The sequence below is a fragment of the Escherichia sp. E4930 genome, from assembly GCF_005845405.1.
Taxonomy (GTDB): Bacteria; Pseudomonadota; Gammaproteobacteria; order Enterobacterales; family Enterobacteriaceae; genus Escherichia.
Genome location: NZ_VCDZ01000011.1, coordinates 57,278 through 171,997, shown reverse-complemented (window position 1 = coordinate 171,997; position 114,720 = coordinate 57,278). Strand labels below are relative to the sequence as shown.

General features: G+C 50.2%; 84 protein-coding genes, 3 tRNA genes, 3 pseudogenes and 1 CRISPR repeat array. Of the genes and pseudogenes, 42 read left to right on the top strand and 48 right to left on the bottom strand.

Translation table 11 applies throughout. From position 1 onward, the window contains the following. Positions 1 to 12: 12 nt before the first annotated feature. Positions 13 to 286: direct repeats of the CRISPR family, unit length 30 nt; unit sequence CGCTTTATCCCCGCTGGCGCGGGGAACTCT. Positions 287 to 624: 338 nt separating this feature from the next. Then, positions 625 to 1,296 (bottom strand): 7-carboxy-7-deazaguanine synthase QueE, encoded by a 672-nt coding sequence (gene queE, locus FFT88_RS15110; protein ID WP_130214529.1) that lies wholly within the window; start codon positions 1,294 to 1,296, stop codon positions 625 to 627. Between the two features lie 172 nt (positions 1,297 to 1,468). Between queE and FFT88_RS15105 the strand changes: the two genes are divergently transcribed. From FFT88_RS15105 to FFT88_RS15095, 3 genes and pseudogenes are all read left to right on the top strand, one after another. Beyond that, positions 1,469 to 2,071: a LemA family protein gene (locus FFT88_RS15105; protein ID WP_135405619.1), complete on the top strand. Its 603-nt coding sequence runs from the start codon at positions 1,469 to 1,471 to the stop codon at positions 2,069 to 2,071. Between the two features lie 13 nt (positions 2,072 to 2,084). Further along, positions 2,085 to 2,756, top strand: a pseudogene (locus FFT88_RS15100) (YgcG family protein); the annotation flags it as partial. 233 nt (positions 2,757 to 2,989) lie between these two features. Continuing rightward, positions 2,990 to 3,910: a YgcG family protein gene (locus tag FFT88_RS15095; RefSeq protein ID WP_135405617.1), complete on the top strand. Its 921-nt coding sequence runs from the start codon at positions 2,990 to 2,992 to the stop codon at positions 3,908 to 3,910. 59 nt (positions 3,911 to 3,969) lie between these two features. Here FFT88_RS15095 and eno read toward each other — a convergent pair whose 3' ends face one another. The 5 genes and pseudogenes from eno to rlmD all read right to left on the bottom strand — a co-directional run bounded on the left by eno (position 3,970) and on the right by rlmD (position 11,690). Further along, positions 3,970 to 5,268, bottom strand: a complete 1,299-nt coding sequence (gene eno, locus FFT88_RS15090; protein WP_064528183.1) for a phosphopyruvate hydratase — start codon at positions 5,266 to 5,268, stop codon at positions 3,970 to 3,972. A gap of 87 nt (positions 5,269 to 5,355) precedes the next feature. After that, entirely contained in the window at positions 5,356 to 6,993 is a 1,638-nt protein-coding gene (gene pyrG / locus FFT88_RS15085; protein WP_130207680.1) for a CTP synthase (glutamine hydrolyzing), read from the bottom strand. A 227-nt stretch (positions 6,994 to 7,220) separates the two neighbouring features. After that, positions 7,221 to 8,012, bottom strand: coding sequence for a nucleoside triphosphate pyrophosphohydrolase (gene mazG, locus FFT88_RS15080; protein ID WP_135405616.1), 792 nt, complete (start codon positions 8,010 to 8,012; stop codon positions 7,221 to 7,223). 95 nt (positions 8,013 to 8,107) lie between these two features. After that, positions 8,108 to 10,341: pseudogene (gene relA, locus FFT88_RS15075) on the bottom strand (GTP diphosphokinase). Between the two features lie 47 nt (positions 10,342 to 10,388). Continuing rightward, a complete protein-coding gene (rlmD, locus tag FFT88_RS15070; RefSeq protein WP_130221512.1) occupies positions 10,389 to 11,690 on the bottom strand; it encodes a 23S rRNA (uracil(1939)-C(5))-methyltransferase RlmD in 1,302 nt (433 codons plus the stop codon). Between the two features lie 56 nt (positions 11,691 to 11,746). Between rlmD and barA the strand changes: the two genes are divergently transcribed. After that, positions 11,747 to 14,503: a two-component sensor histidine kinase BarA gene (barA, locus tag FFT88_RS15065; RefSeq protein WP_130207684.1), complete on the top strand. Its 2,757-nt coding sequence runs from the start codon at positions 11,747 to 11,749 to the stop codon at positions 14,501 to 14,503. 231 nt (positions 14,504 to 14,734) lie between these two features. On the opposite strand, the gene gudD is transcribed toward barA, so the two are convergent. The 7 genes from gudD to syd form a co-directional block, all read right to left on the bottom strand. Beyond that, positions 14,735 to 16,075 carry a glucarate dehydratase gene (gene gudD / locus FFT88_RS15060; RefSeq protein ID WP_135405615.1) on the bottom strand — a complete coding sequence of 447 codons (1,341 nt, stop codon included), beginning with the start codon at positions 16,073 to 16,075 and terminating at the stop codon, positions 14,735 to 14,737. Between the two features lie 20 nt (positions 16,076 to 16,095). Beyond that, on the bottom strand, positions 16,096 to 17,436 hold the full coding sequence (locus tag FFT88_RS15055; RefSeq protein ID WP_135405614.1) for an enolase C-terminal domain-like protein: 1,341 nt from the start codon (positions 17,434 to 17,436) through the stop codon (positions 16,096 to 16,098). A gap of 1 nt (position 17,437) precedes the next feature. Beyond that, on the bottom strand, positions 17,438 to 18,790 hold the full coding sequence (gene gudP / locus FFT88_RS15050; protein WP_042096643.1) for a galactarate/glucarate/glycerate transporter GudP: 1,353 nt from the start codon (positions 18,788 to 18,790) through the stop codon (positions 17,438 to 17,440). 433 nt (positions 18,791 to 19,223) lie between these two features. After that, positions 19,224 to 19,673, bottom strand: coding sequence for a flavodoxin (locus FFT88_RS15045; RefSeq protein ID WP_130214545.1), 450 nt, complete (start codon positions 19,671 to 19,673; stop codon positions 19,224 to 19,226). A gap of 17 nt (positions 19,674 to 19,690) precedes the next feature. Further along, positions 19,691 to 20,473 carry a tRNA pseudouridine(65) synthase TruC gene (truC, locus tag FFT88_RS15040; RefSeq protein ID WP_130214547.1) on the bottom strand — a complete coding sequence of 261 codons (783 nt, stop codon included), beginning with the start codon at positions 20,471 to 20,473 and terminating at the stop codon, positions 19,691 to 19,693. Beyond that, positions 20,473 to 20,802 (bottom strand): YqcC family protein, encoded by a 330-nt coding sequence (locus FFT88_RS15035; RefSeq protein WP_135405613.1) that lies wholly within the window; start codon positions 20,800 to 20,802, stop codon positions 20,473 to 20,475. The genes truC and FFT88_RS15035 overlap by 1 nt, the downstream gene beginning before the upstream one ends. Before the next feature lie 621 nt (positions 20,803 to 21,423). Continuing rightward, positions 21,424 to 21,969: a SecY-interacting protein gene (gene syd / locus FFT88_RS15030; RefSeq protein WP_135405612.1), complete on the bottom strand. Its 546-nt coding sequence runs from the start codon at positions 21,967 to 21,969 to the stop codon at positions 21,424 to 21,426. A 67-nt stretch (positions 21,970 to 22,036) separates the two neighbouring features. On the opposite strand from syd, the gene queF reads away from it, so the two are divergent. The 5 genes from queF (at position 22,037) to xni (ending at position 28,673) form a co-directional block, all read left to right on the top strand. Next, positions 22,037 to 22,885: an NADPH-dependent 7-cyano-7-deazaguanine reductase QueF gene (gene queF, locus FFT88_RS15025; RefSeq protein WP_130221507.1), complete on the top strand. Its 849-nt coding sequence runs from the start codon at positions 22,037 to 22,039 to the stop codon at positions 22,883 to 22,885. Between the two features lie 111 nt (positions 22,886 to 22,996). Further along, the gene (ppnN, locus tag FFT88_RS15020) at positions 22,997 to 24,361 is read left to right on the top strand and encodes a nucleotide 5'-monophosphate nucleosidase PpnN (RefSeq protein WP_130214553.1); all 1,365 of its coding nucleotides are present in this window, start codon (positions 22,997 to 22,999) and stop codon (positions 24,359 to 24,361) included. A 557-nt stretch (positions 24,362 to 24,918) separates the two neighbouring features. After that, positions 24,919 to 26,208, top strand: a complete 1,290-nt coding sequence (sdaC, locus tag FFT88_RS15015) for an HAAAP family serine/threonine permease SdaC (RefSeq protein ID WP_064528228.1) — start codon at positions 24,919 to 24,921, stop codon at positions 26,206 to 26,208. Positions 26,209 to 26,265: 57 nt separating this feature from the next. Then, positions 26,266 to 27,633, top strand: coding sequence for an L-serine ammonia-lyase II (gene sdaB, locus FFT88_RS15010; protein ID WP_130207700.1), 1,368 nt, complete (start codon positions 26,266 to 26,268; stop codon positions 27,631 to 27,633). 284 nt (positions 27,634 to 27,917) lie between these two features. Beyond that, on the top strand, positions 27,918 to 28,673 hold the full coding sequence (gene xni, locus FFT88_RS15005) for a flap endonuclease Xni (RefSeq protein WP_135405611.1): 756 nt from the start codon (positions 27,918 to 27,920) through the stop codon (positions 28,671 to 28,673). 51 nt (positions 28,674 to 28,724) lie between these two features. Here xni and rlmM read toward each other — a convergent pair whose 3' ends face one another. From rlmM to FFT88_RS14985, 4 genes are all read right to left on the bottom strand, one after another. Then, positions 28,725 to 29,825 (bottom strand): 23S rRNA (cytidine(2498)-2'-O)-methyltransferase RlmM, encoded by a 1,101-nt coding sequence (gene rlmM / locus FFT88_RS15000; protein WP_135405610.1) that lies wholly within the window; start codon positions 29,823 to 29,825, stop codon positions 28,725 to 28,727. Further along, complete coding sequence (locus FFT88_RS14995; protein WP_000203905.1) at positions 29,818 to 30,213, bottom strand: DUF423 domain-containing protein; 396 nt, start codon at positions 30,211 to 30,213, stop codon at positions 29,818 to 29,820. The genes rlmM and FFT88_RS14995 overlap by 8 nt, the downstream gene beginning before the upstream one ends. A gap of 18 nt (positions 30,214 to 30,231) precedes the next feature. Further along, positions 30,232 to 31,149, bottom strand: coding sequence for a glycine cleavage system transcriptional regulator GcvA (gcvA, locus tag FFT88_RS14990; RefSeq protein WP_130207706.1), 918 nt, complete (start codon positions 31,147 to 31,149; stop codon positions 30,232 to 30,234). A 351-nt stretch (positions 31,150 to 31,500) separates the two neighbouring features. Further along, on the bottom strand, positions 31,501 to 31,728 hold the full coding sequence (locus FFT88_RS14985) for a YgdI/YgdR family lipoprotein (protein WP_000750396.1): 228 nt from the start codon (positions 31,726 to 31,728) through the stop codon (positions 31,501 to 31,503). 192 nt (positions 31,729 to 31,920) lie between these two features. On the opposite strand from FFT88_RS14985, the gene csdA reads away from it, so the two are divergent. Both csdA and csdE read left to right on the top strand, forming a co-directional pair. Next, on the top strand, positions 31,921 to 33,126 hold the full coding sequence (gene csdA / locus FFT88_RS14980) for a cysteine desulfurase CsdA (protein WP_135405609.1): 1,206 nt from the start codon (positions 31,921 to 31,923) through the stop codon (positions 33,124 to 33,126). After that, a complete protein-coding gene (csdE, locus tag FFT88_RS14975) occupies positions 33,126 to 33,569 on the top strand; it encodes a cysteine desulfurase sulfur acceptor subunit CsdE (protein WP_131162401.1) in 444 nt (147 codons plus the stop codon). The genes csdA and csdE overlap by 1 nt, the downstream gene beginning before the upstream one ends. 56 nt (positions 33,570 to 33,625) lie before the next feature. Here the strand turns inward: csdE and tcdA are convergent, their stop codons facing one another. Continuing rightward, positions 33,626 to 34,432, bottom strand: a complete 807-nt coding sequence (gene tcdA, locus FFT88_RS14970) for a tRNA cyclic N6-threonylcarbamoyladenosine(37) synthase TcdA (RefSeq protein WP_000117724.1) — start codon at positions 34,430 to 34,432, stop codon at positions 33,626 to 33,628. 238 nt (positions 34,433 to 34,670) lie between these two features. Further along, positions 34,671 to 35,768 (bottom strand): murein transglycosylase A, encoded by a 1,098-nt coding sequence (gene mltA / locus FFT88_RS14965; protein ID WP_130259363.1) that lies wholly within the window; start codon positions 35,766 to 35,768, stop codon positions 34,671 to 34,673. 208 nt (positions 35,769 to 35,976) lie between these two features. Between mltA and FFT88_RS14960 the strand changes: the two genes are divergently transcribed. Next, positions 35,977 to 36,053 (top strand) — tRNA-Met (locus FFT88_RS14960). A gap of 34 nt (positions 36,054 to 36,087) precedes the next feature. Further along, positions 36,088 to 36,164 (top strand) — tRNA-Met (locus FFT88_RS14955). Positions 36,165 to 36,238: 74 nt separating this feature from the next. Here FFT88_RS14955 and amiC read toward each other — a convergent pair. Further along, positions 36,239 to 37,492, bottom strand: coding sequence for an N-acetylmuramoyl-L-alanine amidase AmiC (gene amiC / locus FFT88_RS14950; protein ID WP_044189882.1), 1,254 nt, complete (start codon positions 37,490 to 37,492; stop codon positions 36,239 to 36,241). A gap of 231 nt (positions 37,493 to 37,723) precedes the next feature. On the opposite strand from amiC, the gene argA reads away from it, so the two are divergent. Continuing rightward, on the top strand, positions 37,724 to 39,055 hold the full coding sequence (gene argA / locus FFT88_RS14945) for an amino-acid N-acetyltransferase (protein ID WP_135405608.1): 1,332 nt from the start codon (positions 37,724 to 37,726) through the stop codon (positions 39,053 to 39,055). A 236-nt stretch (positions 39,056 to 39,291) separates the two neighbouring features. Here argA and recD read toward each other — a convergent pair whose 3' ends face one another. From recD to FFT88_RS25855, 13 genes are all read right to left on the bottom strand, one after another. Further along, on the bottom strand, positions 39,292 to 41,118 hold the full coding sequence (gene recD / locus FFT88_RS14940) for an exodeoxyribonuclease V subunit alpha (protein WP_130217865.1): 1,827 nt from the start codon (positions 41,116 to 41,118) through the stop codon (positions 39,292 to 39,294). Continuing rightward, positions 41,118 to 44,660, bottom strand: a complete 3,543-nt coding sequence (gene recB, locus FFT88_RS14935; RefSeq protein ID WP_135405607.1) for an exodeoxyribonuclease V subunit beta — start codon at positions 44,658 to 44,660, stop codon at positions 41,118 to 41,120. Before recB ends, recD begins: the two co-directional genes overlap by 1 nt. After that, the gene (ptrA, locus tag FFT88_RS14930; RefSeq protein WP_135405606.1) at positions 44,653 to 47,541 is read right to left on the bottom strand and encodes a pitrilysin; all 2,889 of its coding nucleotides are present in this window, start codon (positions 47,539 to 47,541) and stop codon (positions 44,653 to 44,655) included. Before ptrA ends, recB begins: the two co-directional genes overlap by 8 nt. Before the next feature lie 175 nt (positions 47,542 to 47,716). Beyond that, on the bottom strand, positions 47,717 to 51,085 hold the full coding sequence (gene recC, locus FFT88_RS14925) for an exodeoxyribonuclease V subunit gamma (protein WP_135405605.1): 3,369 nt from the start codon (positions 51,083 to 51,085) through the stop codon (positions 47,717 to 47,719). Between the two features lie 12 nt (positions 51,086 to 51,097). Continuing rightward, positions 51,098 to 51,421: a prepilin-type N-terminal cleavage/methylation domain-containing protein gene (locus tag FFT88_RS14920; RefSeq protein WP_130207726.1), complete on the bottom strand. Its 324-nt coding sequence runs from the start codon at positions 51,419 to 51,421 to the stop codon at positions 51,098 to 51,100. Beyond that, on the bottom strand, positions 51,406 to 51,813 hold the full coding sequence (locus tag FFT88_RS14915) for a DUF2509 family protein (protein ID WP_135405604.1): 408 nt from the start codon (positions 51,811 to 51,813) through the stop codon (positions 51,406 to 51,408). The genes FFT88_RS14920 and FFT88_RS14915 overlap by 16 nt, the downstream gene beginning before the upstream one ends. After that, on the bottom strand, positions 51,810 to 52,373 hold the full coding sequence (locus FFT88_RS14910; RefSeq protein ID WP_130217875.1) for a prepilin peptidase-dependent protein: 564 nt from the start codon (positions 52,371 to 52,373) through the stop codon (positions 51,810 to 51,812). The genes FFT88_RS14915 and FFT88_RS14910 overlap by 4 nt, the downstream gene beginning before the upstream one ends. Further along, positions 52,364 to 52,834, bottom strand: a complete 471-nt coding sequence (locus FFT88_RS14905; protein ID WP_135405603.1) for a prepilin peptidase-dependent protein — start codon at positions 52,832 to 52,834, stop codon at positions 52,364 to 52,366. The genes FFT88_RS14910 and FFT88_RS14905 overlap by 10 nt, the downstream gene beginning before the upstream one ends. A 184-nt stretch (positions 52,835 to 53,018) precedes the next feature. Then, positions 53,019 to 53,813, bottom strand: coding sequence for a thymidylate synthase (thyA, locus tag FFT88_RS14900; RefSeq protein WP_000816232.1), 795 nt, complete (start codon positions 53,811 to 53,813; stop codon positions 53,019 to 53,021). 6 nt (positions 53,814 to 53,819) lie between these two features. Further along, positions 53,820 to 54,695: a prolipoprotein diacylglyceryl transferase gene (gene lgt / locus FFT88_RS14895; protein ID WP_032239304.1), complete on the bottom strand. Its 876-nt coding sequence runs from the start codon at positions 54,693 to 54,695 to the stop codon at positions 53,820 to 53,822. 150 nt (positions 54,696 to 54,845) lie between these two features. Next, entirely contained in the window at positions 54,846 to 57,092 is a 2,247-nt protein-coding gene (gene ptsP / locus FFT88_RS14890; RefSeq protein WP_130221489.1) for a phosphoenolpyruvate--protein phosphotransferase, read from the bottom strand. 12 nt (positions 57,093 to 57,104) lie between these two features. Further along, entirely contained in the window at positions 57,105 to 57,635 is a 531-nt protein-coding gene (gene rppH, locus FFT88_RS14885; RefSeq protein ID WP_130207736.1) for an RNA pyrophosphohydrolase, read from the bottom strand. A gap of 352 nt (positions 57,636 to 57,987) precedes the next feature. After that, positions 57,988 to 58,134, bottom strand: a complete 147-nt coding sequence (locus FFT88_RS25855) for a hypothetical protein (protein ID WP_276606370.1) — start codon at positions 58,132 to 58,134, stop codon at positions 57,988 to 57,990. A 185-nt stretch (positions 58,135 to 58,319) separates the two neighbouring features. Here FFT88_RS25855 and mutH point away from each other — a divergent pair, with 185 nt between their 5' ends. The 5 genes from mutH to FFT88_RS14855 all read left to right on the top strand — a co-directional run bounded on the left by mutH (position 58,320) and on the right by FFT88_RS14855 (position 63,121). After that, complete coding sequence (mutH, locus tag FFT88_RS14875; protein WP_135405601.1) at positions 58,320 to 59,021, top strand: DNA mismatch repair endonuclease MutH; 702 nt, start codon at positions 58,320 to 58,322, stop codon at positions 59,019 to 59,021. Between the two features lie 57 nt (positions 59,022 to 59,078). Continuing rightward, positions 59,079 to 59,792 carry a TerC family protein gene (locus FFT88_RS14870; RefSeq protein ID WP_064529833.1) on the top strand — a complete coding sequence of 238 codons (714 nt, stop codon included), beginning with the start codon at positions 59,079 to 59,081 and terminating at the stop codon, positions 59,790 to 59,792. Between the two features lie 141 nt (positions 59,793 to 59,933). Beyond that, positions 59,934 to 60,152 carry a lipoprotein YgdR gene (ygdR, locus tag FFT88_RS14865; RefSeq protein ID WP_000758660.1) on the top strand — a complete coding sequence of 73 codons (219 nt, stop codon included), beginning with the start codon at positions 59,934 to 59,936 and terminating at the stop codon, positions 60,150 to 60,152. Positions 60,153 to 60,259: 107 nt separating this feature from the next. Beyond that, positions 60,260 to 61,300 (top strand): NADP(H)-dependent aldo-keto reductase, encoded by a 1,041-nt coding sequence (locus FFT88_RS14860; protein ID WP_135405600.1) that lies wholly within the window; start codon positions 60,260 to 60,262, stop codon positions 61,298 to 61,300. Positions 61,301 to 61,456: 156 nt separating this feature from the next. After that, on the top strand, positions 61,457 to 63,121 hold the full coding sequence (locus tag FFT88_RS14855) for a DUF4139 domain-containing protein (RefSeq protein ID WP_135405599.1): 1,665 nt from the start codon (positions 61,457 to 61,459) through the stop codon (positions 63,119 to 63,121). Between the two features lie 38 nt (positions 63,122 to 63,159). Here FFT88_RS14855 and lplT read toward each other — a convergent pair whose 3' ends face one another. Both lplT and aas read right to left on the bottom strand, forming a co-directional pair. Beyond that, positions 63,160 to 64,353: a lysophospholipid transporter LplT gene (gene lplT, locus FFT88_RS14850; RefSeq protein WP_130221486.1), complete on the bottom strand. Its 1,194-nt coding sequence runs from the start codon at positions 64,351 to 64,353 to the stop codon at positions 63,160 to 63,162. Continuing rightward, entirely contained in the window at positions 64,346 to 66,505 is a 2,160-nt protein-coding gene (gene aas / locus FFT88_RS14845; protein ID WP_135405598.1) for a bifunctional acyl-ACP--phospholipid O-acyltransferase/long-chain-fatty-acid--ACP ligase, read from the bottom strand. The genes lplT and aas overlap by 8 nt, the downstream gene beginning before the upstream one ends. A gap of 585 nt (positions 66,506 to 67,090) precedes the next feature. Here aas and galR point away from each other — a divergent pair. Further along, on the top strand, positions 67,091 to 68,122 hold the full coding sequence (gene galR, locus FFT88_RS14840; RefSeq protein WP_130207752.1) for an HTH-type transcriptional regulator GalR: 1,032 nt from the start codon (positions 67,091 to 67,093) through the stop codon (positions 68,120 to 68,122). Between the two features lie 6 nt (positions 68,123 to 68,128). Here galR and lysA read toward each other — a convergent pair whose 3' ends face one another. Beyond that, entirely contained in the window at positions 68,129 to 69,391 is a 1,263-nt protein-coding gene (lysA, locus tag FFT88_RS14835) for a diaminopimelate decarboxylase (RefSeq protein WP_135405597.1), read from the bottom strand. 121 nt (positions 69,392 to 69,512) lie between these two features. On the opposite strand from lysA, the gene lysR reads away from it, so the two are divergent. Further along, positions 69,513 to 70,430, top strand: coding sequence for a DNA-binding transcriptional regulator LysR (lysR, locus tag FFT88_RS14830; RefSeq protein ID WP_135405596.1), 918 nt, complete (start codon positions 69,513 to 69,515; stop codon positions 70,428 to 70,430). A gap of 4 nt (positions 70,431 to 70,434) precedes the next feature. On the opposite strand, the gene ygeA is transcribed toward lysR, so the two are convergent. From ygeA to FFT88_RS14800, 5 genes are all read right to left on the bottom strand, one after another. Further along, positions 70,435 to 71,127 carry an amino acid racemase gene (ygeA, locus tag FFT88_RS14825; protein ID WP_130258076.1) on the bottom strand — a complete coding sequence of 231 codons (693 nt, stop codon included), beginning with the start codon at positions 71,125 to 71,127 and terminating at the stop codon, positions 70,435 to 70,437. Positions 71,128 to 71,245: 118 nt separating this feature from the next. Continuing rightward, on the bottom strand, positions 71,246 to 72,664 hold the full coding sequence (gene araE / locus FFT88_RS14820; RefSeq protein ID WP_130207760.1) for an arabinose-proton symporter AraE: 1,419 nt from the start codon (positions 72,662 to 72,664) through the stop codon (positions 71,246 to 71,248). Positions 72,665 to 72,988: 324 nt separating this feature from the next. Then, a complete protein-coding gene (gene kduD / locus FFT88_RS14815) occupies positions 72,989 to 73,750 on the bottom strand; it encodes a 2-dehydro-3-deoxy-D-gluconate 5-dehydrogenase KduD (RefSeq protein WP_130258075.1) in 762 nt (253 codons plus the stop codon). Positions 73,751 to 73,778: 28 nt separating this feature from the next. Then, on the bottom strand, positions 73,779 to 74,615 hold the full coding sequence (gene kduI, locus FFT88_RS14810; RefSeq protein WP_130207764.1) for a 5-dehydro-4-deoxy-D-glucuronate isomerase: 837 nt from the start codon (positions 74,613 to 74,615) through the stop codon (positions 73,779 to 73,781). Between the two features lie 278 nt (positions 74,616 to 74,893). Next, positions 74,894 to 76,081, bottom strand: coding sequence for an acetyl-CoA C-acetyltransferase (locus tag FFT88_RS14800; protein WP_130207766.1), 1,188 nt, complete (start codon positions 76,079 to 76,081; stop codon positions 74,894 to 74,896). A gap of 254 nt (positions 76,082 to 76,335) precedes the next feature. On the opposite strand from FFT88_RS14800, the gene FFT88_RS14795 reads away from it, so the two are divergent. The 5 genes and pseudogenes from FFT88_RS14795 to FFT88_RS14775 all read left to right on the top strand — a co-directional run bounded on the left by FFT88_RS14795 (position 76,336) and on the right by FFT88_RS14775 (position 82,284). Continuing rightward, entirely contained in the window at positions 76,336 to 77,565 is a 1,230-nt protein-coding gene (locus FFT88_RS14795; RefSeq protein ID WP_064529821.1) for an amino acid permease, read from the top strand. A 460-nt stretch (positions 77,566 to 78,025) separates the two neighbouring features. Beyond that, the gene (locus FFT88_RS14790; RefSeq protein WP_130207770.1) at positions 78,026 to 78,658 is read left to right on the top strand and encodes a helix-turn-helix transcriptional regulator; all 633 of its coding nucleotides are present in this window, start codon (positions 78,026 to 78,028) and stop codon (positions 78,656 to 78,658) included. A 342-nt stretch (positions 78,659 to 79,000) separates the two neighbouring features. Then, the gene (locus tag FFT88_RS14785; protein WP_135405595.1) at positions 79,001 to 79,816 is read left to right on the top strand and encodes a transcriptional regulator; all 816 of its coding nucleotides are present in this window, start codon (positions 79,001 to 79,003) and stop codon (positions 79,814 to 79,816) included. Further along, positions 79,813 to 80,287: pseudogene (locus FFT88_RS25850) on the top strand (hypothetical protein). The gene FFT88_RS14785 and the pseudogene FFT88_RS25850 overlap by 4 nt, the downstream one beginning before the upstream one ends. A 590-nt stretch (positions 80,288 to 80,877) precedes the next feature. After that, positions 80,878 to 82,284 (top strand): winged helix-turn-helix domain-containing protein, encoded by a 1,407-nt coding sequence (locus FFT88_RS14775; RefSeq protein WP_135405594.1) that lies wholly within the window; start codon positions 80,878 to 80,880, stop codon positions 82,282 to 82,284. Between the two features lie 164 nt (positions 82,285 to 82,448). On the opposite strand, the gene FFT88_RS14770 is transcribed toward FFT88_RS14775, so the two are convergent. Then, a tRNA-Gly gene (locus FFT88_RS14770) sits at positions 82,449 to 82,522 on the bottom strand. Between the two features lie 78 nt (positions 82,523 to 82,600). Beyond that, positions 82,601 to 83,359: an amidase activator ActS gene (actS, locus tag FFT88_RS14765; protein WP_130217906.1), complete on the bottom strand. Its 759-nt coding sequence runs from the start codon at positions 83,357 to 83,359 to the stop codon at positions 82,601 to 82,603. A gap of 367 nt (positions 83,360 to 83,726) precedes the next feature. Between actS and xdhA the strand changes: the two genes are divergently transcribed. Genes xdhA through xdhC form a run of 3 tightly spaced genes read left to right on the top strand, consistent with a single transcriptional unit; the run spans position 83,727 to position 87,389 of the window. After that, positions 83,727 to 86,024: a xanthine dehydrogenase molybdenum-binding subunit XdhA gene (xdhA, locus tag FFT88_RS14760; RefSeq protein WP_135405593.1), complete on the top strand. Its 2,298-nt coding sequence runs from the start codon at positions 83,727 to 83,729 to the stop codon at positions 86,022 to 86,024. Positions 86,025 to 86,034: 10 nt separating this feature from the next. Beyond that, the gene (xdhB, locus tag FFT88_RS14755) at positions 86,035 to 86,913 is read left to right on the top strand and encodes a xanthine dehydrogenase FAD-binding subunit XdhB (protein ID WP_130207782.1); all 879 of its coding nucleotides are present in this window, start codon (positions 86,035 to 86,037) and stop codon (positions 86,911 to 86,913) included. Further along, the gene (xdhC, locus tag FFT88_RS14750; RefSeq protein WP_130207784.1) at positions 86,910 to 87,389 is read left to right on the top strand and encodes a xanthine dehydrogenase iron sulfur-binding subunit XdhC; all 480 of its coding nucleotides are present in this window, start codon (positions 86,910 to 86,912) and stop codon (positions 87,387 to 87,389) included. The genes xdhB and xdhC overlap by 4 nt, the downstream gene beginning before the upstream one ends. 40 nt (positions 87,390 to 87,429) lie before the next feature. On the opposite strand, the gene FFT88_RS14745 is transcribed toward xdhC, so the two are convergent. Then, the gene (locus tag FFT88_RS14745) at positions 87,430 to 89,208 is read right to left on the bottom strand and encodes a sigma-54-dependent Fis family transcriptional regulator (protein ID WP_135385564.1); all 1,779 of its coding nucleotides are present in this window, start codon (positions 89,206 to 89,208) and stop codon (positions 87,430 to 87,432) included. Between the two features lie 478 nt (positions 89,209 to 89,686). Here FFT88_RS14745 and ygeW point away from each other — a divergent pair, with 478 nt between their 5' ends. Genes ygeW through arcC form a run of 5 tightly spaced genes read left to right on the top strand, consistent with a single transcriptional unit; the run spans position 89,687 to position 95,817 of the window. Continuing rightward, the gene (ygeW, locus tag FFT88_RS14740; protein WP_001360948.1) at positions 89,687 to 90,874 is read left to right on the top strand and encodes a knotted carbamoyltransferase YgeW; all 1,188 of its coding nucleotides are present in this window, start codon (positions 89,687 to 89,689) and stop codon (positions 90,872 to 90,874) included. A gap of 58 nt (positions 90,875 to 90,932) precedes the next feature. Continuing rightward, on the top strand, positions 90,933 to 92,129 hold the full coding sequence (gene dpaL, locus FFT88_RS14735; RefSeq protein WP_135405592.1) for a diaminopropionate ammonia-lyase: 1,197 nt from the start codon (positions 90,933 to 90,935) through the stop codon (positions 92,127 to 92,129). Between the two features lie 57 nt (positions 92,130 to 92,186). After that, a complete protein-coding gene (locus tag FFT88_RS14730; protein ID WP_064529812.1) occupies positions 92,187 to 93,398 on the top strand; it encodes a YgeY family selenium metabolism-linked hydrolase in 1,212 nt (403 codons plus the stop codon). 53 nt (positions 93,399 to 93,451) lie between these two features. Continuing rightward, positions 93,452 to 94,837 carry a D-phenylhydantoinase gene (gene hyuA / locus FFT88_RS14725; protein WP_135385562.1) on the top strand — a complete coding sequence of 462 codons (1,386 nt, stop codon included), beginning with the start codon at positions 93,452 to 93,454 and terminating at the stop codon, positions 94,835 to 94,837. A 47-nt stretch (positions 94,838 to 94,884) separates the two neighbouring features. Continuing rightward, positions 94,885 to 95,817, top strand: a complete 933-nt coding sequence (arcC, locus tag FFT88_RS14720; protein ID WP_135405591.1) for a carbamate kinase — start codon at positions 94,885 to 94,887, stop codon at positions 95,815 to 95,817. Positions 95,818 to 96,036: 219 nt separating this feature from the next. Here arcC and yqeB read toward each other — a convergent pair whose 3' ends face one another. Together yqeB and yqeC are read right to left on the bottom strand one after the other, a co-directional pair. Next, positions 96,037 to 97,662, bottom strand: coding sequence for a selenium-dependent molybdenum cofactor biosynthesis protein YqeB (gene yqeB / locus FFT88_RS14715; RefSeq protein WP_135405590.1), 1,626 nt, complete (start codon positions 97,660 to 97,662; stop codon positions 96,037 to 96,039). A 47-nt stretch (positions 97,663 to 97,709) separates the two neighbouring features. Continuing rightward, positions 97,710 to 98,480, bottom strand: coding sequence for a selenium cofactor biosynthesis protein YqeC (gene yqeC, locus FFT88_RS14710; protein ID WP_135405589.1), 771 nt, complete (start codon positions 98,478 to 98,480; stop codon positions 97,710 to 97,712). A gap of 92 nt (positions 98,481 to 98,572) precedes the next feature. Between yqeC and mocA the strand changes: the two genes are divergently transcribed. From mocA to ghxQ, 8 genes are all read left to right on the top strand, one after another. Further along, on the top strand, positions 98,573 to 99,151 hold the full coding sequence (gene mocA, locus FFT88_RS14705; protein WP_135405588.1) for a molybdenum cofactor cytidylyltransferase: 579 nt from the start codon (positions 98,573 to 98,575) through the stop codon (positions 99,149 to 99,151). Positions 99,152 to 99,473: 322 nt separating this feature from the next. After that, positions 99,474 to 102,572, top strand: a complete 3,099-nt coding sequence (gene ygfK / locus FFT88_RS14700) for a putative selenate reductase subunit YgfK (protein WP_135405587.1) — start codon at positions 99,474 to 99,476, stop codon at positions 102,570 to 102,572. Between the two features lie 2 nt (positions 102,573 to 102,574). Beyond that, a complete protein-coding gene (ssnA, locus tag FFT88_RS14695) occupies positions 102,575 to 103,903 on the top strand; it encodes a putative aminohydrolase SsnA (protein ID WP_135405586.1) in 1,329 nt (442 codons plus the stop codon). Positions 103,904 to 103,953: 50 nt separating this feature from the next. Further along, positions 103,954 to 104,733, top strand: a complete 780-nt coding sequence (gene ygfM, locus FFT88_RS14690) for a molybdopterin-dependent oxidoreductase FAD-binding subunit (protein ID WP_130217928.1) — start codon at positions 103,954 to 103,956, stop codon at positions 104,731 to 104,733. Then, positions 104,730 to 107,600, top strand: coding sequence for a molybdopterin-dependent oxidoreductase Mo/Fe-S-binding subunit (locus FFT88_RS14685; protein ID WP_135405585.1), 2,871 nt, complete (start codon positions 104,730 to 104,732; stop codon positions 107,598 to 107,600). Before ygfM ends, FFT88_RS14685 begins: the two co-directional genes overlap by 4 nt. A 166-nt stretch (positions 107,601 to 107,766) precedes the next feature. Beyond that, positions 107,767 to 109,167 (top strand): xanthine/proton symporter XanQ, encoded by a 1,401-nt coding sequence (xanQ, locus tag FFT88_RS14680; protein ID WP_130217932.1) that lies wholly within the window; start codon positions 107,767 to 107,769, stop codon positions 109,165 to 109,167. Between the two features lie 17 nt (positions 109,168 to 109,184). Next, a complete protein-coding gene (guaD, locus tag FFT88_RS14675; protein WP_130208049.1) occupies positions 109,185 to 110,501 on the top strand; it encodes a guanine deaminase in 1,317 nt (438 codons plus the stop codon). 36 nt (positions 110,502 to 110,537) lie between these two features. After that, positions 110,538 to 111,905, top strand: a complete 1,368-nt coding sequence (gene ghxQ, locus FFT88_RS14670) for a guanine/hypoxanthine transporter GhxQ (RefSeq protein ID WP_130221467.1) — start codon at positions 110,538 to 110,540, stop codon at positions 111,903 to 111,905. 33 nt (positions 111,906 to 111,938) lie between these two features. Here the strand turns inward: ghxQ and FFT88_RS14665 are convergent, their stop codons facing one another. Both FFT88_RS14665 and ygfT read right to left on the bottom strand, forming a co-directional pair. After that, the gene (locus tag FFT88_RS14665; protein WP_135405584.1) at positions 111,939 to 112,427 is read right to left on the bottom strand and encodes a 4Fe-4S dicluster domain-containing protein; all 489 of its coding nucleotides are present in this window, start codon (positions 112,425 to 112,427) and stop codon (positions 111,939 to 111,941) included. Beyond that, a complete protein-coding gene (gene ygfT / locus FFT88_RS14660; protein ID WP_131161983.1) occupies positions 112,427 to 114,346 on the bottom strand; it encodes a formate-dependent uric acid utilization protein YgfT in 1,920 nt (639 codons plus the stop codon). Before ygfT ends, FFT88_RS14665 begins: the two co-directional genes overlap by 1 nt. Positions 114,347 to 114,720 lie beyond the last annotated feature (374 nt).

The window sequence follows — 114,720 nt, the reverse complement described above, 5'->3', positions numbered from 1 at the left end:
CAGCCGTTCTTCCGCTTTATCCCCGCTGGCGCGGGGAACTCTAAGCCACCAGCCAGCCCACCAATAACTACCCCGCTTTATCCCCGCTGGCGCGGGGAACTCCTGCGCCCGCGCCAGTGGGTTCAGATACCGTACGCTTTATCCCCGCTGGCGCGGGGAACTCTTGAACTCGTCACAAAAATAGATATAGATATACGCTTTATCCCCGCTGGCGCGGGGAACTCTAACGCAATTTACCTGGCCTATTTTCTTATCGCGCTTTATCCCCGCTGGCGCGGGGAACTCTCTAAACATAACCTATTATTAATTAATGATTTTTTAATCCAGTCACAATCTACCAACTTTACAGTATCACACAAACAACACATCTATTATGTTAAAGAGCACTTAATCCATTGATTGAAAAGGTAAATATTTAAAATAACTCTATACAAACTAAAATCTACCAAACTCCGACGTAATAATTTTCATCCCAGAGAAAAATTAACGCCACAGAATTTGTAGAGAATGACAATGATTAGTCCGGAATGGGCAAAATGGATGAGTTTTCAGAGGCGACAAAAAATATAAATGGGTGGAAGTCTTTACAGGTTCCACCCATTTATAACGCTTATAAATGTGTAATCAGGCAATATTTAAATATTTATGTGTTTGCATCGACAAACGCCAGTTACGCGCAATGCAAGTTTCAATGCACAAACGCGTAGCATCTTCCTTCTGGCTAATTGGCTGAAGTGCAATGACTCGCGGTTTATCATCGGTCAGCGTCGCCAGCAATTCATCCAGTGCTTCGATATCCCGTACGCGTCCAACTGGGTGTTTGATTTCGTTAGCTCGCTCCAGGGCTTGCGACAATACTTCATAACCGCCACGCATATTCAGTTTTGGCGACACGGTGACCCAGGTATTCGGCGTACAACGCACTTCATGAGTACCGCTGGTTTCTATCTGGCAACTGAAACCGTTCTTTTCGAGCAGGTCAGTTAGTGGCATCAAGTCATGAATACAAGGCTCACCACCCGTAATCACCACGTGACGCGCGGTGTATCCCTGACGACCGATGACTGCGAGCAAGTCTTCACTGCTTGCTGCTCCCCACTTATCACTCTCTTTCGTTTTACCCAGAATGCTGAAAAGGGAAACTTCCCGATCCTCAAGCTTTTCCCATGTGTGTTTGGTGTCGCACCAGGCACAGCCGACCGGGCATCCCTGTAAACGAATAAAAATGGCGGGGACGCCGGTAAAGTAACCCTCACCTTGCAGGGTCTGGAACATCTCGTTAATCGGGTACTGCATAGCATTCTCTGAGAAGTGGATAATTGTTAATTATTGCAGATCCTGCCGCAACAATCATGTCTTATTAACATTCTGTTACAGGCGGGTTTAAGGTAAAAAGTGAATCAGATCATTAAGAATAAAATGAAGCGGCGTATTATGTTTTAAAGGATTAAATAAAAGGGATTTAAACATGTTTAGAATATTCATCGTATTTATATTTATTTTCAATTTATCAGGTTGCGGTTATAACGATATTCAAACCTATGATGAGCAGGTTAATGCCTCCTGGTCAGAAGTACTGAATCAGTATCAACGTCGCGCCGATCTTATTCCTAATCTTGTCGCAAGTATTAAAGGTTATTCCAGCCATGAAAAAGAGGTACTGGAGGCCGTTACGTTAGCCCGTAGTCAAGCTAATCGTGCCAGCAGCGATCTTCAGCAAGCTTCGGGAGATGAGCAAAAATTACAAGCCTGGCAACAAGCTCAGGCGCAGGTGACTCGCACTCTCGGGCAGTTAACGATTATTAGTGAACGTTATCCAGAATTAAAGGCTCAGGAACTCTATCAAAATTTAATGGTACAACTCGAAGGAAGCGAAAATCGAATTGCTGTCGCGCGAGGAAGATATATTAAAGCCATTGAACAATATAATGTCACTATCCGCAAATTTCCCGCAGTGTTAACCGCAAAGGTCATGGATTACACACCAAAGAAAAATTATTTGCCGGATGATGTCGCCGCAGTAAGCAAAGCCCCAACAATAGATTTTAGCCAGAATGCGAGTGCTCATTAGGCGAGTTAATTATATGAAAAATTTTATCTTACTTCTTGTTCTGGTCTGTTCATCTGCGTTTGCAGTACAAGTTCCAGTACCTGAATTACCTAAATATATAAATGATTTAACAGGGACATTAACCAGAGGGGAAGTAAGTACGCTGACCAGCCAGATTAAAGCCCTGACGCAAAAAGAACAGACGCAGCTTGTGGTATTGGTGGTTGAAACCACAGGCGAAGAAACCATCGAGCAATATGCAACACGTGTGTTCGAAAGTTGGCAGCCCGGCCATAAAGGTCGTGATGACGGTATTTTACTGTTAGTTGCCTGGCAAGATCATACAGTTCATATTGAAATCGGTTACGGGCTTGAGGGTATTCTTACTGATGCACAGTCCGGGCAAATTATTCGCAACAGTATTATTCCCGCGTTTAAAAAAGGCGACCTTGCTGGCGGCTTGCAACAGGGTATCAGTGATATTGAAACCCGACTATCAGGAAATGATTTAGTCAATAACACATCGCCCGATCACCCTTTGCCCTTTAGCGGTTGGTGGGCTTTGTTAGTCTGGGCGATAGTACTGACGTTTATTTCTGCCAGAGGATATGTCAAAACGCTGGGAGTAATTTGCTTTGCTGCCATAATATTGGCCTTTGTACTTCCCATCGCTGGATATAGCGGGAGCTGGGGAGTTCTTGCCACATTATTATGTTTCGCCACACCGTTCCTGGTCGTAGCTATCGCTTTCACACCTTTCGGCAGAAAGGTGCGTGCTTCAATGCGTAGTGCCAACCGACCGTCTCGTTACGAAAGAAGCAACTCGGCTTCCTGGCATTCTTCATCATCGTCGTCATCTTCCTCTTCATCGTCTTTCGACAATGACAATTTCAGCGGTGGCGGCGGTTCATCTGGTGGCGGTGGCGCTTCCGGGCGTTGGTGATCGTAATGCGCTTAATCTTTATTTTACTCGCTTTGTGGTGCCTTCCGGTGCTTGCCCAGCAAATTGCTGTGCCGGAGTTGCGCCAACAGGTGACCGATATTACTGGTACGTTAAGCACGTCTGAACAGCAATCACTGACACAACAGCTGCAGGATATTACACAAAAAACACGGGCGCAGGTCGCTGTATTAGTAGTGCCGTCCACCGGAGACGATTCCATTGAACAATATGCAACACGCGTTTTTGATAGCTGGAAACTGGGAGATGAGCGGCGTGACGATGGTATTCTGATCCTGGTCGCCTGGGAAGATCGTAAAGTTCGCATTGAAGTGGGCTATGGGTTGGAAGGGGTGGTTACCGACCTGCAAGCGGCGAAGATTATCCGTGATATATTAATCCCTGCCTTCAAAAGTGATGACCTTATGGGTGGGTTAACACTGGCAAGCGAAAATATTGGCGCGCTTCTGTTGAATGGTGAATTACCGGAAAACAGGGGGAATTACTACAGTATCAATCCCCCTATTCCATTATCGCTTGCTGTAATTATATTACTGGCGGTGCTTTCATATTTTATTGTTTTTACCGATCCGTCAAATCTCCCCTGGATAGCACTCACTGGCGCAATTTACGGGATGGTATTCCTCTATGTTGCAGAGCCAGGACCATGGACGATTTTAATCGTTGCCTGCGGTATGTTAACGCCTTTCGCAATCGTAGTGCTGCTTATCTTTTGGCTTATAGTTAGTAAAAAACTACGCGCCAAATATAAGAAACTCGGTAAAGAAAGAGCTTCAAGAAAAGGTTCTTCTTCATCCTCTTCCGGTGGCGGCTCAAGTGGTGGTGGGTTTAGCGGCGGCGGCGGATTTAGCGGAGGTGGCGGTTCTTCTGGCGGTGGCGGCGCGTCCGGCCGCTGGTAACTCGACCATAAAAAATGCCAGCCCGAAGGCTGGCATTTTTAAATCAGATAAAGTCAGACTTATGCCTGGCCTTTGATCTCTTTACGACCGTTGTACGGTGCTTTTTCGCCCAGAGCTTCTTCAATACGAATCAGCTGGTTGTATTTAGCAACACGGTCAGAACGGCTCATAGAACCAGTTTTGATCTGGCCTGCAGCAGTACCAACAGCCAGGTCAGCGATGGTAGCGTCTTCAGTTTCGCCAGAACGGTGAGAGATCACTGCAGTGTAGCCAGCGTCTTTCGCCATCTTGATTGCAGCCAGAGTTTCGGTCAGAGAACCGATCTGGTTGAATTTGATCAGGATGGAGTTAGCGATGCCTTTTTCGATACCTTCTTTCAGGATCTTGGTGTTGGTTACGAACAGGTCGTCACCAACCAGCTGGATTTTGTCGCCCAGAACTTTGGTCTGGTATGCGAAACCGTCCCAGTCAGATTCGTCCAGACCGTCTTCGATGGAAACGATCGGGTACTGTTTGGTCAGTTCTTCCAGGAAGTGAGTGAATTCTTCAGAGGTGAACGCTTTGTTGCCTTCGCCAGCCAGAACGTATTTACCGTCTTTGTAGAATTCAGAAGCTGCGCAGTCCATCGCCAGAGTGATGTCTTTGCCCAGTTCATAACCAGCAGCTTTAACAGCTTCAGCGATAACAGCCAGAGCTTCAGCGTTGGAACCCAGGTTCGGCGCATAGCCACCTTCGTCACCAACTGCAGTGTTCATGCCTTTCGCTTTCAGAACTTTTGCCAGGTGATGGAAAACTTCAGAACCCATGCGGATGGCTTCTTTCACAGTTTTTGCGCCAACCGGCTGAATCATGAATTCCTGGATATCAACGTTGTTGTCAGCGTGCTCACCACCGTTGATGATGTTCATCATCGGAACCGGCATAGAGTATTTGCCCGGAGTGCCGTTCAGTTCAGCAATGTGTTCGTACAGCGGCATCCCTTTAGCGGCAGCAGCAGCTTTGGCGTTAGCCAGAGATACAGCCAGGATTGCGTTCGCGCCGAAGTTAGATTTGTTTTCGGTGCCGTCCAGGTCGATCATGATCTTGTCAATGCCAGCCTGATCTTTGGCATCTTTGCCAATCAGCGCCTGAGCGATCGGGCCGTTAACCGCAGCAACAGCTTTGGTTACGCCTTTGCCCAGGAAACGGGATTTGTCGCCATCGCGCAGTTCCAGTGCTTCACGGGAACCAGTAGAAGCACCTGATGGGGCAGCTGCCATACCGACGAAACCACCCTCCAGATGTACTTCGGCTTCAACAGTCGGGTTACCACGGGAGTCGATGATTTCACGACCGATGATTTTTACGATTTTGGACATTAGGTTTTCCTCAAGTCACTAGTTAAACTGAAACTCCAGACAAACAACGCGTACCTAAGGTACGCGTTGCCGTTCTAACTTTTTTACTTACTTCGCCTGACGTTTCTGGAACTCGCTGGCGGCTTTTACAAAGCCAGCAAACAGCGGGTGTCCATCACGTGGAGTAGAAGTAAACTCCGGATGGAACTGACAAGCCACGAACCACGGGTGATTCGGAACTTCGATGATCTCGACCAACTGATCATCCCCGGAACGGCCCGCAACGCGCAGACCTGCATCTTCAATCTGTTTCAGCAGCATGTTGTTGACTTCGTAGCGGTGACGATGACGCTCAACAATTGTCGGCGCATTGTACAGCTGGCGAACCAGGCTATTGTCAACCAGCTGGCACTGTTGTGCGCCGAGACGCATGGTGCCGCCGAGATCGCTCTTCTCGCTACGAACTTCAACGTTGCCGTTTTCATCGCGCCACTCGGTAATCAGCGCCACAACCGGGTACTTACAGTCTGGCACAAATTCCGTAGAGTTGGCGTTCTCCATGTTGGCAACATGGCGAGCGTAATCAATTAACGCCACCTGCATACCCAGGCAAATGCCCAGATAAGGAATATTGTTCTCACGCGCAAAGCGCGCGGTAGTAATCATGCCTTCTACGCCACGATAGCCGAAACCGCCAGGTACGAGGATCGCGTCCAGACCTTTAAGGATTTCAACACCGCGCGTTTCAACATCTTGTGAATCGATCAGTTTGATGTTGACGCTGACACGATTCTTCAGCCCACCGTGTTTCAGTGCTTCGATCACGGATTTGTAAGCGTCCGGCAGTTCAATGTACTTGCCGACCATACCGATAGTGACTTCACTCACCGGATTCGCTTCTTCGAAGATAACCTGTTCCCATTCGGACAGATTCGCTTCCGGGCAGTTTAAGCTGAATCGTTTACAAATATAATCGTCCAGCCCCTGAGATTTCAACAGGCCCGGAATTTTATAGATGGAATCGACGTCTTTCAGAGAAATAACCGCTTTTTCCGGAACATTACAGAACAATGCAATCTTCGCACGTTCGTTAGCCGGAACGGCGCGATCTGAACGACAAATCAGGATGTCAGGCTGGATACCGATGGAGAGCAGCTCTTTTACAGAGTGCTGGGTCGGTTTGGTTTTGACTTCACCAGACGCTGCCATGTACGGCACCAGCGTCAGGTGCATAAACAGAGTGTGCTCACGGCCAATTTCAACAGCCAACTGGCGAATCGCTTCGAGGAACGGCAGGGATTCGATGTCACCTACAGTACCGCCGATTTCGACCAGAACCACGTCGTGGCCTTCACCACCTGCAAGAACGCGTTCTTTGATAGCGTTAGTGATGTGTGGAATAACCTGTACGGTTGCGCCGAGGTAGTCGCCGCGGCGTTCTTTACGCAGAACGTCTGAGTAGATACGACCCGTGGTGAAGTTGTTGCGGCGGCTCATTTTGGTACGAATGAAACGCTCGTAGTGACCCAGGTCCAGGTCGGTTTCAGCGCCGTCTTCAGTAACGAACACTTCCCCGTGTTGGATTGGGCTCATAGTACCTGGATCGACGTTGATGTACGGATCCAGTTTCATGATAGTCACATTGAGGCCACGGGCTTCAAGAATGGCTGCGAGGGAGGCTGCGGCAATGCCTTTACCCAGAGAGGATACGACCCCGCCGGTCACAAAAATATAGTTCGTTGTCATGCTGAACCTGAGAAGTTAGGTTGAAAAGACGATGGAATAACCAGGACGGGAAAGCAGTATACCCGAACATGACCTGTGCCACAAACTTTCATTATCCCTCCTCTTCGCCAGCGCACTATTGAAATCAGGAGTGAGAAAATAGCCCCTTTGGGGTAAATGTTTTTGACGCAAATCAAGCGCTTGTCATTTAAAAAATGACACAAATGGCGCTTGACCGCGTAATTCCCTTAGAGATCAATTTCCTGCCGTTTTACCTGTTGCCAGACTTCTTCCATTGTTTCGAGGTCAACACCTGTCATTTCCAGTCCACGCGCGGCAACAATACGCTCCACTTCGCGAAAACGACGCTCGAATTTTTCATTCGCTTTTTGCAATGCGATTTCTGCTTTCGTCCCTAAATGGCGAGCCAGATTAACCGTGGCAAACAGCAGGTCGCCCATTTCCTCCTCCAGTTTAGCCTGGTCGACAACAGCCTGCCGCGCCTCGTACATCACCTCGTCGATCTCTTCGTAGACTTTATCGACTACCGGGCCAAGCGTCGTCCAGTCGAAACCAACGTTGGCGCAACGTTTCTGGATTTTTTGCGCACGCATTAAAGCCGGTAAACTACGAGGAATATCATCCAGCGCCGAATGCTGCGCTTTTTGCGCGCGCTCTTCGGTTTTGATTTGCTCCCAACGGGCAAGCACTTCACTGCTGTTTCCGGCAGAACTGTCAGCAAAAACATGCGGATGGCGACGCTCTAATTTATCGCTTATAGCAGCGCAAATATCATTAAAGTCAAAGCACCCTTCTTCCTGAGCCATTTGCGCGTAAAACACCACCTGGAACAGCAGATCGCCGAGTTCACCGCGCAGATCGTCAAAGTCTTCGCGGGCGATGGCGTCCAGCACCTCGTAGGTTTCTTCAAGGGTGTAAGGTGCAATGGTGGCAAATGTCTGCTCTTTATCCCACGGGCAGCCGTTTTCCGGGTCGCGAAGACGCTGCATGATGGTGAGCAAACGGTCGATTTGATTCATTGAATTGTCCTGAAAATTGCGGGTCTGTCAGGTGTAATACCTTCGAGTAAAAGATATCGCTGGATACGGCTGACGCCATATCCAGCTATGTAAGACTAACTCCCGTGCAGTCGACGCGCGTCGATAACATCCGGCACCTGGTTGAGTTTACCCAGCACGCGGCCCAGCACTTGCAGGTTATAAATCTCAATGGTCATGTCGATGGTTGCCAGTTGCTGTTTGGTGTCGCTACGGCTGGCAACGCCAAGCACGTTCACTTTCTCATTGGCGAGAATGGTCGTGATATCACGTAACAACCCACTACGATCATTAGCCAGCACGCGGACCACCAGCGAATATCCGGCGGAGTAGCTCTCGCCCCATACAGCATCAACAATGCGTTCTGGCGCATGGGAGCGCAGTTCCGCCAGTTGTTCGCAATCGGCGCGGTGTACTGAAATACCGCGCCCCTGGGTTATGAAGCCGACAATCTCATCCCCAGGAATCGGCTGGCAGCAACGCGCGATGTGGTGCATCAGGTTGCCAACACCTTCGACTACCACGCGACCGTTATCTTTACTGCGGTTTTGCGGTGTGTAGCTTTTTTGCTGAAGCTGTTTCAGCGCGGCGGCGTCCTGCTCTTCGGCACTCGGCTTATTAAATTGCGATTGCAGGAAATTCACCATCTGATTGAGCCGGATATCCCCGCCCCCAATCGCCGCCAGCAACTCGTCGACATCATTGAAGTTGTAACGCGGCAGCAGGTGTTTTTCTGCTTCTTTCAGGCTGATCCCCAGATGTTCCAGCTCGTCATCAAGGATTTGTCGTCCAGCCAGAATGTTTTTGTCACGATCCTGTTTACGGAACCAGGCATGAATTTTCGAACGCCCACGGCTGGTTGTGACATAGCCCAGGTTTGGGTTTAACCAGTCACGGCTGGGATTGGGCTGTTTCTGGGTGATAATTTCAATCTGGTCACCCATCTGTAACTGGTAGGTGAATGGCACAATCCGCCCGCCAATTTTTGCCCCGATGCAGCGGTGTCCGACATCGCTGTGGATGTGATAAGCGAAGTCCAGCGGCGTTGATCCCGCAGGTAAATCAACAACATCCCCTTTCGGCGTAAAGACGTATACCCGGTCGTCAAACACCTGACTGCGTACTTCGTCGAGCATTTCACCGGAATCAGCCATCTCTTCCTGCCACGCAATCAGTTTACGCAGCCAGGCAATCCGGTCTTCATGTCCTGAACGCGCCCCGCCAGCTGCCGCGCCTTCTTTGTATTTCCAGTGCGCAGCAACGCCCAGTTCTGCATCTTCATGCATCTGTTTAGTGCGGATTTGGATCTCAACGGTTTTGCCACCCGGCCCCAGTACCACAGTATGAATAGACTGATAGCCGTTTGGTTTCGGATTTGCGACGTAATCATCAAATTCATCCGGCAAGTGGCGATAGTGAGTGTGTACTATCCCCAGCGCGGCGTAACAGTCTTGTAAACGCTCGGCGACAATACGTACCGCACGCACATCAAACAGCTCATCGAAGGCGAGGTTCTTTTTCTGCATTTTGCGCCAGATGCTGTAGATGTGTTTCGGACGACCATACACTTCAGCTTTAACACCTTCAGCTTTCATCTCAGCGCGCAGATGACCGACAAACTCTTCGATATAGTGTTCGCGGTCGAGACGGCGTTCATGCAGCAGTTTTGCGATGCGCTTGTATTCGGTCGGATGGAGATAACGGAAGCAGTAATCTTCCAGTTCCCATTTCAGTTGCCCGATCCCGAGACGGTTCGCCAGCGGCGCGTAGATATTGGTGCACTCTTTTGCTGCAAGTACGCGTTCATCTTCTGGCGCGTCTTTCACTTCGCGCAGATGGGCAATTCGCTCCGCCAGTTTGATGACCACGCAACGGAAGTCATCGACCATCGCCAATAACATCCGGCGAACGTTATCGACCTGTTCGGAGGAAACAGAATCAGTGTGCGTCGCTTTCAGCTGGCGGATTGCCGCCATATCGCGCACACCGTGAATAAGATTAACGACCGACTTACCGACGCTCTCGCGCAGTACGTCTTCGCTGACTACGTTGCATCGGCCAGAGGGAACAGTAGCGCCGCCCGCAGCGTGTCAATGTCCATACTTAATGTCGAGAGGATCTCCACCATCTCGACACCACGCCACAACAGCAAACTGGCATCCGGATGCCCCTGCGTCTGCTGCAGACAATACGCCCAGGTTTCGGCTAAGCACTCACACGACTTCTGGCTGGCAATCCCCAGACTTGCGATCCATTTGTCCGGATCAAATTCACCAGCCTTATTGATATGTGCACTTCTTACCGCAACCATTGTCCTCTCCTTTAGGGACCTGACCTGCCGAAATCAGCAAATCGTAACTATTTAACGCGCGAAAAAAGCACCATCGATTCCAGATGCCCCGTGTGTGGGAACATATCCAGCATCGCCAGTCGCGCAATGGTATATCCTGCTTTTAATAACGCCTCGCTATCCCGAGCCAGCGTCGCAGGGTTACAGGATACATAAACTATACGAATGGGTTCCAGTTTTATAATTTGCTGCATGACGCCAGCAGCACCTGCTCGCGCCGGGTCCAGCAACACTTTGTCAAAGCCGTTTTTAGCCCACGGCTGCTTTGTGACATCATCTTCAAGATTTTCATGATAAAACGTCACATTTTGTAAACCATTAAGTCGCGCATTTTCCTGACCTTTCTCCACCAGCGCCGCAACACCTTCTACCCCTACCACGCTAGCCGCTCGTGTCGCTAATGGCAGTGTGAAATTGCCCATACCGCAGAACAGATCAAGCACGCTGTCTTCAGCCTGCACATCCAACCACTCCAGCGCGCGCGCCACCATTTTCTGGTTCACACCCGCGTTGACCTGAATAAAATCACGCGGGCTAAAAGTTAAACGTAACCCGTTTGAGTCATACCAGGGCATCTCGCCAGAGACGGTTTCGAGTATCTCACTATCGGGGGCGAGAAACAGATCCAGGCCTTCAGAATGCGAAAAGCGTTCCAGTTTTTCACGATCAGCCGAACTTAGCGGTGCGGTATGGCGTAAAATCATCAGCGTGCCGCTGGTTGCCTGCACCAGTTCAACGTGCCCAAGATGACGCATGGCTTGTAAGCTGCCCAGGCATGCCCTGACTTTGGGCAGCAATGCTTCAAGTTGGGGCGCTAAAATGGGGCATTGCTTAACATCGACAATGTCACTGGAACCCGCTTTGCGAAATCCCATCTGTAATTGTTGTGTTTTCGGCTGATAGTTCAGGCTTAAGCGCGCGCGGCGACGGTATCCCCAGGGAACATCGGCGATCACTTCAGAGACGTCATGCTTCATTAACCGGGCGAGCGCCGCACTTTTGCTTCGCTGCTGTAGTTCGATGCTGGCGTGTTGTTGCTGACAGCCGCCGCATACGCCAAAATGAGGGCAGCGTGGCGTTTCGCGTTCCGGGCTGTCGCTTAGCCTGCGCACGACTTTAGCGCGGGAATACTGTTTTTTATCTTCAGTAACAGTAACTTCCGCGTCTTCCTGCGGCAATAGCCCGGGGATAAATAACGCTTTTCCGTTATGTCGTGCCACGCCCTGACCAAAAGAGTCGAGGTCGTTGACTGAAACGGTTATGATCTGACGCGTCGTCACGCGTCGTTTTGCAGAGTAGAATTGCGCCATTGGCGAGACTTTCTCAATTTAACAGTGTGACCTTAATTGTCCCATAACGGAACTCCATGACCAACTACAGCCTGCGCGCACGCATGATGATTCTGATCCTGGCGCCGACCGTCCTTATTGGTTTATTGCTCAGTATCTTTTTCGTCGTGCATCGCTATAACGACTTGCAGCGTCAACTGGAAGATGCCGGTGCCAGCATTATTGAGCCGCTTGCAGTTTCTACTGAATATGGCATGAGCCTGCAAAATCGCGAATCTATCGGTCAGTTGATAAGCGTTTTGCATCGTCGCCATTCTGATATTGTTCGCGCCATTTCAGTTTACGATGAAAATAACCGACTCTTTGTCACCTCCAATTTTCATCTCGACCCTTCAGCAATGCAGCTCGGTAGTAACGTACCATTTCCGCGCCAGCTCACTGTCACACGTGATGGCGATATTATGATTTTGCGTACGCCGATTATTTCCGAGAGTTATTCTCCCGACGAATCGCCCATTAGCGATGCCAAAAATAGTCAGAATATGCTGGGGTATATTGCCCTTGAGCTGGACCTTAAATCGGTGCGCTTACAGCAATATAAAGAGATTTTTATTTCCAGCGTGATGATGCTGTTTTGTATTGGTATTGCGCTTATTTTTGGCTGGCGACTCATGCGCGATGTAACCGGCCCGATTCGCAACATGGTGAATACTGTCGACCGCATCCGCCGAGGACAACTCGACAGCCGGGTGGAAGGATTTATGCTCGGCGAGTTGGATATGCTGAAAAACGGCATTAACTCGATGGCAATGTCTCTGGCGGCTTATCACGAAGAGATGCAGCACAATATCGACCAGGCGACATCAGATCTGCGTGAAACGCTGGAGCAGATGGAAATTCAGAACGTTGAGTTGGACCTGGCGAAAAAGCGCGCCCAGGAAGCGGCGCGTATTAAGTCCGAGTTTCTGGCAAATATGTCACATGAGCTGCGTACACCGCTGAATGGAGTTATTGGCTTTACCCGCCTGACGCTGAAAACAGAATTAACGCCAACGCAGCGCGATCACCTGAACACGATTGAACGCTCGGCAAATAATTTGCTGGCAATTATTAATGATGTTCTCGACTTCTCGAAACTGGAAGCGGGCAAGCTGATCCTGGAAAGTATTCCGTTCCCGCTGCGCAGCACGCTGGATGAAGTGGTTACTCTTCTGGCGCATTCTTCTCACGATAAAGGGCTGGAATTGACGCTCAATATTAAGAGCGACGTGCCAGATAACGTGATAGGCGATCCGCTGCGTTTACAGCAAATCATCACTAACCTGGTGGGGAATGCGATTAAATTCACCGAGAATGGCAACATCGATATTCTGGTGGAAAAACGAGCGCTGAGTAATACCAAAGTTCAGATTGAGGTGCAGATCCGCGATACCGGTATTGGTATTCCTGAACGCGATCAATCGCGCCTGTTCCAGGCCTTCAGGCAGGCAGATGCCAGTATTTCACGCCGTCATGGCGGCACCGGGCTGGGGCTGGTAATTACGCAAAAACTGGTTAATGAGATGGGCGGAGATATCTCGTTCCATAGCCAGCCGAATCGTGGCTCAACCTTCTGGTTCCATATTAATCTCGATCTGAACCCGAATATTATTATTGAAGGACCATCCACCCAGTGCCTCACAGGCAAACGCCTGGCTTATGTCGAACCGAACTCGGCAGCCGCGCAGTGCACGCTGGATATTTTAAGCGAAACACCGCTTGAGGTGGTCTACAGCCCAAGCTTCTCGGCACTCCCTCCCGCGCATTACGACATGATGTTGTTAGGGATTGCGGTGACTTTCCGCGAACCGCTAACGATGCAACATGAGCGGTTAGCGAAAGCAGTGTCGATGACCGATTTTCTGATGCTCGCCCTTCCGTGCCATGCACAGGTCAATGCCGAAAAACTCAAGCAAGATGGTATCGGCGCGTGTCTGCTGAAACCCCTGACGCCTACACGTCTGTTACCTGTACTGACCGAGTTTTGCCATCAAACACAAAATACGCTGTTGCCTGTCACCGACGAAAGTAAGCTGGTAATGACGGTTATGGCTGTTGATGATAACCCCGCCAACCTGAAACTTATCGGCGCATTGCTGGAGGACATGGTTCAGCATGTGGAGTTGTGCGATAGCGGACATCAGGCGGTTGAACGAGCAAAACAGATGCCGTTCGATTTAATCTTAATGGATATTCAAATGCCGGACATGGACGGCATTCGTGCATGCGAACTTATCCACCAGCTTCCGCACCAGCAACAAACGCCAGTCATCGCGGTGACTGCACATGCGATGGCTGGGCAAAAAGAGAAATTACTTGGCGCGGGGATGAGCGATTATCTGGCGAAACCGATAGAAGAAGAGCGATTGCATAATTTGCTGCTGCGCTACAAACCCGGCAGCGGCATTTCTTCCCGCGTTGTGACGCCAGAAGTGAACGAAATTGTGGTGAACCAGAATGCGACTCTGGACTGGCAACTGGCGCTACGCCAGGCCGCTGGCAAAACCGATCTGGCGCGCGATATGCTGCAAATGTTGCTCGATTTCCTGCCAGAAGTTCGCAACAAAGTTGAGGAACAACTGGTTGGGGAAAATCCAGAAGGCCTGGTTGATTTGATTCATAAACTGCATGGCAGTTGCGGCTATAGCGGTGTGCCGCGTATGAAGAATCTCTGTCAACTTATCGAACAACAGCTACGAAGCGGTACTAAAGAAGAAGATTTGGAGCCGGAGCTACTGGAATTGTTGGACGAGATGGATAATGTGGCACGCGAAGCCAGTAAAATTCTTGGGTAATGGACGTCTTGTCGAGTAGCAATAGGCTTTTTATGAAGCTGGTTTCAGATTGGTGACAAAGTGCCTGTTTTTATGCCGGATGCGGCGTTAACGCCTTATCCGGCCTACAAAACCAACTAAATTCAATGAATTAAAAAATGATGTAGACCTGATACGTAGCGCAACAGGCAATTTTGCGTTTGGCATCAGTCTCAAACCGGCTCCTGACAGAGCCGGTTTTTGTTTTCTGTCTTAACGCACCATGCACGGACGCTTGTTATCGAACGTCCAGCCAGGAATCAGGTACTGCATCCCCATCGCATCATCACGCGCGCCAAGCCCGTATTTCTGATACAGCTCGTGGGCTTTCATCACCTGATCCATATCGATTTCCACACCCAGCCCCGGTTTTTCCGGTACCTGAACCAGACCGCCTTTGATCTCAAAAGGGTCTTTGGTCAGGCGCTGATTTCCTTCCTGCCAGATCCAGTGCGTATCAATCGCGGTGATTTTACCCGGTGCAGCTGCGGCAACATGGGTAAACATCGCCAGGGAAATATCGAAGTGGTTGTTAGAGTGTGAACCCCAGGTCAGGCCAAATTCATGGCACATTTGCGCCACACGTACCGAACCCTGCATCGTCCAGAAATGCGGGTCCGCCAGCGGGATATCAACAGATTGCAGGGAGAGCGTATGGCCCATCTGCCGCCAGTCGGTGGCGATCATATTGGTTGCAGTCGGCAGGCCAGTCGCGCGACGGAACTCTGCCATTACCTCACGCCCGGAGAAACCTTGCTCCGCACCACACGGATCTTCTGCATAAGCCAGCGAACCTTTCAGGTATTTACCAATTTTAATCGCTTCGTTCAGCGACCAGGCACCGTTAGGATCGAGCGTAATACGCGCCTGCGGGAAGCGTTGCGCCAGTGCCACAATAGATTCGGCTTCTTCTTCCCCGGCCAGTACACCGCCTTTCAGTTTGAAATCGTTGAAGCCATATTTTTCATACGCCGCTTCCGCCAGGCGCACCACCGCATCCGGCGTCATCGCTTCTTCGTGACGAAGACGATACCAGTCGCATTTGTCATCCGGCTGGCTTTGATACGGTAACGGTGTGGCTTTGCGATTGCCGACAAAGAACAGATAACCGAGCATTTCGACTTCGCTACGCTGTTGACCATCGCCCAGCAGGGATGCCACGTTAACCCCAAGGTGTTGCCCAAGCAGATCCAGCATTGCCGCTTCGATCCCGGTTACCACGTGGATAGTGGTACGCAGATCAAAAGTCTGTAAACCACGCCCGCCAGAATCACGATCGGCAAAAGTATTACGCACCAGCGTCAGAACGTTTTTGTATTCACCCAGCGTTTTACCTACCACCAGCGGAATCGCATCTTCCAGCGTTTTACGGATTTTCTCGCCGCCGGGAATTTCCCCTACGCCGGTGTGACCAGAATTATCTTTGATGATCACAATATTACGCGTGAAGAACGGTGCGTGTGCGCCACTCAGATTCATCAGCATACTGTCATGACCCGCCACCGGGATGACCTGCATTTCAGTAACAACAGGCGTCGTAAATTGAGAATTCATATTTATGTCCTTATTCAAAATCAATGACGGCCGAAAACGGGACGTTTACGGTCAAAGGTCCAGCCGGGGATCAGGTACTGCATCGGGCCTGCGTCGTTACGCGCGCCGCCAGGCAGACGTTTATAGGCCTCATGTGCCTTTTGTACCTGTTCCCAGTCCAGTTCCACGCCCAGGCCGGGCGCATCAGGAACGACAATTTTTCCGTTTTTAATCTCCAGCGGATTTTTGGTCAGGCGACAATCGCCCTCCTGCCAAATCCAGTGGGTATCGATAGCGGTGGGATTACCCGGTGCCGCCGCGCCCACATGGGTAAACATCGCCAGAGAGATATCGAAGTGGTTGTTGGAATGACAGCCCCAGGTCAGCCCCCAGTCGTCGCAAAGCTGCGCCACGCGGACTGCTCCAGAAAGCGTCCAGAAGTGCGGATCGGCAAGTGGAATATCTACCGCGTTGAGCATCACCGCATGACCCATTTCGCGCCAGTTGGTGGCGATCATGTTAGTTGCGACGGGCAAGCCGGTCGCCCGCCGAAACTCCGCCATCACTTCGCGACCGGAGAAACCCTGTTCTGCGCCGCATGGATCTTCGGCATAGGTCAGCACATCATTCAGGCCTTTACACAGGGAAATCGCTTCGTCCAGCAGCCAGGCACCGTTGGGATCAACGGTAATCTGCGCATCCGGGAAGCGTTTCTTCAATGCCCGAACGGTGTCAATTTCTTGCTCACCAGGTAACACACCGCCCTTAAGTTTGAAATCTTTAAAGCCATAGCGATCCTGTGAGGCTTCCGCCAGACGCAGAACGGCTTCGCTGTTCATCGCTTTCTGGTGGCGCAACTGATACCACTCATGGTTACCTAGTGTACTCTCCAGATAAGCAAGATCGGTTTTAGTCCGATCACCGATATAAAACAGATAACCGAGGACGGTAATAGCATCGCGTTGCTTGCCTGGGCCAAGCAGTTCACAGACCGGAACATTCAGCGCCTTACCTAACAGGTCGAGCAAAGCGGCTTCCAGCGCCGCCACGGCGTTAACGCGCAATTCAAAGGTCCAGGCACCTTTGCCGAAGGTATCAAAATCGGCGGCCTGATTACCTTTATGCACCTGCTGGACCACTTTATTCAGTCGCGCGACTTCCTGGCCCAGAACCATCGGAATAGCATCGACAAGTGTTTGATAAATCACCTCTCCGCCCGGCGCTTCACCAATGCCGGTATGCCCGGCGTTATCGGTGAGAATCACAATATTGCGGGTGAAATATGCGTTGTGTGCACCACCAATATTGAGCAACATGCTGTCATGTCCGGCGACCGGAATGACTTTCATATCAGTAATGACTGGACTGGATTGTGTCGTCATCTTATTGCCCCGCGACAGGTTTCAGCTCGATACGCTTAATATCGCCCACCAGCACCAGGTAGCTCAGCACCGCGATTAAGGCATGAACCCCGACATAAATCAGCGCACCATTAAAGGAGCCAGTCGTGCCAACGATATAACCAATTGCGATTGGCGTGACGATACCGGAAATGTTACCGAACATATTGAACAGGCCGCCGGAAAGACCGCTAATCTCTTTCGGCGCAGTATCTGCCATTACCGCCCAACCCAGCGCCCCGATGCCTTTACCGAAGAAGGCCAACGCCATGAAACCGATGATCATCCACTCAACATCGACGTAGTTACAGAACACCATCACCATCGACAGCAACATGCCCATCACGATCGGTGTTTTACGCGCAATGTTCAGCGAGCCCGTGCGGCGCATCAGCCAGTCGGAAATAATCCCCCCCAGCACGCCGCCGATAAAACCACAAACAGCAGGAACGGAAGCCACAAAGCCCGCTTTCAGAATCGACATCCCGCGCGCCTGCACCAGATAAACCGGGAACCAGGTAATAAAGAAGTAAGTCAGGGCGTTGATACAATACTGACCGATATAAACACCGATCATCATCCGCGACCCGAGCAGCTGTTTGATCTGCCCCCACTTCACGCTGAACGGCACTTTAACTTTGGTGTTTTGCTGATCCATATTGATCAGCGCGCCGCCAGCGGCGATGTACTCCAGCTCTTTCTGATTTACACCCGGATGCTGGTTTGGCTCGTGGATGACTTTCAACCAGATAAAGCTGATGACAATGCCCAGACCGCCCATAAAGAAGAAGACGTGTGACCAGCCCACTTCATGAGTTAGCCAGCCCATAATCGGCGCGAAGATCACCGTTGCGAAGTATTGGGCGGAGTTAAAAATCGACACCGCCGTTCCCCTTTCCTGCGCCGGAAACCAGGCCGCAACAATGCGGCTGTTGCCAGGGAAAGATGGCGCTTCAGCAAGCCCGACCAGGAAGCGCAGCGTAAACAGGGCAACGATAATGCCGAATCCACTAAAGATATCGACGAAACCTTGCAGCAAGGTAAACATCGACCAGATAAAGATTGACCAGAAGTAGACGCGTTTTGAACCAAAGCGATCCAGCAACCAGCCGCCAGGGATCTGCCCAATAACATAAGCCCATGAGAAAGCAGAGAACACATAGCCCATACCCACTGGGTCAAGGCCGATATCTTTGGCCATTTCCGAACCGGCGATCGAGAGCGTAGCGCGATCGCCGTAGTTGAAAGATGTGACGATAAACAGCATCACCACTATCCAGTAACGAGCATTCGTGCGTTTTTCCACACTGCTCGCAGCCTGACTTAAAGAACTCATTGTTGCACTCCTGAAAATTCGCGTTAGCCACGCTCACTCTGGACTGCGACATCGCCAGGAAATCAGAGGTGACGTAGGGTGTTTTTGCCGTTTTTATAGGTCGTTCGCCGAATGCGGCGCGTGTTTATATCTGGCAATAGCAGTATAAAAAGCGCGCCATAGCGGCTCACCGTGCAACAACACAACATTAATGCGTTCAATGAGGCTCGATTTTGGCATTAGCCCTGGACGGTGGAATCCACTTCACGGAAATGAAAACAAGAACAAGAAAGGAAGGGTTAAATCGGAGAAATAAAGAAGAGTATGAAATAGATCGCTTGACTCCAGGCAGACGCCAGTAAAAATCCGCGCTATGAAGCAGTTTTTACTGGCATTTGCCTGAAAAGATTCGATTCAGCACCACTAAAACGGCATTTACCGCTCGCTCAACATATCAGGACAACAGCGTGCCCCAATGTTCGACCCACGGATTTGATTCCGTTTCCGGTTCCGGGTTTTCACTGGCATCAATCAGCAGCATTTCCCCTATTCGCTGCGCGCTCTGTTCCTGTAACAAGGCATCGAACTGTTTGCCGCCGTTGCAGAAATTCACATAACTGCTGTCGCCGAGCGCAATCACGCCGTAACGCAGGTTCGGCTGGAAACCAAGGTTATCCTTTATGCCCAGAAAGAGTGGCACAATGCTATCAGGAAGGTCGCCCTGCCCGGTGGTGGACGTAACTACCAGAACATACTTGTCCTGATAAGGTAGCCAGTCGCTTAATTCTGGGTCTTCAAACACCGTTGCTTTGTGGCCCTGCGCGGTCAGAATCGCTTCCGCTTCTTCGGCGACTAACAGCGCATTACCGTACATAGTGCCCACAAAAATACCAATTTCCGCCATACCGTTTTCTCCCTGGATTAGGAACTTATCTCATCATCCTGACCCGATGGCGCGCTGAACTCAACCCTTTCATTTTCAGGAAGCAGACCGCGCCAGCCAAATTGTGATAATGCCTGCATCCAGGTGTCGTCCAGACCAGCGTGGATAGTCAGCGGCTCGCCAGTAAAAGGGTGCGTCAATGACAACTTACTGGCGTGCAACATTAACCGCTGGAGGCCAAAATGTTCAGCCGCGCTGCGATTCTGGCGCAAATCGCCATGTTTGCTGTCGCCAATAATCGGATGGCGCAAATGGGCGAGATGGCGACGAAGCTGATGTTTGCGTCCGGTTTTCGGCTCCAGTTCCACCAGACCGTAGCGTGTCGTCGGGTAACGCCCGGTCGCGACTGGCATTTCAACCGTCGCCAGACCGCGATAATGCGTCACTGCTGGCTGCGGGCCTTTATCTTCGCGGGCATACTTATCGGCGATTTTATCCAGTTCTTCCACCAGCGGATAATCCAGCACCGCTTCTTCCATCAGCCAGCCACGCACAATCGCATGGTAACGTTTCTGGATTTGGTGCTGTTCAAACTGTTGCGCTAACAGCCGTCCGGCCTCGCTGGATAATCCCATCAGCAATACGCCGGAAGTCGGTCGGTCCAGCCGATGCGCGGTAAACACGTGCTGACCAATCTGGTCACGTACGGTTTGCATGACCACCACTTTTTCGTCGCGATCCAGCCAGCTGCGGTGAACCAGCCAGCCAGACGGTTTGTTAACCGCAACCAGCCATTCATCCTGGTAGAGTATTTCCAGCATCAGTTTGTATCATCCGCAAAAAGCGCATCCAGTTTTTCCAGCTCCGCCAGAATAAGCGCGCGCTGGGGGTGGTCCGTCGCCAGCGCCATTTCATAATACGGCGCCACGGCGAAAGCCCCTGGCAATGGCTGATTATTATCTAAGAGATCGTGCATTCGTGGGATCAGTACCCATTGCAACCACTCCAGTGGCTCCATCGTATCCATAAAGAAAGGTTGGGTACTGTTAAATTGATGCGGCTGCGGTTCATCGCTCCGCCAGTACTGATGTTCACGCAGTAATGTTTCAAGTGCCTGCAACTGAAGACGAACGCGGTCATGAGTGGTCATAAAACAACCTCAAGAAGAAAAAACTGCCGCGAAGGATAGCAGGAATAAAAAAAGGGAGCACTGTATTAACAGTGCTCCCGGTTCGTTTCGCAGCATTCCAGCTACTTTTGTTGCTCCCTGCTCATCCTTGACAACTTTTCCTGTGGCCTTGCGACCAATCGTTCATCCTGAACTAATGCTTCCTGCTCACACCACCCCGATGTGATACTTCATCCTGAAGTGTCCCTGGCCTTCCTGACCCACCGAATCATCCTGACCGGTTCTCATTCTCCGTCCTGGAGGTGTCCTTTAACGCATCCAGCGTTTTCCTCTTCGCTTCATCCAGAAGCCTTTCCCTGAAACACCATCCTGGCGTGTCCTTTAGAAGTGTCATCATCCTGATGTTCACTTCGTTGTCTGACTCCCTGTCGACGAAGATAGAATCGTCTTTTTCACTGAGTCTTACAAGGCGCTTACAGACAATGCCTTAAGGAAAATTTCATACGAAAGTTAAGAATACTCAGTCAACTCATTGATTTAAAATAGAAATATGATTCTTATCTTTTTAAGTATTCACTTACTTTCTGGCGATCTCCTACAGGGTCTGTAAGAGATCTCTCACAACCAGACGGGGTAATTGGATTACAGAAGAGGCTTAAGCTGCGTAAGGAATTCCGCAAGATTTGAGGCTAAATGGGTACGATTCCGCGTACCCAGCGTCTCTTTGCATACTTCGCCAGAGAGATTACACACCGAAATCACCTCCAGCTCTTCTTCCAGTGTGGCGATAAATAACGTGGGGGGCAGTTTCAGACGTTTCTGGGTAACCAGATGTCCAATCAGGTTTTCCTGCACCCGGCGGAAGTCATCTTCGCTCCAGGTTTGCAGTAATGTCAGTTTGATATCGCCAAACTGCGCATGCATATCCCCGGCAAACTGGGCCGTATAGAAGGTATGAATTGCGGGTTGTATCACAATATCAAACGCACGCTCAACCGCGTTTACATTTTGCTCACCGCTAAACGGCTGCGGTTGCCAGAACACAGCATCATTAGTGGTTGAAATAATGCACGGTGAAGGAACGCCATACAGCTCCTCGCTTAACGGCCAACTATTGTGCTGTTCGTGCCAGGCATCGCAGTAACGCGTGGTAAAATCTCTCAAGGCTTGTGCGGTCAATTCGTCCACTAATTTCTCTCTTCACTTAAACCAGATACACTTGTCGTTTAGTTTATCTGGTTTATGACGGTGAAACATGTCTTCTTATGCAAACCATCAGGCACTTGCGGGCCTGACTCTTGGAAAATCAACCGATTACCGGGATACCTATGACGCCAGCCTGCTACAAGGCGTTCCACGTAGTTTGAATCGCGATCCGCTGGGCCTGAAAGCAGATAATCTGCCTTTCCACGGTACGGATATCTGGACGCTATATGAACTCTCCTGGCTGAATGCGAAAGGTTTGCCGCAGGTTGCCGTGGGTCATGTTGAACTTGATTACACCAGCGTAAATCTCATTGAGTCGAAGAGTTTTAAGCTCTATCTCAACAGCTTTAACCAGACACGCTTTAACAATTGGGAGGAAGTGCGCCAGACGCTGGAGCGCGACTTAAGCACTTGCGCCCAGGGTAACGTTAGCGTGGCGCTATATCGTCTTGATGAACTGGAAGGCCAGCCGGTGGGGCATTTCAATGGCACCTGCATTGATGACCAGGATATCGCTATCGATAACTATGAATTCACCACTGACTATCTTGAGAATGCCACCAGCGGCGAGAAAGTGGTGGAAGAAACACTCGTTAGCCACCTGCTGAAATCAAACTGCCTGATTACTCATCAACCAGACTGGGGGTCTATCCAGATTCAGTATCGTGGACGCAAGATTGACAGGGAAAAACTGCTGCGTTATCTGGTTTCTTTCCGTCATCATAACGAGTTCCATGAACAGTGCGTAGAACGCATTTTTAATGACCTGTTACGCTTCTGCCAGCCAGAGAAATTAAGTGTTTACGCACGTTATACCCGTCGTGGCGGTCTGGACATTAACCCGTGGCGCAGTAACTGTGATTTTGTCCCATCGACAACCCGTCTGGCACGGCAATAAAATTTTTCTCAATTTTGCGTGCTGGATTCACGCATAAGGTTGTGAAAGGTCATCAGGCAGGGCTATTGTAATCAAAGGGAATGACGATAATCGTCCCATAAGGAGTTTTTCTTGATTACACATATTAGCCCGCTTGGCTCCATGGATATGTTGTCGCAGTTGGAAGTGGACATGCTTAAACGCACCGCCAGCAGCGACCTCTATCAACTATTTCGCAACTGTTCACTCGCTGTTCTGAACTCCGGTAGCCTCACCGATAACAGCAAAGAATTGCTGTCCCGTTTTGAAAATTTCGACATTAACGTGCTACGCCGTGAACGCGGCGTTAAGTTAGAACTGATCAATCCCCCGGAAGAAGCTTTTGTCGATGGGCGTATAATTCGCGCCTTGCAGGCCAACTTGTTCGCTGTCCTGCGCGACATTCTCTTCGTCTATGGGCAAATCCATAACACCGTTCGTTTTCCAAATCTGAATCTCGACAACTCTGTTCACATTACCAACCTGGTTTTTTCTATCTTGCGCAATGCTCGCGCGCTGCACGTGGGCGAAGCGCCCAATATGGTGGTGTGCTGGGGTGGTCACTCCATCAACGAAAACGAGTATTTGTATGCCCGTCGCGTTGGTAATCAGTTGGGGCTGCGTGAGTTAAATATCTGCACTGGCTGTGGTCCAGGCGCGATGGAAGCACCGATGAAAGGCGCGGCGGTCGGACACGCCCAACAGCGTTACAAAGACAGCCGTTTTATTGGTATGACTGAACCATCGATTATCGCTGCTGAACCGCCTAACCCGCTGGTTAACGAACTGATCATCATGCCGGATATCGAAAAACGTCTGGAAGCGTTTGTCCGTATCGCCCACGGCATCATTATCTTCCCAGGCGGTGTGGGTACAGCGGAAGAGCTACTGTATTTGCTGGGAATTTTAATGAATCCGGCCAACAAAGATCAGGTCTTGCCATTGATCCTCACCGGCCCGAAAGAGAGTGCTGATTACTTCCGCGTACTGGACGAGTTTGTCGTGCATACGTTGGGAGAAAACGCGCGCCGCCATTATCGCATCATCATTGATGACGCTGCAGAAGTAGCCCGTCAGATGAAAAAAGCGATGGCGCAGGTGAAAGAAAACCGTCGCGATACGGGCGATGCCTACAGCTTTAACTGGTCAATGCGTATTACGCCAGATTTGCAAATGCCGTTTGAGCCGTCTCACGAGAATATGGCTAATCTGAAGCTTTACCCGGATCAGCCCGTTGAAGTGCTGGCTGCCGACCTGCGTCGTGCATTTTCTGGCATTGTGGCGGGGAACGTAAAAGAAGTCGGCATTCGCGCCATTGAAGAGTTTGGGCCATACAAAATCAACGGTGATAAAGAGATCATGCGCCGTATGGACGACCTGCTTCAGGGGTTTGTTGCCCAACATCGTATGAAGTTACCAGGCTCTGCCTACATCCCTTGCTACGAAATCTGCACCTAATCCTCCCTTCCCCGGTAACGTTTGTTGCCGGGTTTTTCTCTTTTTTGGTCGCTCACTAATCAATCCATTTCATTTGTTATATGAATGTTTCAGAGCGTCATCATGTCATTAATATCACCACATACAATATGTCATACAATTTATGTTGTAGCGCAAACGTTTCCCTTCATTTGAAGACCGCATTTTATCTCCGCAAAAAAGAAAATCTTGCAATCATTAACTAAAAGTATTGATTTTTGCAGTTCAACCTACATATATTGCGCGCCCCGGAAGAGGTCAGATGTCGTTAATCTGCCAAATATTGCCCTTAAATTCTCTTTTACTTTTGATTTACAGAGTAAAGCGTTGGGATTATCTATCTTCCAAGTAGATTATTGTATTTGAGATCAAGATCACTGATAGATACATAACTTGTGTGTATCTTTCCGCCCTCAAATTATTACGGCGGAAAATGATTAAGCCATCGCCGATAGACAGATTTCATTTTTACGGCCAGGCACCTTCCCGGGCTGAACTGGCTAAAAGCTGAATTATTTGCATTCCTCCAGGAGAAATAGATGGAAACGACTCAAACCAGCACGATTGCGTCGAAAGACTCTCGCAGTGCCTGGCGCAAGACAGATACCATGTGGATGCTGGGCCTTTACGGCACGGCAATCGGCGCGGGCGTGCTGTTCCTGCCAATCAACGCCGGTGTTGGCGGTATGATCCCGCTGATCATCATGGCTATCCTTGCGTTCCCGATGACGTACTTTGCGCATCGTGGCCTGACTCGCTTCGTGCTGTCTGGTAAAAACCCAGGCGAAGACATCACCGAGGTAGTAGAAGAACACTTTGGTATTGGCGCAGGTAAACTGATTACCCTGCTCTACTTCTTCGCTATCTACCCGATTCTGCTGGTTTACAGCGTGGCAATCACCAACACGGTTGAAAGCTTCATGTCTCACCAGCTGGGTATGACGCCGCCGCCGCGTGCGATTCTGTCACTGATCCTGATCGTGGGTATGATGACCATCGTTCGCTTCGGTGAGCAGATGATCGTTAAGGCGATGAGTATTCTGGTATTCCCGTTTGTTGGCGTACTGATGCTGCTGGCTCTGTACCTGATCCCGCAGTGGAACGGCGCAGCACTGGAAACTCTGTCTCTGGACACTGCATCTGCAACCGGAAACGGTCTGTGGATGACCCTGTGGCTGGCAATTCCGGTAATGGTGTTCTCGTTCAACCACTCTCCGATCATCTCTTCTTTCGCCGTTGCGAAGCGTGAAGAGTACGGCGATATGGCAGAACAGAAATGCTCGAAGATCCTGGCATTCGCTCACATCATGATGGTGCTGACCGTAATGTTTTTCGTATTCAGCTGCGTACTGAGCCTGACTCCGGCAGACCTGGCTGCGGCTAAAGAGCAGAACATCTCGATTCTGTCTTACCTGGCTAACCACTTTAACGCGCCGATCATCGCGTGGATGGCTCCGATTATCGCGATTATCGCTATCACCAAATCCTTCCTGGGCCACTACCTGGGCGCACGTGAAGGCTTCAACGGTATGGTGATCAAATCACTGCGTGGTAAAGGTAAGTCTATCGAAATCAACAAGCTGAACCGTATCACTGCGCTGTTCATGCTGGTAACGACCTGGATTGTTGCCACCCTGAACCCGAGCATCCTGGGTATGATTGAAACCCTGGGCGGCCCAATCATCGCGATGATCCTGTTCCTGATGCCGATGTACGCCATTCAGAAAGTACCGGCAATGCGTAAATACAGCGGTCACATCAGCAACGTATTCGTTGTCGTGATGGGTCTGATTGCAATCTCCGCAATCTTCTACTCTCTGTTCAGCTAAGTCCTTTCGCGCCGCTTTCGGGCGGCGCTTCCTCCGTTTTAACGCGATGTATTTCCTATGATTAGCGTATTCGATATTTTCAAAATCGGCATTGGCCCTTCCAGTTCTCATACCGTTGGACCAATGAAAGCGGGTAAACAATTTACCGACGATCTGATTGCCCGTAACCTGCTTAAAGACGTGACCCGCGTGGTGGTTGACGTGTACGGCTCGCTCTCTCTGACCGGCAAAGGGCACCACACTGATATCGCCATTATTATGGGCCTGGCAGGGAATCTGCCGGATACCGTGGATATCGATTCCATCCCTGGTTTTATTCAGGATGTGAATACTCACGGTCGCCTGATGCTGGCAAACGGTCAGCACGAAGTCGAGTTTCCGGTTGATGAATGCATGAACTTCCATGCCGATAACCTTTCTCTGCATGAGAACGGCATGCGCATTACCGCGCTGGCGGGCGATAAAGTTGTTTACAGCCAGACGTATTACTCCATCGGCGGTGGCTTTATCGTTGATGAAGAGCATTTTGGCCAGCAGGATAGTGCACCGGTTGAAGTTCCATATCCGTACAGTTCTGCTGCCGATCTGCAAAAACATTGTCAGGAAACCGGGCTGTCACTCTCTGGTCTGATGATGAAAAACGAGCTGGCGCTGCACAGCAAAGAAGAGCTGGAACAGCACCTGGCGAACGTCTGGGAAGTGATGCGTGGCGGTATTGAACGCGGTATTTCCACCGAAGGTGTGCTGCCGGGCAAACTGCGCGTTCCACGTCGTGCCGCGGCACTGCGCCGGATGCTGGTCAGCCAGGATAAAACCACCACTGACCCGATGGCGGTTGTTGACTGGATCAACATGTTCGCACTGGCAGTGAACGAAGAGAACGCTGCGGGCGGTCGTGTGGTGACTGCGCCGACTAACGGTGCGTGCGGGATTATCCCGGCAGTGCTGGCGTACTACGACAAGTTTATCCGCGAAGTGAACGCTAACTCACTGGCTCGTTACCTGCTGGTAGCCAGCGCGATTGGTTCTCTTTATAAGATGAACGCGTCGATTTCTGGTGCCGAAGTGGGTTGCCAGGGTGAAGTTGGCGTGGCGTGCTCAATGGCGGCGGCGGGTCTGGCAGAACTATTAGGCGCAAGCCCGGCGCAGGTGTGCATCGCGGCGGAAATCGCTATGGAGCATAACCTCGGCCTGACGTGTGACCCGGTTGCTGGACAGGTACAGGTACCGTGCATCGAGCGTAACGCCATTGCGGCAGTAAAAGCGGTGAACGCCGCGCGTATGGCACTGCGCCGTACCAGCGAACCGCGCGTCTGCCTCGATAAAGTTATCGAAACCATGTACGAAACAGGTAAAGACATGAACGCCAAGTATCGCGAAACCTCTCGCGGCGGCCTGGCGATGAAGATCGTTGCCTGCGATTAATCGTTCTCCAGAGGCCTCGTTGTGCGAGGCCTCACATTGTTGAGAATGTGCCTGTTGTTTATGCCGGATGCGGCGTAAATGCCTCATCCGACCTACAAAACAGCGCAAATTCAATAGATTGCGATTCTTTTGTAGGCATGATAAGCGTAGCGCATCAGGCAATTTGTCGTTGTCATCAATATCAGTTCTCGTTTTGCGAGCCCTCTTCCTGTTTTCTCATCCAGTCGTAGCCTGTTCCGGTGACCAATGTTACCCTTATCGCCTGATCTTTAAGGGGGAATATTGTGGCTGTTCATTTGCTTATCGTCGATGCACTGAATCTTATTCGTCGCATTCATGCCGTGCAGGGTTCACCCTGCGTCGAAACCTGCCAGCACGCCCTTGATCAACTTATTATGCACAGCCAGCCGACCCACGCCGTCGCCGTTTTTGATGATGAAAACCGCAGTAGCGGCTGGCGTCATCAGCGCCTGCCAGATTACAAAGCGGGTCGCCCGCCAATGCCGGAAGAGTTGCACAACGAAATGCCCGCGTTACGCGCAGCCTTTGAGCAACGCGGTGTCCCGTGCTGGTCAGCCAGCGGCAACGAAGCCGATGACTTAGCCGCCACGCTGGCGGTCAAAGTGACACAGGCCGGGCATCAGGCAACCATCGTTTCGACAGATAAAGGCTACTGTCAGCTACTTTCACCTACATTACGTATTCGCGATTACTTCCAGAAACGTTGGCTGGATGCACCGTTTATCGATAAAGAATTTGGCGTTCAACCGCAGCAATTGCCCGATTACTGGGGGCTGGCGGGGATCAGTAGTTCAAAGGTGCCAGGCGTTGCGGGAATTGGGCCAAAAAGCGCCACGCAGCTGCTGGTCGAGTTTCAGAGTCTGGAAGGGATATATGAGAATCTGGATACGGTTGCCGAAAAGTGGCGCAAAAAATTAGAAACCCATAAAGAGATGGCATTCCTGTGCCGTGATATCGCCCGCTTACAGACTGATTTGCATATCGACGGCAATTTACAGCAGCTCAGACTTAAACGCTGATAAACCAATGCCGGAAGCAGACAGTAATAGCTTCCGGCACACGTACTCAGATTATCGTTCGTCGCGACGACCACCCACCGCAGCCCAGATTCGGCGGACGTGCACCGTCACTTCTTCGCGATCGTGATACAACTGACGCGCCTGAATCTGGGCGTTAATGCCATGTTCATCAAGCTGTGCCTGAATGTACGCCAGATTGTGTGATACTTCTTCGTAGCGTTTTTTCATCGGCAATTTAAGGTTGAAGATAGTTTCACGACACCAGCCATTAACCAGCCACTGCGCCATCAAAGCCGCGACCTTCGCCGGTTTTTCCACCATGTCACACACCATCCACGAGATATTGCTACGTGTCGGGCGGAATTTAAAACCATCTTCCCGCAGCCACGTTACTTGTCCAGTATCCATCAGACTTTGCGCCATCGGGCCGTTATCAACGGAGTAAACCCACATGTTGCGCTTCACCAGTTGGTAGGTCCAGCCGCCCGGGCAAGCGCCCAAATCCACCGCCCACATCCCGTTCGCCAGGCGTTCATCCCATTCATCCGCAGGAATAAACACATGAAATGCCTCTTCCAGTTTGAGTGTGGAACGACTTGGTGCATCTGCCGGAAACTTCAGGCGCGGAATGCCCATATAGAACGGCGAGTTATTATTGCTGTAAGAGTAGCCGGTATAACAGCAGCCTGGCGCGATAAAGAACACATGCACCACTGGACGCTTCAGCGTTTCATAGCTCGCCAGGACGCCCGCATCACGCAAGGCAGCCCGTAACGGTACAGTAAATTTGCGGCAGAATTTCAGTAACTCTTTACTTTCGTTGGTGTCCGCGACTTCAACGCGAAGTTCGCCGCCCTTCTCTACCACACCCTGCAACATGCCAACTATGGGCGTAATGCGGTCTTCCTGCGGCAAATGCTGGAGCAGTTCTCCCACCACAAACCACTGGCGGGCAAAAATTAATGAACTGAACGGCAGCTCACGGATTAACTTATCGCCATCATCAGGTTGATAACATTCATAAATCACATAACCCGCATTCTCTTTCACGCGGGCAAAACCGAAAATTTCCCGCTGGCCGGCTTTATCGGTAATTTCTGCGGCGCACTCTTTTTCAAAGCCCGGACGGCACAACAATACAACTTTATTCATGACTTACGCCCTTGCGCTTTAAACGGATAGCACCAACTAACATTAACGCCCAGCCCGCGAGAAAACTCACACCGCCGACCGGAGTGACAAACGCCCACAAACGCAGATGAGACAGCGCCAGGCAATAAAGGCTGCCGCTGAACAGCACCGTACCTAGCGCCAGAAAGACGCTACTCCAGTAAAACCAGATACTGATGCGACGTTGCATTGCCACCGCCAGACCTAAAATTGCCAGCGTATGAAATGCCTGGTATTCGAGGCCGGTCTGGATCCAGCCCATTTCAACGGCACCCATGGTTTTACTTAAAACATGCGCACCAAAAGCACCCAGAGCGACAAAAATGAAGCCGCTAATGGCGGCGAAAATCAGCATAAAACGGCTGGTCATGGTCGTACCCTACATAAATTATTGTTCATAACGAAAGCGGAATTTTTCTTGTTCAGCAGCGGCTTTCGCCAGGATCCATTGGCGAAAGGCGGCTATTTTACCCAGTTCTGCCTGGCTGTCATGACATACCAGATAAAAAGCATTTTTACTGACCAATACGTCATTAAACGGGCAAACAAGGCGTCCGGCCTCGATTTCAGATTGCGCCATCACGTTATTTGCCAGCGCCACCCCCTGCCCGTGAATGGCTGCTTGTAGCACCATGGCGCTATGGCTGAAGATAGGCCCTTGCTGAACGTTAATATGAGTCAGCCCCAACTGGCGGGTATATGTCTGCCAGTCTCGCCGGGATGCATCGTGTAATAACGTATGTTTAGCCAGATCTTCCGGCGTCTTCAAGGATTTCTCACCGGTTAATAGTAAAGGCGAACACACTGGCAACAGGTATTCGGCGTAAAGCTTTTCCACCCGCAGCCCCGGCCAGTTGCCTCGGCCATAAAATATCGCCACGTCGACATCATCCGCCAGTTTATCTTCCTGTCGGTCGACCGCCTGGATTCGAACGTCGATTCCCGGATAAGCTGAATTAAAGCTGGAAAGTCGCGGTACCAGCCAGTGGATGGCAAAACTGGGGAGTAAGCTGACCGTCAATGCCCCTTTGGCGCTACGGGCCTGGAGTTTACGCGTCGCTTCGGTTAATTGCGAAAATATCTCTTTGATATCGAGAAAATAGCTTTGCCCTTCCTCGGTCAATAGAAGTGAACGATTACGGCGGCGGAACAGTTTTAGCCCCAAAAAATCCTCAAGGGACTTGATTTGATGACTTACTGCGGCCTGGGTCACAAAAAGCTCTTCTGCTGCACGCGTGAAGCTTAAATGGCGGGCTGCGGCATCAAAAACTCGTAAGGCATTTAGCGGTGGTAATCGTTTAGACATGGCTTTTAAACTTTGATGTTAAATGAATTTAACAATTAGATCACATTGTGTAACCTATTAGTTTTTTTAATCTGAGCCATTATAAATTGTCCGTTGAGCTTCTACCAGCAAATACCTATAGTGGCGGCACTTCCTGAGCCGGAACGAAAAGTTTTATCGGAATGCGTGTTCTGGTGAACTTTTGGCTTACGGTTGTGATGTTGTGTTGTTGTGTTTGCAATTGGTCTGCGATTCAGACCATGGTAGCAAAGCTACCTTTTTTCACTTCCTGTACATTTACCCTGTCTGTCCATAGTGATTAATGTAGCACCGCCTAATTGCGGTGCTTTTTTTTTACCTTGCGATCGCGAATTACTGATCCAGTTCGACCATCTCTTTCACGTCGGTACGGTTGATCTGCTGTTTGTTGCCATTAGCGTCTTTATAAGAAATCATACCGGTTTCATCATCCGTCATCGGTTTGCCGTCAGCAACAATGGTGCGCCCATCGTTGGTGTGCATGACATAATTTGAACCAGAGCAGGCGCTAAGGGCAAAAGTCAGCATACAGGCAGAGATAATTGCGGCGGTCTTTTTCATCTTCTTCTCCTTAAAGCGATTATTAGCTCGCAATGAAAATCAATTAACAGGCTAAAATTTGCACCTGACACTATTCAGCATATGTCACTGCTGCGGTTTCGCCTGGATATCCAGACAATTCCGATGGTTAGCACTCACCTTGTATCAAAGTGAATTTTGCGTCACGATCGGCGAATCAAGCCGAGGAGTCTCATGAACGTTTTTAATCCCGCGCAATTTCGCGCCCAGTTTCCCGCGCTACAGGATGCGGGCGTTTATCTCGATAGTGCAGCGACCGCACTCAAACCCGAAGCTGTGGTTGAAGCAACCCGGCAGTTCTATAGCCTGAGCGCCGGAAACGTCCATCGCAGCCAGTTTGCCGAAGCCCAACGTCTGACCGCACGTTATGAAGCTGCTCGGGAAAAAGTAGCGCAATTGCTAAATGCACCGGATGATAAAACTATCGTCTGGACGCGCGGCACCACTGAATCCATCAACATGGTGGCACAATGCTATGCCCGTCCGCGTCTGCAACCGGGCGATGAGATTATTGTCAGCGTGGCAGAGCATCACGCTAACCTCGTTCCCTGGCTAATGGTTGCCCAACAAACCGGAGCCAAAGTGGTGAAACTGCCGCTTAATGCGCAGCAGTTGCCGGATGTCGATTTATTGCCGGAGTTAATTACTCCCCGTAGTCGGATTCTGGCGTTGGGCCAGATGTCGAACGTCACTGGCGGTTGCCCGGATCTGGCGCGAGCGATTACCTTTGCTCATTCAGCCGGGATGGTGGTGATGGTTGATGGTGCTCAGGGCGCAGTGCATTTCCCTGCCGATGTTCAGCAACTGGATATCGATTTCTATGCTTTCTCTGGTCACAAACTGTATGGCCCGACGGGTATCGGCGTGCTTTACGGCAAACCAGAACTGCTGGAAGCGATGTCGCCCTGGCTGGGCGGCGGCAAAATGATTCACGAAGTGAGTTTTGACGGCTTCACTACTCAATCCGCGCCGTGGAAACTGGAAGCCGGAACGCCAAATGTCGCTGGTGTCATAGGATTAAGCGCAGCGCTGGAATGGCTGGCAGATTACGATATCGACCAGGCAGAAAGCTGGAGCCGTAGCCTGGCGACGCTCGCAGAAGACGCTCTGGCAAAACGTCCAGGCTTTCGTTCATTCCGCTGTCAGGACTCCAGCCTGCTGGCCTTTGATTTCGCGGGTGTTCATCACAGCGATATGGTGACGCTACTGGCGGAATATGGTATTGCCCTGCGCGCCGGGCAGCACTGTGCTCAACCGCTGTTGGCAGAATTAGGCGTAACCGGCACTCTGCGCGCCTCTTTTGCGCCATATAATACAAAGAGTGATGTGGATGCGCTGGTGAATGCCGTTGACCGCGCGCTGGAATTATTGGTGGATTAATGACGAACCCGCAATTCGCCGGACATCCGTTCGGCACAACCGTTACCGTAGAGACGTTACGCGATACTTTCGCGCCATTGACGCAATGGGAAGACAAATATCGCCAGCTGATTATGTTGGGGAAACAGCTGCCTGCGTTGCCAGACGAATTAAAAGCACAGGCCAAAGAAATTGCCGGATGTGAAAACCGCGTCTGGCTTGGATATAACGTCGCAGAAAACGGCAGGATGCATTTCTTTGGTGATAGCGAAGGGCGCATTGTGCGCGGTCTGCTGGCCGTATTGCTGACTGCCGTTGAGGGCAAAACCGCCGCCGAGTTACAAGCACTGTCGCCGCTGGCATTGTTTGATGAGCTGGGATTGCGTGCGCAACTTAGCGCCTCTCGCAGTCAGGGATTGAATGCGTTAAGCGAGGCAATTCTCGCTGCGGCGAAGCAAGCTTGATGTTACACAGTTCCTGGTCGGATAAGACACACCAGACGTCGCATCCGACCTAATGTTTACCCCTGGCGCGCCGCTTTCGCCATCATCTTCTTCAGCGCATGAGAAACCGCAACAAACCCAAAGGTGGCGGTTACCATCGTCGCGGCGCCAAATCCAGATGCGCAATCCATCCGCTTTGGCCCTTCCGCCGTGGCTTTCATTGCACAGACCGTGCCGTCTGACTGCGGGTACACCAGTGCTTCGGTAGAGAACACGCAATCCACGCCGAGCTTACCTTTACTGTTTTTCACCACGCCGAAATCGCTTTTCAGGCGCTCGCGCAGCTTCGCCGCCAGCGGATCCTGAATCGTTTTCGCCAGATCGGTAACCTGAATCTGCGTCGGATCAATCTGCCCACCAGCGCCACCGGTCGTGACTAGCGGGATTTTATTGCGCCGACAATAAGCAATCAGCGCCGCTTTGGGTCGCACGCTATCAATGGCATCAATTACATACGAATAACCTGCACTCATGTATTGCGCTACGTTATCCGGCGTCACGAAGTCATCGACTACTGTTACACGGCACTCAGGGTTAATCTGGCGAATGCGCTCCGCCATCACTTCCGCTTTTGCCAGCCCGACGTTATCGCGCAGGGCGTGAATTTGCCGATTGGTATTGGTGACGCACACATCATCCATATCAATAAGCGTGATTGCGCCAATCCCCGTGCGCGCCAGCGCTTCCGCCGCCCAGGAACCGACACCACCGATACCCACCACACAAATATGCGCATCAGCGAACAGTTGCAACGCTTTTTCACCATACAGACGCGCTGTGCCACCAAAACGCTGACGCCATGCATCACTAATTACAACAGACATAGCACCTCAGAATTAAAAAGGGCGAGGTTATCCCTCACCCTAAACGCATAAATGCCTGATGCGCTACGCTTATCAGGCCTACATAACTCCTGCAATATATTGAATTTGCATGATTTGTAGGCCGGATAAGGTGTTCACGCCGCCTCCGGCATGAACAACGCGCACTTAGTTAATAATCAGGATGTGAGGTTATTCCTCACCCTGCCTTATCCGTAAAAACGGCATAAAGAATAACACATCAACCACTAAAGACGTTACCTGCGCCCGGGGCCGTTTTCAGCACCCAAACCCGGCCATAGTGGTTATACCAACCTGCACGGTGTCCGGCTTCCGGCCCGATTCCTTGATAGATATCGAAGTGTTGGCCTTTGATGGCACCACCGACATCTAACGCCACCATCAGACGCAGTTCGTACTGACCATTAAATTTGCCGTTATTATCCAGCAGCGGCACTTCTGCCAGCAAGGTTGTACCTGGCGGGATAATGGAACGATCGGAGGCAACTGAAGCGCGACCAACCAGCGGCACCGCACTTGCCCCTTTCACCGGTGCAAAAGACTGCGGTTTAAAGAAGACGAAAGACGGGTTCTGTTCCAGCAGCTCGCGAACTTCGGCTTCACTGTGTGTTTCACCCCAGTGACGAATCGCCTGCATCGACATATCTTCTTTTTTCACTTCGCCACGATCGATCAACACCTTGCCAATACTGCGATAGGCATGACCATTCTTTCCGGCATAGCTGAAGAAGTTAAGCGGACTGCCATCACCAAAGTCGATATACCCACTACCCTGCACATCCATAATGAAGTTATCCATCAGAGAGTTGCTGTAAGCGAGGATGTATTTATCGCTCAATGCTCCTGCGTAGATCTCCGCGCGAGACGGCAAACGCCCACGTTTTGGCGGCATTCGATAAATAGGATACTGGAACTCGCCCTGACGAGTATGGCGCGCCTGAATCACCGGCGTGTAATAGCCCGTAAACTGTACGTTACCGTAATTATCCGTACCTTCCATCTGCCAGGCGTCAATGCCGAACTGGCGCATATTGCGGGTATCACCGCCTGCACGCAGCCACTCCTGCACGGCGTTATAAACGCTACTCTGGTTGCCATACAGACGCGGCGACGCGTTGCGGATATGGTTAATTTGTTCGGCAAAATCACCGGCGTTAATCGGCGCGCCAACAGCATCTGGTTGGTTCACCAGAGAGAAAGGCTGGGTAAATTTCCCGTCTTTATATTGCTGTCCGCGATCGGTTGGTTTGGAGGAGCAGGCGGCCAGTATCGTCACAACCGCGCCCATAAGAAGGTACTTTACCCAACGTCCTTTCATTGTTCTCTTCTTCAGGTTAAAAAATAAGGCGTTAATGAAGATAACAAACCGTCGCCTTTAATGAAATCCGTAGTATTCCCTGATGCAAATTTTGTACAAAAAATAGACTTCAATGCTTTGTTTTTGTTCAAAATCATGCCAAATCCGTGATCAGAGTAAAAAAAAGGTTGCATGAAAACGCGAGCGGAGTATAGTGCGCATCCACGGACGCGGGGTGGAGCAGCCTGGTAGCTCGTCGGGCTCATAACCCGAAGGTCGTCGGTTCAAATCCGGCCCCCGCAACCAATTAAAATTTGATGAAGTAATAGCAGTACGGTGACGCGGGGTGGAGCAGCCTGGTAGCTCGTCGGGCTCATAACCCGAAGGTCGTCGGTTCAAATCCGGCCCCCGCAACCAATTATTGAACACCCTAACGGGTGTTTTTTTGTTTCTATTCTCCCATAAAAAAAGCGCCATTCAGCGCCTTTTTATCATCCCCTTCTCGCCAGCGTCGCCCCATCGGCAAAATACGCTTTAATTCCCGCAAGAATAGACTCCGCAACTTCCTGCTGGAAAGTCGCCGTTTTCAATTTGCGCTCTTCCTCAACGTTACTGATAAACGCCGTTTCGACCAGAATGGAGGGAATATCGGGCGCTTTCAGCACAGCAAACCCGGCCTGCTCAACCTGATTCTTATGCAGTTTGTTGATTTTCCCCAGCTTATTTAGCACGGCCTTACCAAACTTCAGGCTGTCGGCAATGGTCAACGACTGCACCATATCGAACATGGTGTGGTCGACATAGCGGTCGCCGCTTTTGCTCACGCCACCAATCAAGTCCGAGGCGTTCTGGGTTTGCGCCAGATATTTTGCCGCAGTACTGGTTGCGCCTTTGGTAGAGAGCGCAAACACCGAGGAACCGCTCGGCTGGCGACTGGTAAAGGCGTCGGCATGAATAGAGACAAACAAGTCAGCACGCTGTTTCTGTGCTTTTGCTACGCGCACTTGCAACGGAATGAAGATATCTTCATTACGCGTCATGTAAACCTTCATATTGCCCTCTTTCTCGATCAGAGAGCGCAGACGGCGAGCTATTTGCAATACCACGTCTTTTTCGCGCGTTTTGTATTTCCCCACCGCGCCGGAGTCTTCGCCGCCGTGGCCAGGGTCGAGCATAATGACAATCGGACGATCGCGCCCGGCCTTGCCTGGCTGTGGGCCACTCTGCGCAGGCGGCACCTGCTTTTCGAGGTCGCCTTTATTGTAATCTTCCAGCAGCGCCAGCAATGGGTCTTGCATGTCCTGAGCATTGGCCGGATAAAGGTCCATCACCAGACGTTCTTTAAACCCGGCGACCGGCGCGAGGGCAAACATCTGCGGTTTTACATTTTGCTTTAACTCAAAAACCATCCGCACGGTTTGCGGATCAAATTGGCCGACGCGTGCCGACTTGATGAACGGGTCGTCAGCGCGGATTTGCGCAGCCATCCCTTTGAGCACCGAGTTCAGGTTGACATCTTCGATATCCACCACCACGCGTTCTGGGTTACTCAACGCGAACTGCTTATATTTCAGCTGACGATTTGATTCTACCGTCACGCGGGTGTAGCTGGACGCAGGCCAGACGCGCACCGCCACGACCTGGCTGACCGCAGCCAGACTCACCTGGCTTACGCTCAATAGCCACATGGCGCCCGCGCCTTGCAGTAAACGACGACGGCTGATTGCAGTGTTGGATCCTGACATGCCTCTCCCGAGCAAAAGAAATCTAAGCTGTGTAACAAGTAAACGACCAATTTGACCGGAAACTTTAGCGAAAGACGCATAATCTGTCATCTATAAAACGGTAAACATTCTATTTATATTCACGGTATTACTGATAAAAAAGTCGCACTCGCATAAAATTTGCACTTGCACACGGCGAAAAAACAGAATAAAAATACAATAATTTAGAATAATCATGCAAAGAGGTGTGCCGTGGTAAAGGAACGTAAAACCGAGCTGGTCGAGGGATTCCGCCATTCGGTTCCCTATATCAATACCCACCGGGGAAAAACGTTTGTCATCATGCTCGGCGGAGAAGCCATTGAGCATGAAAATTTCTCCAGTATTGTCAATGATATTGGGTTGTTGCACAGCCTCGGCATCCGTCTGGTGGTGGTTTATGGCGCACGTCCCCAGATCGACGCGAATCTGGCAGCGCATCACCACGAGCCGCTATATCACAAGAATACGCGCGTGACCGACGCCAAAACGCTGGAGCTGGTGAAGCAGGCTGCGGGTACGTTACAACTGGATATTACTGCTCGCCTGTCGATGAGTCTCAATAACACGCCGCTGCAGGGCGCGCATATCAACGTCGTCAGCGGCAATTTTATTATTGCCCAGCCGCTGGGCGTGGATGATGGTGTGGATTACTGCCATAGCGGGCGCATCCGGCGGATTGATGAAGACGCGATCCATCGCCAACTGGACAGCGGTGCGATTGTGCTGATGGGGCCGGTGGCGGTTTCGGTCACTGGCGAGAGCTTTAACCTGACCTCGGAAGAGATTGCCACTCAACTGGCCATCAAACTGAAAGCTGAGAAGATGATTGGTTTTTGCTCTTCACAGGGCGTCACTAATGACGACGGTGATATTGTCTCAGAACTTTTCCCTAACGAAGCGCAAGCGCGGGTAGAAGCCCAGGAAGAGAAAGGCGATTACAACTCCGGTACGGTGCGCTTTTTGCGTGGCGCAGTGAAAGCCTGCCGCAGCGGCGTGCGTCGCTGTCATTTAATCAGTTATCAGGAAGATGGCGCGCTGTTGCAAGAGTTGTTCTCACGCGACGGTATCGGTACGCAGATTGTGATGGAAAGCGCCGAGCAGATTCGTCGCGCAACAATCAACGATATTGGCGGTATTCTGGAGTTGATTCGCCCACTGGAGCAGCAAGGTATTCTGGTGCGTCGTTCTCGCGAGCAACTGGAGATGGAAATCGACAAATTCACCATTATTCAGCGTGATAACACGACTATTGCCTGCGCCGCGCTCTATCCATTCCCGGAAGAGAAGATAGGTGAAATGGCATGCGTGGCTGTACATCCGGATTACCGCAGTTCATCAAGGGGCGAAGTTTTGCTGGAACGCATTGCAGCCCAGGCGAAGCAAAGCGGCTTAAGCAAATTGTTTGTACTGACTACGCGCAGTATTCACTGGTTCCAGGAACGTGGATTTACCCCAGTGGATATTGATTTGCTGCCGGAGAGCAAAAAGCAGTTGTACAACTACCAGCGTAAATCAAAGGTGTTGATGGCGGATTTAGGGTAAGCAATGAAAATCGCCGGATGCGATATGCGCAATKCCCCTGGCATGATAAGACGCGCATGCGTCGCATCAGGCATCGGCACTCATCGTCGGATGCGGCGTGAACGCCTTATCCGACCTACGGAAAATCAAAGGTGTTGATGGCGGATTTAGGGTAAGCGATGGAAATCGCCAGATGTGACATGCGTAACACTCGTAGGCATGATAAGACGCACATGCGTCGCATCAGGCAATCACATTTATCCCCGCGAACCAAACAACGCTGCCAGCCCGCTACGCCGCTCGGTGCGCGTGGCGATTGCCGCACTTAAAATGCGTTCATCGGCATACAATGACAAACGCCGACGCGCGCGGGTCACCGCGGTGTAAACCAGCTCTCGTGTTACTACCGGCGTGCGTTGGCTCGGTAAAATCAACGCCGCATGGTCGAACTCCGATCCCTGCGATTTATGTACCGTCATCGCCCACGTAGTTTCGTGCTCCGGCAGGCGACTCGGTTGCACCGACTTGATATTGCCATCCGGCATTGCAAACCAGACGCGCGTCCCCTGCCCGCGATCCAGAGCGACACCGATATCACCATTAAACAACCCAAGCGCACTGTCATTACGGGCAATCATCACCGGCCGGCCTTCGTACCAGCGCGAGTGCGGATGACGATGAATTTTGCGCTTCTGTTGCATAAACTGTTCAATTCGCTCATTCAGTCCTGCCACGCCAAACGGCCCTTCCCGCAGGGCGCACAAAAGCTGGTACTCATTGAACGCCTGAATGATTAAATCCGGCTCGGCACGCGCTTGCAGCAGATCCAGATAGCGTCCGTAACCCGCAAGAGCTTCCTCAAGCATCGCAATATAATCTTCGCCGCTCTGTAAAAGCCGTTTTTCGATATCAGTAAAATCCTGCTGAAAAACGGTTTTCACTGCCGTTTTATCGCCGCGATTAATAGCCGCCGCAAGCTGACCAATGCCAGAGTTGCTGCCGAAACGGTAACTCTTTTGCAGCAGGCAGAGACTATCGCGCAGTGATGCCGCTTCTGTGCCGCTTCCCGCCGGAACGTGGCTTCCCGTCAGGCGACTCAACTGCCCGGCACGCTCTGCGGTAAAGCCCGCATTGGCATAAGCGCAGATATCGCCCAGCACAGCTCCAGCCTCAACGGAGGCCAGTTGATCGCGATCGCCGAGGAAGATCACTCGCGCATGATCGGGCAAGGCGTCGATCAGTCTCGACATCATCGGTAGATCGATCATTGACGCTTCATCCACCACCAGCACATCAAGATGCAGCGGGTTACCCGCATGATGGCGTAAGCGCTGGCTACCTGGCTGCGCGCCCAGGAGGCGGTGCAAGGTGCTGGCGTCTTCCGGTATGCGTTTCTTTTGTTCATCGGTCAGCGGTAACTGGCGCAGAGCCTTGCCGAGAGATTCGGTTAAGCGCGCGGCAGCTTTACCCGTTGGTGCAGCCAGACGGATACGACAGCGTTCACCGTCGGCCATCTGAATTAACGCAGCCAACAACTTCGCCACGGTCGTCGTTTTACCTGTGCCGGGGCCGCCGGAAATTACCGAAATGCGCCGCGTCAGCGCCACTGCTGCCGCCACTTTTTGCCAGTTAATTTCATCACCAGGCGGAAAGAGTTTATCCAGCGTTTGCGCCAGCAACGCTTCATCCACCTCGATGGCATGATTCACCTCATTGAAGAAGCGCGCCACCGTACGCTCGTTACACCACATGCGATTCAGATAAAGGCGATCGCCACAAAGGATCATCGGCGTTGGTTCATCTCCCCGGCTGACCGCTTGTGAAGCCAGCAAGCATTCTTCCCAATTTTGTAGCTCACCGATTTCACTGACACAGGTCGCCAACAGCGGATGCGACGCCTCGTTATTTTCCAGTCGTGAAAGCGGCAAACAGACGTGTCCCTCTCCGGCATCATGACTTAACAGTGCCGCCGCGAGGGTGACGGCAGGATGTTCATCTCCCGCCACGGTCAGGGCAAATTGCACATCCAGCGGGCGTAGCTGTTTGTGCTCCACAGCTTCCAGTAATTGCTTTTGCAATTTCATTACGCCTCCTCCAGGGTCATACCGGCAAACATCTCATCCATCAGGTCAATCAACTCGGCGTTGGGTCGGGTCGCGTAGATCCCTTGTTGCGGATGTTCTTTATCAACGCCACGCAGGAACAGATAGATAACGCCGCCAAAGTGACGATCATAGTCGTAATCAGCAATGCGATGGCGCAGATAACGGTGCAGCGCCAGGGTATAAAGCTGATATTGCAGATCATAGCGGTGTGCCTGCATCGCCGCTGCCATAGCCTGTTGGGTGTAAGCCGAACTGTCTTCACCCAACCAGTTGGATTTATAGTCGAGCAGGTAATAACGCCCTTCGTGGCGAAACACCAGGTCAATAAAACCTTTTAACATGCCGCGCACCTGCATGAACTCCAGCGGCGGGCAGCCTGCGGATAGCGGGTCAAACTGGCGGATTAACGTATCAAGCTGACTGGCGATAAGCGGTTCACTAATCGGCAGATAAAACTCCATCTCCACCTGTTTATCGCGGTCGGAAAGCTGATTCAGGCTAACACCCGTTTCATTGAGTGGTGCCTGAAGAATAGCGGTGATCCACTCAGTTAACACAGGTTCCCAGTGCGCTTCAAAACCGCCAAGCTCCAGTTTTTCCCGCACCCAGTTCGGGTCAACCGGCTGGGTAAAATCCAGGTCTTCAAACAAACTGTGCAAGAACGTCCCCGGTGACGCACCGCGCGGAAACTGATGTGGTGTTAACGTCGGTTCTTCAACGACGCTGGCAACGCCTGCAGCATCGACATCCAGCCGAGGCATCAGATCCTGGGCGATACCGTGACCACGCTGTTGCAAACCAGAGTAGCTGGTGACGCGCCAGTTATCGCCGGGCAATCGTTGTAACGTCTTCGCATTCAGCTCTGCTGTAGAAACATCATTAACCTGCCAGGGTTGGTTATCACCAGTTTGTGCCGTTTGCCAGGCTATATCATCATCGCACAATGCTTCAATACAGGCGCGAAGCCCTGCCGCATCTTGCGGTTCTCCTTTTTGCAGCAAACGCCCGAGCGCACTTTGATGAACGTCGGTGTCACCTTTTTTATCGCCACGGCGGCGCACCAGCGGCGCCACACCGAGACTGCAATGCCAGACCGAACGCGTGAGCGCCACGTAAAGCAAACGCAGATCTTCAGCCAGACGTTCGGCTTCAGCAAGATCTACGCTTTCTGGCGCAGCGTTAAGATCCAGAACTGCTTCAAACGAGCCTCGATCGTGATAGAACGCCTGATCCTGTACACGGAAATTGGTGATAAACGGCAGCCAGACCAGCGGATATTCCAGCCCTTTCGATTTGTGGATCGTGACGATCTGCACCAAATGTTTGTCGCTTTCGAGGCGCATTTGTTGGCTGGAGGCATTACTGTCTGGCTCAAGGATATGTTGCGATAACCAACGCACCAAAGCATGTTCACTTTCCAGCTGCGTTCCCGCTTCTTGTAGCAGTTCGCTGATATGCAAGATGTCAGTAAGACGCCGCTCGCCACCTGCCGTTGCCAGCAAGTTTTCTGCAATGTTACGCGCCGACATCAGCGCCCGCAGCATTGGCATGACGCCGCGTTTGCGCCAGATTTGCCGATAACCATCGAACTCTTCGACTACCGCATCCCACGCATTTTCGTTATTGTTCAGCGTTTCGATATCCAGCGCGTTCAGCCCCATCATTGACGTTGCCAGCGCACTACGCAGGGTGTTCTCACGTTCGGGCGTCATCACCGCCTGCAACAACCAAAGCATTTCCTGCGCTTCCAGAGTTTCAAAAACACTGTCGCGGTTCGAAAGGTAAACGGAAGGGATTTCCAGCAACGTTAAGGCATCGCGCACCTGAGCGGCCTCCTGGCGGCTGCGCACCAGCACACTGATGTCCGAAGCACGCACCGGACGTGCATCATCGCCGTTCATCAGCAACGCTTCCCCACGCTGCCCGGCCTGTAACCAGTCGCGTATTTGCGCGGCACATACCTGCGCCATCGTACTTTGATAATCGCCAACGCCGCAGCTTTCGCCTTCCATCAGCCACATTTTCATCGCTGGCTGCGTTTCACCTTTAAATACAAAACGCAGTGCCTGATTTTTCCCGGCTGATTTCACTGGAATAAACGGTATTTCGCGAAACATGAATGCGTCATCAGTCTGGCTGAAAAGCTTGTTTACGCTGTTCACCATTCCAGGTGCGGAACGCCAGTTGGTATCTAAGGTGTAGTGCGCGTGAACTTCGCTACGCGCCTTCATATAAGTGAAGATATCCGCACCACGGAACGCATAAATGGCCTGTTTCGGGTCACCAATCAGCAGCAATGCGGTTTCAGACTGATGGTGCCAGATACGGCGAAAAATCCGGTACTGCTGCGGGTCCGTGTCCTGAAATTCGTCGATCATTGCCACCGGGAATCGCGTACGGATCGCTGTCGCCAGAGCCTCACCGCTTTCGCTACGCAGCGCGGAATCGAGCCGACTTAACATATCGTCAAAACCCAGTTCGCCACGGCGACGTTTTTCACGCGCTACCGTTTCGCGGATCTCAGCCAATGCGCGGGTGATCACCAGATCGCGGATCGACAATGGTTCTGCAATCAGTTGATCGATCGCCTCAAACAGCGGATGTCGCGGGGTTTCCCCCCCGGCTTTCGTGCGATCTTCTAAGAAACGCTGAGAGAATTTTTCCAGCGACTCTGGCAACTGATAACTGTTTGTCTCTTCTTCTGCCCAGGCACTGATCTTGTCTATCCATTTAGCCTGATTGCTACGGTTAAACTTGCGTCGATCAATGCCAGAAGATTCGATCAGCGCATCCAGTTCACCCACTGCGTCGCGCCACTGCTGTTTTACCGTATCAATACGCGCCACAATTTGCGCGTGGCGGGAAGCCAGCGTTTCATCATCGGGCGGCGGTGCTTTGATAACCGGCGCTTCGCCTTGCAGATAACGATTAATATCGCGCAGTAACGCCTGCGGCCCTTTCCAGGTTTCAAAGACGACCTGAGCAATTTCACGCGGTAACGGGTAGCAATGGCGACGCCAGAAATCGGCGCAGGCCTGGTAGCGCAGTAGCGATTCATCTTCAATCAGTTGCTGCTCAAATAACATGCCGGATTCAAAGGCATTCAGGTTGAGCATACGCTGGCAAAAACCGTGAATGGTAAAGACTGCCGCTTCATCCATCTGCCGTTCGGCTAACAACAACCACTGCGCGGCTTGCGCTTTATCGTCGATCTCTTCCAGAAGGCGTTCGTACAGTGGATTGTCGGTGGTTTCACGCAAACAAGCGATGCGCAGCTCGTGGATATTGCTACGGATACGACCGCGCAATTCTGCGGTGGCCGCCTCGGTAAAGGTCACCACCAGCAGTTCTTCAACGGTAAGCGGGCGGGGAAAGGCGGCAGAACCGCCTAGTCCAAGTAACAGGCGCAAATAGAGCGCCGCAATCGTAAAGGTTTTGCCTGTGCCAGCAGAGGCTTCAATCAGGCGCTCGCCCTGTAAGGGCAAGCGCAAAGGATCTAGAGTCTCGGCGACATCACTCATTCTTTTCACTCATCAGGGGCATTGTTTGCTGCAACGCGCTGACGTTCTCCCACACTTTCCAGCCTTCAGGGTGTACATATTCTGCTTTCCCATTCTGGCTGCCGGAAATCTGCGACAGGATAGCCATGCCTTGCGGCTCGACTACCGCCTGATGGAAGAAATCGGCCAGTTTTTGCGGCGTCAGCAGTTTAATCTGGGCCACGATTTTATCACGCGAATCGAAGCGCATATTGCCGCGATCGAAATCTTTACTTAACTTCGATGCTTCTTCGCCGAGCGTTTGCGGTGCCTGCAGCATCTGGGTAATTACCGCCTGCTGGATTTGCGCAAACTCTTCTGGCTTCATCGCCCGCAATTTTGCCTCTGCAGTTGGGAAAAACGCCTTGTAACGCTCCCACAAGAATGAAGGCTGTTTATCATTGCTTTGCAAAAGGAAGCCCATGCCCCACTGACGCCCCACGCTCATTGGGAATGCAAACACGGCATAGCCCAACTGTTCTTCGGTGCGCAACTGGTTGTAGAACCACGGCTGTACTATCTGCCCCAGCAGAGAACTATACGCTGAGCTGGTGTATTCATCGTAGCCAGTCGGTACAAATACCGCTGCCAGCGCAGAGTCGGTGCTGTTACCGGCTTTTTCAAAGATGACGGATTGTTTTTTATCGACCAGTACATCTTTGTTACGACACCACTCTGAGCCATCAGCGCCCAACTGTTTTTGCACATTGCGCGCCAGCGTTGTTGCCTGGGCTTCGGTCATGTTGCCAATAACCATAAACTCTGGTCGAGCCCCTGATTTTAAGGCGTCGCGATAGGCCAGCACCTCTTTCAAAGTGATGGAAGGCAAAATTTTGCGCCGTTCATCACGCGAGAAGTAAGGCACCTGGGAGAGCATCTGAGCGGGCATAATCGCCTGCTCAAACGCTTTGCCCTTTTCTGCGGAATCCATCATCTGGTTATACCAGGATTTTGCCTGCTCAAGCTGATCTTCCGTGGCGGTATAGCTAAAGTACCCCTCGAGCAATGCCTGGAACAGCTGCGGCAGACGCTGGGTGTAACCATTAGCATTAACCATAAGGCCGTTGTTAGCATTGGTGGAAAAACTTATACCACCAACCGACGCCTGGTTGCTTAACTGATCAAGCGCCAGCCCTGCGAGATAATCATTGAGCGCAAACGTCACCTGATTGCGGGCGCTGTCCATGGCTTTCGGATTACGCAAAATCAGGCTGACATCGGCTTTTGGCTCGTTGGCAAAATAACGGCTCGGCGCATACACCACACGCAGGTTCGATTCATCAACAATCAGCTCTGGGTGGTCATATTTCTTCTCTGATTTAATCAGCGAGAAATCGTCAGGAATATAGGGGTTAAGCTCCGGTAAGGAGAGCGCAATATTGGCGGCTTTTTGCTGCCAGTCAGCGAAAGTTTGTTCGCTGATTTTATCGACCTGATACGGCGCATCTACAAAATAAGCCGTTTTATTGTGCGGCTCTTTCGGGCTGATATACCAGATACGCGCATTCTGTGGCGTCATCATCGCCAGACGTTCTTTTACCGCTTTAGCATCATACCGATCGGCAATATTTACCGCGTCCAGCGTATGCTCAACAGGAACGCGAATCATGGTATCTGCCAGCCATTCGACGTAATCCATATCACGGGTGATCGACGGATAACGGAAGTCGATATCCAGCACATTCGCCAGTTCATCGAAGTATTGTTTATCAATGCCTTTTTCACGTAACAGATTGAGATAGCTAAAAATTGCCGCCACAACCTGATCGCGATTAGCCAGGCCTTTATCGGTTAAAGAGGCTGAGATCGCTAAAACGCCGCTGTTGCCGTTGACGATAGGATCGGAGTTGGCACTAATGCCCTCAACCAATCCCTGTTTTTGCAGCCAGTCGGAAAGTGTACCTGGGCTGCGATTACCAATCAGATAGGTAATCAATTCATCCGTTTTACTACGGAACTTCTCTGAGTTGTTATCGATGCGAAACTCAACGCGCAGAACTTTACGCGGCAGCGCCGGGACGTAATGAATGATAATGCCCTTTTGCGCGTCGGTGACTACCGGCACGGTGATTTCCGGTTTTTTGCTCTCTTTGTTCGGCACGCGACCAAAAGTGTCCGCCGCCATTTTTGCCAACTCCGGCAACGGTTTATTACTGTAAATAACCGCCTTCATCAGATTGGCGGAATAGTACTTCTCGTGGAAATCTTTCAGCGCCTGCTGCACCGGATTACCAGGTTTATCGCTTAAAGTTTCGAGGTTACCACCAGAAAACTTTGAACCGGGGTGTGCCGGGTTAATGGTTTCTGCGCTGACCTGTGCCATGCGCATCCCGTCACGCGTACGCGCCATGGTTAATTCAGCGTTCACCGCATTACGCTCACGTTCGGCATATTTCTTGTCGAGCAAGGGTTCAGCAATAGCATCGGCCAGGCGGTCTACCGCACCAGGCAAGGCGTCGTTCTCAACTTCCAGATAGAAAGCCGTGCGATACGGCGCAGTGCTGGCATTGTGACTGCCGCCGTGCATTTTGAGATATTCGGCCAGGCTATCAGCCTGAGGGTATTTTTTCGACCCCATCAGACTCATGTGTTCAAGGTAATGCGCCAGCCCCTGATAAGCCTCGGGATCTTCCAGCGACCCAACGGGCACCACCAGCGCCGAAAGCGATTTAACCGCCTGTGGATCTGAAACCAGCAATACCACCATACCGTTATCCAGACGCACAGCCTGATACTGGCGGTTATCTTTATCACTTTTACGGATGGTTTCCTGAATCGGCTGCCATCCCGTTTCTGCCTGACTTAAGGGTGCCCAGAGGGCGACAAACAACAATAATGCTTTGAACCAGGTGCTGCGGGGCATTCACGGACCTCATTATCAACTTTATTTTCCAACCAGATTCAACACGTTAACGTAAATCATCTGCCAGAATTTAATCTTGTGCTGAACGAGTCAGCCTATGTCTATATATCCATCAGTCCGTGACTGGTGCGCATCATAAAGTAAGCGAATGAATTGCGCAATTTTTATACAGCACTCATGACTGATTAAAGCGAAACAGCGGTAACAGGAAACGTTGCGATTGTTTAACGATGGCTTCCATTGTCTCTGGCGTTAATTGCCGCCATAGCCGTTGATACCAGATATCATCACCTTCGCCACGCACCATCATGTTGCCTTCGTAAGCCTGAAGGAATTTCGAACGAGCTTTTTGCAACGTGGATTCGTCGTCCAGCATGGCATCGTTTTCTGCGTCATAACAGGTTTTTAGCCATGCACCGCCGCTTTCAGGTAACACCAGCAATGGCGCGGACATACCTTCACGATACCCTTCAATCAGCTGTGAGAGGTAATGTAAAGCCTGTTCGGCTGCAAGCGGCGGAAAACGCCACTCGCCGTCTTTGCGTAGAAAAAGGCGACTTTCACCATTACCACCGCTGGCACAGTAGACAAGGTGTTCCAGCCAAAGTTGCATTCCCTGCGCCACACTTAATAAAGAGGGACGCCAGCGCAACAGGCCATCCGACTGGACCTGCGGCAACCAGCCCGTTATTTGCACACCGTTACAGGCGAGATCGATTTCCATGCTCTGGCCCGGCTGACGACAGGCAATGACTCTGTCGGCAAGTTGCTGCATCTCCTGACACTGCGTTTCCCAGAAAATTTCACCAAAGGCACCATACGGCAAATCACCTGCCGCCCGGAATCGGCGGAACAAGCGTTCGGCATCATCCTGCTCAACCAGTGCATTTAATAACTGCTGGTTGATTTGATAACGACTAAGCCCTTCAAGAATAAAAGGTTCGGTGTCGGGAATTTCGCTGTCTTCGGTACGGAAGTTCACCTGCAAACGCATCTGGAAAAACGCCCGCACCGGATGCGCCCAGAATCGTTGTAGCGTCTCCAGCGGCACAGTTTCCGGCAAGGTAAACGGTAGCGGCTGAACAAATTCAGAATGTGCCTTACCTGCCTGGCTGGCCGCGGGTAGCCACTCGCGCGCATAGCTTTGTAAGTTACCGGGCTGGTAGTTTTGCGGGTCAAACGGCATCCGGGTATGGTGGCAAGTAAGATGCGCTTTTACCCTTGCCTCGCTTTCATCACAGTTAAGCGCTTCATCGCCCGGTAGATAATGGCTTTGCCCGATGTAGTCGATCAGTTCCTGCACCAGAACCGACGGGAATCGTTCGCTGTTATCTTGAATGGAACGCCCGATATAGCTGATATAGAGTTTTTGTTGCGCGGATATTAACGCTTCCAGGAACAGATAGCGGTCGTCATCACGACGGCTACGGTCACCGCGCTTCGGTTTCTGGCTCATCAGGTCAAAGCCCAATGGCGCAAGCTGGCGTGGGTAAACTCCGTCGTTCATCCCCAGCAGGCAAACCACTTTGAACGGGATTGAACGCATTGGCATCAGCGTACAAATGTTAACCGGACCTGCGAGAAAACGCTGGCTGATACGTTCTTGATCCAGGCGTTGTGCCAGTTCATCACGTAACAGCGATAGCGGCACCGCATCGCCATACTGCGCACCTAAACCTTCAGCGATAATCGCCTGCCATTGTTGCTCAATAAGCGTCATCGCCGCTTCGGTTTCCGCATCCGGCAGGAAGAAGGCATTGAGCATATCGCGGCAAACCGGCAGCCACTCTTCAAGCGGGCGCTCCTGCGCCAGCCCGCGACGCCAGATGTTTAGCTGCATTAGCAGTGAAGCCAGATGCCCCACCAGTTCTGCAATTAAGCCGCTCGATTCATCATAAGGTAGAACCGATTGCCACTCGCCCTGCGCGCTCTCCATCGCGTAGCCCAACAACATACGCGTCAGGCCAAATCGCCAGGTGTGTTGTCCGGTGGCGGGGAGTTCCAGCTCACGAACGTTATCGTCATCTATGCCCCAACGAATGCCGGATTCGTTGACCCACTGGCGCAAGTAACGCAGCCCTTCTTCGGTGATGTCAAACCGCGCCGCCAGCACCGGCACATCCAGTAATGCCAGCACATCCTCTGACACAAAGCGACTGTCAGGCAGTGATAACAGGCTGATAAACGCTTCCAGCACGGGATGCGACTGCCGCGCCCGACGGTCGGAAATGGCGTAAGGCAGATACCGATCCGCTGGCGCACTGCCAAAAACGGCCTGAATAAACGGACTGTAGCTGTCGATGTCGGCCACCATCACGATGATATCGCGCGGAGTAAGTGTCGGATCTTCTTCCAACATCGCCAGCAGGCGATCGTGCAAAACTTCAACTTCACGCTGCGGGCTATGGCAAACGTGGAAGGTGATACTGCTATCCTGCGGGTCAAGCGGGCGTTTGTTGTCGCTACGGGAAAACTCTTCGAGGTTCACGCCCGCAACGGCGCGGTTTTCCAGTTCCAGAATGTCGGACTGTATGTTATGCAGCAGATTATCTGGCGTGACATCGACAAAGGCGTCCAGCTCCTGACTGTTCTCCAGATCGGATAGGAGATAGATATAGTCGCGCCCCAACTTGCCCCAGGAGGCCAGTAGCGGGTTGCCGACATCCTGTTCACCGTCGCTGTTAAAGAGCTGTCCGGCATTTTCGCTATCGCGAAATAGCGGCAATTCGCGATCTTCAAAACTGTGTCGACGCTGGCGGGTCAGCAGTTTCGCCAGATAAGCAGGATCTTTAATATCGCCCCAGTAATAACGGCAAGGGTTGGTAAACAGGAGATGGATTTCAATATGTTTACCCAGCGCCTGTAGCGCCTGGAGATAAACAGGCGGTAACGCGGAAATACCGCATATAAAGACGCGCGAAGGTAAGCCGGGTGGGCAGGTCGTCGCAGACTCCAGTGTTTCGATAAAGCGTTGATAGAGATTGGCACGGTGCCAGCGCGGTTGCCCGAGTTCATGGGTATATTCCACCAGCGCCTTCCACAACGGAGCTTGCCAGGCCTGCGCTTCTCCCAGCCCTTCAACCAGATGCCCGGCTTCCCACTGCGCCAGCCAGTCCGGGCGATAGACCAGATATTGGTCAAACAGGTCCGCCGCTTTTGAGGAAAGCTGAAACAGTTTTCGCTTGTCGCTATCGTCAGTCAGGTAATGACGCAATAGTGTAAAATCTTCGCGATCCAGCAGTTGCGGCAGCAGAGTCATCAGTTTCCAGCTCATACTCCGCTTGTTAAAGGCGCTCTCTTTGGGGATCTCCGGTAATACACGGACAAACATATCCCAGATAAAGCTCGCAGGCAGCGGAAAATCAATGTTTGCCGCAATGCCGAATTTCTGCGACAGAGTCATTTGCAGCCACTGCGCCATACCGGTACTTTGCACCAGAATCATTTCTGGCTCGAAAGGATCGTCCAGCCGTTCGCGTTCGACAATAAACTCCATCAACGCTTCCAGTACGTCCAGACGATTGGAATGGTAGACCCTTAACATAGCGGCTCCTGACTACTGACGATTCGGGCAATGCAGGCGGGTCATCTCGCCTTCTCTGCCCCCGGGTGAAAATAGCGTAACGCTGATGCTGACACATCCCGCCTGCGATGTCTGCATTCGGTTGACCTGCCAGTTTGCAGGTGGCGAAATCGCGCGCAGTTGTGCTTGCTGCCAGGCGTGCCGCCAGAGCTGCTGGTACTGGTTTCTGCTGGCAAGACTGGTGCTTAATGTTCGCTGGTAACCAGATAACGCAGTGACAATCATCACCATCAGTACCATCGCCAACATCACCTCCGGCAGGCTAAAACCTTGCTGATTCTTCAGGGAAGCTGACATAACGCCTCCTCTTTCAGCGGACAAAAATCACTCCAGCCATGTGGCGAAAATACGATATTCCCATCGATGACTTCCCCCATTCGCCATAATGAAACGTCTTCATAACCGGCTATTAGCAAGGTTTTATTATCTGCAAGTCTTCGCAGGCACGCTCGAGCACCCGTTGCGGCGTATTGCGAACACTGAACAGCTTGCTGTACCTGCCAGGCATGCATTTTCCCCCACTCAAGCGCCGACTGCACAATGGCCTGACGGCGTAATGACTGGCTTTCCATAGTCACGCGAGAGGCAAAACTGCGATCCTGCTGGCTCATTCCTTGTAACAGCAAGCTGCCCAAAACCAGCAGCATCAGGACCAGTGCCAGCGATGAAACACCCTTTTCGCGGTTCACAGGTTGAATCCTGTCACGCTATAGCTGGCATCCACCACGGTTTGTGGATCAGCCTTGCTGGCAGCGTGCATATTAACCGTCAGCACCGGCGGGAAACCGCTGTTATCCTGTCGGGTAACCTGAAAAGTGTCGATAACGACGGCATCTGGGTTGGTCAATTTATCCCAGCCCTTACCTTCACAGGATGTCGTGCCGCGTAGCGTTTCCAGGACATTGTCTTTTAGCCGAAATCCAATCTGGTCGGATTCTTTTCCCGGCTCATGCTCCCAGATACCGTTACTGTTCGCATCCCACTGCACAATGATGCAGTCACCCTGCCCAACAATTTTCAGACCTTCACCAGGGCAGGTTCCATGACAATAACCTGCTCTCTGGAGATGCTTCGCGACTGTAAATACCCGCAGCCAGATTTCATCTTCCAGCGCCAGCTTGCGAGTAGTAATCAAACTTTCACGCTGTAATGCGGGCAGAAATCGCGCAGCTCCCAGCAGCAGTACGCTACTGATTGCCATAGCAATCAGCACTTCCAGCAGAGAAAAACCTTGCTCTTTTACAGGCATCCTTCTGTTTCTCCTTGCTGACAAAGCCGGAGCCTTCCCCACGGCGAAACCACCAACCACCACTCGCCCGCTGAATTTTTGAAGCGAATATGTCCGGCCCATGCAGTATTGCGTAGGCCAAAGAAAGTGAGCGAAGGTGTCAGGTCGCTCATTTCGACTTCGGGCCAGCGAGGCACAAAGACCAGCGGTGAACTGCCATGACAGGTATTCGCCCCAGCGGCGGCACTCGCAAGACACCATGACGTTCCCTCCCTGATGACACCGATACTGTGGTCGCGGTTATGCCAGTTGGCATCCTCACGTAAATAGAGCAAATAGTCTCGCGCCTGGCTGGCGGTTTGCCATAACCGTTGCGACTGCTGCCAGTACTGCCAGCCATAGAGACCACTTGCACTTAGCATGACCAAAATCAGCATCGCGACCAGCGTTTCAATCAGCGTATAACCACGTTGTTTTTTCATGCCGGCAGTATGCGGCGCGGAGAAAAAAAGACGAGTGCCAGTTTCTATTTCTTCGGCACGTCTTCCGGACTATTTACCCTGTTGCAGGGCGTTGCAAAATTTCGGGAAGGCGTCTCGAAGAATTTAACAGAGGATAAAAAAAACCGACGCACACTGGCGTCGGCTCTGGCAGGATGTTTCGTAATTAGATAGCCACCGGTGCCTTAATGCCCGGATGCGGATCGTAGCCTTCAATCTCAAAGTCTTCGAAACGGTAGTCGAAGATGGATTCGGGTTTACGTTTAATAATCAGCTTCGGCAGCGGACGCGGTTCACGGCTTAATTGCAGATGGGTTTGATCCATATGGTTGCTGTACAGGTGCGTGTCGCCACCGGTCCAGACAAAATCACCCACTTCAAGATCGCACTGCTGCGCCATCATATGCACCAGTAACGCATAGCTGGCGATGTTAAACGGCAGCCCCAGGAAGACGTCACAGGAGCGTTGATAAAGCTGGCAAGAGAGTTTGCCGTCTGCGACATAGAACTGGAAGAAGGCATGGCATGGAGCCAGCGCCATTTTATCCAGTTCCCCCACGTTCCACGCCGAAACAATAATGCGGCGGGAATCCGGGTCGTTTTTCAACTGGTTCAGCACTGTGGTTATCTGGTCAATATGACGTCCATCCGGCGTTGGCCAGGCGCGCCACTGTTTGCCATATACCGGGCCGAGGTCACCATTTTCATCAGCCCATTCGTCCCAGATGGTGACATTGTTTTCGTGCAGATAAGCAATGTTGGTGTCGCCCTGCAGGAACCACAGTAGTTCGTGGATGATGGAACGCAGGTGGCAACGTTTGGTTGTCACCAGCGGGAATCCATCCTGCAGGTTAAAACGCATCTGATGACCAAAAATGGAAAGCGTTCCGGTTCCGGTACGGTCGTTTTTCTGTGTGCCTTCGTCGAGCACTTTTTGCATCAGTTCTAAATACTGTTTCATGGTTCCTCAGGAAACGTGTTGCTGTGGGCTGCGACGATATGCCCAGACCATCATGATCACACCCGCGACGATCATCGGGATGGAAAGAATTTGCCCCATACTGATGTACTGCACCCAGGCACCGGTAAACTGCGCGTCGGGCTGGCGGAAAAACTCAACAATGATGCGAAACGCGCCGTAGCCAATCAGGAACAAGCCAGACACGGCCCCCATCGGGCGCGGTTTACGAATATACAGGTTGAGGATAATAAACAGCACCACACCTTCCAGCAGCAGTTCGTACAACTGTGACGGGTGGCGAGGCAGCACGCCGTAAGTATCAAAAATGGACTGCCACTGCGGATTGTTTTGCAGCAACAGAATATCTTCGGTACGGGAACCCGGGAACAGCATGGCAAACGGGAAGTTCGGGTCAACGCGGCCCCACAATTCACCGTTAATAAAGTTGCCCAGACGCCCGGCGCCAAGACCAAACGGAATAAGCGGTGCGATAAAATCAGAGACCTGGAAGAAGGAACGTTTGGTGCGGCGGGCGAAGATAATCATCACCACAATCACGCCAATCAGGCCGCCGTGGAAGGACATGCCGCCGTCCCAGACACGGAACAGATACAGCGGATCGGCCATAAACTGCGGGAAATTGTAGAACAGAACATACCCAATACGTCCGCCAAGGAAAACGCCAAGGAAACCCGCATAGAGTAAGTTTTCAACTTCATTTTTGGTCCAGCCGCTCCCCGGACGGTTCGCCCGACGTGTTGCCAGCCACATCGCAAAAATGAAACCTACCAGATACATCAGGCCGTACCAGTGAAGCGCAACGGGTCCTATTGAGAAAATGACCGGATCGAATTCCGGAAAATGCAGATAGCTACTGGTCATCTGTCACCACAAGTTCTTGTTATTTCGCTGAAAGAGAACAGCGATTGAAATGCGCGCCGCAGGTTCCAGGCGCTCCAAAGGTGCGAATAATAGCACAAGGGGACCAGGCTGGTTGCCGGATACCGTTAAAAGATATGTATACGATCCGCGCTATAGCCCCCCGCGAATCAGCCCACCCATGCCGCGACGCTCCATAAATGCCGCAACCTGATGACGAACTTCAGTCGCCAGTTGTGCTTCCAGGCTGCGCCGCGCAAGGTTTTCCGCTTCGGCAAAATCAATGCGCCGCAGCAAATATTTTACGCGCGCGACAGAACGCCCGTTCATAGACAGATGGCGATACCCAAGCCCAATGAGGATTGCTACGCACATAGGATCTCCCGCCATTTCGCCACACAAACGGAGATCTATTCCTTGCGTTTCCGCTTCCCGGGCGATCATTGCCAGCGCACGTAACATCGCAGGATGCAAGCTGTCATAAATGTTCGCAACTCGCGTGTTGTTACGATCAACAGCCAGGATGTATTGAGTCAGATCGTTGGTGCCAACAGAGATAAAATCGACCCGGTTTGCCAGATGCGGCAGCATAAACACCATCGATGGCACTTCCAGCATGATACCGATACGCGGTTTGGGGATCGCATAGCCGATCATCTCCTCGACTTCACGTCCGGCACGTTCAATCAGGCGGCGTGCTTCGTCAACTTCATCGAGGCTTGTGACCATCGGCAATAAGATGTTCAGGTTGCCCGTTGCTGCATTAGCACGCAGCATCGCCCGCACCTGGATCAAAAAGATCTCCGGCTGATCGAGCGTAATGCGGATCCCACGCCAACCCAGACATGGATTCTCTTCGCTGATAGGCATGTAAGGCAGTTGCTTATCAGCACCAACATCCAGCGTGCGCAGCGTGACAGGCTTATCATTGAACATTTGCAACATGCCCTGATATTGCGCCACCTGCTCTTCTTCCGACGGGAAACCGCTTTGCAACATGAAAGGAATTTCAGTGCGATAAAGGCCGATGCCATCAATACGGCTGCCCAGTTTTTCTTCATGTTCCGGGCTTAAACCCGCATTGAGCATGACTTTAATGCGCTCACCGCTTTTTAACTGTGCGGGTAAATTGACGTCATCTTCCGCCAGTCGGCTTAGCTCATTTTCTTCGCTAATTAGCCGTTGGTATTCTTGTAGCAGCACCGGTTCCGGGTCGACCAGTAATTCCCCGCGATAACCATCAACAATCAGCGTCCGATGATGCAGCACTGAAGGTTGAATGTCCGCCCCCATCACGGTAGGAATACCCAGCGCGCGCACCATAATCGCCGCATGGGAGTTGGCCGCACCATCGCGTACGACGACGCCGACTAAGCGATCCTGGGGCAACTCCGCAAGGGTCGTCGCCGACAATTCATCTGCCACCAGAATGAAACGTTCCGGCCAGGCGTTCGGCCCCTGATTTGCATCATCAAGGTGAAACAGCAACCGCTGGCCCAGCGCGCGTAAATCGCCAGCGCGCTCTTTGAGATAGTTATCACTTAGCGCGGCAAACTGTTCAGCAAATTTTTCAATGACCGTTTTCACAGCCCACTCTGCGACCGAGCCTTTATCCACCTCGGCAAACAGTTCGCGACGCAAACGGGTGTCGGAAAGCAGGTGCGAGTAAAGATCGAAAATGGCCGCCGTTTCTTTCTGCGCCCCGGCAGCAAAGCGTTTGCTGTAACGACGAAATTCGTTAGCTGCCTCTTCCAGCGCTCCGGTCAGGCGCTCACGTTCCAGCGCTGGATCCAGCGTTGATGCCTGATACACCTGTTCCATTAAGGGTAAAGTAGCATCCTGCCAACCTTCGGCAATAGCCACGCCGGGTGCAGCCGGCAATGCGCGGATTCGCGTCTGGCGATATTGTCCGAATAAGGCAGTCAACTGCGACTGGGAAAGAATGGCCGCCATCTGGGTGGCGAGCGTCACCAGAAAGGATTCTTCGCTTTCATCGTACTGGCGTAGCTCTCGTTGCTGCACCACCAGCACGCCAAGCAATTGGCGACGCTGAATAATCGGAACGCCTAAGAAAGCACGGAAACGCTCTTCTTTTACGGAGGGGACATATTTGAAGCTGGGGTGTTTTTGCGCATCCGCAAGGTTTATCGGTTCCGCCAGCCTGCCAACCAGGCCGACGATCCCTTCATCAAACGCGAGCGTTACGGTGCGACCTCGCGGTTTTTTCAGCCCCCGAGTCGCCATCAGGTAGTAACAACGTCGGTCATGATCGGCCAGGTAGACCGAACAGACTTCGGTATCCATCGCAAGACAGATGTCGGTAACCAGAATATTCAACGCCTCGTTAAGGCGGGGAGCACTGGCTACCTTTTCGACTATTTCGCGCAGGCGAGTGAGCATAATTGGCGTGACTTAACCTCTTTTACGTCGATAAGTAGATGCGTTTTGTGGTTTAGGCGTATTGTCCTGTAGCGCCATCACAACACTCGCAAACTCTTTCATTACCCTGCGGTAGACATCACGTTTAAATGACACCACCTGTCTGACCGGATACCAGTAACTTACCCAACGCCAGCCGTCAAACTCTGGTGTACTGCTGGTTTGCATATTGATTTCCGCATCGCCGCTCACCAGCTGCAAGAGAAACCATTTTTGTTTTTGGCCGATACACACCGGCTTCGTGTCCCAACGCACCAAACGTTTTGGTAATTTGTAGCGCAACCAGTTACGCGTTGAAGCAAGGATTCGAACGTCTTTGCGGCTTAATCCTACTTCTTCAAACAATTCACGGTACATCGCCTGTTCTGCGGATTCTCCGGGGTTAATTCCGCCTTGCGGAAATTGCCAGGAGTGCTGACCAAATCGACGGGCCCACATTACTTGCCCCTGACGATTACAAATCACGATACCTACGTTTGGGCGGTAGCCATCGTCATCAATCACCGGACTACCTCAAAATAAAACTTTATATGCGAATGATTGTTTCATACTCCTGGAAGGCGGTAAACCACTCTCTGCAAGGCATTACACACTAATAACAATTGAATAACTCACAGTTAAGTGCAGAGTTATAAACAGCAGAGGGGGAACATCACCGTTTTTATTCACCTTTTCTGTGGATAGAGTTGTGAAGAACTACGGAATTACTACGGGAAAACCCAGAGCATTCTGAACACCCCTGATTCAGGCATTACAAAATAATAATTACTAATCAATGAACTAGGTGCTTAAATCGCTACCAAACAGGTAAAATCGTGACCTGTATCACACTCACTGTATACGAGGTGGTGAAAGATCAACCAATGTCGTATTTATCCACAGAATGTGCCAATAAGTTAAGCACCACATCACTAAAAATTGGAGTTTCGTCGCACGTCAAGGCTGTAAATGGAAACAGTAGTGAGGGTTTTTCACAGTTATCCCAGCTTTCTGTGGATAACATGGTGTAAGATCCTGTTTATTTTCAGTGACCAGATTTGGAAAACCTCCCCACACGTTGCGCAACACGGTTATCTGAGGCCTAAAAAGCAATATAAATCATGCAATTGAATAACACGCGTGGAAAAAGTTACACTTGGCATATCCGGTATAAAATTGCTGCTCAATTTTTAATCAAGGTATAACACCATGCTCCAGCCTCACCCATTGCTCTCTCCACCAGAAACTGAAGCGCAGTTATTTGCGCAAGCACAGCAACTTTCCGGTTACACATTGGGTGAGCTGGCGGCACTTGCCGGGCTGGTTGCACCGGAGAATTTAAAGCGCGATAAAGGCTGGATAGGCGTGTTGCTGGAAATTTGGCTTGGCGCAAGCGCAGGCAGTAAACCTGAACAAGATTTTGCGGCCCTGGGCGTAGAGCTAAAAACGATTCCTGTGGATAGCCTTGGCCGTCCTCTGGAAACCACTTTCGTTTGCGTGGCGCCTTTAACCGGCAATAGCGGCGTCACCTGGGAAACCAGCCATGTACGTCACAAGTTAAAACGCGTGCTGTGGATACCTGTAGAAGGCGAGCGCAGTATTCCTCTGGCGCAGCGGCGCGTAGGGTCGCCATTACTGTGGAGTCCAAATGACGAAGAGGAACGGCAGTTACGCGAAGACTGGGAAGAATTAATGGATATGATTGTTCTTGGTCAGGTTGAAAGAATTACCGCTCGTCACGGGGAATATTTACAGATAAGACCTAAAGCGGCGAATGCGAAAGCGCTCACCGAAGCCATTGGCTCCCAGGGTGAACCGATTCTGACACTGCCACGCGGCTTTTATTTAAAGAAGAATTTCACCAGTGCGCTATTGGCTCGTCATTTTTTGATCCAGCACCCATCGCTTTGACCTGCCGCATTCCGGGCATATAATTACCGCTTCATTTTTTTGGCAGGGCTTTGTTTGATGTTATTTGCATGGGTAACCGATCCTAACGCCTGGCTTGCGCTCGGTACGCTGACGCTGCTGGAGATCGTTCTTGGGATCGATAATATTATTTTCCTCTCGCTGGTGGTGGCAAAACTACCTACAGCACAACGTGGCCACGCACGGCGTCTGGGTTTGGCAGCGGCTATGGTCATGCGTCTGGCGCTGCTGGCGTCTATTGCCTGGGTCACGCGTCTGACGAATCCGCTTTTTACAATTTTCAGTCAGGAAATTTCCGCTCGCGATTTAATTTTGTTACTCGGCGGTCTGTTCCTTATCTGGAAAGCCAGCAAGGAAATCCACGAATCCATCGAAGGTGAAGAAGAAGGATTGAAAACTCGCGTTTCATCATTCCTCGGCGCTATCGTGCAGATTATGCTGCTGGATATTATTTTCAGCCTCGACTCGGTGATTACCGCTGTGGGTCTGTCAGATCACTTATTCATAATGATGGCAGCAGTGGTGATTGCCGTAGGCGTGATGATGTTCGCCGCGCGCTCGATTGGTGATTTTGTCGAACGCCACCCTTCGGTAAAAATGCTGGCGCTCTCTTTCCTGATTCTGGTGGGCTTTACCCTGATTCTGGAAAGTTTCGATATCCACGTACCGAAAGGTTACATCTACTTCGCGATGTTCTTCTCTATTGCGGTTGAAAGCCTCAACCTGATTCGCAACAAAAAGAATCCGCTCTGATATTCCGTTCGCTCTCCTGCGGGAGAGCGTTCGGCCAGATCTCTTCCTCACAGTTTAAGATTTTCCTGCTTTCATGATGTATAACGTCAGATTATAAACAGTCTATTATCATTAATGGGCAAAATAGGTGAGGATGACCGGATGAAAAAATGGGCAGTATTAATTTCTGCAGTCGGACTGGCATTTGCCGTTTCCGGCTGTTCCAGTGATTACGTCATGGCGACCAAAGATGGCCGTATGATTTTGACAGATGGAAAACCGGAAATTGATGATGACACCGGGCTGGTGAGTTATCACGATCAGCAAGGTAACGCGATGCAAATAAACCGTGATGATGTTTCGCAAATTATTGAACGTTAAAAAATAAGGTCAGCATCCGGCTGGCCTTAAGATTTTTCTCTTTCCCTTTTCCCTTCCCTCTGCCATTTTTATATTCCTTATGTCGTGATTATAAAAAGGAAACGGCTATGCAATATCACCGTATACCCCACAGCTCGCTGGAAGTCAGCACGCTGGGGCTTGGCACGATGACGTTTGGTGAACAGAACAGCGAAGCCGACGCCCACGCACAACTCGACTATGCCGTTGCTCAGGGCATTAACCTTATCGACGTTGCCGAGATGTACCCGGTACCGCCACGCCCCGAAACTCAGGGGTTAACTGAAACCTATGTCGGTAACTGGCTGGCAAAACATGGCAACCGCGAAAAATTAATTATCGCCTCCAAAGTGAGCGGACCGTCGCGTAATAATGACAAGGGGATCCGCCCGGATCAGGCGCTGGACAGGAAGAATATTCGCGAAGCTCTGCATGACAGCCTCAAGCGTCTGCAGACTGATTATCTCGATCTCTATCAGGTGCATTGGCCACAGCGCCCCACCAACTGTTTCGGCAAGCTCGGTTATAGCTGGACAGATTCTGCGCCTGCAGTTTCGCTGCTGGATACGCTGGACGCACTGGCAGAGTACCAACGCGCGGGGAAAATTCGTTATATCGGTGTGTCGAATGAAACCGCATTTGGCGTAATGCGCTATTTACATCTCGCGGATAAACACGACCTGCCGCGTATTGTCACCATTCAAAACCCCTACAGCTTGTTAAATCGCAGCTTTGAAGTGGGTCTTGCTGAAGTCAGCCAGTATGAAGGCGTCGAGTTACTGGCTTATTCGTGTCTGGGTTTTGGCACGTTGAGCGGGAAATATCTCAACGGCGCAAAACCGGCTGGCGCGCGCAATACACTCTTTAGCCGCTTCACTCGCTACAGCGGTGAGCAAACGCAAAAAGCCGTCGCGGCGTATGTTGATATAGCCAAACGTCATGGTCTGGATCCAGCTCAGATGGCGCTGGCCTTTGTGCGTCGTCAACCGTTTGTTGCCTGCACTCTGCTGGGCGCAACAACGATGGAACAGCTGAAAACTAACGTCGAAAGTTTGCATCTGGAGTTAAGCGAAGACGTGTTAGCAGAAATTGAAGCGGTGCATCAGGTTTATACTTATCCGGCACCGTGATCCTCTCGCCTGGCGTTTTGCGCCAGGCGTCTTTTTTCCCACTTTTCAGAATATATTCACTACTTTTCGCCGCATCTTTCCTGACAAAGCGCAATAGACTCTTTCTGTCAACGCCAGCGCGCGTTTCAATGTCTGTGCCCATTGTTAAGGATAACCATGTTGATTTTCAAACCTCTTCCCCTCGCTATGTTGCTTACTGGGTGTATGTCCTCCGCCTGGGGGACGCAGTTAACCCAACCGCTAACACTTAAAGACGTCACTGTTTATCTGCATGGTGCCAGCCTGCAAGGTGAAGAGACACTCAACTTACCGGCAGGTGAAAGCGAAATCATCTTCACCCATATTGCCAATTCGGTAACCGACGACAGCATCGCTATCTCTATCGATAACGGAGTGACGGTGCTTTCCTCACGTATCGCGCTAATGGAAACACAGCCGAATGCGTTGCCGTCAGAGATTCAGCAACAGCTAAAAGCAGCCAAGGTGGAACAGGCAAAACTAACCGCCGAGAAAAACAATATTGCGGCTCAAATTAAGGTATTAGAGGCAAATAGCACATTAACCAATAAAAGTGCCGTCGAAGTTGGCAAGTATCTGCAAATGGTGAAAGAGAAAAATGGTGAGTTATTACGAGCCGACAATGAGTTGACGCAGAAACTTGCTGATAACCAGCTTGAAATTGAAAAGCTGGAGCAACGCGAGAGTATGAGTAACGGCGATTCAGAGGCTGCCGATGATCCACAGGTTATTATCGCTAAGGTCTATGCCCCCCAAGCCGTCACGGCGAAGGCAGTGGTGCGCTATATGACGCCAAATGCCGCATGGACGCCGCTCTATGATGTTCACGCGAGTGCTATCAACCAACCGCTTCGTCTGGTTTATAAGGCTAATATTCGCCAGTACACCGGGCTTGCATGGAAAAACGTTAATCTCGTGCTCTCGACCAATGAACCTGATACTCATCTCACCTTGCCGCAACTGGAAACACAGTATGTGGATGTGCCGGAGTATGGTGGCGGCTCGCTTTCAGCATCAACTTATAAGCGGGAACCCGTAATGGAACAGCGTTCGCGAGAGTCCTCTGACCAGGATGCCTCAGAATTGCAGAAAGCCCTGGAGACAAAGATGCAAAAAACAAGGGAGCAACGAGCCGGGCGCATGTATGCGGCATCAGCAGCGCCCGTTTCACCGCAACCAGAAAGTTTCACCGCGCAAAATGTTCGCTATGCACTTTCGCTGCCGTGGCAAATCGACAGCGATAATACCGCGCGCACGGTGGTCATTAAGGAAGAGTCGGTCAACGGTAAATATCGCTTCTTTGCTATTCCAAAGATCAGTAATGACGCCTGGCTCCAGGTGCAAATTAAAGAGTGGGAACAGTTAAATTTAATCCCCGGCGAAAGTCAGATCTTCTTTGGCAACAACCGTACCGGCGTGGGTTATTTGCAGCCGCCGGAAGATGGCAAGTCGCTGGATATTCAGCTTAACCGCGATCCTAAGTTGATTATTCAGCGTAAAGCCGCACTCAAAAAAGAGAATGCGTTATCTATCTTTAACGACAGCGCAATACGTAACTTCAGTTACACCCTTAATGTGAAGAACAGCTACGGCGAAGCGGTGGATATTACTCTGCTCGACCAGATCCCAGTCAGTGCTAATAGTGATATTACGGTAGAAAAAATGCAGTACGGGCAGGCGCAGTTTGATGCGAAAACGGGTGAACTGACCTGGACGCTGAAACTGTCAGGCAAAGAGAACGTGAGTCTGCCATTCTCTTACAGCGTGAAGTATCCGAAAGGTATGCACCCTTCGGGAATGTGACCTTCACCAGATGGCTGAATGTGCCATCTGGCAAAAGATTAATGACGGCGTTGCCAAATCCACAGCGCCGTTATTGCCAGCGCAAACAGCGCACCAAAGCCAATGCCTATGGGCACGACTGGGATGCCTACCATTACTGCCAACGAGTAAATTCCCAACATCAGCAGCATGGCGCTGTTTTCGCCGAGATTCTGTACTGCAATCGCATTCCCCGCCCCGACGCTTTTTTTGCCTCGCTCCTGTAATAATGCATTGAGCGGTACCACAAAAAAGCCCCCAAGTACGCCAATCAACATCAGCAAGGCATAGGCTGGCAGAAGTTCGTGTTGCAGGGAGAAAATCAGTACCACCACGCCAATCAAAATGCCGGCTGGCATGCAGCGTGATACGGTTTCCAGGGTGACCAGTTTTGCTGCCGCCCCCGCACCAACCACGATGCCAATCGCCACCATCGCGTTGAGGTAGGTCGGGGTCGCGTTATCGGTAATGCCCAGCGCCACCGGCACCCACAGCACCAACAGGAAACGCAACGTAACCCCCGCGCCCCAGAATAAACTGGTTCCCACCAGCGAAAATCGTGTTTCACCGTTGTGCCATAATACGGCGCAAGCAGAGATAAAGCTGCGGGCCATGTTGATGAGATTCCACGACTGTCCCGGACGCGCCGCCGCCAGTTTCGGAATGTAGAGATTTGCGGCTACCGCGCCAGCATAAGCCAGCGCACAGGCCGCCAGCGCAGCAAGAACATGCCAGTCCGCCAGCACGCCACCGGCTACGGAACCGAGTAAAATCGCCGCAATGGTGGAGGCTTCCATCAAGCCGTTAGCTTTCACTAACTGATTACCGGTAGTTAACTCGCCAAGAATACCGTATTTCGCCGGAGAATAAGCCGCTGCACCGACGCCCACCAGCGTATAACCGAGAAACGGATTAATGCCAAAACAAATACTGGCAGCACCCAGCAACTTAAGGCCGTTGGCAAACATCATTACCCGGCCTTTCGCAAAGCTATCCGCCACCTGACCGACAAACGGCGCAAAAAGAATGTAAGCGCCCACAAACACCATTTGCAGGATTGGCTGACTCCAGTCTGGGTAGAACTGCGCTTTCAGTAGCGCCAGAGTGGCAAACAGCAGCGCGTTATCGCCAAACGCAGAGAGAAACTGCGCGGCAATAACTGCTTTCATTCCCTTCGACCATAGTGAAGTGTTAGTGTGCACTGACTCACTCATCGTGTTTTTCCGCTTCGTCTACCCAACTTTTCAACGTGACAAAGTCAGGCTTGCCGCTGCCCAGTAATGGCATCTGTTTCAGATAGCGAATGTCACGCGGTACGGCAAGTTCCGGTACGCCGTGCTCGCGGGCGTATTGCTGTAGTTTATCGCGCGTCAGTTCGCTGTCTGTAGTGAACAGTACCAGCGCCTCGCCTTTACTGGCGTCGCTCTTAATCGCGGTGGCATGGACTTTATCTGGCGAAACACCAAGTGCCAGTTGTTCCACCATTTCCAGTGAAACCATCTCTCCGGCAATTTTGGCGAAGCGTTTTGCCCGCCCCTGAATCTGCACAAATCCCTGTTCATCAAAACGCACGATATCGCCAGTGTCATACCAGCCGCGCTCCATCTCACCGAGTATGTTCTCAGCCGTTGGCACTTCCAGCACGCCTGGTTTCTCCACCCGCAGATAGCCGTTCATTATGTTCGGCCCTTTTAGTTGCAGGCGACCACCTTCTTCAATACCCGGAACCGCCAGCAGACGTGCATCCATCCCCGGCAAAATGCGCCCGACGGTGCCGGGTTTCGCTGCCATCGGTACGTTGATGGACACCACTGGCGCGCATTCAGTCACGCCGTAGCCTTCAAGAATACGCAGGCCAAATTTATCCTGCCAAAGTCGTTTGGTGCTTTCTTGTAGTTTCTCCGCGCCAGCCACCACATAGCGTAGACGATAGAAGTCATACGGGTTGGCGAAGCGCGCGTAATGACCAAGGAAGGTCGAAGTGCCGAAAAGCACCGTACAACTGCGGTCGTACACCAATTCAGGCACAATGCGGTAATGCAATGGACTGGGGTAAAGGAAGACTTCTGCGCCCGTCAGCAGGGGCGTAAACAAGCCAACAGTTAAACCAAAGGAGTGAAACAGCGGTAACGCCGACATAAAGCGATCGTTGGTGGTGAAATCGGCAATCGTTTTAATCTGCTCGACGTTCGCCAGAATGCTTTTATGGCTATGGACGACGCCTTTCGGATGGCCTTCAGAACCGGAGGTAAAGAGGATCAGCGCCTCTTCTTCTGGCTGCTGTTTTACCTGTGCCAGACGCGGCATCAACAGATGGGCGAAGATCCACACTTTGTCGGCAGTGGTGACATCCGCTTTTAAATCTTCCAGATACACCCAGCGTACCTGAGTCAGCTGCTCCGGCAGATGCCAGAGTTTGCCTTTGTCGAGGAACTGGCGGGAAGTGAAGATAGTTTTGATTTCAGCCGCCGTAATGGCGCTGGTCAGCCCTTTTACCCCGGCGGTGTAGTTCATCATTGCCGGAATACGGCGACGGGCTATGGCCCCAAAAATCACTGCCGCACTAATGCCCGCATTGGGCAGCATTAAGCCGATTCTTTCCCCTTCAACGCTATATTTTTCGAGTATGCGACCAACAAACAGTGTTTTAGTGAGCAACTTGCGATAGGTATCTGGGGTAAAGTTGACGTCTTCGACACACTTTTTCCTGGCCCCAAAACGGTACATTGCGCTCAGTAGTGATTCGTACAGCGTTTCACGTGGGCGTACCGCCATACGCGCTTCCATCATAATTTGGTGCAGCATTTCCCCCGCGATTTTACGGCGGTCACGGGCGCGCGGCGCATCTGGCATCGGCACCTGCGTGGGAGGCAAAATATGCAGATGAATTTGCGGGAACAAGCGCCGTTTAACCAGACCTTTCAGGCGACTGAAGTGCGTAAGCTCTGCCCCTTCAATTCGCACCGGAATAACCGTCGCGCCTGACTTCGCCGCCACAAAACCGGCGCCATCGTAAATTTTCATCAGCGAACCGGTGGTCGTGATGCGCCCCTCCGGGAAAATCACTACCGGACGGCCTTGTTCCACCAAACGAACCAGATGTTTGATTGCCATCGGCTGTGTCGGATCGAGAGGAACGAAGTCGATAAATGATTTCAACCAACGCATATACCACTGCTGGCTGATGGAGGTGTAAACAGCAAACACCGGGCGAACGGGTAAAAATAGCGCCAGCAGAATGCCATCAATAAAAGAGACGTGATTGGGCGTGATAAGAACGCGCTCGCCCTTCAGCACCTGGGTGTCACCTGTCACGCGAACGCGGTACAGAGCAAGGCACAAATTTCGAAAAAAGCTAAAAAGCATTTCAACTCCCTTTGCTCATTATTCATTAAATGCGAATGCGGTGAGATTACACGAGATGAAGGGCTCGAGCGACAGTAAAGTCGGTGCGAAAAAAAACCTGCGCATCCGCGCAGGTTGGTGCAAGAGACAGGGTACGAAGAGCGTACCGAATAATCTCACCAATCAATACCTCTGGGATCTTGATTGTGGTCCGCACGACGACGCTTCGCCAGCGAGAAAAAGCAAAGGAATGAAGGGAAATGCAACGAGGTGTGTAAATTGTCGGTTACTGTTACAGATTTGCGACAGGCAAAAAAAACCTGCGCATCTGCGCAGGCTGGTGTAATTCATGTGCTCAACCCGAAGTTGACTTCACCTATCAATACCTCTGGGATCACCACTTTATCAACCTGTAGACAAATACCACCAGCAGTCAATCGCAACAGCGTTTCGCAAAGTGTAACCAAAGGTTTGCAATCTCTTTTTTTCCTTACTTATTCTCGTTTCGCGCACACTTCCCACGCTGAAATCACAACGCCCCTTGAACCAACGGGCGTTTTCCGTAACACTGACAGAATGTAAGCGTTTACCCACAAAGGTATTTTCATGGCGACCATTAAGGATGTAGCCCGACTGGCAGGCGTTTCAGTCGCCACCGTTTCCCGCGTCATTAATAACTCTCCAAAAGCCAGCGAAGCTTCTCGTCTGGCTGTGCATAGCGCAATGGAATCTCTGAGTTATCACCCGAACGCTAACGCCCGCGCGTTGGCGCAACAGACCACTGAAACGGTTGGCCTGGTCGTTGGTGATGTTTCCGATCCGTTTTTCGGTGCAATGGTGAAAGCGGTCGAACAGGTGGCTTACCATACCGGTAATTTCTTATTAATTGGCAACGGTTACCACAACGAACAAAAAGAGCGCCAGGCCATTGAGCAGTTGATTCGCCATCGCTGCGCCGCGCTGGTCGTCCATGCCAAAATGATCCCGGATGCCGATTTGTCCTCATTGATGAAGCAAATACCCGGCATGGTGTTAATCAACCGGATCCTTCCGGGTTTTGAGAGTCGTTGTATCGCTCTGGACGATCGCTACGGTGCCTGGCTGGCGACGCGCCATTTAATTCAGCAAGGTCATACGCGCATTGGTTATCTCTGCTCTAACCACTCTATTTCTGATGCCGAAGATCGTCTGCGAGGGTATTACGATGCCCTTGCCGAAAGCGGTATTCCAGCTAATGATCGACTGGTGACTTTCGGCGAACCGGACGAAAGCGGTGGCGAACAGGCGATGACTGAACTGTTGGGAAGAGGCAGAAATTTCACCGCCGTGGCTTGTTATAACGACTCGATGGCGGCAGGCGCGATGGGCGTGCTCAATGACAATGGGATTGATGTACCGGGTGAAATTTCGCTGATTGGTTTTGATGATGTACTGGTGTCACGTTATGTACGCCCACGGCTGACCACGGTCCGTTACCCAATAGTGACAATGGCGACCCAGGCTGCAGAACTGGCATTGGCGCTGGCGGATAATCGCCCACTGCCAGAAATCACCAACGTCTTTAGTCCTACGCTGGTACGTCGCCATTCAGTTTCAACACCGTCGCTGGATGCAAGTCATAACGCAGCCAGCGACTAGCCGCGATTAAAGCAACTCGAGCGCCAGTAATTCCTCAATGGTCTGGCGGCGGCGAATCAACCGCGCCTGACCATTATCAAACAGAACTTCTGGCAACAGTGGGCGACTATTGTAGTTAGATGACATTGACGCACCATATGCACCGGTATCATGCAGCACCAGATAATCGCCCGCCTTCACTTCCGGTAAGGCACGGGTTTCGACATTCCCCCCTTCCTGCTGGGTAAAGACATCGCCCGATTCACATAATGGCCCTGCGACAACGGTTTCCACCGTTGGCGCATGTTCAAGAGAGCGACCATCAGCCGCCAGCGCGCTAATATGGTGGTAACTGCCGTACATTGCCGGGCGCATCAGATCGTTAAATCCAGCGTCAACCAGCACAAAGTGGCGACTCCCCATTTGTTTGACGCTCCGCACCTGGGTAATTAACACACCTGACTGCGCTACCAGGAAGCGACCTGGTTCGATTTCCAGTTTCACAGGGTGACCGAGATGGCGGGCGATTTGCTCACGCGCGGCATTCCACAGACCATAATAATGTTCAGTATCAACCGCCTCTTCTCCCTGCTGATACGGAACAGAAAGCCCGCCCCCCGCAGAAATAGCCTGTAAATCCTGACCGAATTCGATGACCTGATGCACCATCGCGCCACACACCTGCTCCAGATGCGCATAATCAACACCAGAACCGATATGCATGTGAATGCCAACCAATTGCAGATGATGACGTTGTATGACTTCCAGCGCGGCCGGAAGATCGGTATACCAGATGCCGTGCTTGCTGTTTTCGCCACCGGTATTGGTTTTTTGGCTATGACCGTGACCAAAGCCCGGGTTAACGCGCAGCCATACCCGATGCCCTGGCGAAACCTGGCCAAGTTGTTCGAGCATATCAACTGAGCCGGCGTTTACTGGAATTTGTAATTCACTGACGCGATCGAGCGTCGCCTGATCGATAACATCCGCAGTAAAGACAATGTCATCGGGATGCGTTTGCGGATTATATCCCGCCGCCAACGCGCGTTCGATTTCCCCCAATGAGACGGAATCCACTTTCACGCCCTGTTCGCGCATTAAGCGCAAAATATGAATATTGGAACAGGCTTTCTGCGCGAAGCGCACCACATCAAACTGTTTCAGCGCTGCAATCTGCCGACGAATAATTTGCGCATCGTAGACCCACACCGGGCAGCCAAATTCTGAGGGCAAACGCAGTAGATTTTCGGCGGTGAGATCGGTATCGGGGCTGAACAGTGAATGTGGCATAACAAACTCCAGATAAGTGCTTTTTTATGATTACGCCACATCATAAAAAGAATAAAAAATATCGATTTATGTCGAGTCTATGCAAAAATGATATGGATTACCGGATTGCGAGAGAACGCCAATGGCCGCCGTTAACTTACGTCATATTGAAATTTTTCATGCGGTTATGACCGCTGGCAGCCTGACTGAGGCGGCACAACTGCTGCATACTTCACAGCCAACCGTCAGCCGCGAACTGGCGCGCTTTGAAAAGGTGATCGGATTGAAACTGTTTGAACGCGTACGCGGTCGATTACACCCTACCGTTCAAGGGCTGCGTCTGTTTGAAGAGGTTCAGCGCTCCTGGTACGGGCTGGATCGCATCGTCAGTGCCGCCGAAAGTCTGCGCGAGTTTCGCCAGGGAGAACTGTCTATTGCCTGCCTGCCGGTCTTTTCGCAGTCTTTTTTGCCGCCGCTGCTACAACCGTTTCTGGCCCGTTATCCTGAAGTCAGCTTAAACATTGTCCCGCAGGAATCACCGCTACTTGAAGAGTGGCTTTCGGCACAGCGTCATGATCTAGGGCTCACCGAAACGCTGCATACGCCTGCGGGTACGGAACGCACCGAATTACTGTCTTTAGACGAAGTGTGTGTTTTACCGCCGGGCCATCCGCTGGCGGCAAAAAAGGTATTAACACCGGAAGATTTTCAGGGTGAGAACTACATCAGCCTTTCCCGTACAGACAGCTATCGCCAGCTGTTGGATCAGTTGTTTAGTGAGAATCAGGTTAAACGACGCATGATAGTAGAAACCCATAGTGCCGCGTCAGTTTGCGCGATGGTACGGGCGGGGGCGGGAGTTTCGGTAGTTAACCCGCTCACCGCTCTGGATTATGCGGCAAGCGGATTAGTGGTTCGGCGGTTCAGTATTGCGGTTCCCTTCACCGTCAGCCTGATTCGCCCCCTGCACCGCCCGTCATCAGCACTGGTGCAGGCATTCAGCAAGCATTTACAAACCGGTTTACCAAAACTGGTTGCCGCTCTTGAGGCTATTTTGTAGCGAATTACGACAGCATAAAGGCGACTGCATCCTCGGCATGAATAGCCGCAGTATCAAACACAGGCAGAACACTGCGCTCTTCTGGCACCAGTAAACCAATTTCCGTACAGCCAAAAATGACGCCCTGCGCGCCCTGTTCTGCGAGGCGAGCAATCACTTGCGCGTAATAAGTGCGTGATGTTTCGCTAAAATGCCCCAGACACAGTTCTTCAAAAATAATCTGATTAATTTTCGCCCGTTCATCCGCTTCAGGGATCAGACAGTCGATGGAAAATTGCTCCGCCAGTCGCCCACGATAAAAATCCTGTTCCATGGTGTAGCGTGTACCCAGCAGCGCCACGCGAGTCATTCCGGCACGGGTAATTGCACGTCCAGTGGCATCCGCAATATGTAAGAAAGGCAGTGAACAACGGGATTCGATAGCATCCGCTACTTTGTGCATCGTATTGGTACATAACACAATGCCTTCAGCCCCCGCCCGCTGTAAGCCAAGCGCCGCTTCAGCCAGAATTTCTCCTGCTTTGTCCCACTCCCCGCGACGTTGACACTCTTCTATTTCATGAAAATCAACGCTATGTAGCAGCACTTGCGCCGAGTGAAGCCCACCAAGTCGCTGTTTAATGCCTTCATTTATCAGACGATAGTAAGGAATAGTGGATTCCCAGCTCATCCCCCCTAGCAAACCAATTGTTTTCATTCCTTTCTCCTGACTTGTGAGTTAATGCTGCAAGGCTGAATAAGGAACTCAACGGCCTGGCGCCTGATCTCTATTAGCGAAAAAAAGGCCGGATGTACAGCACATCCGGCCAGAGACATCAGATGCCGATATTTCTCAATTTCTCGCCTGCCATCAGTTTGCGTTCGATATGTTCCAGCGTGACATTTTTGGTTTCCGGAATGAGCCAGAAGGTAATACCCACAAACGCAATGTTCAGCGCGGTGTAGAGCCAGAACGTACCGGCAGCACCAATGCTGTCGAGCAGCGTCAGGAAGGTCGCGCCGATAATCATGTTCGACACCCAGTTCGTGGTGGTCGAACAGGTAATACCAAAATCGCGGCATTTCAGCGGCTGAATTTCAGAGCACAGGATCCACACCACTGGCGCGGCGCTCATCGCATAACCGGCAATACACATCATCGTCATGCCAACAGAGAGCCAGGACAGGCCACTGGAAGCCGTACCGTTATCAAACTGCATCAGGCAATAGCCCAGCACCAGAGTGCCTAACGCCATCACGCTGAAACCAATTTTCAGTGCCGGTTTACGCCCGGCTTTATCTACCGTAAACACCGCAATAAAAGTAGCAAACATAAAGGTTAGCCCTACGACCAGAGTCGCAATCATCTGCTGTTCGGTCGTCGTAAAGCCCGCCATTTTGAAGATACGCGGCGCGTAGTACATGATGATGTTCATACCGGTAAATTGCTGCATCGCCTGCAACAACATACCGAGGAACACCGCGCGACGGACGTTACGGTTGATCTTAAACAGCGCCCAACCGCCCTGTTTTAATTTCAGGCTTTCACGAATTTCGTTAAGTTCTTCTCGCGCTTTTTCTGATGTATCGCGCAGCATACGCAGCACTTCTTCCGCCTCGATATGACGCCCTTTCTCCGCCAGCCAGCGCGGGCTATTTGGCAGGAAAACAACCAGAATAATCAGCAGGACTGCCGGTAAGGCAAGAACACCTAACATTGCACGCCAGTTACCGCTATAGCTGAATGCCGTGTCGGATAAAAACGCCAGCACGATGCCCAGCGTTACCATCAACTGGTACATACTGATCATCTTGCCACGTACGTTTTCACTCGCCATTTCAGAGAGGTACAGTGGAGCTGTATAAGAGGCAATCCCCACGGCAATACCAAGCACCACACGAGCGGCGATTAACATTTCTACGCTGGTCGCAAAAGCCGACCCTATCGAACCGAGCACAAACAGGATAGCCCCTGCCATCAAACTGTATTTACGTCCCAGGCGGAACGACAGCCAACCATTGAACAGCGCACCAATTGCCGCGCCGAGCATCATGCTACTGACCACCCATTCCTGCAATCGACTGGTTAGCACAAAGTGATCGGTAATGAACGGCAACGCTCCGGCGATGACCCCGATATCAAGACCGAATAACAATCCTGCGACCGCAGCAGCTACCGAAACAAACATATTCATACGACGCGTATCTCGCAGAGGACGCGGCGTTAAAGCAGATTCCGTATTGATAGTCACCATTTTTTTCCTGCCAGCAGAGAATAAGACATAGTGAAAAAATACGTGAACAACTCATTCTGGTGTCAGGTCGGAATCAGTATAAATATGGATTAAATTGCTACGACATGCGGTTATGTGATGGATATTCCAATTTTCAAATTAAGTAAAATTATTAACATTATTATTAACTACCTAATTTTAAAGCAGATAAAACTCATAAAGTTTATTAATTGATAATTGATATGGATTATTTCATAACCGAGATATGGATTATGATGATCTGCAGGTATAAAAAACCCTGCCATACTGAATGAACGGCAGGGTCATAAAAGTGAATTGAATAAATTAACGCGCCAGCCAGCCGCCATCTACAGCGATGGTATAACCATTCACATAGTCTGAAGCACTGGAGGCAAGGAACACCACTGGCCCCATCAGATCGCTCGGCAATCCCCAACGCCCTGCCGGGATGCGGTCAAGAATTTCCGCACTACGCTGTTCATCAGCCCGCAGTTGCTGGGTATTGTTGGTCGCCATATAGCCCGGAGCAATCGCATTAACGTTGATGTTATGTTTTGCCCATTCGTTCGCCATCAGACGGGTCACGCCCATCACGCCGCTTTTTGATGCGGTATACGAAGGTACGCGGATCCCGCCCTGGAATGAGAGCATGGACGCGATATTGATAATCTTGCCGCCGTTGCCCTGTGCGATGAAGTGTTTCGCCGCCGCCTGGGACATGAAGAATACACTTTTGATGTTCAGGTTCATCACATCGTCCCAGTCTTTTTCACTGAAATCGAGTGCATCTTCACGGCGAATCAATCCGGCGTTATTGACCAGGATATCAATATGGCCGAACTCTGCTACCGCACGATCCAGCAATGCAGGAATGCCATCAATCTGACGTAGATCGGCGGTCAGGCTTAAAAAACGACGCCCCAGCGCCGTGACCTGTTCAATGGTTTCTGTCGGTTCAACGATATTAATGCCGACGATATCACAGCCCGCTTGCGCCAGTCCCAGCGCCATCCCCTGCCCCAGTCCAGTGTCACAGCCAGTGACTACCGCGACTTTACCATCAAGAGAAAATTCTTTTAAAATCATGATAATACCTTATTCATTTTGCCCGCAACTAGCGCAGGTCTTTAACGGCAACGTGGTCCATATCATCGAAGACCTGGTTTTCACCGACCATGCCCCAGATAAAGGTATAAGCTTTGGTCCCTACGCCGGAGTGGATAGACCAACTCGGGGAAATGACGGCCTGCTCGTTATGCATCACAATGTGACGCGTTTCTTGCGGTTGCCCCATCATGTGGAAAACGCAGGCGTCATCATCCATGTTGAAATAGAAGTAAACTTCCATCCGACGCTCGTGGGTGTGGCATGGCATGGTATTCCACAGGTTTCCCGGAGCCAGCTCCGTTAGCCCCATGCTCAACTGGCAGGTTTCCAGCACATCTGGCACAAAATATTTGTTAATTGTGCGACGATTACTGGTGATGTTATCGCCCAGCGTAACCGGAGCGACTTCAGCCGGGGTCACTTTTTTAGTGGGATACGTCGTATGAGCAGGTGCGCAGTTGTAATAAAACTTCGCCGGAGTGGCACTATCAATGCTGGCAAAGACCACTTCTTTTGCACCTTTGCCAACATAGAGAGCGTCGCGGTGACCGATTTCGTAGCATTGACCATCGACGGTAATCGTACCAGCGCCGCCAATATTAATAACGCCCAGCTCGCGACGCTCCAGAAAGTAGCTCACGCCCAGTTGTTTTCCAACTTCCCCGCCAACAGAAACCGTTTTTGCTACCGGCATAATGCCGCCAACAATAATGCGGTCAATGTGGCTGTAAACCATCGTGTACTCATCCGCGACGAATACCTTTTCAACCAAAAATTCATTGCGCAGCCCCTGTGTATCCAGCGTTTTTGCATGCGCACTGTGGATGCTCTGTCTTACGTCCACATCAACCTCCGATAATCATTGAACTGTAAAATTACAACGATTGTGAAACATCGTTTCGTTTTATTCTTTAAAGGATGATATGCCTGCACAGTGCGCTTTTCAATAAAAAATAAAACATTGTTTCATTTTTCAATAAGGGATTGAGAAAAGTGTCGCGTCGATCACGAATAAGTCAGGTGAAGGAAAAACTCAGAGTCTATGGAGTATGTGCGCAGACGTGCCAACCATCATCATGAAATGGCTTGATGGCGGCAGATGTTTAACGAATAGAAAGGAATTTAGATCGGGTCGTCACGTTCAATAGTTAACGCCACGCCCTGACCACCGCCAATACAAAGTGTAGCCAGCCCTTTACGCGCGTTGCGTTTTACCATTTCATGGACCAAAGAAACCAGAATACGGCAACCGGATGCGCCAATCGGGTGACCCAACGCAATTGCGCCACCGTTAACATTGACCCGACGTTCATCCCATTCGAGCATTTTGCCAACGGAAAGCGCCTGCGCGGCAAACGCTTCATTAGCCTCAATAAGATCGACATCAGAAAGCTGCCAGCCCACACGCTCAAGGCAACGGCGAGTCGCATATACCGGAGCAATCCCCATCAGCGCAGGATCAACACCAACACTGGCAAAGGCGCGAATACGTGCCAGCACGGGTAAATTCAATGCTCGCGCTTTGGCTTCGCTCATCATCATTACTGCAGCAGCACCATCATTAATAGATGAAGCATTACCCGCAGTAACAGAACCGTGGCTATCAAATGATGGGTTTAAGCTAGCCAGCCCTTCTGCACTGGCATCGGTACGCGGCTGTTCATCGGTATCAACAATCAGCAGCTGCCCATTGTTTTGCGTTCTCACCGGGACAATCTCATCGTTGAATCGTCCAGCGTCAATGGCCGCCCGCGCTTTTTGTTGTGAACTAAGTGCATAGGCATCTTGTAATTGACGGCTGATACCATATTCACGCGCCAGATTTTCGGCAGTGACACCAATATGGTAATCATTGAATGCATCCCATAAGCCATCATGCACCAGACTATCAACCAGTTGGCTATCGCCAAGCTGTGCTCCGGTACGGCTATCAGTCAGGACATGTGGTGCGCGACTCATGTTTTCCTGACCACCGGCGATGACAATATCAGCCTCGCCACACTGGATCGCTTGTGTGGCAAGATGCAGTGCTTTTAACCCGGAACCACAAACATCATTAATCGTAATTGCCGAAACACTGTTGGGTAGACCACCTTTAATGGCCGATTGCCGTGCTGGATTCTGCCCAGCCCCTGCGGTCAGAACCTGCCCCAGAATCACTTCATCCACCGCATGTGCAGCAACGCCAGTGCGTTCTAATAACGCTTTCACGACCAGGCTACCAAGTTCTACGGCAGAATGGCCAGCCAACGCTCCACGAAAGCAGCCGATAGGTGTTCGTAACGCACCGACAATCACAACGTCTTTCATCACAACCTCGCACAGATTAACAGCGCAATAGTAAATGATTGTTAATAAAAATTATTTTAAATGTTTAAAAATAGTGATTTTTATCACAAAGGAAATTCACCGGAATGAGGGATGGATACCCAACTGGCACGCAAGGTTTGCATCTACTAACCCATGAATCCATGAGCTGATATAGCGTTAATCTCCCATGTTTGACCTGGTTTATGGTAAATTGCCCTCCATTTTTCTTAATTTGTAGATGATACGTTCAAATAATGTCTAAAATTTGGTCAAAAGAAGAAACTCTCTGGAGCTTCGCACTTTACGGCACAGCCGTTGGCGCAGGCACGCTCTTTCTCCCTATTCAGCTAGGTTCAGCGGGAGCGGTAGTCCTGTTTATTACAGCACTGGTCGCATGGCCTTTAACATATTGGCCACATAAGGCCCTGTGCCAGTTCATCCTTTCTTCAAAAACATCCGCAGGCGAAGGGATTACTGGCGCAGTAACTCATTACTATGGCAAGAAGATCGGCAATCTGATTACCACTCTTTACTTCATTGCTTTTTTTGTCGTCGTGTTGATATATGCAGTGGCGATCACCAATTCGCTGACAGAACAACTGGCAAAGCATATGGTCATCGACCTGCGCATTCGTATGCTGGTGAGTCTGGGTGTTGTGTTAATTCTGAATCTCATCTTTCTGATGGGGCGCCATGCCACAATTCGGGTAATGGGATTTTTGGTGTTTCCACTAATTGCCTATTTCTTATTTCTTTCTTTCTACCTCGTCGGTAGCTGGCAACCAGCTCTATTAACTACCCAGGTAGAGTTCAATCAGAATACCCTTCACCAGATATGGATATCGATTCCCGTGATGGTTTTCGCCTTTAGCCATACGCCCATTATTTCTACGTTTGCTATTGATAGACGTGAAAAATATGGCGAACACGCTATGGATAAATGCAAAAAAATTATGAAAGTCGCTTATCTCATCATCTGCGTGAGCGTACTTTTCTTCGTCTTTAGCTGCCTGTTATCAATACCACCTTCTTATATTGAAACAGCTAAAGAAGAGGGCGTTACCATTTTATCGGCACTTTCTATGCTGCCAAATGCCCCTGCATGGTTGTCGATTTCCGGAATAATTGTCGCGGTTGTAGCAATGTCTAAATCATTTTTAGGTACCTACTTTGGTGTTATTGAAGGTGCAACAGAATTAGTCAAAACAACGCTACAGCAGGCAGGGGTTAAAAAAAGCCGTGCATTTAACCGCGCGCTGTCAATTATGTTAGTGTCACTGATTACTTTCATCGTTTGCTGCATCAACCCTAATGCAATTTCGATGATTTATGCGATCAGTGGTCCACTTATTGCCATGATTCTTTTTATCATGCCAACGCTGTCAACATATCTCATCCCGGCACTTAAGCCCTGGCGTTCCATCGGAAATCTAATTACGTTGATCGTCGGTATCCTGTGCGTATCGGTAATGTTCTTTAGCTAATCACTGATGTGAATGGTTCAAAATAACCACTATTTTGAACCATTCCAATTCTTACAGTGCACATCTTGCATTGTTCACCCTCCCCAAACGCTCCATAACTTAAACGAACATTATCAAGCTGTTATCCTAAATAAAAATCTGAACATCTTAATTAAGACTATTTAAGATGCATCACTTAGATTTACAAGATATCTTCTGGTCATTCGAAAACAATTTGCAGTATAGATATTCTTAATACATTAGGCACTTGTCTGATTTGCAATAAGGTCAATATGATTAACTGAGTGAAATCCAATCACATTTAAAGCTTAATGATGCACTCTTAAATATGTCATTAAGAATAATATCAAATACGGATTAAACACAATTTTTCATAAAAAGCTTACTAAATCAGAGTGTATTGACATCATCAATAACCAATGAAATTATGCAATTATCTATGAATAGGGAGGTTATTAACATGAGGCTTTGTAGTCGCTATAAAAGTCTTACATGCAATAGTTGCTCAATGCATTGCCAAATAATGCCAGAAAAATCACCACGTTTGCAGTATTGTGCAAATGCATGTTTTTGTATGTGGCCCGAAGAGAGTTCGTATTTTAATCGTGGCGTGGTTGAAGGTATATTAAGTAAAAACCACAATGCGCGATTAAGCGGATATATTTTTGTAGATTTTTCAGTAAGCTTTTTACGCCTTTTTTTAGAGAGTGACTGGATCGACTATCTTACGAGTACTGAGATGGGAATAGTGTTAGTAAGCGATCGAAATATGCAATCTCTTGCTAATTACTGGAGGAAACACAACTCCGCGATATCAGCCATTATATATAATGATGATGGACTGGATATTGCCAACGAAAAGATCAGGCAACTATTCATTGGTCGTTATTTGTCATTTACCAGAGGCAATACGTTAACTCAAATGGAGTTCACCATTATGGGACATATGGTTTCTGGTTATAATCCATATCAGATTGCAGAGGTTCTTGATATGGATATCCGTAGCATCTACGCCTACAAGCAAAGAATTGAAAAAAGGATGGGTGGTAAAATAAACGAATTATTTATCCGTTCACACTCCGTTCAGCACTGAAACGTAACTGTCAATAATAATAAGCATTGTATATACGGGCACTTATAAAGATGCCCGTATTTTATCACATGAACTTTTAATTCAGTTTATTTGAGCGCTTATTTAATTATGTCACCTTACGCGCCACCGCAAAAATGAAAAGATATTGCGAGAAGAAGGCATAAAGACAACGGTTAAGAGTGTTAAATTTGTTAATTCACATGGAATTTTAAGTTGCATTGATATGCTATAATTATAGTTTGAATGATAAATATAAAATTAATATATATTTATTCCATGAATACTAATATACTTATCAAACTATATAATTTCAATTTACTTAATTTTATGTTTCATTGACGTATGTACTGGATTATTAACGATAATATTGAGTTCTGGCCAGAGCACAGAAAATTAATTTCGGTACATGACGCCGAGCTTAACGCCGTTCTGACAACGCCAGCAAGCAGGTGCTTATCGCTGCTACTTGAAGCCTTTCCTGATGTGGTTGCACAACAGGATTTTTTCTCCAGAGTCTGGGAAGAAGAAGGCATGCGAGTACCGGTCAACACGTTATATCAAAATATATCGATTATCAGACGCGGGTTTCGCACGGTTGGTGAAACCAACCATTCGCTTATTGCAACCGTGCCGAGAAAAGGTTTTAAGCTCAGTAATGATGTAAGCATAGAAAACCATGTAATAATGCCTTCTGCAGATGCACAAAAGACCATATCTCCCCAATCCTTGAATGTTAAAGATGAGTTTAAAGAGACAAGTGCTCATCCAGATAATTATCTCAGAAATATAGTCAGGCTATCTAAAAATTATTTACCCATGCTAAGTGCATTTTCCGTAGGTTTGCTTACCGCATTTTTTCTCTGGAACAATAGTCAGCCCAAATCATTCTTTAAAGATTACAAAACTGTTGCACAATTAAATGGTTGTCATTTCAATGTTACAGAAGATAGCATTGATGGGCTGAAAGATCTCGATAAATATAAGAACCGTATATTAGGATCTGGAATTGATTGCAAAAAGTACCCCTGGCTATATTTCCCTCTCGATAAGTCATCTCCCGGATTGATTGTTATGGCATGCAAAAAAAACTATAGTAATAACACAGCTGCAGACTGTTTAACTCTATCGTATCGTGGAGTTAACCATGATTCGTTATAAAAAAAACGCTGTTTATTATTTTATGCTTTCTCAGTGGCTTCATTTTTTTTTATTGCCTATCATTATTCCAAAGAACAAATAGTATACAATGAGAAATGCACGGCCAATTGGATTATATTTAATGACCAGGGAAGGGCTAATCTCACTATTGACTTTATGTATAATAAAAATAAAAAGACAGGAACTGTTGCACTTAGCGGTACCTGGAAACAAAACACAAACACTTATAAATCATTTCGCCGAGATATTGAATATACGTGGATCGAAAATTATGACACTTTGCATCTTACCTCTACCAAAATAAATAAATTTGATATTATCGATCAAATTTCAGACGATAATCTGGCACAATTCCTGCCTGATTTTTATATATTCCCGGGAAAAATGATAAGCTATAATGTTCAAAAACAGAACAATCATGATTTTCTTTTAAGCATTGGCAATAGAGCAATTATGTATTGCGCAAGGTAACAAAACAACTTGATGCTGCTTCTGTAATTAAAAGCCCAAACAACAAATGTAACATTTCAGGCATTGGAATATAATCTTTATATATTCTTATATCCATCTTCATCTCTGACAGTTCATGCGGTAATCCCCTCCCCCATTCAAATTGCATCCGTCATTAAAAAATCCTTCCGCACTCCACTATGACAATAATGGTGTAAAAATAAACGCTGGTTCGCACAGAGATGTTTAATAGAGCACATAAACATAATAGCTATTAATAAATAAAATTACTCTTGCAATAATTCTTTCACACCAGATTGTCAGTCGACGAATAACTATTCCTCACAGCCTATCATTTTATCTTAAATGAACAATTACATTAAATTAAGAAATGTGATAAGCAGAACTTTATCAATGATTTTCAATAGGTTATATACTTACATGATTAACAAATCATTAATTAAGAATATTTCAGATTACAATCACATCAAGCTAATATAAATTAACTTAAACAATCATGATGAATTTCGTTAAATGAAATATATGAATATCAGTTATATCTGTTACTCATGCAGGATGCCAAAAACCACAAACTTAATAGAGGTGAGCTAATGGATTTAGAAAATAAGTTTTCATATCATTTCCCTGATGGAATCATACTTACAGAAGATGGTATTCTTACAAAAGGGAATGAGGAATTTTACATCCCGCCGAAAGAACTCGGTGTATTATTTGTATTGCTTGAATCGGCGGGAAATGTTGTATCCAAAGATGCGATCATCGAATCTGTATGGAAAAATGTAATTGTAAGTGACGAATCCCTTACACGATGCATCTATTCATTAAGATGTATTTTTGAAAGAATTGGCTACAACCGTTGCATTGAAACCATATATAGAAAAGGTTATCGATTCAGTGGGCAAGTATTCAAGATAAAAGAAAATCAAGATAATGTTCCAGGCAGCACTATTGCTTTATTTCCATTTACAATATCTCACAGTAGTCAGGATCCATTAGCGCTTAATCAGGAACTTGTACAACTAATCTCAAATAAAAAAACCGATGATCTATATATATATCCAATGGCTGCAACCCAGTATTGCATAGATAATAAATCTCAGACAGCCTTCCTGGCCAGGTTCAAACCCGATTATTTTGTCACAGGAAGAATCAGCAAATATGATGCTTCAAATAGTTTATATATTGAAGTAATCGATGCAAAAAGTTTTTATCTTATTGCCAGCACACATCTTCAGGCAGATGACATACAAAAAATCTCACACTTTATAATTAGCAACTTATATCTGGCAATGAAGAAACCTAAAGTAGAACCAGGTTTTATGTCCCGACACGTACCTTCTGATGAAAATATTTTATCAGCCGAAATGTCTGCCGGGAAAAATGAACTGAATGAATTCACGCCTGAAAGCATTGCCAATGCAATAACTATATTTGAAAGTGTTAAAAATAAATCTAATGCTCAGTCAATAACCAATGAATGCTATTGCCTGTTGGCTGAATGTCATATGTCTATGGCACTTCATGGTCTATACGAACTTAAACATGCAACTCAAAAAGCATTGGCCTTTATAGATAAGGTATCTGATAAAAATATTTTCGATGGGAATATTTTAGGAATTATGGGACTGATAACCGGTCTTTCCGGACAAACGACTGCATCACGCATTTTTTTTGACCATGCACAGACACAAGTATTAGATGTAGCCTCCTTGTATTACTATAAGACACTGGTAAATATATATAACGAAAGAATTGAAGATGCTATCGCTTGTATAGACCAGTCACTGCTACTTGAACCCAAAAGACATAAAGCCGCTATAATAAAAAAATGCATTGATGTATATGTTTCTACAACACACAATGAAAGAAATGCGTTCTCTTATCACGGAACAGAGAAAGAATATCATTTAGTTATTATCAATAACATTCAAAAATTGAAGCAATTGACAAAAGTTAACAGCATTATTGATTTTAATGCTCAATATGAGGTCGCTTGATCTGCAATAAATATCATAAGCAGAATAGTGCTCTATATTTTGAGCTATACACTCTATTTTTATAGGGGATATTGGATTTATCTACATCTGACGTGAACGTATCAACAATAACGGAAGAATTCGATCACTACGGAAAAAACTGAGAAAGAGAAAAAGTAAGAAACTGGAGCGGGCGAAGGGAATCGAACCCTCGTATAGAGCTTGGGAAGCTCTCGTTCTACCATTGAACTACGCCCGCTTCGAGATGCGTAAGGCATTATAAACCTTACGCTCTCCTAAGCAAGTGCCTTGCTACTGACTGCTGATTAATTCGCCATCAGCACTTTGGCTTGCTACCCTGTGGCGGCAAGTAGCGCAAAGGATCTATTGCCGTAGCACGGTAGCGAATCTGGAAATGTAGCCGCACGGATTCCGCATCAGTACTTCCCATAGTCGCTATCTTTTGCCCGGCTTTAACACTTTGCCCATTGTTCACCAGCATCGTGTCGTTATGGGCATAAGCAGTAATGTAATCTTCACTGTGTTTAATCATTATAAGATTACCGTAACCACGCAGCTGATTACCCACATATACCACTTTCCCGGCACCTGCAGCGTATATTGGCGTCCCGCGTGCCGCCGCAATATCAATCCCTTTATTGCCGCCATCTGCCATTGAGTAAGGCATAATAACCTTTCCGCTCGTTGGCCATAACCAGCAACGTTGCCCAACCGGCGGCCATGAAGATTTCGAAACGGCCGAAGACGGTGTCACTGACGCTGTTTTTGTCGTCGATTTGCCGGTGGATTTGCGCGTGCCGTTACTACTTTTTTTCGCCCCACCCAGTTTCAGCTTTTGGCCGATTTCTATGGTATAGGGGGGGGAGATGTCGTTGAGTCGGGCTAGCTCTTTTACGCTGGTTCCCGTGGTGCGCGAAATACGATAAAGCGTATCCCCCCGTTTCACGGTGTAAACGGAGCCGGAATACGTTCCTGTATCTGATGATTTGCTACCCGAGCAGCCAGCCAGAAGCAGCCCTACCGATAACAGCATCACGATACCCAGAGTTTTTTTATTCAGGCGTCCTGCGCTCAAAATCTTTCCTCGCTAAAAAACAAGACGCTATATCATAGCAGCCCCCCGTCAGATCCCCAATCCATTGCGTGGGAACAGGCATGTACGAATCAATAACTGTTAAAGAATCAATTAGCACCGTTGGCAAACATCGGAACCATCCTGATTGACCTCTAATACTCATTTATCACAATGATTTTTATCACGCTCATATTGATAAACTGCACTCACTTTCTTTGCTGATAAAAATGCATCATCCGTAGCGTTTTTTTAACGACATCACACTTCCCCTCTCCCCTCGTGTTTATAGTCGTTTCTGGCGTAATTCTTGCCTGCAAAGACTTAATCATTGCCATAAGAACCAAATGTTCAAATCAAGGGGATTTCTATGGAAGCGCGGGAAGCAACCGCTACAGGTGAATCATGCATGCGCGTCGATGCCATTGCGAAGGTCACCGGGCGGGCACGATATACTGACGATTATGTTATGGCGGGCATGTGTTACGCGAAATATGTACGTAGCCCAATTGCACATGGTTATGCGGTGAGCATTAACGATGAACAAGCCAGAAGTTTACCAGGCGTACTGGCCGTATTTACCTGGGAAGATGTTCCTGATATTTCCTTTGCCACGGCGGGCCATGCCTGGACTCTGGATGAGAATAAACGCGATACCGCCGATCGCGCCCTGTTAACACGCCACGTCCGCCATCATGGCGATGCGGTTGCTATTGTCGTTGCCCGTGATGAACTCACAGCGGAAAAAGCAGCGCAACTTGTTCACATCGAATGGCAGGAATTACCCGTCATTACCTCGCCAGAAGCGGCACTGGCAGAAGACGCTGCGCCAATCCATAGCGGCGGCAATTTACTGAAACAAAGCACGATGTCGACAGGGAATGTCCAGCAAGCAATCGACGCCGCCGATTATCAGGTGCAGGGGCATTATCAGACGCCGGTCATTCAACATTGTCATATGGAAAGCGTGACCTCATTGGCGTGGATGGAAGACGATTCACGAATTACCATCGTTTCCAGCACCCAAATCCCGCATATTGTCCGCCGCGTTGTCGGTCAGGCGCTGGATATTCCCTGGTCGTGCGTGCGGGTTATCAAGCCCTTTGTCGGCGGTGGTTTTGGTAATAAACAAGATGTACTGGAAGAGCCGATGGCGGCATTTCTGACCAGTAAACTCGGCGGCATTCCGGTTAAAGTTTCCCTAAGCCGCGAAGAATGTTTTCTGGCGACCCGCACTCGCCACGCTTTTACCATTGACGGACAAATGGGCGTCAACCGCGATGGTACGCTAAAAGGCTATAGCCTGGATGTTCTGTCTAACACCGGCGCTTACGCTTCACACGGTCATTCCATCGCTTCTGCAGGCGGCAATAAAGTTGCTTATCTCTACCCGCGCTGTGCCTATTCTTATAGCTCAAAGACTTGCTATACCAATCTGCCCTCAGCGGGTGCGATGCGTGGTTATGGCGCACCGCAGGTAGTTTTTGCTGTTGAATCCATGCTGGATGACGCTGCCGAAGCGCTGGGTATCGACCCTATCGAAATTCGTTTACGCAACGCCGCTCGTGAAGGCGATGCAAATCCACTCACAGGCAAACGCATTTACAGTGCCGGATTACCAGAGTGTCTGGAAAAAGGACGGGAAATATTTGAATGGGAAAAGCGCAGTGCGGAGTGCCAGAAGCAACAAGACAATCTGCGCCGCGGCGTTGGCGTTGCCTGTTTTAGTTACACCTCTAACACCTGGCCTGTCGGCGTAGAAATCGCGGGCGCACGCCTGTTGATGAATCAGGATGGAACCATCAACGTGCAAAGCGGCGCGACGGAAATCGGTCAGGGTGCCGACACTGTGTTCTCGCAAATGGTAGCTGAAACCGTGGGCGTTCCGGTCAGTGATGTACACGTAATTTCGACGCAAGATACCGATATTACGCCATTCGATCCCGGCGCATTTGCCTCACGTCAGAGCTATGTTGCCGCGCCTGCGCTGCGCAGTGCAGCACTGTTATTAAAAGAGAAAATCATCGCTCACGCCGCAGTAATGCTGCATCTGTCGGCGATGAATCTAACCCTGATAAAAGGCCATATCGTACTGGTTGAAAGACCGGAAGAGGCGTTACTGTCGTTAAAAGATCTGGCAATGGATGCGTTTTATCATCCTGAACGTGGCGGACAGCTTTCTGCCGAAAGCTCAATCAAAACTACCACGAACCCACCGGCATTTGGCTGTACCTTTGTTGATCTGACAGTCGATATCGCGCTGTGTAAGGTCACCATCAACCGCATCCTCAACGTTCATGATTCGGGCCATATTCTTAATCCGCTGCTGGCTGAAGGTCAGGTTCACGGCGGGATGGGGATGGGCATCGGCTGGGCGCTTTTTGAAGAGATGATCATCGACGCGAAAAGTGGCGTGGTGCGTAACCCAAATTTACTGGATTACAAAATGCCGACCATGCCAGATCTGCCACAACTGGAAAGTGCGTTTGTCGAAATTAATGAACCACAATCTGCATACGGACATAAGTCACTGGGTGAGCCGCCAATTATTCCTGTTGCCGCTGCAATTCGTAATGCGGTGAAGATGGCTACCGGTGTCGCAATCAATACGCTGCCGCTGACACCAAAACGGTTATATGAAGAGTTCCATCTGGCAGGATTGATTTGAGGATAACATCATGTTTGATTTTGCTTCTTACCATCGCGCAACAACCGTTGCCGATGCAACCAACCTGCTGGCTCAAAATCCGCAGGCCAAACTGCTCGCCGGTGGCACTGACGTACTGATTCAACTCCACCATCACAATGATCGCTATCGCCATATTGTTGATATCCACAATCTGGCGGAGCTTCGGGGAATTACGCTGGCGGAAGATGGTGCACTACGCATCGGCTCTGCGACGACCTTTACTCAGTTAATAGAAAATCAGTTAACGCAACATCATCTCCCGGCATTATGCGCTGCGGCTTCGTCTATTGCCGGCCCGCAAATCCGTAACGTCGCGACTTACGGAGGAAATATTTGCAACGGCGCCACCAGCGCAGATTCTGCCACGCCAACGCTAATTTATGACGCGAAACTGGAGATCCATTCACCGCGTGGGGTCCGTTTCGTCTCAATTAATGGTTTTCATACCGGACCAGGTAAGGTTTCCCTTGAGCATGATGAAATTCTGGTCGCGTTTCATTTTCCTCCGCAGCCAAAAGAACACGCAGGTAGCGCACATTATAAATATGCCATGCGCGATGCGATGGATATTTCAACAATCGGGTGTGCCGCTCACTGTCGATTGAACAACGGCTACTTCAGCGAGTTGCGTCTGGCATTTGGCGTTGCTGCGCCTACGCCGATCCGCTGCCAGCACGCTGAACAGGCTGCACAAAATGCGCCATTAAACCAGCAAACACTGGAGGCCATCTGCGAATCTGTCCTACAGGATGTCGCACCGCGTTCTTCATGGCGAGCAAGTAAAGAGTTCCGTCTGCATCTCATTCAGACGATGACCAAAAAAGTGATTAGCGAAGCCGTCGCTGCGGCGGGGGGAAAATTGCAATGAATCACAGCGAAAGTATTACTATTGAATGCATCATTAACGATATGCCTTTTCAGCTTCACGCCGCGCCAGGCATGCCGCTTTCGGAACTGCTCCGCGAACAAGGGCTGCTTAGTGTCAAACAAGGATGCTGCGTTGGTGAATGCGGTGCCTGTACGGTGCTGGTTGACGGAACCGCGATAGACAGCTGCTTATACCTGGCCGCTTGGGCTGAAGGAAAACAGATCCGCACGCTGGAAGGCGAAGCGAAAGGCGGCAAACTTTCTCATGTACAACAGGCTTATGCGAAATCTGGCGCTGTACAGTGTGGTTTTTGTACGCCGGGGCTTATTATGGCCACGACGGCAATGCTGGCAAAACCTCGAGAGAAACCGTTAACCATTACGGAAATTCGCCGTGGTTTGGCTGGGAATCTGTGTCGTTGTACCGGATATCAAATGATTGTGAATACTGTCCTGGACTGCGAAGAAACGAAGTAATACGCAATCCGGCCTGAATTCAGGCCGGATTTATTGATGACTATGCGCTTAACAATTCATATTTCTTAATTTTACGATAAAGCGTGGCGATGCCAATTCCCAACTCATCAGCGACTTGCTTCTTACTGTTATGCCGTGAGAGCGCCTCGCGAATCATCTGCTTTTCCATCTCCTCCAGCGCTGTGCCGCCAGCATCATCAAGAGCCAAATGTGCCTCGCTGGCTTCTGGCATCTCACTTTGCTCCGTCGTACCGTTATTAACCAGATTTGGTGGTAGTAGCGTACTGTCGATGACTTCGCCCGAAGGAACGACGTTGACCAGATACTCCATCAAATTACTTAACTCTCGCAGGTTTCCTGGCCAACGATGCTTACGCAGTAACTCAACAACATCGGGAGCAATACCCGGGTAAACCGATCCCAGGCGACGGGTATGGAGATGTAAAAAGTAATGCACCAGCAGTTCAATATCTTCCTGACGCTCACGTAGCGGTGGCAGAGTGATAGGAATAACGTTAAGTCGGTAGAAAAGATCTTCGCGGAATTTACCTTCAGCTATGAACTGGGCCAGATTCTGGTTTGTTGCAGAAATGATGCGGATGTCGACCTGTATTGGGCTACTGGCGCCAATAGGCAGGATCTCACGCGCTTCAATCGCCCGCAGCAGTTTTGCCTGAAGCATTAAAGGCATATCGCCAATTTCATCAAGAAACAGCGTTCCCGTGTTTGCTGCCTGAATCAGCCCTGTTTTACCGTTGGCAGAAGCGCCAGTAAATGCGCCTTTAACATAACCGAACAGCTCACTCTCCAGAAGCTGCTCCGGAATCGCCGCGCAGTTGATAGCGATAAAGGGTTTGTTCCGTCGCCCACTCAACTTATGAATAGCACGGGCCACCACTTCTTTTCCGGTCCCGCTTTCACCAACGACCATGACGCTGGAGGGGCTAGGTGCGATGCGGCTAATCAGCCGTTTTAATTGCCGCATAACACGGCACTCGCCAACCAATTGTTCAATATGCGGTTCATCAGATGCATTTGCCACGGAAAAACTGGTATGGGATTGGTGAAACGCCATTAAAAATAGCTGTCGTCCCTGAATGTTATGCAACTGACCAATTATCAATTCACTTTTATCATCCCACGAGACAATATGTTGCATATGTCCATGAGTAAAATTACTCTCAAATGTTAATGGCCTGAAACGAATAAGTTTCCCAACCATATTATTTTGCACAACGCCAAGTGTTTTTAATGCAGTCTGATTAACGAACTGAACACGATTTTCCTCATCAATAACTAATACACCTTGATCCATATTATCGATCATGGTAGCAAATATTTTACTGATGTTATCTCCCGGCCCCTGATCTTCCAGGAGTTTCGAGACAAAAATAGTCGATATATGGCGAACGTAATCTGAAAATTCGCGTAAATTATCACTGATATGTTCTTGTTGCTCATGAGTAACAGCAATCAAACTTATCACTCCGACACAACGATCCTGCAGAATAACGGGCGTCCCCAGGAATGCCTTCTCACGACAACTCTCTTTACTGTCGCAGCCTTCACAAAGGGGATCGAAGCGAGAATGTGTCACGACCTTTTCGGTTTTCGTTTCGAGGACATAGCGGAGCAAGCGTGAGTTGCCACTCAACTGGCGACCAAGAAATTTCCCGTATGCGCCGGTTCCAGCGACGCGACACAAGTTTTCATCAACGATCTCAACCTCAAGCTGCAAAACGCTGGCTAGCATTCTGGCAAAACGCTGAATTGTTGGTTGAATTTGCATCAAAACTGACTGCGTATTAGCAAGCTCCATAGCTTTACCTTCCAGAATCACTTAAAAGTCGATCATTGAAGACGTTGATGGTTCACAGATCATAACGATATTAACTCAGGCAAAAATCGCTTTGCTAAAAACATAAGATTTTTATCACTTTCTAATGAAATTATGGAAGTGATATCACATTTCTATATCAATATGAGAATTACGGGAGTGAGTTTATCAAACTGACGAGCTTTCACCTGTCCCTTTATCTTATTTCTGATACTTAGCAGCAAATAAATAACTGCGTTAAAAAAGCCAAACGTTTCCGTATATTTTTAACTTCCGTAGTGTGGCGATAATTTGTGATCAATCCCACATATCCCCTGTCAGATTAGCGTTTCGTGACCGCGTAGATAATTCTGGCATGTTTATTGTTAGTCCCTGGTATAGCTGTGAAAACACCAATCACTTTGGCAAGTCACAGTGAAATAAACCACTTTGCCTGTCATTCCACTACCGGGACTTTATGATGAAAACTGTTAATGAGCTGATTAAGGATATCAATTCGCTGACCTCTCACCTGCACGAGAAAGATTTTTTGTTAACGTGGGAACAGACGCCAGATGAACTGAAACAAGTACTGGACGTTGCCGCAGCATTAAAAGCACTGCGTGCTGAAAACATCTCTACCAAAGTCTTTAATAGTGGATTAGGTATTTCCGTATTCCGCGACAACTCCACTCGTACCCGCTTCTCTTATGCTTCCGCACTTAACCTGCTCGGCCTTGCACAGCAGGATCTTGATGAAGGTAAATCACAGATTGCGCACGGCGAAACTGTCCGTGAAACCGCTAATATGATCTCCTTCTGCGCTGACGCTATCGGTATTCGTGACGATATGTATCTGGGCGCGGGTAACGCCTATATGCGTGAAGTTGGCGCGGCACTCGACGATGGCTACAAGCAAGGCGTACTGCCGCAGCGCCCGGCTTTAGTTAACCTGCAATGCGATATTGACCATCCGACTCAATCAATGGCTGACCTGGCATGGTTACGTGAACACTTTGGTTCGCTGGAAAACCTGAAAGGTAAAAAAATCGCCATGACCTGGGCCTACTCCCCAAGCTACGGTAAACCGCTGTCTGTACCACAAGGCATCATCGGTCTGATGACCCGCTTCGGTATGGATGTCACCCTTGCCCATCCAGAAGGTTACGACCTGATCCCAGATGTCGTTGAAGTCGCTAAAAACAATGCTAAAGCCTCCGGCGGAAGCTTCCGTCAGGTAACAAGCATGGAAGAAGCATTCAAAGACGCTGACATCGTTTATCCGAAGTCCTGGGCACCTTACAAAGTGATGGAAGAGCGTACTGAACTGCTGCGCGCGAACGATCACGAAGGACTGAAAGCGCTGGAAAAACAGTGTCTGGCACAGAACGCACAGCACAAAGACTGGCATTGTACTGAAGAGATGATGGAGCTGACCCGTGATGGCGAAGCCCTGTATATGCACTGCCTGCCAGCCGATATCAGCGGCGTATCCTGCAAAGAAGGTGAAGTCACTGAAGGCGTATTCGAAAAATACCGTATCGCGACCTACAAAGAAGCCAGCTGGAAGCCATACATCATCGCCGCGATGATCCTGTCCCGTAAATATTCCAAACCAGGCGCACTGCTCGAACAACTGCTTAAAGAAGCGCAAGAACGCGTGAAATAACCCCCTCGGGCCGATCGACAGGTCGGCTCTCTATTTCCAGAGGCCAAAAGGATAGGATATGTCCGTTTTCTCATTGAAGATTGATATCGCCGATAACAAATTTTTCAACGGCGAAACATCACCGCTCTTTTCGCAAAGCCAGGCAAAACTGGCGCGCCAGTTCCACCAGAAAATTGCTGGCTATCGCCCAACACCGCTTTGCGCGCTGGACGATCTCGCAAACCTTTTTGGTGTGAAGAAAATTCTCGTTAAGGACGAATCAAAACGATTCGGTCTGAACGCCTTCAAAATGCTCGGCGGTGCGTACGCCATCGCTCAATTATTGTGCGAAAAATATCATCTTGATATAGAAACGCTGTCATTCGAGCATCTGAAAAATGCCATCGGCGAAAAAATGACATTCGCTACAACGACCGACGGCAACCACGGGCGCGGTGTTGCCTGGGCAGCACAGCAACTCGGTCAGAACGCGGTAATTTACATGCCGAAAGGTTCCGCTCAGGAACGCGTTGACGCCATTCTGAACCTCGGAGCCGAGTGCATCGTCACTGATATGAACTATGACGATACCGTTCGCCTGACCATGCAACACGCGCAGCAACACGGCTGGGAAGTGGTGCAAGATACTGCCTGGGAAGGTTACACCAAAATCCCAACCTGGATCATGCAGGGCTACGCCACTCTGGCAGATGAAGCCGTCGAGCAAATGCGTGAAATGGGCGTAACACCAACTCACGTTCTGCTGCAAGCCGGTGTCGGCGCTATGGCCGGCGGCGTACTAGGTTATCTGGTGGATGTTTACACCCCGCAAAATCTGCACAGCATCATTGTTGAACCTGACAAAGCTGACTGTATTTATCGCTCCGGCGTCAAAGGTGACATCGTCAACGTTGGCGGCGATATGGCCACTATTATGGCGGGCCTGGCTTGCGGCGAACCTAACCCTCTGGGCTGGGAAATCTTACGTAACTGTGCCACCCAATTTATCTCCTGTCAGGACAGCGTTGCCGCATTAGGTATGCGCGTGCTGGGTAATCCGTACGGCAACGATCCACGCATCATTTCTGGTGAATCTGGCGCTGTCGGTTTGGGCATTCTCGCGGCTGTTCATTATCACCCGCAACGTCAAAGCCTGATGGAAAAACTGGCGCTGAACAAAGATGCCGTCGTCCTGGTTATCAGCACCGAAGGCGACACCGACGTGAAGCACTACCGCGAAGTTGTCTGGGAAGGCAAACACTCTGTAGCACCTTAATCACCCTATTGGAACAACTCCCCGCCAAACGGGGAGTAAAAAATCTGGAGAAAAATAATGGCTAAGAATATTCCATTCAAACTGATTCTTGAAAAAGCAAAAGATTACCAGGCAGACATGACTCGCTTCCTGCGCGATATGGTTGCTATTCCCAGTGAAAGCTGCGACGAAAAACGTGTAGTACATCGTATTAAAGAAGAGATGGAAAAAGTCGGCTTCGATAAAGTTGAAATCGATCCGATGGGTAACGTTCTCGGCTATATCGGCCACGGTCCGCGTCTGGTTGCGATGGACGCTCACATCGACACCGTAGGCATTGGTAACATCAAAAACTGGGAATTCGACCCGTACGAAGGCATGGAAACCGACGAGCTGATCGGTGGCCGTGGTACTTCCGACCAGGAAGGCGGCATGGCATCAATGGTTTATGCCGGTAAGATCATTAAAGACCTCGGTCTGGAAGATGAATACACCTTGCTCGTTACCGGTACGGTGCAGGAAGAAGACTGCGACGGTCTGTGCTGGCAGTACATTATTGAACAATCCGGCATTCGCCCGGAATTTGTGGTCAGTACCGAACCAACCGACTGCCAGGTATATCGTGGTCAGCGCGGTCGTATGGAAATTCGCATTGATGTTCAGGGCGTTAGCTGCCATGGTTCAGCACCAGAACGCGGTGATAACGCCATTTTCAAAATGGGTCCGATTCTTGGCGAATTACAAGAACTGTCCCAACGTCTGGGCTATGACGAATTCCTCGGCAAAGGTACTCTGACTGTTTCCGAAATTTTCTTCACCTCACCAAGTCGTTGCGCAGTAGCAGACAGCTGTGCCGTTTCCATCGACCGTCGCCTGACCTGGGGCGAAACCTGGGAAGGCGCGCTGGATGAAATCCGCGCCCTGCCTGCGGTACAGAAAGCTAATGCTGTCGTTTCTATGTACAACTACGACCGTCCGTCCTGGACTGGCCTGGTTTACCCAACCGAATGCTACTTCCCGACCTGGAAAGTGGAAGAAGATCATTTCACCGTTAAAACGCTGGTGAATGCCTACGAAGGTCTGTTTGGCAAAGCCCCGGTCGTTGATAAGTGGACGTTCTCAACTAACGGCGTATCCATCATGGGCCGTCACGGCATTCCGGTCATCGGCTTTGGACCGGGTAAAGAACCTGAAGCACACGCGCCAAACGAAAAAACCTGGAAATCTCACCTGGTGACCTGTGCCGCTATGTACGCTGCAATACCGTTAAGCTGGCTGGCAACAGAATAATTACTCTTCACCTATTTCCCTCCGGTTCGCCGGAGGGTTTTTTGGAGTTTGCTATGCGCGTATTGATCAAAAACGGCACTGTCGTTAACGCAGATGGACAAGCCAAACAGGACTTGCTGATTGAAAGCGGTATTGTCCGCCAGCTAGGCAAAGATATTTCGCCGCAACTCCCCTGTGAAGAAATTGATGCCACTGGATGTTACGTTTTCCCTGGCGGCGTAGATGTCCATACACATTTCAATATTGATGTCGGCATCGCGCGCAGTTGTGATGATTTTTTTACCGGTACCCGCGCAGCCGCGTGTGGCGGTACAACAACCATTATTGATCATATGGGATTTGGCCCGAATGGCTGCCGATTACGCCATCAACTGGAAGTTTATCGTGGTTATGCCGCCCATAAAGCGGTCATCGACTACAGCTTCCACGGTGTTATCCAGCATATTAATCACGCCATCCTCGACGAAATTCCGATGATGGTCGAAGAAGGGCTGAGCAGTTTTAAACTCTATTTAACCTATCAATACAAACTCAACGATGATGAAGTCCTACAGGCATTACGCCGCCTGCATGAATCCGGCGCGCTGACCACTGTACACCCAGAAAATGACGCCGCAATCGCCAGTAAGCGAGCGGAGTTTATCGCCGCTGGGTTAACCGCACCGCGCTACCACGCCTTGAGCCGACCTCTGGAATGCGAAGCCGAAGCCATCGCCAGAATGATTAACCTGGCACAAATTGCCGGTAACGCCCCGCTCTATATCGTGCACTTGTCTAACGGCTTAGGTCTGGATTATCTGCGCCTTGCTCGCGCGAATCACCAGCCAGTCTGGGTTGAAACCTGCCCGCAATATCTCCTGCTGGACGAACGCAGTTACGATACAGAAGATGGCATGAAGTTCATTCTTAGCCCACCGCTGCGCAACGCTCGCGAGCAGGACAAGCTGTGGTGTGGCATCAGCGATGGTGCGATTGACGTGGTGGCGACCGATCACTGCACCTTCTCGATGGCCCAGCGCCAGCAAATTTCTAAAGGCGATTTCAGCCGCTGCCCAAATGGCTTGCCCGGTGTGGAAAATCGCATGCAGTTGCTGTTCTCCAGTGGCGTAATGACGGGACGTATCACACCGGAGCGTTTTGTTGAATTAACCAGTGCGATGCCCGCAAGGCTGTTTGGCCTGTGGCCACAAAAAGGATTATTAGCACCCGGTTCCGATGGCGACGTGGTGATTATCGACCCACGCCAGAGCCAACAAATTCAGCACCGCCATCTCCACGACAACGCCGACTACTCTCCCTGGGAGGGTTTTACCTGTCAGGGCGCAATTGTCAGAACCTTATCCCGTGGTGAGACGATTTTCTGTGACGGCACCTTTACAGGCAAAGCCGGACGAGGACGTTTCCTGCGACGCAAACCGTTTGTCCCTCCCGTGCTCTAACCACTGCCAGGGATCTATACACAATCAAGAATGATGAGTGAGGAAAAATGAGTAAGAAAATTGTTCTCGCCCTCGGCGGGAATGCGCTGGGCGACGATCTGGCCGGACAAATGAAAGCGGTAAAAATTACGTCTCAGGCAATTGTTGATTTAATTGCCCAGGGACATGAAGTTATCGTCACTCATGGTAATGGACCGCAGGTAGGCATGATTAACCAGGCATTCGAAGCCGCTGCAAAAACTGAAGCGCATTCACCGATGCTGCCAATGTCTGTCTGTGTTGCGTTGAGTCAGGGATATATTGGTTACGATCTGCAAAACTCCTTAAGAGAAGAACTGCTTTCTCGTGGCATTAATAAACCCGTTGCAACGCTGGTTACCCAGGTCGAAGTCGACGCTAACGATCCGGCCTTCCTCAACCCAACCAAACCGATCGGTTCGTTCTTTACCGAGCAGGAAGCAGAGCAACTGACAAAACAGGGCTATACCCTGAAAGAAGATGCGGGTCGCGGCTATCGTCGTGTCGTTGCTTCGCCTAAGCCGGTAGATATTGTTGAAAAAGAGACAGTTAAAGCGCTGGTAGATGCAGGACAGGTTGTGATCACCGTTGGCGGTGGCGGTATTCCTGTGATTCGAGAAGGTAACCATCTGCGCGGCGCCAGTGCGGTTATCGATAAAGACTGGGCCAGCGCCCGTTTAGCAGAAATGATCGATGCCGATATGCTGATCATTCTGACTGCTGTAGAAAAAGTGGCGATTAACTTCGGTAAAGAGAATGAGCAGTGGCTCGATCGCCTGTCATTGGCCGATGCAGAACGCTTTATCGAAGAAGGGCATTTTGCAAAAGGTTCTATGCTGCCGAAAGTGGAAGCCGCCGCATCATTTGCCCGCTCTCGCGCAGGTCGCGAAGCACTGATTACCGTGTTGAGCAAAGCGAAAGAAGGGATTGAAGGCAAAACCGGAACGGTGATTTCTCAGTAATTTATTGGCCGGGTGGCGATGCCATTCGGCCAAAGATTGTTAACAAAGTGCGCGTTATTGATGCCGGATGCGGCGTGAACGCCTTACTCAGTCTACAAAACATCTAATATTCAATTAATTGCGAAGCACTTGTAGGCCTGATAAGCGCAGCGCATCAGGCAATTTAGCGTTTATCATCAGTCTCAAGGCCGGGCGGTAATACCATCCGGCCATTTTCATTTAAGCTACTTCCAGCACTTCTTTCGTCGCTTTAACGCCCTGATGCATCAACATCATTAACGCCTCAAGTACGCCACCACCAATCGCTCGGGCTTTGTCAGAAACGCTGGTGAAATCAGCCGTTTCACCACGAGGATCGATATCACCGATTTTAAAGCCACCGACCACCGCCAGCCCGTCGTTAAGTAAACCACGCACCATTCCCGCCAACGGCGCTTTTATTTCATGCTCGCCAATCCAGGCAATAACATCGCCCTCTTGCACCAGATCGCCTAACTTCACGTTGGAACGCATGATACCTGCCGCCGGAGCGCGAATAACTCGCCGGGTGGTATGCCCCATAATATTGCCAGGAACGCCAGTGTTCTCCTGTGCGCAACCAGAGTAAATAACCTGTCCCAACCAATGCCCACGATTTGTTTCAATCACCGCATGACAATCTTTACCTGCGGTAAAGCCCGGCCCAAGCGCGATCGTCACTGGAGCCATGTCTGCACGCGTACCCAAATTCTGTTTCGCCAGAATAGCGTCCACCACGCAAAGTGGTTTCAGCTCATCAAGCAGTAAACAGTCGGGGTCTACCATCACGGGAATAAATCCGCGCTCAGTCAGTTTCATCGCCTCTGCAGAGCTGGTTGCCAGTCGGGCGGTGACGCCTTCAACCGTCATTTCGTCATCGAACACGGCCTGGGCAAACGCCACGGTACAACGAATCACCGTCGGTTTTTCCACTTCCAGCATGATCACTTTAAAACCCGCATGATACAGACGTAGCGCCACACCACTGGCGATATCCCCCGCACCGCGAATCACCACCAGCTGGTGTCCGGAAGGATGAGAAGGTTTCATCATCAGCCCACCCGGCGCGTTATTTTTCACCTGTAATATTTCTGCCAGAACGCTGATAGCGATCTCCTGCGGCGTTTCCGCACCTATGTTGTAACCAACGGGCGCATGTAAACGGGCAATATGTTCTTCAGCCACGCCTTTCTCACGCAATTGACGCAAGAAAAGCTGAACCTTGCGGCGACTTGCCAGCAACCCCAACCATGCAATGGGCTGTTCAATGAGTTTATCGAGGGTTTCACGATCCTGATTATTCGTGGCAATCAGGATAAAATTATCAGGGCGAATATCCAGTGCTTCCACTGCCGCGCCAAACGACTCAGCATGAACAAGCGCAGTTGATGGCGGGAAAAGTTCAGGATTCAGGCTTTCGCGATAAATATCGGCAACAGCAATATCAAACCCCAGCAGTGCTGCGCTTTGGGCTATCGCCCGGTTAACATGCCCCGCGCCGATCAACACCAGCCGGGGTCGCATACCATGTACGCTGATAAACACTGACATTGCGCCTCCGCAATCTGACCCGACGGCATCCGCGCCGTTACGCGCCATGCGACCATGGAATAATCGCGGCTTACGTTCCTGCAATGCCTGAAGCGACTCTTCAATCACCTTCCGCTCAACCATTCCGCCACCAATTGTACCGACGATAGAACCATCGGCGCGCACTAACATTTGTGCAGAATGGCGGGGAGTAGAGCCTCGGCTATCTACAATTTGCGCCATCGCAAACGGACAATTTTGCTCTTCGAGTTTTGCAGCCTCTGTGAAAATATTCATACCAACCTCAATGGATATCCTTTCAGTAACCCGGAATATCCGGGCCGCTAATTCACAAATCTGCGCGCGATTGCAGGATGTTCTTGTATATCGCCCAGCCAGATTGCCTCTACGTCATGTTGTTGCAGCGGCTGAAGTAGCTCGCTTTGCGCAATCGCATTCTCACATTGAGAAAAACGGTTAATGAACCAGATTCGCCGACAGCCTTGCGGTACGTTTTTAAACGCGCCCTGCGGGTGACGAACCAGCGCAATGAGATCGCTCAGTTGCAAGGTCGACCCTGACGTCAGCCCAGTAATATCGGCAAAGTGCGACCAGCGATGGACATTTTCCGCACCAACTTTCGCGCCCAAAACATGCCCGCCCATCACAGCAATCACGCAGCAACTGCTTTTCGGTATGCAAGGTTCGTGCTCACCCGGCGCTTTTAATGGCATTCCACGTGAGCCATCTGCCTCAATGAGAATTACGTCACATTCTGGCCGTTGCGCCAGTGCATCAATCGCTTCTGGCGTAAATCCCTGCACTTTTCCCTGGTTCGCTTTCCAGCGGTGAAAACAAAATGAAATGGGGAATTTGAGAGACGAGCGAGGAAGCATGGCGGGATCACGGCAGATAACCACGGGCCAGTGTGAATCTGGCATAAACATATGTGTGGTCGTAGTGATCAACACGCGCCTACCGATGGACTGAAATAACTGCGCCAGCCAAAAAAGCAGACTGGTTTTCCCCCCGGCGCCAACAACAGAAATCACAGTGGGGTGTTTCTGCGCGCCTAAATCAATGAATAACGCCGATGGGTCAATTATACTTTTCACGAGTCTTCATGGACCTCTCTGGGGTAAGTACGCATTAATCAGGGAGTAACACATTTCCAGGCGTTATTAGCCCATATAATAATGGAACCACTATGTCAGCCATCGACTGTATAATTACCGCGGCCGGATTATCATCAAGAATGGGGCAATGGAAAATGATGTTACCCTGGCAACAGGGAACAATTCTTGACGCGAGTATCAAAAATGCGTTGCAGTTTTGTAGCCGAATTATTTTAGTCACTGGTTATCGCGGCAATGAACTGCATAATCGCTACGCTAGCCATTGCAACATTACTATTATCTACAATCCAGATTATGCGCAGGGGTTACTGACTTCGGTAAAAGCCGCAGCGCCAGCGGTACAAACAGAACATTGTTTTCTCACTCATGGTGATATGCCAACCATTAACAGAGATATCTTCCTAAAAATCTGGAAGTTACGAAACAGCGGAGCCATACTCCCGCTCCATAATGGTACGCCTGGCCATCCGATTTTAGTGTCAAAATCCTGCCTGATGCAGGCGGTCAAACAACCTAATGTTACCCATATGCGCCAGGCATTACTCATGGGCGAACATTATTTCGTCGAAATGGAAAATGAAGAAATAATTTTAGATATAGATACTCCAAATGACTTTATTAATGCGCAAAAAAAGCATACTAAAATTTAGAAAAGCCAGTTAAACGATTGCGTTCAAATATTAAATCCACTCAGTACGTCTTTATCATAATGATACAGAATCACTGATTTTGAGAAATGAGAAAAAGTGATAAAACTCCTGACAACAATAATACCCAGGAGTGATTTTAATTCTCATTTGACACCTGTGAGATCATTCACAAAAGTCCCTTAAGTTTCGAGGCGCTTCACATTTTTTTATATTTCCTGGCGAACATGGCAAGAGTGGTGTGATTGTTGCTCTATCCCCCTAAACCACCGGATTTCTCAATACCGGTCACTCAATGATATCTGTGTAAGCTAAGGAGAGGGTTATGGGGGATATTATGCGTCCCATTCCGTTTGAGGAACTTTTGACGCGCATATTTGATGAATACCAACAACAACGCTCAATCTTTGGTATTCCCGAGCAACAGTTTTACTCACCCGCAAAAGGTAAATCTGTCGGTGTTTTCGGTGAAACCTGTGCGACACCAGTCGGCCCCGCCGCAGGTCCGCACACGCAACTCGCACAAAACATCGTCACTTCCTGGCTGACTGGCGGACGCTTCATCGAACTTAAAACAGTACAAATCCTCGATCGTCTGGAGCTGGAAAAGCCCTGTATCGACGCCGAAGACGAGTGTTTTAACACCGAATGGTCCACCGAATTTACCCTGCTTAAAGCGTGGGATGAATACCTCAAAGCCTGGTTCGCCCTGCATCTTCTCGAAGCGATGTTCCAGCCGTCCGAGTCCGGTAAATCATTCATCTTTAATATGAGCGTCGGTTACAACCTCGAAGGCATTAAACAACCACCCATGCAGCAGTTCATCGATAATATGATGGACGCGTCTGCACATCCGAAGTTTGCACAATACCGCGATACGCTTCATAAACTACTCCTGGATGACGCATTTTTAGCCCGCCACGGTTTGCAGGAAAAACGTGAAAGCTTGCTGGCCTTATCGGCACGTATCCCCACCAGCATGGTACAAGGCGTTACCCTCTCCACGATGCACGGCTGCCCTCCACATGAAATCGAAGCCATTTGCCGTTACATGCTGGAAGAAAAAGAGCTCAATACCTTCGTGAAACTCAACCCGACTTTATTGGGTTACGCGCGAGTGCGCGAGATTCTCGATAGCTGTGGTTTCGATTACATTGGCTTAAAAGAAGAGTCATTTGATCACGATCTCAAGCTAACCCAGGCGCTGGAAATGCTGGAACGCCTGATGGCGCTGGCGAAAGAAAAATCGCTCGGCTTTGGCGTCAAACTGACTAACACCCTCGGCACCATCAACAATAAAGGCGCACTGCCTGGCGAAGAGATGTATATGTCCGGGCGTGCGCTGTTCCCGCTCTCCATCAATGTCGCAGCAGTTCTTTCCCGCGCCTTTGACGGCAAACTGCCCATCTCTTATTCCGGTGGCGCCAGCCAGTTAACTATCCGCGATATTTTCGATACGGGTATTCGCCCGATAACCATGGCAACTGACCTGCTGAAACCTGGTGGCTATCTGCGCTTAAGCGCTTGCATGCGCGAACTGGAAGGGTCAGACGCCTGGGGGCTTAACTGTGTTGACGTCGAACGGTTGAACAGGCTGGCAGCAGATGCGCTAACTATGGAATACACCCAGAAACACTGGAAGCCAGAAGAGCGTATTGAAGTGGCAGAAGACCTGCCACTGACCGACTGCTACGTTGCCCCCTGTGTTACTGCTTGTGCCATCAAACAGGATATTCCGGAATATATTCGCCTGCTGGGCGAACATCGCTATGCCGACGCGCTGGAACTTATCTACCAACGCAACGCCCTGCCCGCGATTACCGGCCATATTTGCGATCACCAGTGCCAGTACAACTGTACTCGTCTGGATTACGACAGTGCGTTGAATATCCGCGAACTGAAAAAAGTCGCCCTGGAAAAAGGCTGGGATGAATATAAGCAACGCTGGCACAAACCAGCCGGTTCCGGTTCTCGTCATCCGGTTGCTGTAATTGGCGCCGGTCCGGCGGGTCTGGCTGCAGGTTACTTCCTTGCCAGAGCAGGCCATCCGGTCACGCTGTTTGAACGCGAAGCTAACGCGGGCGGCGTGGTGAAAAATATTATTCCGCAGTTCCGTATTCCGGCTGAGTTAATTCAGCACGATATCGATTTTGTCGCCGATCACGGCGTGAAATTTGAGTACGGTTGCTCGCCGGACCTGACCGTCGAACAGTTAAAAAATCAGGGCTTCCACTACGTTCTGATTGCCACAGGTACTGATAAAAATAGCGGTGTGAAACTGGCGGGCGACAACCAGAATGTCTGGAAATCTCTCCCCTTCCTGCGCGAGTACAACAAGGGTACTGCGCTCAAACTGGGCAAACATGTGGTGGTTGTCGGGGCGGGTAACACCGCAATGGACTGCGCCCGTGCGGCATTACGCGTGCCTGGCGTTGAAAAAGCAACCGTCGTTTACCGTCGTTCACTGCAAGAGATGCCAGCGTGGCGCGAAGAGTATGAAGAAGCACTGCACGATGGCGTGGAGTTCCGTTTCCTGAACAATCCTGAACGTTTCGATGCTGATGGCACCTTAACGTTGCGCGTCATGTCACTTGGCGAACCTGATGAGAAAGGTCGCCGCCGCCCGGTAGAAACCAACGAAACGGTAACACTGCACGTAGACAGTTTGATTACCGCCATTGGCGAACAACAGGATACTGAAGCCCTGAATACGATGGGCGTGCCGCTGGACAACAACGGCTGGCCAGACGTCGACCATAACGGTGAAACCCGCCTGACTAATGTCTTTATGATCGGTGACGTACAGCGCGGACCTTCCTCCATTGTCGCGGCTGTCGGCACAGCTCGTCGGGCATCGGATGCCATTCTTAGCCGGGAAAATATCCGTTCACACCAAAGCGATAAATACTGGAACAACGTCAACCCGACGGAAATCTACCAACGCAAAGGCGATATCTCTGTCACCCAGGTCGACAGCGATGATCGTGACGCGTTTGTCGCTCAGGAAGCCGCACGTTGTCTTGAATGTAACTACATTTGCAGCAAGTGTGTGGATGTCTGCCCGAACCGCGCCAACGTGTCAATTGCGGTCCCTGGATTCCAGAACCGTTTCCAGACACTGCACCTGGACGCCTACTGCAACGAATGCGGCAACTGCGCCCAGTTCTGTCCGTGGAACGGTAAACCGTACAAAGACAAAATCACCGTCTTTAGCCTGTCGCAAGACTTTGATAACAGCAGCAACCCAGGCTTCCTGGTGGAAGATTGCCGAGTACGCGTGCGTCTGAATAACCAAAGCTGGGTGTTAAACATCGACAGCGAAGGCCAGTTCAACAACGTACCGCCAGAGCTGAACGATATGTGCCGCATCATTAGCCATGTCCACCAGCATCATCATTATCTGCTGGGCCGCGTGGAGGTGTAATCATGTTGATTCTGAAGAATGTCACCGCAGTACAGCTACACCCGGCGAAAGTGCAGGAAAGCGTCGATATCGCCATCGAAAATGATGTGATTATCGCTATCGGCAACGCCCTGACACACCGCTACCCTGAAGCCAACTACAAAGAGATGCATGGTCGGATTGTAATGCCGGGGATTGTCTGCTCGCACAACCATTTTTACTCGGGGCTTTCCCGCGGAATTATGGCAAACATCGCCCCCTGCCCGGACTTCATCTCGACGCTGAAAAACCTGTGGTGGCGGCTCGATCGCGCCCTTGATGAAGAATCTCTCTACTACAGCGGACTGATTTGTTCCCTGGAAGCGATTAAGAGCGGATGTACATCGGTTATCGATCACCATGCCTCTCCGGCGTATATCGGCGGGTCGCTCTCCACATTGCGCAACGCATTTTTAAAAGTTGGCCTGCGCGCGATGACCTGTTTTGAAACTACCGACCGTAACAACGGCATCAAAGAGCTGCAGGAAGGGGTAGAGGAAAATATCCGCTTCGCCCGTCAGATTGATGAGGCGAAGAAAGCGGCAACCGAGCCGTATCTGGTGGAAGCTCATATCGGTGCTCACGCGCCATTTACCGTGCCAGATGCTGGGCTGGAAATGCTGCGCGAAGCAGTGAAAGCTACCGGGCGTGGTTTACACATTCACGCCGCTGAAGACCTTTACGACGTTTCTCACAGTCACCACTGGTACGGCAAAGACCTGCTGGTACGGCTGGCAGAATACGATCTCATCGACAACAAAACGCTGGTTGCTCACGGACTTTATTTGTCGAAAGAAGATATTGCTCTGCTCAATCAGCGCGATGCGTTCCTGGTGCATAACGCCCGTTCCAACATGAACAACCACGTCGGCTACAACCATCACCTTAGCGACATCCGCAATCTGGCGTTGGGAACCGACGGCATTGGTTCAGACATGTTTGAAGAGATGAAATTTGCCTTCTTTAAACATCGCGATGCGGGTGGTCCGCTATGGCCAGACAGTTTTGCCAAAGCCCTGACTAACGGCAACGAACTGATAAGCCGCAACTTTGGCGCGAAATTTGGCCTCCTGGAAGCCGGTTATAAAGCAGATTTAACCATTTGCGATTACAACTCGCCGACGCCGCTGCTGGCAGACAATATCGCCGGACATATCGCCTTTGGTATGGGGTCAGGCAGCGTTCACAGCGTGATGGTCAACGGCGTGATGGTCTATGAAGATCGTCAGTTTAACTTCGATTGCGATTCCATTTATGCGCAAGCCAGAAAAGCCGCTGCCAGTATGTGGCGTCGTATGGATGCATTGGCATAAATGACAAAAACCCTCTTCCTTCAGGGAAGAGGGTTAAATAAGGAAAGAAGATGATTGAACAATTTTTCAGGCCCGACTCTGTCGAACAGGCGCTGGAACTGAAGCGCCGCTACCAGGATGAAGCCGTCTGGTTTGCCGGCGGCAGCAAACTCAACGCCACGCCAACCCGCACCGATAAAAAGATTGCCATTTCCTTACAGGATCTGGAACTGGACTGGGTTGACTGGGATAACGGCGCACTGCGTATTGGTGCAATGTCTCGCTTACAGCCACTGCGTGATGCGCGCTTTATTCCTGCGGCACTGCGCGAAGCACTCGGTTTTGTTTACTCTCGCCATGTTCGTAATCAGTCGACTATTGGTGGCGAAATCGCCGCCCCGCAGGAAGAATCGGTGTTGCTTCCCGTTCTGCTGGCTCTGGATGCTGAACTGGTTTTTGGCAATGGTGAAACACTGTCCATCGAAGAGTACCTGGCCTGCCCATGCGATCGCCTGCTAACCGAAATCATCATTAAAGATCCGTACCGCACCTGTGCGACTCGCAAAATTAGCCGTTCCCAGGCTGGATTAACGGTAGTGACGGCAGCCGTAGCGTTAACCGACCACGACGGTATGCGAATTGCGCTGGATGGCGTCACCAGTAAAGCACTGCGTCTGCACGATGTCGAAAAACAAAATCTGGAAGGCTATGCACTTGAACAGGCTGTCGCCAACGCCATTTTCCCGCAGGAAGATTTGCGGGGCAGCGTAGCCTATAAACGCTATATCACGGGAGTTCTGGTAGCCGACCTGTATGCCGACTGCCAACAGGCTGGGGAGGAAGCCGTATGAATATCCACTTTACTTTAAATGGCGCGCCCCAGGAGCTAAAAGCTAATCCTGGTGAGAACGTGCAAAAGCTGTTGTTTGGCATGGGTATGCACTCTGTGCGCAACAGTGATGATGGCTTCGGTTTTGCCGGTTCTGACGCGATTCTTTTTAACGGTAATATCCTTAACGCCTCCCTGTTGATAGCAGCACAGTTAGAAAACGCAGACATTCTCACCACTGAATCCTTAGGCAAATGGAATGAATTAAGTCTGGTTCAACAGGCAATGGTTGATGTCGGCGTGGTGCAGTCCGGTTATAACGATCCGGCTGCGGCTCTGATTATCACCGATCTTCTCGATCGCATCGCCACACCAACCCGCGAAGAGATCGACGACGCGCTTTCTGGTCTGTTCAGCCGCGATGCTGGCTGGCAGCAATACTACCAGGTCATTGAACTGGCGGTTGCACGTAAAAATAACCCACAGGCTACGATTGATATCGCCCCAACTTTCCGCGATGACCTTGAAGTTATTGGTAAACATTACCCGAAAACCGACGCTGCCAAAATGGTGCAGGCGAAACCCTGCTATGTTGAAGACCGCGTAACCGCTGACGCCTGCGTCATAAAAATGTTACGTAGCCCACACGCTCACGCACTGATTACCCATCTGGATGTCAGTAAAGCCGAGGCTTTACCGGGCGTTGTTCACGTTATTACTCACCTGAATTGCCCGGATATCTACTACACACCTGGTGGTCAGAGCGCACCGGAACCGTCACCGCTTGACCGCCGTATGTTCGGCAAGAAAATGCGCCACGTCGGCGATCGCGTGGCTGCGGTCGTCGCTGAAAGTGAAGAAATTGCGCTCGAAGCACTGAAGCTCATCGACGTTGAATATGAGGTGCTTAAGCCAGTAATGTCGATTGACGAGGCAATGGCGGAAGATGCGCCTGTCGTACACGATGAACCGGTGGTGTATGTTGCTGGTGCGCCAGATACTCTGGAAGACGATAACAGCCATGCAGCCCAGCGCGGCGAGCATATGATCATCAACTTCCCTATCGGTTCTCGCCCTCGCAAAAATATCGCCGCCAGTATTCATGGTCATATTGGTGATATGGACAAAGGCTTTGCCGACGCCGATGTGATCATTGAACGAACCTATAATTCAACTCAGGCACAACAGTGCCCGACTGAAACACACATCTGCTTTACCCGCATGGACGGCGATCGTCTGGTTATCCACGCGTCCACTCAAGTACCGTGGCACCTGCGTCGCCAGGTTGCGCGTCTCGTGGGCATGAAACAGCATAAAGTTCATGTCATTAAAGAACGCGTAGGCGGCGGTTTTGGGTCTAAACAGGACATCCTGCTGGAAGAAGTGTGCGCCTGGGCAACCTGCGTGACCGGACGTCCGGTACTGTTCCGCTACACCCGCGAAGAAGAGTTTATTGCTAACACCTCTCGTCACGTCGCGAAAGTCACCGTCAAACTGGGGGCCAAAAAAGATGGTCGCCTGACGGCAGTGAAGATGGATTTCCGCGCCAACACAGGTCCTTACGGCAACCACTCACTCACCGTACCGTGTAACGGACCGGCGCTGTCGCTGCCGTTATATCCGTGCGATAACGTCGATTTCCAGGTCACCACCTACTATAGCAACATCTGCCCAAATGGTGCTTATCAGGGTTATGGCGCACCGAAAGGTAACTTCGCTATCACTATGGCATTAGCAGAACTGGCTGAACAGTTGCAGATCGACCAGCTGGAAATTATCGAACGTAACCGGGTACACGAAGGGCAAGAGCTGAAGATTCTCGGCGCAATTGGCGAAGGTAAAGCGCCGACCTCCGTTCCTTCTGCTGCCAGCTGCGCACTGGAAGAGATCCTGCGTCAGGGGCGTGAGATGATCCAATGGTCTTCACCTAAAGCGCAGAAGGGTGACTGGTGCGTGGGTCGTGGCGTCGCCATTATTATGCAGAAATCAGGTATCCCTGATATCGATCAGGCTAACTGCATGATCAAACTGGAATCAGACGGTACATTTATCGTCCATTCTGGTGGTGCCGACATCGGTACGGGTCTGGATACTGTAGTCACTAAACTGGCGGCCGAAGTGCTGCATTGTCCACCGCAGGACGTGCATGTTATCTCCGGTGATACCGATCATGCGTTGTTTGATAAAGGCGCGTATGCCTCGTCCGGCACTTGCTTCTCAGGCAACGCCGCACGTATGGCAGCGGAAAATTTACGCGAGAAAATCCTTTTCCACGGCGCGCAAATGTTGGGTGAGCCATTGGAAGATGTTCAACTGGCAACGCCGGGCGTTGTGCGCGGCAAGAAAGGTGAAGTCAGTTTCGGGGATATTGCCCATAAAGGCGAAACCGGTACTGGCTTTGGTTCACTGGTGGGAACAGCCAGTTACATCACGCCTGATTTCGCCTTCCCGTATGGGGCAAACTTCGCTGAAGTGGCCGTCAATACACGTACCGGTGAAATCCGCCTGGATAAATTCTACGCCTTGCTGGACTGCGGTACACCGGTCAATCCAGAGTTAGCGTTGGGACAAATCTACGGTGCCACCCTGCGTGCTATCGGCCACAGCATGAGCGAAGAAATCATTTATGACGCCGAAGGTCACCCGTTAACGCGTGATTTACGCAGTTACGGCGCACCGAAAATTGGTGACATTCCGCGTGATTTCCGTGCCGTGCTGGTACCGAGCGACGATAAAGTCGGCCCATTCGGGGCGAAATCGATATCGGAGATCGGCGTGAACGGTGCAGCACCGGCAATTGCTACCGCAATTCACGATGCTTGCGGCATTTGGTTACGCGAATGGCATTTCACACCGGAGAAAATACTCACCGCACTGAAAAAAATATAAATAATAAATGGCCGCTTCGGCGGCCAGTTTCCCTTGTATTAAAGATAACTAATTAGTAACTGCGAAAATGAGATAAGCCGTTCTCAAGGCGTCCTGCGCCCCAAATTCGTGGGAATTTATTTTACTGATTCAGATGATCAAATTTACTTTATAAAGGAGTGAAGGGATGTCTGATATAAACCATGCAGGTTCTGACCTTATATTTGAACTGGAGGATCGCCCTCCTTTTCATCAGGCTATCGTTGGTGCCATTACTCATCTATTGGCAATTTTCGTCCCAATGGTAACACCCGCGCTGATTGTGGGGGCGGCCTTACAACTTTCCGCAGAAACCACTGCCTACCTGGTTTCTATGGCGATGATCGCTTCTGGTATTGGTACCTGGTTGCAGGTAAATCGCTATGGAATTATAGGTTCAGGTTTACTCTCTATTCAGTCAGTCAATTTTTCATTTGTGACAGTCATGATTGCGCTGGGTAGCAGCATGAAAAGCGACGGTTTTCATGAAGAGTTAATCATGTCGTCACTCCTCGGCGTCTCCTTCGTTGGCGCCTTTCTGGTGGTCGGAGCCTCTTTTATTCTTCCTTATTTACGCAGAGTAATTACTCCCACTGTCAGTGGTATTGTTGTACTGATGATCGGCTTAAGCCTGATTAAAGTTGGCATTATTGATTTTGGCGGTGGTTTTGCCGCCAAGAGCAGTGGCACGTTCGGCAACTACGAGCACCTTGGCGTTGGTTTACTGGTGCTGATTGTGGTTATTGGCTTTAACTGTTGTCGCAGTCCGCTACTACGTATGGGCGGAATCGCCATTGGTTTGTGCGTGGGTTATGCGGTTTCATTATGCCTTGGCATGGTGGACTTCAGCAGTTTACGCAATCTCCCCCTCATTACTATTCCCCATCCTTTCAAATACGGATTTAATTTCAACCTCCATCAGTTCCTGGTGGTCGGCACCATTTATCTGCTTAGTGTACTGGAAGCAGTAGGGGATATCACCGCCACAGCAATGGTTTCCCGCCGCCCTATCCAGGGAGAAGAATATCAGTCACGCCTGAAAGGCGGCGTGCTGGCAGATGGTCTGGTTTCGGTTATCGCCTCCGCCGTCGGTTCACTACCATTAACCACGTTTGCACAAAATAACGGTGTTATTCAGATGACCGGTGTCGCCTCACGTTATGTCGGGCGAACCATCGCGGTAATGCTGGTTATCCTCGGATTATTTCCGGTGATCGGTGGCTTCTTCACCACTATTCCCTCGGCAGTTCTGGGTGGTGCAATGACGTTGATGTTTTCCATGATTGCCATTGCGGGTATCCGCATCATTATTACCAACGGATTAAAGCGCCGTGAAACACTTATTGTCGCCACTTCTTTAGGTTTAGGACTTGGTGTTTCTTATGACCCCGAAATTTTTAAAATATTACCCGCCTCAATATATGTATTAGTTGAAAATCCTATTTGTGCCGGAGGCCTAACTGCGATTTTATTAAATATTATCCTCCCTGGTGGCTACCGACAGGAAAACGTTCTGCCGGGTATTACCTCAGTGGAAGAAATGGATTAACAGTAAAGGAGTCAATGATGTCAGGGGAACACACGTTAAAAGCAGTACGAGGCAGTTTTATTGATGTCATCCGTACGGTCGATAATCCAGAAGAGATCGCTTCTGCGCTGCGATTTATTGAGGATGGTTTATTACTCATTAAACAGGGGAAAGTGGAATGGTTTGGTGAATGGGAACAGGGCAAGCATCAAATCCCGGACACCATTCGCGTCCGTGATTATCGCGGCAAACTGATAGTACCGGGCTTTGTCGATACGCATATCCATTATCCGCAGAGTGAAATGGTCGGTGCCTATGGCGAGCAGTTACTGGAATGGCTGAATAAACACACCTTCCCTACTGAGCGCCGTTATGAGGATTTAGAGTACGCCCGCGAAATGTCGGCGTTCTTCATCAAGCAGCTTTTACGTAACGGAACCACCACGGCGCTGGTGTTTGGTACCGTCCATCCGCAATCCGTTGATGCGCTGTTTGAAGCCGCCAGTCATATCAATATGCGCATGATTGCCGGTAAGGTGATGATGGACCGCAACGCACCGGATTATCTGCTCGATACTGCCGAAAGCAGCTATCACCAAAGCAAAGAACTGATCGAACGCTGGCACAAAAATGGTCGTCTGTTATATGCCATTACACCACGCTTCGCCCCAACATCTTCACCTGAACAGATGGCGATGGCGCAACGCCTGAAAGAAGAGTATCCAGATACGTGGGTACATACCCATCTCTGTGAAAACAAAGATGAAATTGCCTGGGTGAAATCACTCTATCCTGAACATGATGGTTATCTGGATGTTTACCACCAGTACGGCCTGACAGGGAAAAACTGCGTCTTTGCTCACTGCGTCCATCTCGAGGAAAAAGAGTGGGATCGGCTTAGCGAAACCAAATCCAGCATCGCTTTCTGCCCAACTTCAAACCTCTACCTGGGCAGTGGTCTATTCAACCTACAAAAAGCCTGGAAGAAAAAAGTCAAAGTGGGCATGGGAACTGACATTGGTGCCGGAACCACCTTCAACATGCTGCAAACGTTGAATGAAGCCTACAAAGTATTGCAGTTACAGGGATACCGCCTCTCCGCGTATGAAGCGTTTTACCTTGCCACCCTTGGTGGCGCGAAATCTCTGGGCCTTGATGACCTTATCGGCAACTTTTTACCCGGCAAAGAGGCTGATTTTGTGGTGATGGAACCCACGGCCACACCACTACAGCAGCTGCGCTATGACAACTCTGTTTCTTTAGTCGACAAATTGTTCGTGATGATGACGTTGGGCGATGACCGTTCGATCTACCGCACCTACGTTGATGGTCGTCTGGTGTACGAACGCAACTAATAATAAAACCTTAAACATCCTCGTGAGGACATCATTATGTCTGGAGACATCCTACAAACACCGGACGCACCAAAGCCACAGGGCGCGCTGGATAGCTATTTTAAGATTACCGCTCGTGGCAGTACCGTTCGCCAGGAAGTTCTGGCAGGCTTAACCACATTTCTGGCGATGGTTTACTCCGTTATTGTCGTACCGGGAATGCTGGGTAAAGCAGGCTTTCCTCCCGCCGCGGTGTTTGTCGCCACCTGTCTGGTTGCGGGCTTCGGTTCGCTGCTAATGGGGCTGTGGGCCAATTTGCCAATGGCGATCGGCTGCGCCATCTCCTTGACGGCATTTACCGCATTCAGTCTGGTACTCGGACAACAAATTAGCGTTCCTGTCGCACTGGGCGCGGTCTTCCTGATGGGCCTCATCTTCACCGCCATCTCCGTAACCGGTATACGAACCTGGATCTTACGCAATTTACCGATGGGTATTGCCCATGGAACAGGCATTGGTATCGGCCTGTTCCTGCTGCTGATTGCAGCTAACGGCGTTGGTATGGTTATCAAAAACCCGATTGAAGGTTTACCGGTAGCGCTCGGGGCATTTACCTCTTTCCCTGTGATGATGAGCTTGCTGGGATTAGCGGTAATTTTTGGTCTGGAGAAGTGCCGCGTACCTGGAGGGATCTTACTGGTAATTATCGCCATCTCGATAATCGGCTTAATCTTTGATCCCGCGGTGAAATACCATGGTCTGGTGGCGATGCCGAGCCTGGCTGGCGAAGATGGTAAGTCGCTAATTTTCAGCCTCGACATTATGGGTGCACTCCAGCCAACAGTTCTCCCGAGTGTACTGGCACTGGTGATGACCGCCGTATTTGATGCCACCGGCACCATCCGCGCAGTAGCCGGTCAGGCGAATCTCCTGGATAAAGACAACCAGATAATCAACGGTGGTAAAGCCCTGACCAGCGATTCCGTCAGCTCGATATTTTCTGGGCTGGTGGGTGCTGCACCTGCGGCGGTCTATATCGAATCTGCCGCAGGAACCGCAGCGGGTGGCAAAACAGGTCTGACAGCGACGATTGTTGGCTTACTGTTCCTGTTGATTCTGTTTTTATCACCGTTATCGTTTCTGATCCCCGGTTATGCCACAGCTCCCGCACTGATGTACGTGGGTCTGCTGATGTTAAGTAACGTCTCAAAACTGGACTTCAATGACTTTATTGATGCGATGGCGGGCCTGGTTTGCGCTGTCTTTATCGTCCTGACCTGTAATATCGTCACCGGCATTATGCTGGGCTTTGTAACTCTCGTAGTGGGTCGTGTTTTTGCTCGCGAATGGAACAAACTCAATATTGGTACTGTCATCATCACTGTCGCCCTGGTCGCGTTTTACGCGGGTGGCTGGGCTATCTAGAAGAACCTCCGCGCCATACAGCGCGGAGTTTTGTCAGAGTGGATTCTTGCCGCTGGCAGCAATACGCTGCAGGCGGACTCGCCTGAGTTCTCCTTCGGTTAACAACTGCAACGCCTGCGTCGGGCAAGATGCAACGCAAGCCGGTCCCTCTTCCCGCTGTTCACAAAGGTCACATTTCACGATTTCTGGCCGCACATTTCCCGGCCACATTTGAATTGTGATCATCCCAAACGGACACGCGCTGACGCAACTCTGGCAGCCGATACAACGGGCAGAATTTGCCTGCACCACCTGCTCACCCATCGTCAGCGCCTGCACGGGGCAGGCCCCAACGCAAGGCGCGTTTTCGCACTGGTGACACATCACCGGAGCACTAATTCGATCCAAACGCTGCACCTTTAAGCGAGGCAAAAAGAAGCTGGTATTTAAAGTCTGCTCTGACGGATGGGCGACAACACAGGCTACTTCACAAGTGCGACAGCCAATACAGTCAGCCGGATTAACGATAATTAACGATTTCATCACGATGCCTTCGTATCAAACATAGTTAACATATCGCGCGCCGCCTGCCGTCCTGCCGCCATTGCAGTGACAACCAGATCCGCACCATGAACCGCGTCCCCCCCGGCAAAGACCTTTTTCAGATGCGTCTGAGTAGCGAAATATCCCGCGTCACCGGTTTTAATCAGTCCCCATTTATCGAGTTTTATTCCACTCCCCTGTAACCACGGCATTGCATGTGCCTGAAAACCAAACGCCATAATCAGAACATCGGCGGGCAGTTCAAACTCAGAGCCCGCCACCGGACGTGGACGACGACGCCCATCTGGTCCCGGCTCGCCCATTGCGGTACGAATCAGGCCCACCGCAGTTAAACGCCCATCATCGTCACAAGCAATATATTGCGGCTGAACATTGAACTGAAACTCAACGCCTTCCTCGCGCGCGTTGACTACCTCTTTACGCGAACCGGGCATACTGACTTCATCACGGCGATACGCGCAGGTCACACTGGCAGCATTGAGGCGGATGGAAGTACGCAAACAATCCATTGTCGTATCGCCGCCACCCAAAACCACGACGCGTTTACCTTCAACATCCGTCAGCGGATACTCTTCAGACTCCGGCAGTCCCATAAGCTGGCGGGTATGGGCAGTCAGGAACGGGAGCGCCTGAATGACGCCCGGCGCATCTTCATGCGGCAGATCTGCACGCATCATGCCGTAAGTCCCCACGCCGAGGAAAACAGCATCATATTCCGCCGTTAATTCGTTGAAAGAAATATCACGGCCAATTTCACAGTTGAGATGAAAGTCGATTCCCATTGCGGTGAATATCTCCCGCCGCTGGCTTAATACCATTTTATCGAGCTTGAACGGAGGAATGCCAAAAGTCAGCATACCGCCAATTTCTGGATGGCGATCAAAGACATCAACATGAACACCCGCCCTCGCCAGAATGTCGGCACATCCCAGCCCCGCGGGTCCTGCGCCAATCACCGCCACTTTTTCTATGCGGGGAACAACCTGGCTGACATCAGGACGCCAGCCCATCGCCAGCGCAGTATCAGTAATATAGCGTTCCAGATTACCGATAGAGACTGCGCCAGAGTGATCTTTTAAAGTACATGCGCCTTCACAAAGCCGGTCCTGCGGACACACCCTACCGCAAATTTCCGGTAATGAACTGGTCTGGTGGCAGAGTTCTGCCGCTTCAATAATCTTCCCTTCCTGCACCAGGCGGACGTAATCAGGGATAGCGTTATGCAGCGGGCAATGCCAGTTACAGTTGGCTTTTTCGGCGCAATAGACACAACGGTCGCTTTCATACGCCGCTTGTTTTTGATCAAGGCCGCAATAAATTTCGCCAAAGTGGGTCTTCCGCTCGCTTGCTGTAACTTTATCCGCCCCTTTGCGTGGAGTGACAGGGAGCAATGCCTCGCGACGCGATGATTGTGGTTTTTCCGATGCTTTTCCCTCCGCCGTCCTGCGCTGTCGCAGCGTTTTCATCTGCTGCAAACCGCTCTCATCCATCAGCCGCAACGCCTGGGTTGGGCAGACTTCAATACAGGCTTGCGCGCCGGAATTGCGCTGATTACAAAGGTCACATTTCTGCGCAATAGCATCGACCATCTCAATTACCCCAAAGGGGCAAGCGATTGCGCATCTTTTACAACCAATGCATTTTTGTTCGTCCAGTTGCACGCTATCGGGCTGGAAAGTCAGAGCATTTACCGGGCAAGCCGTAACGCAGGGGGCATTGTTGCAATGATGGCAAGCCACTGGATTTGCAGCCAGACCTTTCCCAACAACGTGGATACGGGGTCGAAAATCACCATGACTCTGCGGCCAGTTTTCTTGATTATGAGCCACCGCACAGGCAATTTCACAGGCATGACAGCCTATACATTCCGCAGCATCAGCAGCAATAAACTTGTTCATTTGCATCCCTTTCATTTGATGAGTTATGTCTTCTCAAATGTCGCAATGCAATAAACGGGCATATATGAGGAAACGAGTCAGTTTTAATTATAATTTTGTGAGAGATATCAAATTATCTCCCCTCAATCTGTGCCGTTTTCAAGATTTAAACATCGCCGTTCAAAAAAATGCCATTCGGATAAAAAGTATTAAATACGAGAGTGCGACATGCCAGAATGATTAATGAAATATCAATATGAGAAAATTAAAGATAATTTCATTGTCTATTTTTATTCTCATTTTCTCGGTTTAATCCCGATTATGTGATTGCCCCCGCATTTCCATCTTGTAACGTCCCCTCCTTGTGAAAACTGGCATCCCACGAGCATGTCATT

What these genes read in the sequence shown, in the direction of transcription:
- hyuA (WP_135385562.1), top strand. Translation starts at nt 93,452, where the DNA reads ATGCGCGTATTGATCAAAAACGGCACTGTCGTTAACGCAGATGGACAA.
- sdaC (WP_064528228.1), top strand. Translation starts at nt 24,919, where the DNA reads ATGGAAACGACTCAAACCAGCACGATTGCGTCGAAAGACTCTCGCAGT.
- FFT88_RS14790 (WP_130207770.1), top strand. Translation starts at nt 78,026, where the DNA reads ATGAGGCTTTGTAGTCGCTATAAAAGTCTTACATGCAATAGTTGCTCA.
- FFT88_RS14685 (WP_135405585.1), top strand. Translation starts at nt 104,730, where the DNA reads ATGAATATCCACTTTACTTTAAATGGCGCGCCCCAGGAGCTAAAAGCT.
- FFT88_RS15035 (WP_135405613.1), bottom strand. Translation starts at nt 20,802, where the DNA reads ATGACCACTCATGACCGCGTTCGTCTTCAGTTGCAGGCACTTGAAACA.
- recC (WP_135405605.1), bottom strand. Translation starts at nt 51,085, where the DNA reads ATGTTAAGGGTCTACCATTCCAATCGTCTGGACGTACTGGAAGCGTTG.
- mutH (WP_135405601.1), top strand. Translation starts at nt 58,320, where the DNA reads ATGCTCCAGCCTCACCCATTGCTCTCTCCACCAGAAACTGAAGCGCAG.
- truC (WP_130214547.1), bottom strand. Translation starts at nt 20,473, where the DNA reads ATGCTGGAAATACTCTACCAGGATGAATGGCTGGTTGCGGTTAACAAA.
- ptrA (WP_135405606.1), bottom strand. Translation starts at nt 47,541, where the DNA reads ATGCCCCGCAGCACCTGGTTCAAAGCATTATTGTTGTTTGTCGCCCTC.
- FFT88_RS14745 (WP_135385564.1), bottom strand. Translation starts at nt 89,208, where the DNA reads ATGGAGCTTGCTAATACGCAGTCAGTTTTGATGCAAATTCAACCAACA.
- queE (WP_130214529.1), bottom strand. Translation starts at nt 1,296, where the DNA reads ATGCAGTACCCGATTAACGAGATGTTCCAGACCCTGCAAGGTGAGGGT.
- lysR (WP_135405596.1), top strand. Translation starts at nt 69,513, where the DNA reads ATGGCCGCCGTTAACTTACGTCATATTGAAATTTTTCATGCGGTTATG.
- ygdR (WP_000758660.1), top strand. Translation starts at nt 59,934, where the DNA reads ATGAAAAAATGGGCAGTATTAATTTCTGCAGTCGGACTGGCATTTGCC.
- ygfK (WP_135405587.1), top strand. Translation starts at nt 99,474, where the DNA reads ATGGGGGATATTATGCGTCCCATTCCGTTTGAGGAACTTTTGACGCGC.
- ptsP (WP_130221489.1), bottom strand. Translation starts at nt 57,092, where the DNA reads ATGCTCACTCGCCTGCGCGAAATAGTCGAAAAGGTAGCCAGTGCTCCC.
- guaD (WP_130208049.1), top strand. Translation starts at nt 109,185, where the DNA reads ATGTCAGGGGAACACACGTTAAAAGCAGTACGAGGCAGTTTTATTGAT.
- FFT88_RS14870 (WP_064529833.1), top strand. Translation starts at nt 59,079, where the DNA reads ATGTTATTTGCATGGGTAACCGATCCTAACGCCTGGCTTGCGCTCGGT.
- xdhB (WP_130207782.1), top strand. Translation starts at nt 86,035, where the DNA reads ATGTTTGATTTTGCTTCTTACCATCGCGCAACAACCGTTGCCGATGCA.
- ygeW (WP_001360948.1), top strand. Translation starts at nt 89,687, where the DNA reads ATGAAAACTGTTAATGAGCTGATTAAGGATATCAATTCGCTGACCTCT.
- xdhC (WP_130207784.1), top strand. Translation starts at nt 86,910, where the DNA reads ATGAATCACAGCGAAAGTATTACTATTGAATGCATCATTAACGATATG.
- ygfT (WP_131161983.1), bottom strand. Translation starts at nt 114,346, where the DNA reads ATGAACAAGTTTATTGCTGCTGATGCTGCGGAATGTATAGGCTGTCAT.
- arcC (WP_135405591.1), top strand. Translation starts at nt 94,885, where the DNA reads ATGAGTAAGAAAATTGTTCTCGCCCTCGGCGGGAATGCGCTGGGCGAC.
- eno (WP_064528183.1), bottom strand. Translation starts at nt 5,268, where the DNA reads ATGTCCAAAATCGTAAAAATCATCGGTCGTGAAATCATCGACTCCCGT.
- recD (WP_130217865.1), bottom strand. Translation starts at nt 41,118, where the DNA reads ATGAAATTGCAAAAGCAATTACTGGAAGCTGTGGAGCACAAACAGCTA.
- lplT (WP_130221486.1), bottom strand. Translation starts at nt 64,353, where the DNA reads ATGAGTGAGTCAGTGCACACTAACACTTCACTATGGTCGAAGGGAATG.
- FFT88_RS15045 (WP_130214545.1), bottom strand. Translation starts at nt 19,673, where the DNA reads ATGGCGGAAATTGGTATTTTTGTGGGCACTATGTACGGTAATGCGCTG.
- ygeA (WP_130258076.1), bottom strand. Translation starts at nt 71,127, where the DNA reads ATGAAAACAATTGGTTTGCTAGGGGGGATGAGCTGGGAATCCACTATT.
- mazG (WP_135405616.1), bottom strand. Translation starts at nt 8,012, where the DNA reads ATGAATCAAATCGACCGTTTGCTCACCATCATGCAGCGTCTTCGCGAC.
- gudP (WP_042096643.1), bottom strand. Translation starts at nt 18,790, where the DNA reads ATGAGTTCTTTAAGTCAGGCTGCGAGCAGTGTGGAAAAACGCACGAAT.
- FFT88_RS14795 (WP_064529821.1), top strand. Translation starts at nt 76,336, where the DNA reads ATGTCTAAAATTTGGTCAAAAGAAGAAACTCTCTGGAGCTTCGCACTT.
- gudD (WP_135405615.1), bottom strand. Translation starts at nt 16,075, where the DNA reads ATGAATTCTCAATTTACGACGCCTGTTGTTACTGAAATGCAGGTCATC.
- araE (WP_130207760.1), bottom strand. Translation starts at nt 72,664, where the DNA reads ATGGTGACTATCAATACGGAATCTGCTTTAACGCCGCGTCCTCTGCGA.
- ghxQ (WP_130221467.1), top strand. Translation starts at nt 110,538, where the DNA reads ATGTCTGGAGACATCCTACAAACACCGGACGCACCAAAGCCACAGGGC.
- ssnA (WP_135405586.1), top strand. Translation starts at nt 102,575, where the DNA reads ATGTTGATTCTGAAGAATGTCACCGCAGTACAGCTACACCCGGCGAAA.
- lgt (WP_032239304.1), bottom strand. Translation starts at nt 54,695, where the DNA reads ATGACCAGTAGCTATCTGCATTTTCCGGAATTCGATCCGGTCATTTTC.
- FFT88_RS14785 (WP_135405595.1), top strand. Translation starts at nt 79,001, where the DNA reads ATGTACTGGATTATTAACGATAATATTGAGTTCTGGCCAGAGCACAGA.
- rlmM (WP_135405610.1), bottom strand. Translation starts at nt 29,825, where the DNA reads ATGAATAAAGTTGTATTGTTGTGCCGTCCGGGCTTTGAAAAAGAGTGC.
- recB (WP_135405607.1), bottom strand. Translation starts at nt 44,660, where the DNA reads ATGAGTGATGTCGCCGAGACTCTAGATCCTTTGCGCTTGCCCTTACAG.
- queF (WP_130221507.1), top strand. Translation starts at nt 22,037, where the DNA reads ATGTCTTCTTATGCAAACCATCAGGCACTTGCGGGCCTGACTCTTGGA.
- FFT88_RS15105 (WP_135405619.1), top strand. Translation starts at nt 1,469, where the DNA reads ATGTTTAGAATATTCATCGTATTTATATTTATTTTCAATTTATCAGGT.
- pyrG (WP_130207680.1), bottom strand. Translation starts at nt 6,993, where the DNA reads ATGACAACGAACTATATTTTTGTGACCGGCGGGGTCGTATCCTCTCTG.
- FFT88_RS14860 (WP_135405600.1), top strand. Translation starts at nt 60,260, where the DNA reads ATGCAATATCACCGTATACCCCACAGCTCGCTGGAAGTCAGCACGCTG.
- FFT88_RS14800 (WP_130207766.1), bottom strand. Translation starts at nt 76,081, where the DNA reads ATGAAAGACGTTGTGATTGTCGGTGCGTTACGAACACCTATCGGCTGC.
- xanQ (WP_130217932.1), top strand. Translation starts at nt 107,767, where the DNA reads ATGTCTGATATAAACCATGCAGGTTCTGACCTTATATTTGAACTGGAG.
- aas (WP_135405598.1), bottom strand. Translation starts at nt 66,505, where the DNA reads ATGCTTTTTAGCTTTTTTCGAAATTTGTGCCTTGCTCTGTACCGCGTT.
- csdA (WP_135405609.1), top strand. Translation starts at nt 31,921, where the DNA reads ATGAACGTTTTTAATCCCGCGCAATTTCGCGCCCAGTTTCCCGCGCTA.
- FFT88_RS14985 (WP_000750396.1), bottom strand. Translation starts at nt 31,728, where the DNA reads ATGAAAAAGACCGCCGCAATTATCTCTGCCTGTATGCTGACTTTTGCC.
- ygfM (WP_130217928.1), top strand. Translation starts at nt 103,954, where the DNA reads ATGATTGAACAATTTTTCAGGCCCGACTCTGTCGAACAGGCGCTGGAA.
- FFT88_RS14995 (WP_000203905.1), bottom strand. Translation starts at nt 30,213, where the DNA reads ATGACCAGCCGTTTTATGCTGATTTTCGCCGCCATTAGCGGCTTCATT.
- FFT88_RS14665 (WP_135405584.1), bottom strand. Translation starts at nt 112,427, where the DNA reads ATGAAATCGTTAATTATCGTTAATCCGGCTGACTGTATTGGCTGTCGC.
- yqeB (WP_135405590.1), bottom strand. Translation starts at nt 97,662, where the DNA reads ATGAATATTTTCACAGAGGCTGCAAAACTCGAAGAGCAAAATTGTCCG.
- mltA (WP_130259363.1), bottom strand. Translation starts at nt 35,768, where the DNA reads ATGAAAGGACGTTGGGTAAAGTACCTTCTTATGGGCGCGGTTGTGACG.
- tcdA (WP_000117724.1), bottom strand. Translation starts at nt 34,432, where the DNA reads ATGTCTGTTGTAATTAGTGATGCATGGCGTCAGCGTTTTGGTGGCACA.
- thyA (WP_000816232.1), bottom strand. Translation starts at nt 53,813, where the DNA reads ATGAAACAGTATTTAGAACTGATGCAAAAAGTGCTCGACGAAGGCACA.
- barA (WP_130207684.1), top strand. Translation starts at nt 11,747, where the DNA reads ATGACCAACTACAGCCTGCGCGCACGCATGATGATTCTGATCCTGGCG.
- FFT88_RS25855 (WP_276606370.1), bottom strand. Translation starts at nt 58,134, where the DNA reads ATGTTATCCACAGAAAGCTGGGATAACTGTGAAAAACCCTCACTACTG.
- dpaL (WP_135405592.1), top strand. Translation starts at nt 90,933, where the DNA reads ATGTCCGTTTTCTCATTGAAGATTGATATCGCCGATAACAAATTTTTC.
- mocA (WP_135405588.1), top strand. Translation starts at nt 98,573, where the DNA reads ATGTCAGCCATCGACTGTATAATTACCGCGGCCGGATTATCATCAAGA.
- lysA (WP_135405597.1), bottom strand. Translation starts at nt 69,391, where the DNA reads ATGCCACATTCACTGTTCAGCCCCGATACCGATCTCACCGCCGAAAAT.
- csdE (WP_131162401.1), top strand. Translation starts at nt 33,126, where the DNA reads ATGACGAACCCGCAATTCGCCGGACATCCGTTCGGCACAACCGTTACC.
- FFT88_RS14905 (WP_135405603.1), bottom strand. Translation starts at nt 52,834, where the DNA reads ATGAAAAAACAACGTGGTTATACGCTGATTGAAACGCTGGTCGCGATG.
- galR (WP_130207752.1), top strand. Translation starts at nt 67,091, where the DNA reads ATGGCGACCATTAAGGATGTAGCCCGACTGGCAGGCGTTTCAGTCGCC.
- amiC (WP_044189882.1), bottom strand. Translation starts at nt 37,492, where the DNA reads ATGTCAGGATCCAACACTGCAATCAGCCGTCGTCGTTTACTGCAAGGC.
- xdhA (WP_135405593.1), top strand. Translation starts at nt 83,727, where the DNA reads ATGGAAGCGCGGGAAGCAACCGCTACAGGTGAATCATGCATGCGCGTC.
- FFT88_RS15055 (WP_135405614.1), bottom strand. Translation starts at nt 17,436, where the DNA reads ATGACGACACAATCCAGTCCAGTCATTACTGATATGAAAGTCATTCCG.
- FFT88_RS14775 (WP_135405594.1), top strand. Translation starts at nt 80,878, where the DNA reads ATGGATTTAGAAAATAAGTTTTCATATCATTTCCCTGATGGAATCATA.
- kduD (WP_130258075.1), bottom strand. Translation starts at nt 73,750, where the DNA reads ATGATTTTAAAAGAATTTTCTCTTGATGGTAAAGTCGCGGTAGTCACT.
- rlmD (WP_130221512.1), bottom strand. Translation starts at nt 11,690, where the DNA reads ATGGCGCAATTCTACTCTGCAAAACGACGCGTGACGACGCGTCAGATC.
- gcvA (WP_130207706.1), bottom strand. Translation starts at nt 31,149, where the DNA reads ATGTCTAAACGATTACCACCGCTAAATGCCTTACGAGTTTTTGATGCC.
- FFT88_RS14920 (WP_130207726.1), bottom strand. Translation starts at nt 51,421, where the DNA reads ATGTCAGCTTCCCTGAAGAATCAGCAAGGTTTTAGCCTGCCGGAGGTG.
- sdaB (WP_130207700.1), top strand. Translation starts at nt 26,266, where the DNA reads ATGATTAGCGTATTCGATATTTTCAAAATCGGCATTGGCCCTTCCAGT.
- FFT88_RS14910 (WP_130217875.1), bottom strand. Translation starts at nt 52,373, where the DNA reads ATGCCTGTAAAAGAGCAAGGTTTTTCTCTGCTGGAAGTGCTGATTGCT.
- FFT88_RS14730 (WP_064529812.1), top strand. Translation starts at nt 92,187, where the DNA reads ATGGCTAAGAATATTCCATTCAAACTGATTCTTGAAAAAGCAAAAGAT.
- FFT88_RS14855 (WP_135405599.1), top strand. Translation starts at nt 61,457, where the DNA reads ATGTTGATTTTCAAACCTCTTCCCCTCGCTATGTTGCTTACTGGGTGT.